Genomic DNA, 107,995 nt, shown 5'->3' on the forward strand with positions numbered 1-107,995 from the left:
CGACGCCATCATCGTCGTCGAGGGTCGCGCGGACGTGCTGACGCTCCTGCGCTACGGCGTCAAGAACGCCATCGCCGTCGAGGGGACGAACGTCCCCGACGCCGTCGCCGACCTCACCCACGAACGCATCGTCACCGCCTTCCTCGACGGCGACCGGGGCGGCGACCTCATCCTGAAGGAACTCGCGCAGGTCGGCGAGGTGGACTACGTCGCCGTCACGCCCGCGGGCCAGAGCGTCGAGGACCTCGGCCGCGCCGACGTGATGCGGGCGCTCCGTCAGAAGGTGCCCTACGACTCCGTCGCCGGGGCGGACAGCGCCCGCGAGGCCGTCGAGAGCGACACCACTTCGTCAGACGACGCGCCGGAGCGGTCGGACACCGACCCGACTCAGCGCACCGACGCGGCACCGAGCACCGAGCGACAGAGCGTCTCCGACGGCGGCGACAGTCGGGTCGCGTCGGCACCGACCGAGCGCACCGCGGCGGTCGAGTCGACGGACTCCACGGCCAGCGCTGGCGCGCCGGTCGTCGCCGCCGGAGAGGGGGAGTCCGTCGTCGACGCCGTCCAGGGGAGCGCGTCGACGGCGTCGCCAGCGACGGAGGGAGCGCCCGCCGAGGCCGACACCGGGACCGGAGAGGAGTCGACCGGTGGCGACGCGACCGACAGAGGCGACGCGGCGGACGACGACGAACCACTCGCCGTCCCGGAGACGCTCCGTGGCCACGTCCGCGCCGTCGTCGCCGACGGGAGCGGGACGGCCCGGTTGCTCGACGAGGAGATGGGCGTCGTCGGCGAGTCGCCCGCCGAGGAGGCGTTCGACGCCGTCCGCGACGCCGAGACGGTGCCGTTCGCGCTCGTCCTCGACGCGGAACTGCCACAGCGCGTCCTCGATGTCTGCGCCCAGCGCGGCGTCGAGAACGTCGTCCCTCGCTCCGTCGGCGAGTTCGTCAAGCGGCCGGCGAGCGTCCGGGTCCGCACCGCCGAACGCCTGCTCGCCCGCGAGTACTGACCCCCTCGCTCCCCTCGCTCGCGCGGGCCGTTCCCCCTCCTTCCGACTCCGTCGTCGCTCGTCCCGTCCCGCTATCCGAACCCTTCGACGTGGACGTGTAGCTCCGGCACGCCGATGGCCTCTGCCACGTCGACGAGACCGTACGCCATCGCGCTCACGCCGCAGGCGTACGCCTCGATGTTCGCCGGGTCGATGCGCGCGTCGATATCGTACACCGGTTCCTCCTCGGAGGAGGCGGCCAGCGACTCCTCGACGTCGTCGGAGACGACGCCGTGTTCGAGGTACTTCATCAGCGTGTGCTGGACGTACGCCGTCTCGCCCTCCCAGTCCGAGAGGTACGTCTCGCGCGAGCAGGTCGGGACGAAGTGGAAGTTCTCGTGTGCCTCGTCGAGTGCCTCGAACTCGTCCATGTACGGGATGTCGTCCTTCCACGAGGAGCCGAGGAACAGCCAGACGTCGCGGCGGTCGCCCTCGAACTCGTCGTCGCCCTCCTGGAAGAGGTACGTGATCATCGAGTAGAACGGGGCCGCGCCGGTGCCCGTCGCGAGGAACACCACGTCGCGGCGCGACGGGTCGTTGAGGAGGAAGTCACCGTTCGGGCCGCGGACCTCGACGGACTCCTCGGTCTCAAGCCCCTCACACAGCTTCGGCGTGAGGTGACCGTCGGGGACGTGCCGGATACAGAGCGCGATGTCGTCCTCGTTGGGCGAACTGGCGATGGAGTACGGCCGCGAGATGCCCTGGTAGCGCAGCGTGAGGTACTGTCCGGGGGCGAAGTCGAAGGGGGCGTCGGGGTCGAAGCGAATCTCGACGAGCATCGGGTAGGGGCGTTCGTCGCGCGTCTGGAGTTTGTCGAGTTTGGCCGCCAGCGTGCTCCCCGAGTTGGGGTCGAGCGCCTCCCGGACCTGCGTCCAGTCGATGGGGTCCGGTCCCCACGACCCCGACTCCAGCAGGTCGTCCTCGTTGTGCGCGTCGAGCAGCGTCGCGACGGCGTCGGCCACGGCGTCGTGGCGCTCGTCGTCCATCGCGGTCACCTGGGTCACGACGCACTCCTCGGCCACGAGCGGCAGTTCCTCGGCGGCGGCCTCGATGGCGTCGTGCTGTTTGACCTCCATGGGGTCCCCTGCTCCCGCGACGCGGATAAACCTACACCGCGCTCGTCGAACCTCGGTCTCCGGTTCCGCCCCGAGTTGCCGACCCGGCCCTCAGAACGCGACGATGCCGACGGCGACGGCGAGTGCGGCCGCGACGACGCCGGCGGCCGTCGTCGCGACGAAGTTGACGCCCTTGTTGTCGAGCAGCGTCCCCTCCACGGTCGCGCCGAGCAGCGAGTCGACGACCATCCCGCAGACGCCCGCGAGGACGACCACGCCAGTCCCGGTCGGCGACAGCTGGAACGCTACCCACGAGATGAGGCCGACGATGCACGCCCCGACGAGACCAGCGAGTCCGCCCTGCCACGTGACGCCGCCGTCGGTCCCCGGCGGGACGGTCTGGAACGTCGTGATGAGCCGCGGGTCGTCGTAGAGGCCGCCGATCTCCGAGGAGAGCGTGTCGCTCATCGCGGCGGCGACCGACCCGGCGAACGCGAACAGGAAGAGGTCCTGCGGGACGCCGATGTGGCCGTGAGCAGCCCAGCCGAGCAACGCGACCAGCGCGGCGGCGGAGTTGGCGAGGACGTTACCGCTCCCGCGTGCGCCCTCGTTCTCCTCGGCGATGCCGCGGTCGAGTTTGTCGTCGTAGCGAAACTTCGTCGAGAGACCGCCGATGGCGAAGAAGGAGATGAGCACGGCGAACCAGCCGTAACTGCCGAGGACGACCGAGAGGAAGGCCAGCAGCGTCCCGGTCAGGACGCCGGTGACGGAGCCGGTCTGCAACGCGTAGGAGGCGTAGCCGAGCGCCAGCGAGACGGCGATGGCGACGACCACCTGCGTCGCCGTCAGGTCGAGCGGCAGGTCGGCGAACAGCCACAGCACGAGCGCCGTCGAGGTCATCACGAGCGGGTCGTCGCGGTCGTACAGCATCGAGCGGAGGAGCGCGGCGAGCATCGCGCCGCTCGCCGCGAGGAACACGGCCTGTGGGGGGGTGAACGCCGTCTCGCCGAGCGCGGCGACGGCGACCTGAGCGAGCACCCCCGCGCCGAACGCGGCGACCGCGAACGCCGTCGTCGCGAGGAACCGGTCGCTCGACAGTTCGAGCGACGCCTTCTCGGCGAGCGTCCCGAACGCCAGCAGGACGACGCTGGTGACGTAGACGGTCATCGGGAGGTCGAAGCTGGTCCCGACCAGTGCGAGCGCGGCCGCGGCGAGCGAGAACCCGACGAGGCCGTACAGCGTCCCCTCCTCGTAGTCCGACGGTCTGGCGAACAGGTCGAACAGTGCGCTGTCCTCGGGGACGACGAACGCGGCGAGAGCGAGGAGAACGAACGGCGCGGCGGTGACGACGGCGGCCGTCGGAATACCGACGGCGGCGGAGTCGCCCACCGTCGCTGGCAGCGCGAGGCGGTCGGCGACCGCGGGTGAGACGGGTGCGACGAGAGCGAGGAGTGAGACGAGCGTGTACGCACCCGCCCGTCGAACCGTCTGAGACACGACGAACGATTCCCCCGATGAACACTTAACAGGTCCGGGACGTGCCGCACCGGTCGTCGCCGTCGCCGAGGGTCGCCTGGCGGGCCGCTCCGCCGCCGTCCGCTCCCGTAGGCCTTACGTTCGCCCACGACGAGCGACAGGCGTGGGACTGTACGACCGCTACCTCGCCGCTCGCGTCCGCCGGGACGACGCGCCCCTGCCGGGCACCATCGCGCTCGTCATCACCGAGCGCGACCTGCTCGAACAGGAGGCCTACCGGACGCTCGAACGGTTCCTCGGGCTGGCGTTCGAGATGGGCGCGGAGCGCGTGATGGTGTACGTCAGCGTCCTCGACGAGGCGGCGGTCCCGACGCTCCGGCGCACGCTCGCGGACCTCGACTCGCCGCGCGAACTCGCGGTCCGCGGTCCCGACGACGCCGAACGCGCCGACGCACCCGTGCAGGTCTCCATCGGCCTCGGCGGCCGGGCCGAGTTCGCCAACGCGGTCCGGAACGTCGCCGAGGCCGTCGACCGGGGCGACCTCTCCAGCGCGGACGTCGACGAGGACACCATCGAGGACGAACTCGTCTTCCCGACCGCGCCGGACCTCGTCATCAAGACGGGAGCCGAACGGCTCTCGGACTTCATGATCTGGCAGTCGGTGTACTCCGAACTGTACTTCACCGACGTCAACTGGCGGGACTTCCGCGAGCGCGACTACCTCCGCGCGCTCAGGGACTACCAGGACCGGCAGCGCCGCTTCGGTGAGTGAGCGTCTCGGAGAGTGAGGGCTTCGAGGAGGACGGTCGCCGCGTTCGTCGCGTTCAGTCCGCCGTCGGTTCGATGTCGTCGAGGTCCGCCTCCGGAATCTCGCCGACCTTCTCCGTGAGTCGCGAGACGACCGCACGGTCCGCGCCGACGGCCTGCAACAGCGCCAGCGCGCGGTCCGTCCGGGTGCGCCGCCACGACGCCTGCCGGGACTGGTAGGTCCGGATGGCCCGCAGCAGGTCGACGCGGGAGAACTCGGGCCAGTACGGCGCACAGAAGAACACCGCCGCCTCGTTGCCGTTGGCGTGCCACGGGAGGAAGTTCGAGGTGCGCTCGTCGCCGCCGGTGCGGATGATGAGGTCCACGTCGCGGGCGGGTCGCTCGGTGAGTCGGTCCTCGATGCAGTCGATGTCCACTGCCTCGGGGTCCTGTGTCCCGGCTTCGACCTCCTCGCAGACCTCGCGGGCGGCGTCGAGCAGTTCCGCGCGGCCGCCGTACGCCAGCGCGACGTTCAGGTACTGCTCGTCGTACTGCTCGGTCCGGGACTCGGCGTAGTCGATGGCCTCGATGACTCGCTCGGGGAGGAGGTCGAGCTGGCCGATGGCGCGGATGTGGACCTGCTCGTCGTGGACCTCCTCGTCGTCGGCGAACTCGTACAGCTTCTGCTCGATGAGGTCGAACAGCTGCTCCTGCTGTTCGGGCGGGCGGTCGAAGTTCTCGGTCGAGAACGCGTACAGCGTCACCTCCTCGATGCCGAGCTCCGAACACCACGAGAGCATCGACTCGGTCGTCCGCGCACCCGCCTTGTACCCGGCACGAGTGCCCGAGTCGCGGCCCTTCGCGTAGCGGCGGTTCCCGTCCTGAATCACCGCGATGTGGGTGGGCACGCCCTCCACCTCTCGTTCCAGCAGTCGCTCGTAGAGCCGCCGTCCTGCCCGACGGACCCGCCGTTTCATGGCCGGTGGGAGTCGTGGTGCGGACATGAGTCTTGTGACACGTCCCGACGAGACGCCTCGGAGGGTTTTTATGCGGTGACGACAACAGACAGTTGCAATGGCGACCGGTACGGTTGATTTCTTCAACGACACAGGCGGTTACGGCTTTATCAAGACCGAGGACTCCGACGAGGACGTCTTCTTCCACATGGAGGACGTCGGCGGCCCGGACCTCGAGGAAGGCCAGGAGGTAGAATTCGACATCGAGCAGGCCGACAAAGGCCCGCGGGCGACCAATCTGGAGCGTCTCTAACGATGGCGAAAGGCAAAGTCGACTTCTTCAACGACACGGGCGGCTACGGCTTCATCGAGACGGACGACGCGGACGAGGACGTCTTCTTCCACATGGAGGACGTCGGCGGTCCGGACCTCGAAGAGGGCCAGGAAGTCGAGTTCGACATCGAACAGGCCGACAAGGGTCCGCGCGCGACCAACGTCACCCGCCTGTAAGACGCGCTCACACGACGAACAACGATTCTCGGTATTTCGACGCCGCCAGCGACAGCGCTCCTCGACCGGCGTTCTCGCCGCGGCCCGGTCGAGGCGTGCTCGCGGACCGTGAGAGGTAACCCTGTCGACGGAGAGGGTCGGGTATGGAGACCGTCGACAGGGACCTCTACGAGCGGGCGAAGGCGCTACTCGAACCCGGTGACATCCAGTTGAACGGCGTCATCGTCCACACCGACATCGGCGACGACGAGGCCGCGCTCCACCAGGCGACGCTCGACGTCGGCGACGTCATCGCCGAGCACGCCGACGCTGGCGAGTGGTACGTCTACTCGGGCAACGACGACTCCCAGTTCGGCCTCAACCAGCACCAGGGGCTGACCATCGAGGAGGACGCGTTCGTCTGGGAGTGCCAGCAGCTGCTCCGCGACGGCACGTTCGAGGTGGTGTTCTACTACGAGGCCGACGCCGACCAGTCGGCCATCGTCTCGGACGTCGAGGACCTCGGCTTCCGCGTCACCGGCGTCGAAGGCTCGTGAGAGCGCGTCGGTGAGTGGCGGCGAGATAGCGACCGGCGGTCGTGCCGACGCTCCGTGATTAGAACAGACGGGGAGCGGCGGCCGATGTCCCGTCGTAGAACTCGATCGGTCAGTCGTGGTCCGGACAGCGACCGCGGTACTCCGACTGGTTGGCGGGGCCGACCATCCCGTCGATGGTCAGGTCCGACCACCCGTCGGCGCGGGCGGCGTGCTCGTCGTCGTACTTCTCGCTTCGCGAACACTCCTCGCAGGAGACGAAGACGCTCATGGTATCCGATAGCTTCCCACGCCTTATCAACACCACGGGCACGCTCGCCGACCTGTACGCATCCGGAGTGGACACCGTCCAGCCGTCCCGAACACGCCGACGCGAACGCGGTTCTTATCACCGGGTAGGTCCGAGAGGCGGGCATGAACACGGCCGAGCAGTTGGACCGACTCGACCGGGCGGTCCTCAACGCCTTTCAGGGCGGGTTCCCGGTCTGTGAGCGGCCGTTCGACCCGGCGAGCGCTGCACTCCGCGAGCGGGGCGTCGACGTGACCGCCGACGAACTCCTCGACCGCGTCCAGCACCTCGACGAGGAAGGGGTCCTGACGCGGTTCGGTGCGCTCGTGAACGCGGAGGCCATCGGCGGGACGGCGACGCTCGTGGCGATGCACGCCCCGCCCGACCGGTTCGACGAGGTGGCCGAACAGGTCAACGCCCACCGCGAGGTGGCTCACAACTACGAGCGCGAACACCCGCACCTCAACATGTGGTTCGTCGTCAGCGTGGCCGACGAGGAGGAGGTCGAACGCGTGCTGGCCGACATCGAGGCGGAGACGGTCCAGGAGACGTACAACCTGCCGAAGGAACGCGAGTTCCGCGTCGAGGCGAAGTTCCTGCTCGACGGCCCCGTCGCCGACGGCGACGTCGACCTGTCGCACCTCGGCCCGGACGTGACGCCGGAGGAGCGGACGACGCTGACGCCCGCGGAGCGGGACCTGGTCCTCGAAATCCAGGGCGGCCTCCCGATTACGGCGACGCCCTACGCCGACGTCGCCGACGCCGTCGGACAGGACACCGACTGGGTCGTCCGTACGATCAAACGGTTCGACCTGGAGGGGAAGGTCCGCCGCGTCGGCGTCATCCCGAACCACTACGCGCTGGGGTACAGCGAGAACGGGATGACGGTCTGGAACGTGCCCGACGACCTGGTCGAGGAGGTCGGCCCCGCCGTCGCGTCGCTGGACTTCGTCACGCACTGCTACCAGCGGCCCCGCCACGAGGGCGTCTGGCCGTACAACTTCTTCGCGATGACTCACGGCCGGAGCGAGGCCGAGAGCCGCGAGCGCATCGATCAGGTCCACGACCGGATGGACGAATTCTGGGAGGTGGGCGAGGAGGACTGGGACACGCTGTTCTCGACGCGCATCCTGAAGAAGACCGGCATCAGGATGGCCGAACGCGCGGACGCGAACACGGAGTAGCGGTCGTCGTGCTCCCACTGCTCCACGACCTGTCCGACGAGACGGTGCTCGTCTTCGGCGGCGGCCGCGTCGGTGCCCGGCGCGCCCGAACGTTCGCTGCGGAGAGTCGGGTGGTCGTCGTCAGCCCGGCGTTCGCCGAGCGTTCGTTCGGCGACGCCGACCGCGTCCGAGCGGCCCCCGGACCTGACGAGGTGGGCGACTGGGTCGAACGCTTCGGCCCGGCGCTCGTGGTCGCGGCGACCGACGACGAAGCGGTCAACGCTGCCGTCGAGACGAGCGCCCGCGACCGTGACCTGCTGTACAACCGCGCCGACCGGGCGGGCGAACGCGACCCCGACCACGTCGCTGTCCCCTCCATCGTCCGCGAGGGGGAGGTGGTCGTGGGCCTCTCGACCGGCGTCCCGGCGCTGACGAAGGTGCTCCGCCGGCGCGTCGAGCGAGAGGTCGAGGGGGCGGGCGAACTGGCGACGCTGCTGGCCGAGACTCGCCGAGACCTCCGGGCTGAGCACCCCCCGGAACGGCGGCGTGCGGCCCTCCGTGCGGTGGTTCGCTCCGACCGGGTTTGGAAGGCTTTAGGTGATGGAGGCGCTAAGCCCCGACAGATAGTGGACGAAATCGTCTCCGAACACCTGGGTGAGTCGCCGTGACCGCCGCGAGTGTCATCGCCGGGGTCAGCGTCGCCCACCAGCGCGCGGACCTCGACGCCATCGACGCGGCGGCCGCCGAGGACGCCCGCGCGATGGTCGGCTCGCTGCTCGACGTCCCCGAGGTCGACGAGGCGTTCGCCCTCCAGACGTGCAACCGGGTGGAGGCGTTCGTCGTCACCGACGACGGCGCTGCTGGTCGGTCCGCACTCGCGACCGTCGTCGAGGACGTGCCCGCCGAGAGCGTGACGACGATGGACCACGAGACGAGCCTCCGGCACCTCATGCGCGTCGCCTGCGGCCTGGAGTCGCTCGTCGTCGGCGAGGACCAGATTCTCGGGCAGTTCCGGGACGCGTACCTCGCCGCCCGAGCGGCGGGCGGCGTCGGTCCCGTCCTCGAAGAGGCGCTGACGAAGGCCATCCACGTCGGCGAACGGGCGCGCTCCGAGACGGCCATCAACGAGGGCGTCGTCTCGCTCGGGAGCGCGGCGGTCCGCCTCGCCGAGTCGGACCTCGACGACGGCCTCGACGACACGACCGCACTCGTCGTCGGGACGGGCGAGATGGGGACGCTCGCAGCGCGGTCGCTCGCCGAACGCGTCGACCACGTCGTCGTCGCAAACCGGACGCTCGCCAACGCGGAGCACGTCGCGCGGACGCTCGACACCGAGACGAGCGTCGTCGGTCTCGGTGCACTCGCACCGGCGCTCGAAGTCGCGGACGTCGTCGTCTCGGCGACGAGCGCCTCGGGCGCGGTCATCGACGCCGACCACCTGGCGACGGCCGGCGAGACGTACCTCGTGGACCTCGCGCGCCCCCGCGACATCTGCGACTCCGTCGAGTCGCTGAGGCACGTCACGGTCGTCGACCTGGACACGCTCCAGGACGTAACCGACGCCACCGCCGAACAGCGCGCGCTGGCAGCCCGCGAGGTCGAGGCGATGATTGACCGCGAGTTCGAGAACCTGCTTGCCCAGTACAAGCGCAAACGCGCCGACGAGGTCATCGGCGCGATGTACGAGGGGGCAGAGCGCATCAAGGGGAAGGAGCTCGCCACCGCGATGTCCCGGCTCGACGCGGCCGAGACCGACGCGGAGCGCCGCGAGGTCGTCGAGTCGCTCGCCGACGCGCTGGTCGGGCAACTGCTGGCCGCCCCGACGCAGAGCCTCCGCGACGCCGCCGAGCGCGACGACTGGTCGACCATCCACACCGCGCTCCGCCTGTTCGACCCGAGCGACGGTGGGGAGTCCGTTCCACCGATACCGTCGAACGCGGCCCCCGAGGACCTCCCCGAGTCCGTCCGCGACAGCATGCCCCAGGGCGTGTTCGAACAGCTCGACGACTGAACGCGCTCCGGCTCGTCGCCCGCCGACGCTCCGCCGGGCGTCACTCGACGCCCGCGCCACGATGCCTTTTTGCCGTCACGCTCACGTCCTGAGATATGACACTCGACCCGGTGCACTTCGAGGGCATCACACGGCTCGCCGGGCGCATCCGGCAGGACGTGGACGCGAGCGACCACCGGGCGTTCGCACAGCAGGTCTGGGACGACTGGCTCGACCCGCTGCGCGAGGACGGCGACGTGCTACTGGAACCGCTCGGCGAGCACCGCCGCCGGATGATGCCCATCGACGAGGCGGCGCTCCAGCCCGACCGCTTCGAGACGCGCCACGGTCTCGACTCGGGGACCATCAACCCGACGACGTTCAAGAACGGCGTGGTCCTCGACGTGGCGCAGGCGGCGATGAGCGCCGTCCCGTCGGACCTCGACCTCCACCGCGGCCGGACGACGGTGATGACCGTCCACACGAACGACGCGATGGCCGACCTCAACGGCGACTGGACGATGTTCGACGAGGGGTACACCCGCGGCCGGGTGCTCCACGCGCCCCGCGTCGACCGCTACGAGACGGCCGTCGTCCACGACCTCGCGCTGTTCCTCGCCGAGAGCTCCCACGCCCTCGACAACGCAGAGGTCGTCCACGACCTGCTGGTGATGGACGGGCCCGTCTACCCGAAGGGCCTGCTCAACTGGGCGAACCGGGAACCCGAACTCGCCGACCTGCTCGCCGAGGACGAGCGTCCGCGCGACGTCATCGAGAACTACATCCGCCTCGTGGAGTCGTTCGCGGCGCGTGACGTGCCGCTCTGTGGGTTCGTCAAGACGCCAATCACCCGCGCCATCACCCGGACGGTCCGCGAACAGCGGGGCAACGCGCCCTGGGTCAATGACGCCGCGTTCTTCTCGCAGGTGCTCGAACGCCGCGAGCGCCTCGACGGTCCCGACGGCCCGGAACACGAACGCGTCACGGACGCCCTGACGTTCACGAACTGGTTCGTCTCTCGGGGCGGGGCGGACCGCGCGCTCTCGACGCTCGGCGACGCGTTCGGCATCGACCGACGCCTCCCCCCCGAGGCGTACGAGGTGACGTTCTGCGTCGTCTACGACCCGCGGACCGACGTGGTCTACCGCCTCGAAGCGCCCGCGACGTTCACCGCCGACGAGGACCAGCGCGAGGCGCTCCTCATGCAGGTGCTCAAGGGAGTCGCCGTCGAGCGCGGCCCGCCGATGGCCGTCGCAAAGGCCGACGGCCTCGCACAGATCGGTCGCGCCGAGACCGACGCCCTCCGCAGCGCCCTCGAACAGGCGTTCGACACCGAGGCCGACACCACCTACGACGACGAGCGCTGGGGCCTGCTGGAGTGATACCGTCGACGACCGCCCCCGCAGACCACGGCGGTGGGCGGGACTGAAAGGGGCCGGGTTCTCGGCGACGGAGCGGACGGGAGAGCACCGCAGCGACCGGAGGGAGCGAGGAGCGCGCCCGCCGCACCGAGTCGAGAACGCGGGGGCTTTCGAGGCGGTCTGAGTTACTCCACAGATAGAACAGCCGAAACCAGCTAAAACGTCATCTGGCGCCGGGTTGAGTCTTCTCCATCTCTATCTCCACATTCTTCTCGGGGACGCCGACGCGGGCGAACTGCGTGCGGATGTGGTCTTCGGCGGCCGCGACGCCCTGGTCGCGCGTCTCGAACCCGCGGGGCATCGGCGACTCGAACGCGACCTGCAGCTCGCGTCCGTCGATGACCTGCGTCTGCCCGCCGCTCTCGACCTCGTAGAACTCGTCGCAGATCCAGACGTAGGGCGCGTCCTCGTCGGGTGCGCCCTTGAACTCGGGGGGACGCTCGCCACGCTCGTACAGCGTGCCGGTGAGCGCCGTGCCCCCGCCGTGACCGCGAATCAATAACATTGTGACAGATACGTCGTCACGGCGGAAAAGGCTGTTCGGACAGTGACGACGGGCGTCAGACGGCGGTTCGGAAATCAGTGAGTGGCCCCGACGCGCACCCGACAGTCACGCCGAGTCGAGCGCTCACGCGGCGTCGTGTCCGCCGACCAGGTCGTCGAACGCCGCGGGCGAGAGGTGGAGGACGTCGCCGTGGGCGGCGCTCGTGTTGAACGGGTTGACGAGCAGGCCGCCGTCGGGGGCGACGCCGAGGAAGACGTACGCGCCGGTGGTCGGGACCGGTCCGACGTGTTCGCTGACGGTCCGGCGACGGCCGAACGCGAACAGTTCGTGCCACTGCTCGAAGCCGGTGCGCTCGGAGGCGGCGAGGACCCGGGCGGTCCGCCCCGCCGTGTTGCGCCGCATCGACGCGGGAGCGGTGCTGTCGACGCCGGCCTCGGCGGCCGTCGAGAGGACGACCCACGTCTCATCCGTCGCGGTCAGCGTCTCCGCGTAGAACACCGGGGCGTCCGTCTCGCCGACGCGTTCCGGTTCGACCCCGTCGCGGTCGAACCGGTCGCGGTCGAGGCGGAACAGCCCCACCGAGTCGAGGTACGCCGAGTCGACGCCCCAGACGACCGCCGACTCGGTGAACGCCAGTTCGACCGCGCGCCAGTCCTGTCCACCCCGACCGACCGTCTCGAACCGGTCGCCGTCGAACCGGCCGACGATGCACTCGCCCTCGGCGTCGCCGGTCGTTCCCCAGAGCGCGCCGGAGTACGGGTCGGTGGCGACGCTGTGGAAGTGGCGGACGTCGGTGCGCTCGTGGAACGTCGACCACGACTCCCCGCGGTCGTGGCTGACGAGGACGCGCGCCGGGTCGTCGCCGAGCGGGTACTCAGCGAGGTAGACGGCGTCGTCGGTGACGCAGACCGAGGTGGGGAGGACGCCCATCGGCCCGGAGCTGTCGGGCAGGTCCCGGACGACGCGCCACGACCGGCCGCCGTCCGTGGAGCGGAACAGCCAGCGGTCGGCCGTCGCGAGCAGTGCGTCGTCGCCAAGCGGCCAGACGTTGGTCGTCGTGATTGACCCGGTGAGCAGTTCGAGGAGTCGTCGGGTCGGCCACCGGGTCGTCAGGGAGAACGGGAGGTTCGTCGGGCCGGCGTCGGGGACGGGCAGCGTCCCCCGTGGCTGGAACCCGGTCTCCTCGGCCCACCGCCCGACCGTGGTTCCCTCCGTGCAGTACACGACGTCGTCGACGGTGCCGCCGAGTTTCATCTACCGTTCGGGACCACGGAGTCGCCCGTAAACCTTCTGACGGCGCGACGTGCGTCCCGCGGGACACCGAACCGGCGTCACCGCGGTGTCTCGTCCAGGAGGCGCAGGGAAACGGGTTTGTATCCGTAGCCCGACCCGCGAGATATGACCGACCTCGGGGACTTCTCCGGTTTCTCGGCGGACGACCCTGACGCCGACCGCTCGACCGAGGACGAGAGCGACGAGACCACCGCGAACGCCGACACGACGAGCGAGCAGTCGAGCGACGCGACCGAACCGACCGACGAGTCCGCGGACGCGACGGGGGCGACGGCGGACTCGACCGCCGGGTCGTCGGCCGGGTCGACGACCGACGCCACGAGGTCGACGGCCGCAGAGCGCAGCGTCGAACCCGACGACTTCCAGCGCGTCGACCGCCCGAACATCGGGCAGGACCGGGGCATCGGCACGCTGTCGGCCTCCGCCGGACTCGTCATCAGCGAGGACGAACGCGACACCTGTCTGCGGGCGTACGTCACCGTCTCGAACCGTTCTGACGTGCGTATCGGCTCGTATCTCCTCGCCCAGTACCCCGACGGAGAGCGCCTTTTCTGCCGGATTACGGCCCTCGAATACGTCCAGGAGTTCCGGTCGGACGACGCCAACGAGATCCACGCCCGGCGGGCGATGCGGACGCGGGGCATCGACGAACAGGACTACAAGTTCATGGCGACGCTGGAACCCGTCGCCGTCCTCTACGACGACGGCGACGGCCTGAAACGGCGGATGACCGACCGCGTGCCGAAACCCGAGACGGTGGTGCGACCCGCGACCGACCCCGAGGAGATAAAGACGGGGCTGAAGATGCCCGAAGACGGCGTATTCCTCGGCCACCTCGCGGTCGGTGGCGAGAAGGTCCGCGCGGCGACGCAACCCCCGACGGTGGACTACCGCCTGAAGGACGACTACGACTCGGGCGACCCCCTCGTCTTCCGCCACACGCTCGTCGCCGGGGGGACCGGGTCGGGGAAGACCCACGCCGCGAAGAACGTCCTCCGGCAGTATCTCGGACGGACCTACGAGATGAGCGACGGACGCTCGCCCGAGACGGCCGTCGTCCAGTTCGACCCGCAGGACGAGTACGCACAGATGCACGACGACAACCCGGACATCGACGACGAGACGGCCCGTCGCTACGAGTCCGAGGGTATCCGCCACGGCGGCTACGACGACACCGTCGCGTTCGTCCCGAAGGTCGGGAAGGCGACGTACGCCGCCAGCCACCACCGCGCCGAGCAGGTCGAGTTCACCATCCCGTTCTCGATGGTCCGGGACTCGAAGTGGCTGGTCGCCGGGTCGTCGCTCAACGACAACCAGTACGGCGCGCTGACCGAACTGCTCGACCGGTTCTTCCGACAGTACGGCGACGCCGGGACCTACGACGAGTTCCGCTCGTTCATGGACGACCCCGGTCTCCGCGAGGAGCTCCACGAGTCCGGGCGGGTCCACGAGGCGACCTACGACGCGGTCAAGCGCCGCGCGCTCGGGTTCGGGGCCATCTTCGACCAGGACGCGCCGCCCATCACCGAGCAGATCCACCAGTTCGTCCGGCCCGGCGGGCTGACGGTCGTCCCGACGTACCACCTCAACGACTCGCGGGCGAAGGAGACCGTCGTGCTGGCGCTGTCGTCGCTGCTCATCGACCAGAAACTGTCGAACGACCCCAAGTACGACCGCATCAAGGAGACGCCGCTCGTCGTCGGGATGGACGAGGCGCACAACTTCCTCGCGGACGCCGAGAGCGTCCAGGCCCGGAAGGTCGTCGGGAAGTTCACCGAGGCTGCCAAGCAGGGTCGGAAGGAGCGTCTCGGTCTGTTCCTCATCACGCAGGACCCACAGGACGTCGCCGACCCGGTGTTCAAGCAGGTCAACACCAGCGTCGTCCTCAACCTCGGCGACGAGGCCGCCATCAAGTCGGTCAACCTCCCGTCGTCGCTGGAGGGGAAGGTGCCGTACTTCGAGAAGGGACAGATGGCGGTCTACTCGCCGGACAACTCCGAACCGGTCGAGATAATCGGGCTGTCGCAGTGCCTGACGCGCCACGGGCGGGACTGAGTCTCCCGCCCTCCGAGCGTAGCGTCAGCGGTTCAGCACGCGCGACCAGTCGAGGTCCATCCCGAGCCCCCACGAGGGGTGGTTCGCACGCTGGCGCAACGTGAGGCCGAGCAGGCCCGCGACCAGCGAGAGGCCGAACGAGAACATGATGGCCATGACGTAGTACGCACGGCCGAACCGGACGGCCTCGACGACGAGCCAGCACCCCCAGACGGCCGCTCCGAGAGCGACGGCGAGCGCTGCGTACGCGACGAGTCCTGTCAGCGTCGCACGGAGGGACATGTCCCTCGTTTCGGTAGGTAGACCTGTTGTAGCTTTCGCCCCCACAACGCATATACCGCCGACCGAGCGATAGTCGGTATGACACACGTTCTCGTCCCACTCGACGGTTCCGAGGGGGCGGAGGCGAGCCTCGCGTACGCGCTCGACCTCTTCCCCGAGGGGCGGTTCACGCTGCTGGCGGTCATCGACCCCACGTCTGGGTTCTCGGGGGCGGGCGCACCCGGAACGTCGGAGGTGTGGTACCGGAACGCGCGCACCGAGGCGACCGAACACCTCGACGCCGCCCGCGAGACCGTCGAGGAGCGAGGCGCCGAGGTGTCGTCGGTCGTCGAGACGGGTCGCCCGGCGCGGCTCATCGTCGAGTACGCCGACGAACACGACGTCGACCACGTCGTGATGGGGACCCACAGTCGCGAGGGCGTCTCCCGCCTCCTCACCGGGAGCGTCGCCGAGGGCGTCGTCCGGCACGCGACGGTCCCCGTCACCGTCGTTCGCTGAGGACGGGTCCGACGGCGGTTACTCGCTCGCGGTCGTCACTGCACGCCGGTTCCGAATCAGTTCGTCCGTCGCGAGGTACCACACCCCTCTCGGCAGCGCTCGCCGGTGGTACCGGGTTCATCCGTCTTCCGCCCCTCGATACAGTCATGGCCTCATCACAGTCGGAGATGGAGAGCCCCGACGCGCTCGAAGCGGTCGTCCGCGACCGACGCTCGGTCCACGACTACAGCGACGAGGACGTGAGCGAGGAGACGCTGCGCGAGGTGTTCGACCTCGTCCGGTTCACGCCCTCGGGGTACAACCTCCAGCCGTGGGAGTTCCTCGTCCTGACGACGGACGAGAACCGCGAGACGCTCCAGAAGTGCGCAGGCGGCCAGGAGCACGTCACCGACGCGCCCGTCGCCATCGTCGTCCTCGGGAACACCGACCCGGCGGCCCACGCCGACCGCGTGTTCGACGACTGGCTGGACAAGGGCTACCTCCCCGACGAGGAGACCCGCGACGGCCTCGTCGAGAACATCGAGGGCTGGCGCGACCGCTCGGAGGCACAGAACCGGGTCTGGACGACGCGCTCGACGTCGCTCGCCGCGATGACGCTGATGCACGCCGCCCGCTCGAAGGGTCTCTCGACGTGTCCGATGGAGGGGTTCGACGACGAAGCGGTCCGCGACGAGTTCGACATCTCCGAGGGGTTCGAACCGGTCATGCTCGTCACGATGGGCTACCCCGCCGAGGACGCCGTCGACCGCGAGAACGAGCGCAAGTTCCGCCGTCCGGTCGACGAGATCGTCCACCTCGACGAGTTCGACGCGTAGCGACCCCGCTCGATACCGGTTCGCGCCGTCGCTGCATCCGTTCGTCGCTGCACCCGTTTCTCGCTGCATCCGTCTCTGCCGAACGCTACCACCGTCAAGCGTCGAGTGCGGACTTCACCCGCTCAGTTCCGACTCGGCTCCGTCATCTCCTGACGCATCCACGTGAAGGGATACACCGACCAGACGACGAACACTCCCCACCAGAGACCGAGCCCGGCTTGCTGGCAGGCGAACGCCGCGATGGGGGTCAGAGCGACGTGGATACCGACCAACCGCAGGTCGACGTCGCTGTCGAGGACGTCGACCCACCGTCCGTGGAGCGCCCCGTCGGCTCCGTTCCGGACCGTCGACTCCGTGGTTTCGTGGTGTTCCTCCGACATATTCGACACTAGGGTCTACAAGGGAATAAGTGTGACACGGTGTGTCTAATCGTCGGACGAGAGTGGGATTATCTCGGCTCTGGGCCGGGGTTTCTGCCGAGATTCGATTCGGTGTCGGCAGTTCACTGATACGGGTCGTCGCCGCGGGCACAGTGCGTCGATAGAGCGCCGACGACGGCCCGATACCGGTCCGATACCGACCCGGAGGCGGCGTCCAGTGCGGTACCGTCAGTCGTCTCCCTGCACCGGCCCGCCGCGGACCGACCGCACCTCGGCGCGAATCGCGTCGCGCTTGAGGAGGACGAACCCGACGACGATGACGAGGAAGCCGACGACGGTGGTGGCGTCGATGGCCTCGCGCAGGAACAGGTAGCCGGTGACGGCGGCGAACACCGGCGCGACGTACGAGACGAGGTTTATCTCGACCGGTCCGAGGCGCTCCAGCAGGTCGAAGTAGACGAGGAAGCCAAGCGCACTGGCGACGACCGAGAGGTAGCCCAGCGCGAGCAGCGCCTCCATCGTCAGTCCGACGGACCCCGCCGGCTCGCCGAGTCCGAGGCTCACGACGTGCATCAGCAGCGCACCGCCGAGCATCGACCACGCCTCCATCGCCTCGACGTCCAGTCCCGAGTCGATGCGGCGCGCGAGGACGCTCCCGAACGCGAACGAGAGCGTCGCGGCGAACACGAGCAGTTTCCCCAGGACGTTCGCGGTCAGCAGTTCGGCCTGGCCGAACGGGTCGGCGATGATTACGGCACCGACGAGTCCCAGCAGCAGGCCGACCAGCCCCGCCGCGTCGAGGCGGTCGCTGGGCAGCAGGCCTCGTGCGATGGCGGTGGTCAGGACGGGCGACAGCGAGACGATGGTGGCGGCGGCGGCGCTGGTCGTGTTCAGTTCGCCGACGAACAGGAACGCGTGGTAGGCGGCGATGAGGAACACTGCACCGACCGTCACCTCGGCGAGTTGGGCGCGAGTTCGGGGGAGCGGGTCGTCGAGGACGACGGCGGCGTAGCCGAGCATCAGGACGCCGGCGACGTCGTAGCGCACGGCGGCGAACAGCACGGGCGTCTCGTAGAACGGGCCGGGTGCGTCGGGGCCGCCGAGTCCGGCCTTGATGGCCATGAACGCCGCGCCCCACGCCGCCGCGAGACAGCAGAAGAGCGCCGCGTTCCGTGTGCGGGTCACGAGACCCGTCCGGGGAGCCACGGCCTCAAGGTTTCGTTCCCCCGTCTCCGTTCTCCCCGGCTTTCGAAGGGAGCCTTCGACTCCGCTTCGGCGTGCATTCGCTCGACACAGTCCGGGATTTCTGCCGGTTGCGGCAGTTCTACCCGCAAACTTAAGTCGGTCCGTGAGAACGTATTGACATGGCCGCTTACGGTCGGCCGACCCTGCGAGACCTGTTCGACGAGTCCCCCACGCCGCACATCGCGCACCCCCCGCGCACCCATCACCGAGACTACTACGTCGCTACCGATGGGTCGTTCCGGGGGTCGAGCGGTGGACTCGGCGTCGTCATCGAGACCCGCGACGGCGAGACGGTCGCCCGTCGCTCCGTCACCGACGCCGTCCCCGACAACAACGTCGCCGAGTACCGGGCGCTGCACCTCGGTCTCGACCTGCTCGCCGTGCGCGCACCACGCGACGCGAGCGTGGGACTCGTCCTGGACCACGACGACCTCGCCGCCAACGTCAACCGGGCGGCGCTGGCCGCTCGCCAACCGCGACACGGACCGCCCCACCCGTATCGCGTGCCGACCACCTCCCAGCACCACTGGCGAGGCATCCGTGCACGGGTCGCCGGCTTCCGCGAGGTTCGCGCCGCGCGCATCGACAGCGGCGTCAACCCCGCACACTGCCTCGCGAACGCCCCCGACCAGTACGCGTTCGTCAACGACGAACCGGCGCGCTGCGTCCTGCCGACGGTGACCACCGACTCGCCGGGGCCGCAGTACCCGCCGCCGTCGCGCGCGAACCGCCACACCGGAAACGCGAGCGACTGACCGCCTACTTCTCGACTCTTTCACCCCATACCCGCAGGGCGACTCCAGACGTTGCGATTGGCACGTTCGATGCCCGAGCGTAATCGGGGACAATCAGCCACGGTACGGATTGCTGGTAATGATAGACTGAGAGCGTGAGTGTATCAATGTAATTTCGAAATGGTGACTCTCTACTAGTAGTGACGAGGCTGCACCTGAAGGCCGAATGGGGATACTCCTTCTACTCGTCATCGAAAACCTACACAATGAGCATCGTATCGACGATACAGGAGTTCATCACGAACCCCATAGTGATGGGAGCGTGGGTCGTGCTCGTGGTCGCCTCGCTGGGCACGCTCGTCTGGGACCTCCGGAGGAACAACGAGGAACTGGGCAGTCTCATGAAGTACGTCTGGGGGTTCACCGTGCTCTATTCGGGACCCATCGGCCTCGGGGTGTACTGGTACTCCGGACGAACCCAGATATCACACGATTCACTCTGGCGACGAGGCTTCCGGTCGGTCTGCCACTGCTACTCCGGGTGTGGTGCGGGTGAGATTACCGGCGTCGTCATAGCTGTCGGTTTACTGGCGATGGGGAACCTCTGGGTTGCCGCCGTCACGTTCTCACTGGCGTACGTCTTCGGCTACGCCATGACGATGGGGCCGTTGATGCAGGAGGGGATGGAGTTCCGCGAAGCGTTCGTCGACGCCTTCTACTCCGAGACCGCCAGCATCGCGGTCATGGAAATCGTTGCTATCAGTACTGACATCTGGCTCGCCGGTGAGGCGACGATGGGTGAACCACTGTTCTGGGCGGCGCTGGTCGTCTCGTTGTCTGTGGGTCTCATCGCCGCCTACCCGGTGAACCTCTTGCTCATCAGTCGCGGCGTCAAAGAAGGGATGATGAACCCCGCCGAGATGAGCTAATCGCCAACCAGGACACGTGTTAGGTCCTCAGGCGGACGTCATCTCGCGGCAGCTCTCGGCACACTCGCGGACGACCTCACCACAGACCTGACAGTGGTCGTGCTGTTCGCACTCCTCGGCGCACGCTTCACAGGCCTCCGCGCACAGTTCGGCGAGGTGCTCGCTGTAGTCGGAGTCTCGCGCCATGAACCGCGCGTGGAGTGTGGTGGCTCTGCAACGTCCCGACATAGCCGGAGACACTCGGCCATCTCCTCGCCGTGGCCAGCACACTGGTCCGCACACCACTCACAGACCTCGGCGGCTTCGAGGCAGTTCTCGATGCACTCGCGCTCGTGATCGCTCAGGTGGTCGATCTCGGAGACGGTTTCTGACAGAGACATTGCGTGTCAGTCCACAGCGCCACTCGACACGGTGGTTCGGCCCTCGGCTGCAGGGGATGGGAAGGTGACATACTCGCGGCACGTATCGAATGCGAGACGCAGAGCGTGAGTATATCGCCCTCGACATAGAGTCACCCAAGATATTTGTCTTCCACTCTCATCGACAAGAATATGGGCACGTCGAAACTCCGAACGGTCCTCCTGCCGCTCGGTTTGTTCGTTCTCTCGGCAGCAGCGTACTGGTCCGTCCTGCTGGGTGTCGTTCCGTTCGGCCTCGATGCACCACTCATCTTCGCGGTTATCGCAGGAGTGACTGCACTCGGCGCTGGGAAGATTGGCGCGCGGACACCGGCCCTTACAGCAGGAGTGGCAGCACTTGAATTTACCCTCGCCGCCGCAAGTGTCGGTGGGATTCTCACTGTCGGTGACTCTGCAGTCTTCGTCGGGGCAGCACTCGCAACGCTCGGTGTACTGAGTTACGCAATCAGTATGGTCCACCACATCGGAACGCGCGTCAACAGTGTGCGTCCGGCGTAATCTGCGCAGACTCACATACTACTGGAGCGGTAGACTCGCGGCACGCGTCGCTCACTTGGCCCAATCGATACACGCAGAGCGTGGGTGTATCATTCGGCCCCGGTGGTCGTCGCGGTGGATGTGACGTGGAACGTCTCATTGTAGGTCTCTCCGGTGAGGGCCTCATCGTAGTGGGTGACGTGAACCGTCTCGGGACACTCAGCGACAACCTCGACGGTGGCTCTGTAGAGAACGGGGTTGATTTCGGTCGTACACCCTTCTGGCCCCTCCTCGAACGTATCACGGATTGTCAGCCGAAGCGTGTTCGACGTCGCGTCGTACCGTACGGCATCAAGGATTGTCGTACGGCATGACCGTGAATTACTGTACATCCAGCCGTCGACAATCACCCGATTCGACCCACACTGGAAGCGGACCGTCGCCCCGTGGTGGACCTCATCCACCGACGTGAATATCGGCCCGGCATAGTCGGTGGACTCCTCGTCCGTTTGGTAGAGAGGGACGTCCAAGAACTGCTGGAATCGACTATCAGCGATTCCGTCCGGCGTCTCAGAGGTCGAGGTGGGTGATGGAGTGGCGGTGGTCGTGGAGGCAGTGGTCGACTCGTTCGAAGAGGACGTACTCCGGTTACTCGCAACACACCCCGCGAGTGTTGTGAGGAGGCTCCCTGTCACCCCGAGATACCGACGGCGGTTCATGCTTCTCTGTTGATGACTTTGCACTAATAGGGTTCCTGTGCGTCAAACTGGTCGTTGATACACTCGCGGCACGCGTCGAGAGCCATCGCCCGTTTGAGAGACTCAGAGCGTGGGTCTATCGTTCTTCTCTTCTCGTTATCAGAGGGCCACAATCGGTGTGTGCCGATACCGTGGGCTCAATAAACTCGGTTCCATATGTCGACGTAGTGATTCAGGACCTCACCGGGGTGTTGCCCGTTGACCCGTTCACTGTGATGAACGCAGTCGGTCTCGTCGCGTTTGCTCTGGTCGGGGCGACTAAGGCAATCCGTGAGGACTTCGATGTCTTCGGAATCGTCGTCGTCGCGCTCGCCACAGCGTTCGCCGGGGGGACGATGCGAGACCTTCTCGTGAATCGCGTGCCGCTGGCCCTCCAGTCAGTGGGCGAAATCGGGTTCGGAGCACTCGGTGTGGGGGTCGCACTCGGAGTTAGTATGGTACTCGGGTCTCCAGAGGACCATCCGTTCACACTCGTCGCTGATGCGGTGGGACTCGCTGCGTTCGCTACGGCCGGCGCGATTGTGGCAACGGGCAGTGGCGTCTCGGCCTTCGGTGTCGTTGCGATTGCGACGATTAACGCGGTCGGGGGTGGCGCGGTCGCCGATATTCTACTGGACCGGCCGCCGTTCATCCTCTTCGAGGACTTCTACGCGAGTTGTGCCGTTCTGGGTGGGAGTGCCTATTGGATAGTGACAGCTGGTATGGGGGCAGAACGTATCGCCGTCGCAGTCTGTGCTGTCGTAACCGTTGGGACACGTCTGGTCGCAGTCAACTACGGCTGGAGACTTCCGACGGCACAGATGCTCGGGCTGTCTACTGGTGAGGTCAACGAAAACCGATAGTGCGAGACATGAATGGTCACAGTCCGTGGTGAGCGATACACTGAGAGCGTGAGTGTATCATCGGCACGTCAGTCGCTTACTCTCCCTCGGGGGTGCTTGTGTCTGCAGAACAGTATCGAGGGTCGTAGGCGAACTCCTCACAGCGGTCACGAACCCGGAGCCGGAGCCCGCCAGACTCGTCGGACTGGCCCTCGTGTACGACGACCGCGACAACGCACTCTGGCACGGTATCGTAACGGTCGAGCACGTCGAACGTCTGCCAAGACTCCCCATCGACGCGGGCGGAGACAGTATATGTACCGGGAACCGCTTCCCAATCACAATCGACAATCCGGCGAGGTAGGATGCCGTCTTCGGCTGCTTCGACCTCGTGCGTCGATTCGTGGACAATCATTTCGTCGCGCTCAATGCGCAGCACGTAGGTGTGCCCGGATGTCTCATCAGAGTTAATTACGCCGAACCGACGAAGCGTCGTCATCGGCTCACCGGAGACGATTCCGTCGTGACAGCCTGCAACACCTGCCATCCCGACGGTTCCGAGTGAGGCGAGGAGGGTACGACGGTTCATATCTCGGTAGCGGGTCACGTCGGTAAGTCCTTTCTGTCTACAGGCCTCCTTGACGTGAGTCCTCTGGCAACTGGCTCTCGATTGACAGAGAGCGTGGGTGTATCGAACGGCCTCAGTGGAGGACTCGAATCGCTTGGATTCCTCTGAGAGTCGCAACGACACCCAGCACACCAAGCAGGATTGCGTAGATAGTGTCTGCGTTTCTGGTATAGTACACGCCAGCGATGAGCAACGAGAACGCGCCGATGACGGGCAACAGATAGTAGATGTAGCGGCGGCGGCCCGCGATACCACATCCACCAGCGAGAGCAGCGAGGCCGAAGAAGACCGTGATGAGCGAGGGACCAAGAAGGACCGTCACCAGTATAGCGCCCCCGATTCCAACGAGGAGGAGCCCCCACTCACCAACAAGAGCGCGAATCTCTCTCGTGTCCATTTGTCGACCAATTCCACCACCGCTCGTAATAACGTTGCTGACAGACTCGCGGCACACGTCGCTCACTCGGTCCGTTCGATAGACTGAGAGCGTGGGTCTATCAGTTGAGGCCGTAGTGGTTGCCAATCAGAGATAGCTCGAAGTGACCCTCAGACAGTACTCTTTTGATGAGTACATACGTCGACACGGAGTATGCTACCACGGTGGAGTTCACCTACTTCGGGGATGACTTCACCGTCTGCAGTCGTTGTCATCCTCGTTGTCCTCACGGGATGTATCGGAGTTCCTCTCGCCGGTGATGCCGAACAGGGAACTTCTGTCACTCTCGTGTCCAACAGTTCCGTAGCGGAACCGTACACACTCGAAGTGTTCGTCGTTGACCTCCCCGCGAACGTGAGTGTGAACTACAGTGACGAACGAGCGGCCGACACGGAGATCGACGAAGGAGTTAGCCTCGTCGATTCTGGCGAGTACTACTATACCGACGTCACTCCAGCCCCCGAGGTAACCCGCCATCACGGGAACGTGACCGTTCCGTCGGGAGCGTCTGCCACAACCACTGTTACAGGCCTTCACCAACGAGGTGCCGTAATTGTGGCCGCCTACGATGAGCGAGGACGAATCACTTCCTACGTAGTCGCGAACTGTGACGACCTCGCCCTCAGTTATCTGCAAATACGCCTCGAATCCGATGGCGCGAGTATCACACACGCCTGTAGCTAAATCGACCGCACTCTCCCCAAACTGCGTCGTTACACACGCGGCACGCGTCGCTCACTCGTCCCTATCGATAGATGCAGAGCATGGGTCTATCAGCGGGATACAAGGGCGGTGTCTTCGACCGCACTGGTACGGACGATTGTTGCCTGACCATTGGCCACACCTATAGTTCGAGTATCGGGGCTTCATCGAGGTCCAAATCGCCTCGGAGTAGTAATCCGACATCTTCGGAGAGATTCGAGCCACCCACTAGTTTCGTGAACACCATTACCAGAACCGAGAGGACGAGACCGCCAATGACGATGACATTCGGAACCATCGCGAACATGCGCCGTACGCTAGCAACGAGGGAAGAACGAAGGGCAGCGACATCTCGGGTGAGCGGCTCAACCACTGAAATTCCGAAAAACGATTCATCAATCTTAGCGTTCAAAAACACGAGTATGAACCCCCCGATGCCTGCGATGCCGAGTACTCCCACTACCAGTGTTAACCCTCCAAAGATGTGGGTGTCCCGCTCGTGGTAATCCTTCGGATGGAGGATGTCGGCGATGAGTCCGGTCGTCAGGACTATTCCCGGTATCGCGAGAACGCCGAACATTCCGAGGGTAGCCGGGTTAGACCCAACTATGCCCGCGAGAACCCCATACGAACCGATCACCGTGAGTGGGAGGGTCATCCCCAACCCACGGAGATGAACGGGATATACTCTCACGAGGACTCGTTCACCAACTGAGAACATAGGTATGCCCCAAGCTACTGCACAGCCACCAGCGGTAGCCTCCCTGCTAACTGCCGACGAACAACCCCTACGTTCGTTGAATGCCGATACACACGCGGCACGCATCGTTCACTCGGCCCGTTCGAGACACTGAGAGCGTGAGTTTCACAGCTCACTGTCCGGGGCGGTCGAGTCACCTGCCCCCGACTGATTGAGACCGGTGAAGTTACTCACTCCGATGACGAACAGCAGCACTACGAACCCCCAAAGTATCAGTGCCAGCACCCGTGCTCCGCCGGAATAGTCCCCAGAGAACGGGCGAAGCATCGGAACGGGCCACAAGACCCCCTCTATCAGCATACATACGCTGAACACAGTCAGGGCCAGCCCTTGCACTCGGCCCTCGAAGGATCCAGAATTGGTTTCGCCCAGACCGGCCATATTTCGTGCCAGAAGGGCGATACAGATGGTGAGTGCCATGCTGGTCGGGAGCCACCAGTGACGCGGGTGAGCACCCACAGCGAACAGGAGTGCTGCGACAGCGATGAAGATGCCAGCCAGTGCCAACGGGTGCTGTTGTGACCAGCTCTGGTTTCCCATACTATCCAGAACACTATACGTGCTAATAGTTCATGACTACGAGTCAAACGATACACACGCGGCACGCGTCGCTCACTCGTCCGTTCGATACACTGAGAGCGTGGTCTTACAGCTCACCGTCTGGGCTAGTGGAGTTAGCTGCATCAGGTTGGAGGAGACCAGTCACGTGACCAACCCCGATGATTAACAGTACCACGACGAAATCCCAGAGTATCACCGCCAGCGTTCGTGCACCGCCGGACACACTGGCTGAGAGTGGGCTACGCATCGGGTTGATAGATGCCGAACAGTTCTCCAAGACCACTGACGAGCATCACGAGCAGGACGCCCCACCACACCAATACGAATACCGTTAGGCCCCACACGTGGCCCTCACCGAATGGGTTGAACATCGGGAAGCCAAACAGCATCCCTTCGGCAACCATGAGTACACTGAGGACACTGACACTGAGGCCACGTGCTCGACCCTCAATCGGGCCAGAGGTCGAACGGTCCATGTCGAACACTTCTCGTGCAGTAACCCCGACCAGCAACGTGGTTCCCAATGACGCTGACAGCCACCAAATCGCCGGAGGAATGCCGAGAACGAAGAGAGCGGCTCCAACGGCCAAGGAAAGCGTAGTGAACGCCAGCATATACTTCGAGGTCGTGCTTACCACATTGCCACCAAACACCCGTTTCGCTAATAACTCGTTGTGGCGACCAACCGATACACTCGCGGCACAAGTCTATCAGCTGAGTCACCACAGACCGGCGTGAAATAAACCGGCCGTGTCTCTCGCGCTACCGTACCGTCGCGCCCTCGTTCCGGGCGCGGACGACCCGTACCTCGCCGTCCACTCCCGCCTCGTCGAGCGCACGCTCCCCCGCCTCGTGAGCGGCGTCGGCGTTCGCCCGGTCGGTGACGCCGTAGACGGTCGGTCCCCACGACGACTGGCCGACGCCGGTCACCGAGGGCTCCTCGCCCAGCGCCGCCACCAGTTCGCCGACGGGCGGGCGGTAGACGCCGCCCTGTTCGTCCGCGTACCACGCGCCGTTGAGGCGGCCGAACTCGCCCACGGCGCGGCCGAACCGCTCGCGCTCGCCCGTCACGACCGCCGGGAGCAGTCGGCGGACGAGCACCGCCGAGAGGTCGTCGGCGATGCTCGGGTCGGCGCGTTCGACCACCGCACGCATGCTGTCGTCCTCGTCGCTCCCGGACCGCCCTTCGCCGTCGGGCGTCACGAGCAGGAACCGCCAGTCGTCGGGGACGGGGTGGCGGGCGACGACCGGCGGGACGGACCACTCGCCGCGGGCGGGCGGCGTCGTGGTGAACCGCTCGGTGGGGTGACCGGCGTCGACGACGAGGCCGCCCGTCTCGAACGTCGCGACGCCGACGCCCGAACGCCCGCCGCGTCCCAGCGCGGGCGCACTCGCACGGACCCGGGGGGCGCGGTCGTACGCCCGCGCAATCGCTTCGAGCGTCGCCAGCGCGTGCTGGGTGCCGCTCCCGAGGCCGACGTGGTGCGGGAGGCCGTCGACGAGGCGAACGTTCGCACCGGGCAGGTCGAGCAGTTCGCAGACCGCGTGTGTCGTCTCGCGGAGCGCCGGGTCGGCGGCGACGCCGTCGGCGCGCGTCGCCTCCACCACGACGCGCGGTTCGTCGAGCGCGAGGCCCACGCCGCCGTAGAGTCGCTCGTACGCGAGCGAGAGGTTCGTGAACCCGACGTGGAGGCGTGCCCCCGTCTCGACCCGGACCATGCTCGACGCTGGTGGGGGTCGTGAAAGCCCGTTTCGCCACCGGAAACCTTCGCCTCGCTCCGGGACTCGTCGGACGGGGGTGTCAGCGAAGCTCCGAGAGCACCCGGTCGGCCACCGCGTCGATACCGTTCTCGAACGGGGTCGGGTCGGGCGTCGTCTCGACGGCGCGGGCGACGCCGCCGACGGAGTGGGCGACGCAGAACCCGTGGACCGAGTCGAGCAGGCGGCCGACGCCGTACTGCTCGTCGGTGAACGGGCGGACGACGCAGGCGGTCCCGGCGACGGCCGCCTCCATCACCGTCGAGTAGCCCGAGCAGACGACGACGTTCGCGCGCTCGACGTGCGGGAGCAGCGAGGGGACCGTCTCCCAGTCGGCGTCGCCGACGCTCGTCACGTCCCGTCCGGCGGCCTCCAGTCGGTCGACGAGCGCTCCCTGGTCGTCGGAGTACGCGCTGGGGACGAGCAGCACGTCGGGGTCGCCGAGCGTGGTGGTGTCTGAGGACCCACCGTCGGAGGCGACATCCGCCGGGAGCGCGACCGGGCCGATTCGTTCCACGCCACGCGGGTCGTGGCCGGTCGGCCAGACGGCCGGGTAGAAGAAGGCCCGCGAGAGACCGACCTGCAGTCGGGTGAGGCCGTCGGTCGCGACGCGCTCAAGCGGGTCGTCGTAGAGTGCGGGGGCGTTGTGGGTCAGGACGTACAGCGGGACGGACGCCAGCGGCGCGGCCATGGCGGCGAACATGTCGTCGGTGACGAGCGCGTCGGGGTCCTCGCGCCGGAGCCACTGGACGATGTCGCGGACGCGGCGCGCGGCGTTCGGGACGCTGTCGCCGAGGAGGGTGCCGTCGTCGTACTGGTAGCTGTCGATGAAGTCCACGACCGTCGGCTCGTACGGGTCGTAGCCGTTCCGTCGGAGGAAGCGGGTGCCGGGACCGCCACCGGCCATCGAGACCGCGGCGCCGCGGCGCTCGAACCCCCGCGCGACGGCGAGCATCCGCGTGGCGTGGCCCGCGCCCTCGGGGTAGTGGACGACGGCGACTGCGGGGTCGCTCATACCAGCGCTCGCGGTCCACGTCGGTAAGAAGCCTGCCATCCGACACGACTCGGTCCCCCAGTCACGTCGGGCGCTCACCGCCGCCGGAAGTAGCCGCTGTCTCGCTGTGCGTCGAGGAGGTACCGGGCGTAGCCCGCCGCGTACTCGCCGAGGAGACCGAGGTAGCCCTGGCGGTGCTGCCGACGCGGCGAGGTGGCGACCCACGCGTGTCGGTCGTAGACGGCCCGGCCACGCCGGGCGAGTCGCATCGAGCAGTCGGTGTCCTCCAGGAACGGCAGGGACTCGTCGAACCCGCCCGCGTCGAGCAGCGCCTCGCGTCGGTACGAGCAGTTGTTCCCGCTGGCCTGGACGAACCCGACCGGCCAGGAGACGCGGTACCACCAGTCCGAGAGGAGTCCGAACAGGAGTCGGTCCCGACGAGACCCGTCGAGCGGTCGGAGCGGCCCGCCGACGCAGACGACTCGCGGGTCGTGGTAGTGGCTCGCGTGGCGGGCGACCCACCCCGGCGCGACGACGGTGTCGGCGTCGGTGAAGCAGACCACCTCGGCGTCCGTCGCCCGCGCGCCCCGGTTCCGGGCGGCGGCCGGGCCGCTCTCCTCCGTGTCGGTCAGCACGAGGTCGACGGCCGGGTGCGCGCGCGCGACGCCGGCCGTCCCGTCGGTGCCGCCGACGACGACGATGACCTCGCTCTCCGTCCCGACCAGCGAGTCGAGCGTCCGCTCGACGGTGCCGATCTCGTCGTACGCGGGGACGACGCACGCCACGTCCATGCCAGCGACCGACGGCCGCCACCCGCTAAAACGTTGACACGGCGGACGGTCGAGTCAGTCGAGGGTGACGCAAGGTCGCTCGACCTACTCCTCCTGTCCCGGTTCGGGACGCGGCAGCGCGACGAACGACCGGCTGACGGGGCTGAACGGGTCGTAGACGAACTGGTGGCACGGACAGCACACCTCGTTCTCCGCGCCGAACTGCGTGCTCTGCTCGGTCGACTCGAACCCCGGAACGCCACAGAAGTGCGTGCACTTCGAGAGCCAGGCGACGACGTCGTCCGAGGCGGGGCGACTCCTCCGGGTAGCTGTTCGCTGCCCGTGGTGTGGTCGGACCGCTCCGCGTCAGTCGATATCGGAGGAGTGTCGACCATCTGTCGGTACGTCGCTGACGACGATAGCGGTTGCTGGGGGCCTCGAACGCCGAGCAGTCTCGGGTCCTGACGGTCCGCGCTCGCGACGGGCAGACGACTGCTGGGTGAACACCTTTCGGCGAGGCGCGAGAGGGTCCAGTATGGACAGAGAGAACCCGGCGACAGAGGAGTCACTCGAACCGGTCGAGACTGACGACGCGGACGACGTGGAGGCCGCCCTCGCCCTCGCGGACGAGGTGTACCCGTCGTGGAGCGAGCGACGCCTCGAAGAGCGCCGCCAGCTGCTCGCCGACGCCGCCGACGTCCTCCGGGAGAACGAGGAGGAGTACGCCCAGTTGATGACCCGCGAGATGGGCAAACCCATCACCGGCGCGCGCTCGGAGGTCGAGAAGTGCGCGTGGGTCTGCGAGCACTACGCCGAGTACGCCGAGACGTACCTCGCGGACGACGTCCACCAGAGTTCGCCCGAGGCGAAGGCGCTGACGTCGTACGAACCGCTCGGCCCCATCCTCGCAGTGATGCCGTGGAACTACCCGCTGTGGCAGGTGTTCCGGTTCGCCGCGCCGAACCTCGTCGCGGGGAACGTCGGCCTGCTGAAACACGCCTCGAACGTCCCCGGCACGGCCGAGATAATCGAGGAGGTGTTCCTCGAGGCGGGGTTCCCGGAGGGCGCGTTCCAGAGCCTCATCGTCGGCTCGGACGCCATCGAGGGGGTCATCGAGGACGAACGCGTCCGCGGCGTCACGCTCACCGGGAGCGAACCGGCGGGCCGCGCCGTCGCCGAGACGGCGGGCAGGGAGCTGAAACCCTCCGTCCTCGAACTCGGCGGGTCGGACCCCTTCGTCGTGCTGGACGACGCCGACGTCGAGACGGCCGCCGAGGTGGGCGTCCAGGCCCGGACGCTCAACTCCGGGCAGTCCTGCATCGCCGCCAAGCGGTTCATCGTCCACGACGCCGTCTACGACGAGTTCGTCGACGCCTTCGTCGAGGAGATGGAGGCGCTGACCGTCGGCGACCCGAGCGAGGAGGACACCGACGTCGGCCCGCAGGCCCGCGAGGACCTGATGAAGGACGTCCACGAGCAGGTGCAGGACACCCTCGACGCGGGCGCGACGCTGGAGACGGGCGGCGAACCGCTCGATGGCGAGGGCTACTACTACCCGCCGACGGTGGTCACCGACATCCCCCGCGACGCGACGATGGCGACCGACGAGGTGTTCGGCCCCGCGGCGGCCGTCTTCCGCGTCGAGAGCGAGGAGGAGGCTATCGGACTCGCCAACGACTCGTCGTACGGTCTCGGCGGGTCGGTCTGGACCGAGGACCTCGACCGCGGCGAACGCGTCGCGCGCCGAGTCGAGTCGGGGTGTGTGTTCGTCAACGAACTCACGAAGTCCGACCCGCGCATCCCGTTCGGCGGCGTGAAGAACTCCGGCTACGGCCGGGAGCTCTCCGAACACGGGATGAAGGAGTTCCTCAACGAGAAGACCATCTGGGTGCAGTCGGCGAGCGACCAGTAACGCCGAGTCGGCCACCGACTGGCGGTCGTTCCGGGGAGCGCGGACGGTGAGCCGAGTGGAGGTGTGGAGGGGGTCGCGTCAGCGGAGGCGGTGCGGCGAGGTCGGAGGGGACGGCGGGAGCGCGTCGCCGAGGCGCTCACATCGCCATCGTGAACCCGATGCCGAGCGCCGGCTGGACCAGCAGGACGAACGCGCCAGCGAGCAGCGAAATGACGCCCGTCGCGCGCGATACCTCCTTGCCCCACGTCGGCAGACGCTCCATCGTGACGACGGCGGTCAGCGCGACCATCCAGAAGAAGTTCATCTCGCCGAAGAACGGCATGACGAGGAAGAACGCGGCGAAGCAGATGAGCACGCAGTCGACGCCGTGTTCGACGCCGTGGCGGAAGCCGTCGAACAGGTCGTCGGTGTGCGCCTCGACCTCGGCACAGCAGGTGCGCAACAGGTCCTGCTTGGGCTTGCTCAACTGGAACACGCCCGTGAGCGCGAGGGCACTGCCGATCACGAGGTGGGGGCTCGACTGCGTGACCCCGTAGATACCGCCGGGCACCAGTGCGTGGAGCGACAGCGGGACGACGGCCGAGAGCGCCCAGACGAGGTGGTACGTCGTCAGGAAGCCGGTGATGGCCGTCGTCGCCTCCAGTGCGCTTCCCTCGTGGGCGGCGGCGTAGTCCCGCGTGAACCGCGTCATCGCGGGGTACATCATCGCCCACATCATCACGCCCCACATCGTCGCGTAGCCGAGGACGGCCTCGACCGTCCCGACGTGGAAGACGCCGAGTTCCATCGCGCCGGGAGCAGCCATCGGGATGGACTGCTCCATCAGCCAGGCCATCCCCGGCATCGGGACGTGACCGTCGAACAGCAGCACCCACCAGACGGCGTCGAGGCCGAGCATCATCACGACGACCAGCGTCGTTCGGTCCAGGTCGACGTCGAAGACGCCGTCGAACACGCTGAGCGCCGTGTCGACCTTCGTGCTCATTCCTCGTCCTCTCTCCCTGCCGTCTCGGGGAGGGCAGACCGAACGCGGTCACGAACCGAGTCGTACAGGTCGCCGAACGTCTCGTCCAGGAGGGTTGGAAGCTCCATACTGGCGAGGAGATGGCGAAGGGGCTTTATTCGGTATCTATTTCGTATGAAACAAAATATCAGTGTGGACAGTCCACCGAACTACGCTGTCTCTCCGGAGTGTCGAGGAGAGCGAGGTGGCGCGGGAGTCGTCTGCGGCCGGTTCGTCAAACGGTGCTAGTCGCGGGTGACGCTGAGGTTCACCAGTCGACCGCCACAGACATGACAGCGGCCCGCGGACTCGGAGCGTCGCTCGCAGTCGTTACATTCGTAAAGCGCCATGTTAGCGTTACGCAGTGTCAGTAGATGAACCTGTCGCGGGGAGCGCCTCGGCGCGTTCGCGGACGTGGTCCATCGCGTCGGGGAGCGTCCGGCGGTAGCGTCGTCCGACCGTTCTGGAGAGCAGTCCGCCGAGCGGCCCTTCGCACCACACCTCGTGAGTGAACGAGGTGCCGCCGTCGTGGCTGTGGAGCGAGCGCCGGACGACGAGCCGAGCCAGCGGGAACTGGAGGTCGTAGGCGTACGAGCGCACCGGGTCGAGTTCGGTGACGACGAACGACGGCGACGGGTCGACGGGGACGGCCCGGCCGAGGCCGAGCGTAACCCGCCCGTGTGCGCCCTCCTCGAACGTGCCCCCGTCGGCGTCGAGCGAGGCGTCACGGAGCGCGACGTCCCACGTCGGCCAGCGCTCGACGTCGGTCCAGACCTCCCACACCCGCCCCGGCGGGGCAGTCGTCTCCATGCTGTGACTGAACCACATGGCGACTCGTAGACTCCGCATCGATATGAGCAGTGCGTGGCGAGCCGACAGCGTCGGGGACCGGAGCCGTCGCGCGTGAGTCATGTCGTACGTTGACGGGACTGGCCTGGTCGGGGTTGATGTGTCGTCCGCTCGTTGCCCCTGGTATGAAGACCGCCGACCTGCTCGTCTCCTGTCTCGAAGCGGAGGGCGTCGACTACGTGTTCGGCCTCCCCGGCGAGGAACTCGAGGACCTGCTGTTCGCGATGGGGGACTCCACCGTCGACTTCGTCCCGGTCCGCCACGAACAGGGCGCGGCGTTCATGGCCGACGTCCACGGTCGCATCACCGGCGACGCGGGCGTCTGCCTCTCGACGCTCGGCCCCGGTGCGACGAACCTGCTGACCGGCGTCGCCGACGCCCACCTCGACAAGTCGCCGCTCGTCGCCATCTCCGGGCAGGGGGGCCGCGAGCGCCTCCACCAGGAGAGCCACCAGCTCATCGACGTGGTGGAGATGTTCGGCCCCATCACGAAGTGGAACACGCGCCTCGACGACCCCGACGTGGTCCACGAGTCGGTGCGGAAGGCGTTCAAACTCGCCGAACACGAGAAGCCCGGCGCGACCCACCTCGAACTCCCGGAGGACGTCGCCGCCGCCGACACGGAGGCGACGGCCCTCGAACCGACCGCGCGGCACGTCCACCGACCGTCGCCGGACCCGGAGTCGGTCGCCGAGGCCGTCGCCGTAGTGCGGCACGCCGACCGACCGCTCGTGCTGGCGGGCAACGGCGCGGTCCGGTCACGGGCGTCCGAACAGCTCCGGTCGTTCGTCGACCAGACGGACATCCCCGTGGTCGCCACCTACATGGGCAAGGGTGCGGTGTCCGACCGCGACGACCACTCGCTGATGACGCTCGACTCCGGCAGCGGCGAGGTGGACCGCGTCATCGAGCGCGCCGACGCGGTGGTGACCGTCGGCTACGACATCGCCGAACACGACCCCGAGACGTGGAACCCCCAGAGCGACAAACGTATCGTCCACCTCGACTCGGAACCCGCCGAGGTGTACGAACACTACCTGCCGGACGTGGAGATGGTGTGTGACGTCGCGGCGGGCATCGAGGCGCTCTGCGGCGCGGACCTCGACGCCATCGACACCGACTGGTACGCCGACCTGCGCGAGAACCTCGTCGGGCAGGTGACCAGCGAACCGACCGACGACGACCCCGTCACCGTCGCGAACACCCTGCCGCTGCTCCGCGAGACGATGGCCGACGACGACGTACTCATCTCGGACGTCGGCAGTCACAAGATGGCCATCGCGCGGTCGTACCCCACCTACGAACCGAACTCCTGCCTCATCTCGAACGGACTGGCGACGATGGGTATCGCCGTGCCGGGGGCCGTCTCCGCCGACGTGGCGCTCTCGGGAAGCAGCGCGCTGTCGAGCGACGAGAGCACCAAACCCGACAGCGACGGCGCGGGCGGCCCGAACGTCGTCGCGGCGACGGGCGACGGTGGCTTCCTGATGAACGCGGCCGAACTGGAGACGGCCCGGCGACTCGACTGCTCGTTCACCGTCCTCCTGTTCGTCGACGACGACTACGGCCTCATCTCGGAGAAACAGGAGGAACACCGCGGCGAGTCGACGGGCACACTCTTAGAGAACCCCGACTTCGTCACGTTCGCCGAGTCGTTCGGCGTCACCGCCTACCGCCCCGAGACGTGGGACGAGGTACGGACGGCGCTGGACGAGGCGGTGGACAGCGACGACCTGTCGCTCGTCGAAGTGCAACTGGACCGCTGAGCCGACGGCGATAGGAGCGACGCGCTGCCGGGAGGTCCCCGCTCGGCGGCGTACGCTACAGCACGTCGTCGAACTGCCCGACGAGCCACGGGCCGAGCCAGCCGCGGGCGACGACGAGCAGGAGGAACACGCAGAACAGCGCGATAGCGAGGAGGCCGATGTTGACCGCCGGTTCGACGAGTCCCTGGCTCCAGCCGTAGAGACTCATCACGCCGAACAGACCCGCGATAGCGAGCAACAGCCAGCCGACTCTCCCGAGGGCGTCCACGCTGTGGTGGGCTCTCGTAACGATGTCGGGGAGGCGAGGCATGCCACCTCGTTTCGACTCATCGGTAGAAAGCTTTCTCACTCTCTCGACTGTCACACGAACTGAAGGTCGACGCGAGAACCGCGGCCTCACCGCTGGAGACGAGTGCTGGCCACACTTTTTAGCGTCGGACGGTGGAAGCGTCCCACGACCAAACTCATGAGGGGACACGTTCCGAACCGCGAGGCAAATCGATGACCGAGCGAGAAGAAGGGAACGAGGAGGCGACGCGCGTCGTCGTCCTCGGTGCGGGCTACGGTGGCTGTGCGGCCGTCCAGAGCCTCGAAGGCGAACGCGAGGACCGGGATATCGACATCGTCTGGGTGTCGGCGACGGACCACCACCTCGTCCTCCACGAGGCCCACCGGTGTCTCCGGACTCCGTCCGTCGCCGAGACCATCTCGATTCCGGTCGAGGAGGTGAAGTCGCCGGCGACGCGGTTCGTCGAGGCGACCGTCACCGGACTCGACGTGGACGAGCGACGGGTCGAACTCGACGACCACGACGACCTGGCGTACGACTACGCGGTCGTCGGCCTCGGCAGTCAGACCGCCTTCTTCGGCATCGACGGCCTCGAAGACCACGCGCTCACGCTCAAGAGCCTCGACGACGCGCTCACCATCACCGACCGCCTCCGAGACGCCGCCCGCGAGGCGACGCGGGACGACCCGGCGCAGGTCGTGGTCGGCGGGGGCGGCCTGACCGGTATCCAGACCGCGGGCGAGATAGCCGCGTGGCGCGAGGACCGCGACGCGCCCGTCGAGGTCCACCTCGTCGAGCGCTCCGGCGAGGTGTTCCCCGGACACGACCACGAGTTCCAGGGGGCGATCCAGAACCGGCTCGAGGCCCACGACGTGCACGTCGACACCGGCACGGCGGTGTCGAGCGTCGAGGACGACACCATCCGGTTCGAGGAGCGCGACCCGTTCGAGTACGACGTGCTGGTCTGGGCGGGCGGCGTCACCGGCCAGGCGGCCCTCGACGACGCCGACGTCGACAAGGAACACAACCGACTGTACACCGGGGCGACGCTGGAGACCAGCGACGACCGCGTGTTCGCCATCGGCGACAGCGCGCTGGTCCACCAGGACGCCGACGAAGGGCCGCTCACCGAGGAGGCCATCTGGGACTCCATCGCGGACGAGGACCTCGACGACGTGCCGCCGCCGACCGCCGAGGCGGCGTGGGAAGAGGGCCAGCACATCGGGGAGAACGTCGTGCGTGCCATCGACGGGCGGGACCGCCGCCACTGGGCGTACATGAACAAGGGGACGCTGGTCTCGGTCGGCGACGACGCCGTCGCCCACGACGTCGTCGGAGTCCCGCTCAACACGTTCGGCGGCCCCGGCGCGCGGGTCATCAAGAAGGCCATCTCGGCCCGCTGGATAGCGACGGTCGGGTCGTGGCGACGCGCGGCCCGTGCCTGGCCGAACATGTGAGGGAGACGCCGCGGCCAGCGCGACCCGTCACCCGGTATCGCGTCGGTGGTTGGACTCGCTACCGGATGGAGGTTCGGAGCAGACGTCGGGCCTCACGACCGGGTCGGGAACTCTTGACTCGCCGTCCCCGCTTCGGCCTCGTGCAGGAACAGCGCCGTGTTGACGAGGCCGAGGTGACTGAACGCCTGCGGGAAGTTCCCCAGGAGCGCTCCCGTCTCCGGGTCCATCTCCTCGGAGACGAGTCCGAGCGGGCTGAACCGGTCCCGGACCTCGTCGTACAGCTCGCGTGCGCGCTCGGTCTCGCCCGCGAGGGCGAGGCAGTCCACCAGCCAGAACGAACAGAGGACGAACGTCCCCTCCTGGCCCGGCAGTCCGTCGTCCTCGTACCGGTAGACGAGTCCGTCGTCGGTCGTGAGTCGGTCGAGGACGGCGTCGACGGTCCCCTCGACGCGCGGGTCGTCGATCGGGAGCATCCCGAAGAGGGGAATCAGCAGGGTGCTCGCGTCGAGCTGGTCGTCGTCGAACGCCTGCGTGAAGCTGTTCTGCTCCTCGTCGAACCCGCGCTCGACGACCGTCTCGCGGATGGTCTCGCGGTCCTCGCGCCACTCGTCGAGCGGTGCGTCGTATCCCCCATCCTCGGCTAGCGCGATGGCGCGGTCGAGCGCGACCCAGCACATCAGCTTCGAGTGGACGAACTGTTTCGGACCGCCGCGCATCTCCCAGATGCCGGCGTCGGGTTGCTCCCAGACCTCGCGGACGTACTCGACGATGTCGTAGATGGCGTTCCAGTTGTCCTGGCCGAGGTCACCGTCGGACCGGGTGAGTTCGTAGAACGCGAGGACGAGTTCGCCGTAGATGCCCAGCTGGAGCTGGTCGGCCGCGCCGTTGCCGATTCTGACGGGAGTCGAGTCCCGGTAGCCCGAGAGGTGGTCGAGCTCCAGTTCCTCGTACGTGGAGTCGTGCTGGAGGCCGTACAGCGGCTGGAGGTCGGCCGGGTCGGCCGAGCGCCCGAGTTCGAGGAACCCGTCGAGGTAGTTCATCGCCTTCTCCCGGTCGCCGAGGTTGTGGAACGCCCGGACCGCGAACGCGCCGTCGCGTATCCAGCTGTACCGATAGTCCCAGTTGCGCACGCCGCCGACGACCTCCGGCAGCGAGGTGGTCGGCGCGGCGACGATACCGCCGGTGTCCTGATAGACCAGCAGTTCGAGGACGAGTTCAGACCGGACGACCTGGTCGTGCCCGTAGCCGACGAACGGGCAGTCCTCGCCGTCACAGGTGTGCGTGGAGTCGCGCCAGTACTGCGCCGTCCCGTCGAGCAGTCGCTCGCAGGCCTCCTCGTCGGTCGGCGCTCGCGTCCCGTACCCCAGGACGAACCAGCCGGTGTCGCCCTCTTCGACGGAGAGCGACCCCGACGCCTCGCCGTCCCCGGTGTCCAGGTCGACGGGACTCGTCAGCGTGACGCGTCTGGCGTCCCCGCTGGCGACCACGCCGTCGGCCATCGGTTCGACGCGCGTATCCGCGCGAGCGTAGTCGAACGCCGGCGAGAACGTGACGTCGAGGTCGACGCGCCCGCCGGTCCCGGTCACCTTCCGGTACAGCGCGCGGACCTTCGGCTGGTTCCCGTCGTTGTTCGGCGACAGCGGCATGAAGTCGGTCACCGTTACGGTACCCGACGCCGTCTCGAACGTCGTCTGCAGGACGTTGGTCCGCTCCAGATACTCCTGTGTCGCCTCGAAGGAGTCGGTGGGTCGGATGGCGAACCGTCCTCCCCCGTCGTCGTCGAGGAGGGCGGCGAAGACGCTCGACGAGTTGAGGCGGGGAAGACAGCACCAGTCGACCGAGCCGTTGCGGCCCACGAGCGCACAGGTCTCCAGATTGCCGACGATACCGTAGTGTTCGAGTGGTAGGTGATCCGTCATCTGTGAGTCGGTGAGTGCCAATCGTGGAGACCTGTCGGCCAGTGGCGGGATAACCGTTTGGCCCCCCTCGCCCGAGCGCTCCTCGGTGCCGTCCGTGCGCGGTCGGGCACGGCCAGTACCGTGCCCGCTCCACCGGCGACCCACTCCCGGTGACCGACTACCGAAGTGACCGACGGCGCGGGGGGCGACGAACGCAGGCAGCACGGCTATGAACGGTCCCTGAATCGGTACGCCCATGGTGGCCCTCGGCCGCCGTGCGGTGCCGTCAGCCGTCGAGACCGCCGGACTGACGGCGGGCGGGAGGGCCACGGTGACGCTGATTATGTCAGATACTGACCTCGAACTCGGAATCGTCGGACTCGGATCGATCGGTGGCAACCTCGCGAAGCAGGCCGTCGAGGAGGACATCCGCGTCGTCGGCCTCGACACCGAAGAACGCCCAGAACTGGACGACGCGGGCGTGGAGGTACACGACGCCGACCAGTACGACGTGCTCGTCGAGGAACTCGACGCGCCGCGACTGGTCTACCTCTCGCTCCCGGCGGGTTCGCTCATCGACGAGGAACTCGACCAGATGCTCGACGCGTTCGAGGAGGGCGACGTCGTCATGGACGGCGGCAACTCCTTCTGGCGCGACTCCGTCCGCCGCGAGGAGCGCGCCTGGGAGGAGGGCGTCTACTTCCTCGACACCGGGACGAGCGGCGGCCCACCGCGTGCGCAGGAGGGGGCCTGCTTCATGGTCGGCGGCCGCGAGGAGGGCTACGAGCGGGCCGAACCGGTCCTCGACGCCCTCTCAGTCGAGGGAGGGTTGCTCCACGTCGGCCCGCCGGGGAGCGGCCACTTCGTCAAACTCGTCCACAACGGCATCGAGTTCGGGATGCTCCAGTCCATCGCCGAGGGCGTCGAACTCCTCGAAGCGGGCCAGTTCGACGTCGACATGGCCGACGTGTTCCACAACTGGTCGAACGGCGCGGTCATCGAGAGCTGGCTCGTCGAACTGATGGAGAAGGGTCTCCGCAAGGAGGACCAGCAGTCCGACGTGCCGGACTTCGACGACATCCCGAACTACGTCGAGGACACCGGCGAGGTGAACTGGCTCGTCAGCGAGGCGTACAAGGGCGAGACCCCCATCCCGGTCATCTCCACGTCCGTCACGGAGCTGTTCAAATCGCGGGGCAACCAGCGCCACGCCTACAAGGCCATCGCGCTGATGCGCCACGGCTTCGGCACCCACCCCTTCGGCGAGGACGAACACATCCGTCAGGAACGACTGGGGGGCCGCGTCGGGAACGAACCGCGACACGAACTCCGCGACGACGAGGACGTGGACCCCGTCGGTCCCCTCGCCGACGAGGGGGAGGACTGACCGATGGCGAAGGAGTTCACCTACGAGGCCGACGGCGAGGAACTCCGCGAGTGGGCCGAGGACGAGTCCGACGTGGTCGAACAGGCGAGAGCGACGCTCGACGACCACGGCGTCTCGCTCTCGGACGACGAGATACGCCAACACGTCGAGGTGGTTCCGTCGCCACGACGCATCAAGAGCGGCGCGGACGGCGTCTTCGACGAGCGGCGTCGCCGTGGCGGCCAGCGTGCCGCCCGGGAGGTCGTCGAGAGCGGCATGGACCTCGGACTCGGCACCGGGAGCACGACGGCGTGGGCCGTCGCCGAGGTCGGTCGACTGCTCCGCGAGGGCGAACTGGAGGACGTCCGCGGCGTCGCCACCTCGCTGCAGTCCCACGAACTCGCCAAGGAGGCGGGCATCCCGCTCGTCTCGCTCGACCAGGTGACGGAACTCGACGTCACCGTCGACGGCGCGGACCAGTACTCAGAGGAGGAGCCGACCGTCATCAAGGGCGGTGGCGGGGCACACGCTCGGGAGCGTGTCATCGACGCGATGGCCGACGAACTCGTCATCGCGACCGACGAGGAGAAGGCGACCGACCCGCTCGACTTCCCGGTTCCCGTCGAGGTGATGCCCGACGCGCGGTCGACGGTCGCCGAGGACATCCGTGACCTCGGCGGCGACCCCGAGTTGCGGATGGCCGAACGGAAGGACGGACCCCTGTTCACGGCGAACGGCAACCTCGTCCTCGACTGCGACTTCGGTGGTCTCGACGACACTCACGGGACGGCCGACGACCTCGACGATATCCCCGGCGTACTGGAACACGGCATCTTCCTCGACATGGTCGACACCGTCTACCTCGGGACCGCCGAGGACGTCGAAGTCCTGCGGTTCTGAGACGGACGGGCGCTCCTCTATCGGTCGGTTCTCTCGCTTCGAAAACGGGCGTCGAGCGTGCCGAGCGCGTCTACTCGATACGGAGTTCGTCGCTCTCCGGGACGGTGTCCTTGTCCCAGTGCAGCGAGAACGTCACCTTCTCCGCGCCGCTGGACATCATCGAGGAGTCCTCGCCGACCTCGACGTTGAGCGTCACCTCCTCGGGCGGGTTGACGGTCGCACTGTCGTTACCGACCAGGAACGTCACCTTGCCGTACTGTGGCGACACGCCCTCGGTCGCCACCTCGTCGGTCGTCGATGTCCCCTGTGTCGTGTCGGCCGTCTGGTCGTGCGTCGAGTCCGTGACGTCGCCGCCCGTCGTCCCGGTCGTCGACTCGTTCCGGTTCGACTCGCCCCTGGTCGTGTCGGTGGTCCGACCCGGCGACTGCTGGGTGGTCCCACTCGTGGACTGTCCGGCCGCCGACTGCTCGGTCGTCGACTGCCCAGTCGTGGTTCCGGTGGTCCGCCCCTGCTCACCGGCCGTGGAGTGGCCGCCGAACTGGTGGCCCTCCTCCGCGAGCTTGTCCGCGAACTGTCGCAGGTACTCGGCCGCTTCGTTGCGTGTGACGACGCGCTCGGTCTCTATCTCTCGCATGCGTGTCACGAACGCGTCGTCCGGTGAGCCACGTTGTGCTTGCCTGTGCGCGTCAGTCGCTCACCGCGACCCACACCGCCAGCGCGGCGAGCACCAGCGCGGGCAACAGCGGCAGCGTGAGGTAGGCGTCGCGCCAGGTCAGCCCCAGCGACTGGAGGACCCCCTCCGAGTACGGCACCAGCAGGATGACGACCGGGATGCAGACGAACGCGACGAACAGCGCCGCGACGAGCAGCCACCCTCTCGCGCCGAACTCCTCGGACTGGGGAACCTCCGGGTGGTACGCCCGCGTCGTCCGCGGTCCGTCACCGCCATCGCCGCCGTCCCCGTCGCCGCCGGTATCGCTCCGCTGTCCCCCCGGGAAGTTCGAGGGGTCGTGGACGTAGCCGCCACTGCTCGACCGGCCGCCGTTCGACCGCCCGCCGCCCGACGGACCGCTGTCGGCTGCGTCCCCCGTCGCCTCCTCAGCCATCGTACTCGTCGTCGGGGACGACGACGACCTTCCCGAACCCCTCGCGGTCCTGGAGCATCTCGTGGGCGCGCTGGGCCTCGCTCATCGGCAGGACCTCGCGGATGCGCGGTTCGAACGTCCCGTCCCACACCAGCGGGAGCACGTCGTCTATCTCGCCGGGCGTCGCCATCGTCGAGCCGAGGAGTTCCAGCTGATTCCAAAACATGCGGTTGATGTTCGTCTCGGCCTTCGGCCCCGTCGTCGCGCCGCAGGTGACGAGACGGCCACCCTTCGTCAGCGCCTTCGTCGAGTCGTCCCACGTCGCCGGACCGATGTGGTCGACGACGACGTCGACGCCCCGGCCGTCGGTCTCCTCGTAGACGAAGTCGGCGAACGACTCCTCCTCGTAGTTGACGACGTGGTCAGCACCGCAGTCGCGGGCGTGGTCGAGTTTCTCCTCGGTGCTGGCGGTGGCGAACACCTCCGCCCCCGCGTGGTCGGCGATCTGGACCGCCGCGTGGCCGACGCCGCCGGACGCGCCGAGCACGAGGATCGACTCGCCCTGCTGGAGGTCGGCGCGGGTCATCAGCATCCGCCACGCGGTCTGGAAGACGAGCGACGCGCTGGCGGCCGTCTCCCAGTCGACGTGGTCGGGCACCGCGACCAGGTTCTCGACGGGGACGGCAGTCTGCTCGGAGTGGACACCCCGGACGTGTTCGCCCATGATGTGGTAGTTGACGCACTCGGACTGCTCGCCGTCGCGGCAGTGCTCGCACTCGCCGCAGTACCGGCCCGCACAGACGGCGACGTGGTCGCCCTCGTCGAAGCGCGTCACGTTCGCGCCGACCTCGCTGACGACGCCCGCCGCGTCGCTGCCGGGGATGTGTGGCATCTCCAGGTCGACGCCGGGTAACCCGCGTCGCGTCCACACGTCGAGGTGGTTCAGCGCCCCCGCTTTCACGTCCACCAGGACCTCGTCGTCCCCTACCTCCGGGTCCGGGAACTCGTCGTACTCCAGCACGTCAGTCTCGCCGTGCTCGCCGAACTGGACAGCCTTCATGGTCGGGCGTCCGGGTGCCCCGCGCAAAACCCTGCCGATGAGTGGCACGCTCGCCGGTTCCGGGTCGTCCGTCGGTCGTCGCTGGCTTCGCGTCGCCGCTGGTTTCGCGTCGTTGGGTGGTCACCGTCGAGCGTCCGAGATTTATGTCACCACCCGTCGAACGCCCGGCCATGAGCGACGATCGCCCAGCGTCGGGGCACGAACACGGCGAATCGGGGACGCACGACCACCACCACCACGACCTCGACCGCCTGTCGATGGCGGTCGTCACCGTCTCCTCGACGCGGGGGGCGAGCGACGACGCCGCCGGCGACGCCATCGAGGAGGAACTCAGGGCCGCCGACAACGAGGTCGAGACGCGCTTCGTCGTCCCGGACGACGCGGCGGCGGTGACCGAGGCCGTCCGAGAGGCAGTGGGCGACGCGTCGGTCGACGCCGTGGTCACGACCGGCGGGACGGGCGTCACGCCCGACGACGTGACCGTCGAGGCGGTGGAGGCGCTGTTCGAGAAACACCTTCCCGGCTTCGGCGAACTGTTCCGCACCTTCTCGCGCGAGGAGGTCGGCACCCGCGTCGTCGGGACGCGCGCGACGGCGGGCATCGTCCCCCGCGACGAGGACGCCCCGGACGGGGACGGCGTGCCGGTCTTCTCGCTCCCCGGCAGCGAGAACGCCGCCCGCCTCGGGACGAGGGACATCATCGTCCCCGAAGCGCCCCACCTCGCGGGGCTGGCCCGCCGGTGACGGTCCTCGTCGTCGGGGCCAGCGGCTACCTCGGCCGCTCGGTCGTCGACGCGCTCCGGGACGCGGGCGTGGATACCCGCGGCACCTACTACAGCAACGCCATCGAGGGGGCGACGCACCGGTACGACTTCTTCGCCGACACACCAGACGTGCTCCCGCTCTCGGCCGTCGACGCGGTGGTGTTCGCGGCGCACGTCGAGCGCACCGACCACGAGTTCGAGGCGTTCGCGGCCGCCGCCGAACGATTCGTCGAGGCCGTCGACCTCGCCGGGCCGCGACTCGTCTACGTCTCCAGCGCGGGCGTGTTCGACGGCGAGGGTCGCAACTACGACGAGTCGACCACGCCGACCCCGAAGTCGCGCTACGGCCGCCGACTCCGGTGGTTCGAGGGGTGCGTCGCCGACCACCCTGACGCCTGCTGGTTCCGGGCCGACTACCTGTTCGGCCACTCGCGCGGGACGCTCGACAGACGGCTCTCGCGGACCCGGCGGCTGGTCCGCGAGGGGCGGCGCGTCCCGTACTACGCGGACATGTGGAAGAGTCCGTGTCACGTCCGCGAGGCGGGCCGGGCGCTGGCGACGCTCGCGCGCGACGACGCGACCGGCGCGGTCCACGCCCCGGCCCCGCGGACGAGCGCCTGGGCGTTCCACCGCGCGGGGATGACCGCGCTCGGCGAGGCGGCGCGTCTCGTCGTCCCCGAACCGATGCCCGACGACCCGGCGCTCCACCGCGACTCCTCGCTCTCCTCGTCGCGGTTCGAGGAACTGTGCGGGTTCAGGCCCCGGTCGGTCGTCAGAGCGATGCGGGGCTGACGCTCCGCCGGTACATGCGGCGCGCACCGTGTTCAAGGAGTGCGGCGAGGAGGACGACCGGTGCGACGAGCCACGAGTATAGCACGACGACGACGGGAACCGCGTCGAACCCCGCCGGTGCCCGGACGCCCACGGTCCACGAGAACCAGACGAACGCGAGGACGACGACCACCAGCGGCGTGACCAGGCCGGCCCGTCCGTAGAACGCGACCGGCGCACCGACGACCAGAAACGACGTGACGACGACCACCAGGAGCATCGCGCCGTCGGTGGCGACCCAGTCGGCCGACAGGTCGGCGAGCGCCGGCACCGTCCAGTCGTGCACGAGGAACCCGAGGAGTGCGGTGAACAGCAGGAACCCCGCCCAGCAGACGACCCCGTCGACGACCGCCTTCCGGAGGGTGCGCGGAGGACTCATCCGCCACACTTCGTCGTCTGCTGACAAAAACGTACTCACCGACCGACCGGTGGTCTACGCCCCCGGTGAGTCAGTTCGGGAGCGGGCACAGCGAGGCGGTGAACACCGCCACCTCGTCGCTCTCGTTGCGCGCGCCGTGGGGGACGCCGCGGTCGTGGAGGACGACGCCCGGTGCCGTGACTGTCTCCTCCTCGTCGCCCTGGACGACCACCACCTCCCCCTGCAGGACGTGGAACACGTTCGTCGCGTTGTCGTGTTCGTGCGTCGAGAGCGACGCCCCGGGACCGAGCGCGAAGTACTTCACCAGCACGTCGTCGGTGACGACGAGTTCGCCGGACGTTCGTTCTCCCTCCGCTGGCTCGTCGAACTCGAAACGGTCGAGCATGGTCGGAGGTGGGTCGGAGACGACTTCAATCGACGGCCGTCACGACGAACCGGCGGACCGTGCCGAGGATTCGTTCCGACTCGTCAGACAATCGCGCGACGTCGGCGGTAAGCTATTCCCGCGGGGCGGTCCTACGGCGGACCATGGAGATGGAGTACGTCACCGTCCAGGGCGTCGAGGTTCCGAAACTCGGTCTCGGGACGTGGCGGCTGACCGGCGACGACTGTCGCAGCGCCGTCGAGACCGCGCTCGAACTCGGCTACCGACACGTCGACACCGCACAGGCGTACGGGAACGAACGACAGGTCGGCGCGGCCATCGCGTCGAGCGACGTCGACCGAGAGGACGTCTTCCTGACCTCGAAGCTGAAAGGCGGAAACCGCGACTACGACGGTGTCCTGCGCTCGACCGACGAGAGCCTCGCGAAACTCCGGACCGACCACCTCGACCTGCTCCTGATTCACTGGCCGAACCGTCGCGTCCCGACCCGCGAGACGCTCGACGCGATGGCCGAACTCGTCGAGAACGGGTCGGTGAAGCACGTCGGCGTCAGCAACTTCAAGCGCGAGGCGCTCGCGGAGGCCCGCGACTACGCCGACGTCCCCATCTTCACCGACCAGGTGCAGTTCCACCCCTACTGGGACCAGACCGACCTGCTCGACTACTGTGACATCCACGACGTGCTGCTGACGGCGTACAGCCCACTCGGTCACGGCGGCGTCCTCAGGGACCCCGTCCTCGCCGAGGTCGGCGAGGAGTACGACAAGTCGCCCGCGCAGGTCGCGCTGCGGTGGGTCACGCAGCACGAACCGGTCGCCACGATTCCGAAGGCGACGAGCCGAGAGCACCTCGAAGCCAACCTCGAAGTGTTCGACTTCGAACTCACCGACGAGGAGATGGAGCGCATCCGTCAGCCCTCGAAGCTCCGCACGCTCTCGGGGGTCGTCCGGTCGCGCTCGCCGCTGTAAGGCGCTATAGCTTTTCCCGCTGGAAGCGAAACGTGCAGTCATGCCCACAGAACTGCGACCTGGCTGCTGGCTCATCGAACTGACCGGGGTGAACGCCTACCTCGTCGAGGACGTGACGGGCGAGGCGACCGCCGAGGACCGAGCGACGACCCGCGAGGACCCCATCTCCGTCGACCTCTCGGGGGAGGAAGGCGAGGCGGCCGCCTCGGAAGCGGAGAGCGATGCCGCCGCCGAACCCGCCGACTCCGACGGTGAGAGCGACGGCGACGAGGACGCCGAGAGCGACTACAGCGCGGCGGCCGAGGACGCCGACGATGCCGAGGACGCGGAACGGAGCGTCCTCACGCTCGTCGACGCGGGGTCGCCGTGGGACGCCGCGAAGGTGGAACGGGCCATCGAGGAGACGGGACACACGCTCGCCGACGTCGAACGCGTCCTCGTCACGCACTTCGACGTCGACCACGTCGGCGGCCTCTCGCGACTCGACCTGCCGAACGCGACGGTGTACATGGGGTCGCCCGACGCCGACTACCTCACCGGTCGCGAGACGCCGCCGGTCGACGGGCACAAGGGTGCCCTCCAGCGCGTCGTCTCGCCGTTCGTCGAGGCCGACCTCGACGTGCAGGTCGTCAACGACGGCGACCAGGTGGGGAGCTTCACCGTCTACGAGACGCCCGGTCACACCGAGGGCCACGTCGCGTACGTCAGCAGCGACCTCTCGGTGGCGTTCGTGGGGGACCTCGTCCGCGAGTCCGACGGCGACCTCGAACCGTCGCCGTGGATCATCAGCCACGACACCGCGGCCGTCGCCGACTCCATCCACGACCTCGCGGACCGCGAACCGGCCGTCGAGGTGCTCGGCATGGGCCACGGCGTCCCGTTCCTGCGCGGCGGGAGCGTCCGCCTCGCACAACTCGGCCAGCAGGTCGACTGACCGGACGGCTGGCCCGAGAAACACCACAGAACCGCGCCTCTCGTCGGCACGCGCAGGCCCGACTCGCTCGACGCTTTCTCTCAGTCGCGCTTTGACGCACCGGGCGCCAGTCGCCGACCGGCGAGGTAACCGGGGACGCCGACAGCCGTTACCGCGAGCGCACCGACCGCGACGGCCAGCACCGTGACCCAGTCTCTGGACGCCAGTTGCCCGTTCAGGACCAGCGCGACGACGCCGACCCACGGAGCGACGGCGAGCGCACCGATGGCCTGTCGGGTTCGGTCCCCGGTCGTCGCGCAGTAGCCGACCGCGAACAGCGCCGCCAGCGGGACGACGACCAGCGGTGCCACGCCCGGTCCCTCTGGGGACACGCCGAACAGCAGGACGTACGCGGTCCCGACCAGTCCGACGAACGCCGCGGCCACGACGACCAGGGTCACCGTCAATGGTGACAGTCCCAGTCCGTCGTCCGCGGTCCGTGAGCGGACGTAAAGTACGCAGACTGCGGCGACGAGCAGCGTGGGGACCAGCGCGAGTGCAGCCGCACCGAACAGCAGGGGTGGCGCGTCGGTCTGTACCGTCACCAGCGCGGCCCGGACCCCGCTCGCTGTGGTACCGTCCTCGGCGAACGTTATGCGGCCCTCGACGTCGGGGCCGTAGTCGGCGGCCGGGGCGTCGTCGGTCCAGACGACGGCGCTCGCGTTCGTCTCCCCCTCGCCGTCCGGGCCGTCGACGAGGTGGTAGCCCTCGGGAGCGACGAGCGTCGCGCGGGCGGCCCCGACGTACGCCCACGACTCGCGGTCGGTGCGGTCGAACAGGTCGACCGTCAGGACGCCCGCCGAGCGCGTCGCGAGATTCGGAACCCGGTAGGTGGTGACCAGCGTGTCGTTCTCGACCCGTGACCGCGTGTCAATCCGGTTCTCGCCCGCGGCGTGCCGGTGGAGCGCCCCCTCGACCACCTCGGCGCGGAACGTGTCGTTGGCCGCCAGGTCGTCCGCGCCGTATCGCAGTTCGACGCGCTCCGTCCAGCGCGAGGAGCCGTTGGCGAACGACTCGACCGTCACGCTGGAGGTCGCGGGGTCGACGGCGACGCCGTGAACGCCGTCGCCGTCCTGTCCCATCGTGCAGGTCCCACAGAGCGGTTCGGGCGGCGGTCGTGCCACTGCCGGGGCGACGACCGGGAGCGCCACCAGAACGACCACGAGGAGGCCGAGGAGCCGTCTGCGGGAGGGCATCTACCACGAGGCAACACGTCCACTGGCTTGAACGACCCGGTGACTGAAACGACGGTGTGAGGGTCGGTCGGCGAGGAGGCATCGCCGTCCCGTCCGGCGACGCACCAGAACCTGCAAGCACGTCGGCCGACGCCGAACTCTTGAGCGACACGCTCGTAGCGGGGGTGATGAGCAACACCGAGTCGCTACCCGACGGGTGGTCCGAGGTCGACCACGACCCGCAGGTCGTCGACAAGTACGACGCCCGACAGCCGACGCTGTTCGAGAACGTCGACGGGACGACGCTCCAGGTGGTTCCGGAGGTGGGTAACCGGGCCCCGACCGGCGAGGGAGACCACTGGCGGGTCGACAGCGTCGAGGGCGACCCGGCCGCCCCCGAGGAGACGACGGTGCTCGGCGAACGGGAGGGACGCTCGGACGCGCTGGCGTTCGCTCGCGAGGCGATGGAACACTACAACGAGGCGCGGAGCCTCGACGGCGTCCGCGAGGAGACCGCGCGGTAGCCGAGGCGCGGTCGGGGGTTCGGTCAGCCCTGCGAGACGAGTTCTTCGGCGACGGTGTCGACGTCCATCAGGTCCGGGTCGACCATCAGCCCCGCACTCGTCCGGGCGAACTCGGGGATGGAGTCACGCGAGTAGACGACGACGCGGAACGACTCGTTCAGTTCGCGGGCGACCGGAATCGACGTGGCGAGGCCGACGTCCGTGACGACGAGGGCGTCCGTCTCCTCGATACCGGCCTCGACGAGCGAGTCCCGGTTCGCGGTCCCGGTGGCACGGGCGACGGTGACGCCGCGTTCTTCGAGGGCCTCGCCCAGACCGTCCGGGTCGGACCCGATGACGACAGCGTGGTTCATCACTCGTACTCGATTGTCGCCGGTGGTTTATGTGTGACGTCGTAGACGACGCGGGCGACGTTCGGCAACTGGCCCGTGATGCGACTCTGGATGCGCTGGAGCGTCTCCCAGTCGAGTTCCTGGGCGCGGGCGGTCATCCCGTCGCGCGACTCGACGGAGCGCACGGAGACGACCCAGCCGTGGACGCGGTTGTCGCCCTTCACGCCCGTCGCTTTCCCGATGACGGCGGCGAACGCCTGCCACGGCTCGTACGCCTCCAGTTCCTCCTCGACGACGTGGCACGACTCGCGGGCCACCTCGACCTTCTCCTCGGTCACCTCGCCGACGATGCGGACGGCGAGACCGGGGCCGGGGAACGGCATCCGCTCGGCGACGAGTTCGTCGAGGCCGAGTTCGCGGGCCACCTCCCGGACCTCGTCCTTGTAGAGGTCCCGGACGGGTTCGACGAGGCCGTCGAAGTCCACGACGTCGGGGAGGCCGCCGACGTTGTGGTGCGATTTGATGTTCCCCTCGCTCTCGATGCGGTCGGGGTAGATGGTGCCCTGCACGAGCCACGAGGCCCGCACGTCGGTGGCGACCGTCTCGAACTCGCGGATGAACTGCTCGCCGATGACCTTCCGCTTCTCCTCGGGGTCGGTGACGCCCGAGAGCGCGTCGAGGAACCGGCCCTGCGCCTCGACGATCTCGAGGCTGTCCATGTAGTCGAACGTCTCGCGAATCTGGTCGGTCTCGCCCTTCCGCATCAGACCGGTGTCGACGTAGACGGGCGTGAGACGGTCGCCGATGGCCTCGTAGGCCAGCGCCGCGGCGACCGAGGAGTCGACGCCGCCCGACAGGGCGATGAGCGCCCGGTCGTCGCCGACTTCCTCGCGAATCTCCTCGACGGCCTCGTCGACGAACGTCGGCGCGTCGACCATCAGGCGCTCACCTCCTCTCGCTCGGCGGCGCTGTCGGCGGCCGCGTCGACCAGACCGAGGAACGGCGGCGAGGCGCGACCGGGCCGCGAGCGGAACTCTGGGTGGAACTGCGTCCCGACGAAGTACGGGTGGTCGGGCAGTTCGAGTATCTCCATGCGGTTGTTGACGCGCCCGGAGAAGACGAGTCCTGCGCCTTCGAGCGACTCGATGTACTCGGGGTTGACCTCGTAGCGGTGGCGGTGGCGCTCGGTGCAGGAGGTGCCGCCGTAGAGGTCGGCGGCGAGCGTCCCCGGCGTGATGTCGGTCTCGTACGCGCCGAGGCGCATCGTCCCGCCCATGTCCTCGACCTCGTACTGCTCGGGTAGCAGGTCGATGACCGGGTTGGTGGGGTCGTCGGCGAGTTCGCTGGAGTGGGCGTCCGCCAGGTCGAGGACGTTCTGGGCGTACTCGACGACCGCCAGCTGGAAGCCCAGACAGAGCCCGAGGTACGGGACGCCCGCCTCCCGTGCGTAGCGGATGGCGTCGACCTTCCCGGTCGTCCCCCGGACGCCGAACCCGCCGGGGACGAGGACGGCGTCGGCCCCTTCGAGGCGGTCGGCGTGCTCGCCGTCTATCTCCTCGGCGTCGACCCACACGACGTTGACGTCGACGCCGCGTTCGAGTCCGGCGTGTTTCAGCGCCTCGTGGACCGAGAGGTAGGCGTCTTCGAGCGCGTACTTCCCGACGAGGGCGACGTCCACCTCGCCGGTCGTCTCCTGGGTGACGAGGTCGCGCCACTGGTTGTTGCGCTCCGCGGCGGGGAGCGCCCGCTCGCGGAGGCCGAGCCGGTCCATCACGTACTGGTCGAGGCCTTCCTCCTCGACGGTGAGCGGGACGTGGTAGATGTCCTCGACGTCCGGGTTCGAGAACACGGCGTCGGTCGGCACGTCGCAGAACAGCGCTATCTTCCGCTTCGTCTCGGGGTCCAGGTGGTCCTCACAGCGGCCGACGAGGATGTCCGGCTGGAGACCGATAGAGCGCAGTTCCTTCACGCTGTGCTGGGTCGGCTTGGTCTTCTGCTCGCCGTTCTTCGAGAACGGGACGAGCGTGACGTGGGTGAGCAGGAAGTCGTCCTCGTCCTGTTCGTGGACGAACTGGCGGAGGGCTTCGAGGAACGGCATCCCCTCGATGTCGCCGACGGTGCCGCCGACCTCGACGATGCAGACGTCGTGGCCCTCGGCCGCCTCGCGGATGCGCCGCTTGATGTCGTCGGTGATGTGGGGGATTATCTGGACGGTCTTCCCGAGGTAGTCGCCCGCGCGCTCCTTCTCGATGACCTGCTGGTAGACCTTCCCCGTCGTCACGTTGTGGTCGGAGGTCATGTCGATGTCGAGGAACCGCTCGTAGTTCCCCAGGTCGAGGTCGACCTCGCCGCCGTCCTTGAGGACGTACACCTCGCCGTGCTGGAACGGGTTCATCGTCCCCGCGTCGACGTTCAGGTACGGGTCGATCTTCACGGCGGTCACGTCGAACCCGGCGTTGGACAGCAGGCGACCCGTCGACGCCGCCGTGATGCCCTTGCCGAGCCCCGACATGACCCCGCCCGTGACGAAAATGAACTTGTTCCCCAGTGTCGGGTCGTAGCCCGTGGGCGCTGTCGGCATACTGACGGTGTGCAGGTATGGGCAAAAACCATTTCGGGGTCGTGCCGGAGCGAGGGGGGTTCACACGTTCACGAACGGCGAGCGGTCGGCCGTCTCGTCGTCCGCCGACGGTCACCTCTCTTCGACGAAGGGACGGACGCGCACCGGGTCGACGGACTCCGCCGGCCCCGCCGGGTCGTACGCCACGCGGTCCAGCAGCCCGAGCGCGTGGAACTCGACGTGCGAGGGTACCGTGCGGTCCGCACCGGCCGCCACTATCGCCGCGAACTGCTCTTCGCTCATCATCCCCAGGTACGGGTCGTCGGGATACCGGTTCGGCGGCGACTGGAGGCGGCGGTACGCGCGCCGGGCGAGCGAGCCGAGCACCGGGACGCGCTCGACGCGCTGTTTCACCGACGCGAGCGAGTCACTGCCCGACGGGAACGTCGCCGACGGGTCGTCGAGCGTCGAGGCCGCCTCGTACGCACGTTCGACGAACTCGTCGTGGAACCGCTTGTCCACCCTGCGGTCGGTCGGGACGTCCCGCCAGAACGCGACGCACTCGGCGTCCCACAGCGGGAACCACCAGTCGTAGCCGACGTGTTCGTAGACGGCGTTCGAGCGAATGCGCTTGGACTGTCGCTCGGCCCAGTCCCACTCCTCGTACGCGGCGACGGCTCGCTCGAACGGTTCGTCGTCGCCCCTGAACCGGTCGCCGACGGCCTCCAGCACCCGAGTGCCCAGTTCGTCGCCGTGAGCCGCCCGGTCCCAGCCCCACGCGTCGTAGTTGGCGTCGAGCAGCGTCTCGACGAACAGGTCCCTGGAGATTCGGTCGCGCCCGCGGAACCGTGTCGGGACGTGCTCGCCCGTCGTGTGCGCGCCGTCGCCCGTGACGACGACGGCGTCCTCGGGGAGTCGACCCTGCCGACGAAGTTTCCGCATCGCCAGCGCGAGGCCGTAGTTCGGGGCCGACGCCAGCCACCCCGCGTCCCGGTCGAACGCTCGGCGGGCGGCGGAGTGGTACCAGTCGGCCACCTCGTCCTGGTCGATGGCGACGAACTCCCAGGGGATGCCCAGGTCGTCTGCGACCCGTTCGCTCGTCGTCGCCTCGTCGGCCGCCGCGCCGTAGGTGAACGCGACCAGGTCCTCGTACTCCTGTCGCTGGAGCGCCAGTGCGACGAGTCGGGAGTCGTGGCCCGCCGACAGGGAGATAGCGATGGGCCGACCGTCGGCGTGCTCGACGAGGCGGCCGAACGCACCGTCGAGTGCGTCCCAGTACGCGTCGACGAGTCGGTCAGTGTCCGCCCGTTCGGGCGGGTCGTCGCGCTCGTAGCGGTAGTAGCGCTGACGCTGGACGTCGACGCCGTCGCTCGCCGTCGCGTCCGACGCCGCCGTCGCCACGAGCAGTTCCCCGCTCTGGAGCTGTCGCACGCCGGGTGCGAGCGTATCGCTGCCGGTGACACAGCCGGTGAGGAGGTACTCGGCGGCGACGGTCGGGTCCGAGTCGTCCGCGTCGACCACTGTCGCGAGCCAGTGGGCGTCGTCGCTCAGGTAGAGTTCGCCGTCGGCGACGGCGTAGTACAGGGGGGCGCTCCGAATGCGGTCGACGGCGGCGACGACCGCGTCCTCCGTCTCCCGGAGCACGCCGAAGAATCCGTTCAGGTCGGCCACCGCTCGGCAGAACGCCTCCGCGCCTGTCCCGGCGACGTGGGCCGCGAACGCACTCGCGTCGAGGCACTCGTCGTCGAGGAAGGGACGTCCCGTGACGACGACGTCGCCGCTTCTGGTCCAGCGGTCGCCGAGCCGAACGCGTGCGGACTCCATTCGAGGACGGTCCGGCGAGCGGACTAATCAGCGTACCGACGGCAGATTGGCTCGCGACGGACGCCCCCGTCAGCAGTGCTCGCGCAGGAACGACGCACAGCGCCCCGCTACCTTCGTCTCCTGGCCGAGGAAGAAGTGGTCGCCGCTGAACCCCTCGACTGCGAGGCCGAGTTCGCGGGCCCGGTCGACGACGGGTTCCCAGTCCGCGGTCGTGTCGCGTTCGCCGTAGACGACCTGCGTCGGCGCGTCGACTGTGTCCAGCGCGGCGACGGCGTCCAGTTTTCCGGAGATTCGGGCCGCGGGGGCGAGCGCGCTCACACACGCGAGGTTCTCGCGTTCGCTGCCGACGACGAGCGCGAGACAGCCACCGAACGAGAAGCCGAACAGGCCGACCGTCTCGTAGCGCTCGTCCGCCCAGTCGAGTGCGGCGTGGACGTCGGTCCGCTCGCCCTCGCCCTCGTCCCACGGGCCGTAGTCGAAGCGCAGACAGTCGACGTCGGGTGTGAGTGCCTCGCCGAGCGCGGTCAGGCGGGCGTCGCTCCGGGACCCGCCCATCTGGGGGTGCGGCGGGCAGGCGACGACGCACGCGTCGACGGTCCCCGCCGTGCCGTCGTCACCGTCCGAATCGGCGCCGGCGGTGTCGAGCGTCGCCCGGACGTCGCGGGAGTGGGGAACGACTACCGAGTCGGTCATACCACGGGGAGGTGCGGCGCGGCCTTCAACGGCGGTGGTCCGTCCGGGTGGGTGCGAGAGGTGACGGTCCCCTGTCAATCCCCTGTGCGTTTAAGCCTCCGGACACTAATCGTGCGGTATGGGAATCCTCTCACGCACCTCGTACGTCATCCGGTCGAAGATCAACTCGGTCCTCGATCGAGCCGAGGACCCCACCGAGACCCTCGACTACTCGTACGAGCAGTTGCGCGACGAACTCCAGAACGTCAAACGCGGCATCGCCGACCTCACGACCCAGAAGAAGCGCCTGGAAATCCAGAAGCGCCGCCTGGAGGAGAACGTCTCCAAGCACAACGAGCAGGCGCGACAGGCCGTCGAGCAGGACCGCGACGACCTGGCCCGGAAGGCCCTCGAACGGAAGAAACAGAAGATGAACCAGATCGAGGAGCTGGAGGGGCAGATAGCGGACCTCCAGCAGACCCAGGACAAGCTCGTCGACAAGAAGGACACCCTCGAGTCGCGCATCGAGGAGTTCCGCACGAAGAAGGAGTCGATGAAGGCCCGCTACGAGGCCGCCGAGGCCAGCACGCGCGTCAGCGAGGCGATGACCGGCGCGGGCGACGACATGGCCGACCTCAACCGCTCCATCGAGCGCGCCGAGGAGCGCACCGAGGACATGGAGGCCCGTGCTTCGGCGCTCGACGAACTGCAGGAGTCGGGTGCGTTCGACGACGCGCTCTCGGACAAGGACTCGCTCGACCGCGAACTCGAACAGCTGTCGACCGACAGCGAGGTCGAGGCGGAACTCGACACGCTGCGCGCGGAGATGGGCAAGTCCTCGACCGACGGCGGCGAGACCGACACCCAGAGCGACGAGGAGGTCGAGTCGGCGCTCGAGGAACTGGAGACCGAGACGGAGGCCGACTCCGGGTCGGGGTCGTCGTCCGGGAACGGCGACGGCGACGCCGATACGAACGACGAGGCGGTCGAAGCCGAACTCGAGGAGCTGAAAGACGACGACCAGTAGACCGCCTCCCAGTCGGTCGATTCCCGTCGTCGCCCTGGTGGTTCCCCGTGGTCCCACCTCGTTCCCCTCCGTTCCGTCCGTCACTGCGAGACGTTGACATCAGTAACGCGACCGTCACGACCCCGTACCTGCCCTCGAAATCCGATGCCCGCAGTTCTATTACGACGGCACGAGTCGCTCCCGTCATGGATAGCGACCAGGTGCCAACGCGCCGCGGCTTTCTGACCGGGGCGTCGGCAGTCGGCGCGATGGCACTGGCTGGCTGTGTGACGACTCGCCTCTCCGTCTCCGCCCCGAACGTCGACGACTCGCCCGTGTTCGACTCGTTCTCGGTCGCCAACGACGTGGTCTGGGGGAACGACGCGGCACAGGTGAAGGCGACGCTCACCGACGCGGCGACGACCGATGAGATGGTCCGGGAGCTGAGTGCCATCTCCTCGTTCGGGAGCGACGCGTGGACGGGGATGGTCTCCGGGGGACAGACGAGCGTGTCGATGTACCTGCCCGTCGGCACGGACCTCACCGTACACGCGTTCAATCACTCGGCCGAACCCGTCGACTCGCAGCCACTCCGAGTCGGCGGGAACAGCTTCCCGTGATGCTCGGCGTGCCCATCGTTCTTCGGCCTCGCTGGGGTAGTGAATCGGGATGAGTGGCCCCGGAAACAGCGACGTCGAGGCTGGCGAGCAGCCAAAAGACAAGATGCGCCAGCGGACCGACACGAACACGCTCGTCCTCCGGGTCCTGCTGGAGACGGACCGGCGACTGTTCGCGCTGGGGCTGTTCGTCGTCGTCTTCGTCGCGCTGGTGGTCGTCGGTGTCGTTCACCCGACGTCGGCGATACTGCTGCGAGAGGGCGACACGGTCGAGACGCTGTTCAACGCGCTCATCTCCGCGACGGTCACCGGCGTCACCGTCGTCCTCACGCTGAACCAGCTGGTGCTCTCCCAGGAACTCGGCGCGGTCGGCGACCAGCGCGAGCGGATGGAAGGGGCGATGGAGTTCCGCGAGGACGTCGAGAGTGTCCTGGATACCCCCGTCAGCCCCGCCGACCCCTCGGCGTTCCTCCGCGCGCTGGTCGAGGTGACCGCAGTGCGCGCCGAGGAGGTCCGCGACGTCCTCGACACGGACAACGAGGACCTGCGCGAGTTCGTCGACGACCTCGTCTCCTCGACGACGGGCAACGCCACGCAGGTCAGCGAGAGCCTCGAAGGCGAGAAGTTCGGCCGCTACTCCGTCCTGTCGGCCGCGCTCAACTTCAACTACTCCTGGAAGCTGTACGCCGCCCGCCGCCTCCGCAACCAGTTCGCCGACGAGTTGAACGACGAGGCCGACGAGGCGCTGGAGGAGTTCGTCGAGACGCTGATGCTGTTCGGCCCCGGTCGCGAGCACTTCAAGACGCTCTACTTCCAGTGGGAGCTCATCAACCTCTCGCGGTCCATCGTCGTCACGGCGGTCCCGGCGCTCGTCGTCGCCATCTGCACGCTCGTCTACTACGACCCGGCGGTGTTCGGTGGCGTCGTCTTCGGCGTCGACCAGGTCGTCCTGCTGGTCGGCCTCACCGCCGCCATCGCCGTCGCACCGTTCGTCGTCCTGCTGTCGTACGTGCTCCGTATCGCGACGGTGACGAAGCGGACGCTCTCCATCGGTCCGTTCATCCTCCGGGAGACCGACCGCGACGAGGACATCGACTGGCAGTGAGCGGGACGGTCGGCTGCGATTCGACGACGTTCGATTCGACGACGTGAGAACCGGGACGCTCGACGGCCTCAGTCGGAGAGGAAGTCCACGCTGACGTGCTTCTCGTCGCGTTCGCGCTCGACGTGGTCTCGGAACGCCTCAACGGACACGTCCTGTCGCTCGCGCTCCTCGCGGTCACGGACCGAGACGGTGCCGTCGGCCTCCTCGTTGTCGCCGACGATGAGCATGTACGGCACCCGGTCGTCGTGGGCCTGCTGAATCTTCTTGCCGACCGTCCACGAGCGGTCCTCGATCTCGACGCGGAACTCGCCGAGTTCGGCCGCGACTGCCTCGGCGTACTCCAGGTTGTCGTCCGTGACGGGGAGGATGCGGACCTGCTCGGGGGCGAGCCACAGCGGGAACTTCCCGTTGAAGTGCTCTATCATGACGCCCATGAACCGTTCGAACGTCCCGAGCAGCGCCCGGTGGACCATCACCGGCCGGTGTTCCTCGTTGTCCTCCCCGATGTAGGTGAGGTCGAGGCGCTCGGGGATGTTGAAGTCGAGCTGGACCGTCCCGATGGTCCACTCGCGGCCGATGGCGTCGACGGCGTTGATGCCTATCTTCGGGCCGTAGAACGCCGCTTCGCCCTCGTCGACCTCGTAGTCGAGCCCCTCGGATTCGAGCGCGTCGGCCAGTGAGTCGGTCGCCTCGCTCCATATCTCGTCCGACCCGACGGCGTTGTCGCCCTGGGTCTCCAGGACGTACTCCATCTCGAAGTCGAAGTGGCCGAGGATCTCGTCGATTGCCTCCAGCACGTCGACGATCTCGCCCTGGATCTGGTCCTTGCGGATGAACGCGTGGCCGTCGTCCTGGGTCATCCCGCGGACGCGCAGCAGGCCCGAGAGTTCGCCGGACTGCTCGTTGCGGTACACCGTGCCGAACTCCGAGAACCGGATGGGGAGGTCGCGGTAGGAGCGCTTCTCGCGCCCGTAGAGGTAGGCGTGGTTCGCGCAGTTCATCGGCTTCAGGCCGTACTCGGTGTCGTCCTGCTCCCAGTTGAACATCTCGCCCTCGGCGGTGAAGTTGTCGTAGTGGCCCGTCGGCTTCCAGAGGTCGGCCTTGTTGAGTTCGGGCGTCCACACCTCGTCGTAGCCGAGGTCGTCGTTCTGCTCGCGGATGTAGTCCTCCAGTTCCCGGCGGATGGTCATCCCGTTCGGGTGGTAGTGGGGACAGCCCGGCGAGTGCGACGGGATGGAGAAGAGGTCCATCTCGCGGCCGATCTTCCGGTGGTCGCGCTCTTTCGCCTCCTCGCGTCGTTCGAGGAACTGCTCTAGCTGGGACTCGTTCGGGAACGCCGTGCCGTACACTCGGGTGAGCGTCTCGTTGGCCTCGTCACCGCGCCAGTACGCCGCGGAGATGTCGAGCAGTTTGAACCCGCCGACCTCGCCCGTCGACTCGACGTGCGGGCCCTTACAGAGGTCCTCGAACTCGCCCTGTCGGTAGAACGAGACGGGGTCCTCGCCCGCCGCCTCCGTCTCCAGGATGTCGCGTTTGAACTCGTTGTCCGCGTAGTGGTCCAGCGCTTCCTCCCGCGAGCGTTCGAACCGCTCGATATCGAGGTCCTCCTCCACTATCTCGGCCATCTCCGCCTCTATCTCGCTGAGGTCGGCCTCGTCGAGGTCGACGTTCGTCACGTCGTAGTAGTACCCCTCGTCCGTCCACGGGCCGATGGTGAGTTTCGCCTCGGGGTGGAGGCGCTGGAGCGCCTGCGCGAAGACGTGGGCCGCCGAGTGTCGGAGGACGTCGAGGTACTCGTCGGACTGGTCGGTGACGATCTCGATGCGGACGCCGTCGTACACCGGCGTCGCCTCGTCGACGAGGTCGCCGTCGAGGACGCCAGCGACGGTGTCTCGCCCGAGCCCCGGTCCGATTTCGTACGCTACGTCCGACACGGTGGCTCCCTCGTCGACGGAGAGTTTGGAGCCATCCGGGAGTTCGACGGTGATGTCGCTCATGTATGGCGCGGAGTTGCCACCATGCAGGGAAAAACGTAGCCATCCCCCGTCGACGCGTCTCACTCCCCCGTCAGCGTTTTCACTGCGGTGTTGCGAAGCGACGCCGTCGCAGGCAGCCACGAACGAGAGCGTCTCGACTCCCGGCTTGTCACGAACGGTGGTAGTACTCCGGGCAGATACTGTTCAGCACGAGGAGGGACGATACGGTTAACCGTCTCCACTAGAAGATTCACGCGCACTGGCGACCCGAACTGGGGGGTCGGCCGTGCACCGAGTGAGACATGTCGGAACGACCGACGGTACGCGGAGGTGGCCGTCGCGGTGGCCCCTCCCACCTACCGTCCGTCGTCGTGCAGTGCGCGTGTGATATCCCGTCCGCGTCCGTCGATTGTAGGGGTGCTGGTTGCGTGTGCAATACTGCTCGACCGACACGATAGGATGACGGTTCGGTTCCACAGGGTGACCGAGCGGTTCACGTGTCGACGAGATGGGAGCGCTCGTCGCTCGTCCCCGCAGGGCGTCGGTCCCGTCGATCAGTCGGCCGCTTCTATCGCGTAGACGTCGCCCGACGAGTCCTCGGGCGCTGCGGCGAGTCGGTCGAGGCGCTCTCAAACCGTGTGGACCGTCTCGCCACGACAGGGCGCGACCCACGTGAGTGTCTCGCCGCGACGTTCCGCGAGCGCCACCGTCGGCACGGTGAGGTTGTGGCGGACCTCGCTCGTCACCGCCGACCGTGTGTCGCGCGTCTCGAAGCCGGAGAGCGTCCGCCCCGTCTCGTCGGCCCACCGCTGGAACTCCTCGACGCTGTCGCGGATGGTCCGGGCGGCATCGGTGGCCAGCACCCGGTCGTCGAGGCTGACGCCGTCGCCCCAGACGGTGACGTCGTAGCCATCGACGACGCCGTCCGCGACGAGGCCCGCCATTCGGTCCAGCACGTCCCCGACAGCGGCCGTCCCGGCGTCGGCCGAGAGCGAGCGGACGTACAGTTCGAGCGTGAGTGTGTCATTCTCTCCCATGGTTACTTCTCGGTGGGCATCTCGACCGTATCAACCTTCTGTATATCGGCATTAGACGTCTCGATTCGGTCCTAGTAGCCTTATTTCAGTACAATCTGATGGTCGCAGGAAGTAGACACTCTCGGCGTCACGACCGTCGCGCGCCAGTCCCCGGTCGGTCGACCGTCGAGAGGTCGATGTCGCCGCCGGGCATCGGGACGCCGTCGTAGGGGTCCGAATCGAGCAACAGCGACCCGTCGAGGTCCGCGTAGTCGAGCAGCGGAGCGAGGTGGACCGACGCGGCGATGGCGGCGTTCGTCTCTATCATACAGCCGAGCATCGTCTCCAGACCGTGTGCGCGGGCGGCGTGGAACAGTTCGACGGCCTGTCGAGGCCCGCCGCACTTCATCAGCTTCACGTTCGCGATGTCGCAGGCGTCGGCGATGCGGGGGACGTCCGCGAGCGTCACGCAGGACTCGTCGGCCGCGATGGGGACGGCCGAGCGCTCGTAGACGTAGCGGAGGCCCTCCGGGTGGTCGGCGGGAACCGGCTGTTCGCAGAACTCCACGTCGTACTCGGCCAGCCACGCGCAGTTGCGGACCGCCTCGCGGGGCGTCCACGCCTCGTTCGCGTCGACACGGAGGCGGGCGTCTGGGGCGGCCTCCCGGACCGCCGCCAGTCGCGCCTCGTCGTCGTCGGTCCCGAGTTTCGTCTTCAGGACGCTGTAGCCCGCGTCGACGGCGTCGCGGGTCTTCTCGGCCATCCGCTCGGGGTCGTCGATGCCGACGGTGAACGAGGAGGTGACCGTCCGCGACCCGTCGAGGCCCAACAGGCGGTAGAGCGGCACGTCGAGGCGTTTCGCAGCGAGGTCACAGCACGCGATGCGGACGGCGGCCTTCGCCGCCGGGTTCCGCTCCACGACCCGGTCGAGGCGCGCGTCGACGGCGTCCAGCGCCAACGGGTCGCCGACCGCCTCGACTGCCGCGAGCAGGTCGGGCAGGACGGCCTCGACCGTGGCCGCCGTCTCGCCATAGTGTCGAGACGGTGCGGCCGCGCCGACGCCGACGTGCTCTCCGTCCTCGATACGAACGACGACGTTGTCGGCGGTGTGCTGGGTCCCCCGCGAGATGGTGAACGGGGTCTTCAGGGGGAGTTCCACCCGCTCGAACTCGGTCGTGAGGCTGGTCGTACCGGTCGCTCCCCCGGGGTCTGTCGAATCGGCCGGGTCGGTCATAGCGCGTCCAGAATCTCGTCACAACCGAACCGGACCGCGTCGGTTGCGGGCGCGTCGAGCGCCGTCGAGAACTGCTCGACCGCCGCTTCGGCCTCACTGGCGGCCAGTTTCGACGTGTTGAGCGACCCCGCGACGACGCTCGTCGGGTGGACGGGTTCGGCGAGGTCCTCGTACAGCGTCGCGTGGTCGCCCACGTCGGGGATGGAGAACGACTCGTAGCCGTGGACCGACTCGCGGCCCGCCTCGTGGCAGTAGACCAGCGCGTCGGGCATCGACCCGTGGAGGATGCCACAGGTGACCGCGGAGTACGCGGGGTGGGTGATGGCTCCCTGCCCCTCGACGAACAGGTAGTCGTACTCCTCGGCGCGTTCCACTATCATCCGCTCGACCGCACCCGCGGTGAAGTCCGATATCGTCCGGTCGATGGGCAGCCCCCAGCCCTCTATCATGATGCCGGTCTGGCCGGTGGGGACGAACCCGGCACTCATCCCGCGGTCGCGGGCCGCTTCCACGAGTTCACAGGTCGCGGTCATCTTCCCCGTCGAGCAGTCGCTGCCGACGGTGGTGACGACGGTGGCGTCCACGTCGCGGGCGACGCCGTCGGCGACGGTGAGGTCGTCGGGCGGGTCCCGGACGTCCCAGAGACGCGCGTCGTGTTCCTCCGCGAGCGAGGCGAACTCCTCGTCGTCGGTCAGGAAGTAGTGGAGCCCCGACCACACCTCCGCGCCGCGTTCGAGCGCACCGCGAACGTCGTCGCGCCAGGTCTCGTCGAAGCCGCCACCGATGGGCGCGATGCCGACGACGAACGCGTCGATGTCGGGCACGTCGTCGATACCGGCGACGACCGGAGCGTCCTGTACGTCCCGGACGTGATCGGCGACGCGGTCCCCCGCGTGGTCGCGGTCGAGGACGGCGACGACCTCGTGGTCGGTGTAGCGGAGCAACCCCACGGCGGTCTTCGCCCGGTCGGGGAACTTCCCGTGAGCCAGGATGGCGAGTCGCATACCGACTCACGCGGAGCGAGACGGCTTAAACGGTGGTGCGAGTGACCGTGCGGCTGACAGCTCCTCGCCTCACTGGAGGCTACTCGTCGGCTTCTTCCGGGAACTTCACCGCGAGGACGGGCACCTCCGAGAGTCGTAGCACCTTCTCGGCGACGCTCCCCATCAGCAGGCGGTCGAGGCCGCGCCGTCCGTGGGTCGCCATCACGACGAGGTCGACGTCGTGGTCCTCGGTCGCGTCGACGATGGCGCGGTGGGGCGTCCGGCCGGTCACGACCTCGGTCTCGCAGTCGACGCCGCTCTCCGCCGCGCGCTCCGACGCCTCCCGCACGAGTCGGTCACCGCGTTCCTGGAGGTGTTTCTCGACCGAACTCATGTCGAAGTCGAACCCCTCCGGGTCGCCGCTGGGGTACCAGACGTCCGCGACGACGTGGAGCACGTGGAGCGTCGCGTCGTACGTCGATGCGAGGTCGATGGCGTGGTCGAGTGCGAACTCCGCCCCGTCGCTGCCGTCGGTCGGGAACAGGATGTGCTGGTACATGGCCGGTGGTTCGACGGCCACCGACATGAATCGGCGGGCCGCGTGGACGGGGTGCCGTCTCAGAGCGCCGACAGGCGCGCCGTCCAGAACTCCGCGGCCGCGTCGTCGAGGGACTCCTCGTCGTCGCCCGTCGCGTCGACGGCACGGGTCGCCGCTGCCCGGTCCGCGAACTCGTCGAGGACGGTGCGCTGGCCGGTGACGTACAGCGGGTCGGGAGCGTCGTCGAGCGCCTCCCGGCAGCGCTCCAGGTGGTCGGCTATCTGGCCGTCGCGGATGCGCTCGAACCGCCCCTGCGAGAACCCGCCCTTCGAGTGCTGTTCCTTCACGTCGCTCTCGAACCCCTCGAAGGAGACGCGCTCGGTGCCCTCGTAGACGCCCAGCGCGAACGTGTCCGACCGGACGAGCGCGAGCGCGTGACGTTCCTCGGGGGCTGGCGCGAACCACGACCGGTCCACCGCGAAGGCCTCGCCCCACTCGCAGAACGGTTCGGGCGCTCGCGGCGGTGCCAGCGCGACGCTCACCAGTTCGGCGTCGTCGGCGTAGACGAGACACGGCGCGGCCCGCGAGACGAGCGCCGCCCGGTCGCCCAGCAGGTCCGTCACTTGCTCCGGCACCCGCTCGTCGACCATCGCGGAGAGCGCGCCCTCGGCGTCGGTCTCGACCGATTCGAGGCGGGAGAGCACTCTCTCCCGTCGGGTTCCGCGGATGGCCTCGCGCCGCCGGAAGTCGAGAGCGACGTCGTCGCTCTCCGATTCGTCGCCTCGTTCGCCCTCCAGCCCGGCGATGCGGTCCTCCAGCCGGTTGATGCGCTCGTCGGCCGCCTGTCGGTCGGTGACGGCCTCCTGGCGGCGTCGCTCCTCGGCCTCCAGCTGTCGTTCGAGGTGTCGCTTCTCGTCTTCCAGCGTCGCGATGCGCTCGCGAAGCTCCTCGCGGCCGAGCAACCGGTCGAGCATACCGGGACGTGGGAGCGGGGGGTTAAATACCGACGGGAGCGCCGAGTTCGATGAGCCGTTCCGCCTGCGGCGCTTTCGCCAGCAACACCTCCTTGAGGTCGGGGTAGCTCCCGTCCTCGACGATGTCGAACGGGACGGCCAGCGTCCGGTCGGGCACCTCGTCGCGGCCGCGAACCGCGAGGTGACGCGTGCCGAGTTTCATCACGAGCGGCTGGTTCCCGTCCGCGACGGGGTCGGACGCCGCCCCTGTCGCGTCCGGTTCGTAGAGCTGTCGTGCTACCTGCTCGTGGTCGAGTCGACTGATCGCTGGCCGGTCGCCCTCGTACGGCTCGACGTACAGCCGTCCGAGATAGTATCCGACTGAGAACTGTTCGAACATCGGTACGAAACCACGTTTGTCATTGTGTGGCATAAACCTTCCCCGCAGGGTTCGCGTTTCTGATAATCACGGCGGAGAACCGAATCCGGCGGCCGGTCTGCGTCAGACGACACCGCTTTCACCGGCCGCGCCGCGTGACTCGGTATGATACCCGAGCGCTGGGCGGAGTACTACCTCTCGAACGCGCCCAGTCTCGTCTGGTTGCTCGTGGCGAACGTCGCCGCCGTGCTGGTCGGAGTGAAGTACTACGTCGCGTCGATGCCCGCGGTGAACACGTTCGCGTGGCCGCTGTACGCCGACTCCCCGACGGCCGTCTTCGTCGCCACGCTCTCGGTGGCGACGCTGCTCCCGAACCTCGGCCGCAGGCTCCGCGACGCGCCGATGAACCTGCCGCTGGCGTACCTCCACACGCTCGCGTTCGCCCTGCTCGTCAAGTACGGCCTGTGGACCGCCCTGGCGCTCAACCTCCGGTTCTCGCTGTACTTCCCCGAGGTGTGGGCGTACTTCGGCATCATCCTCACCCACCTCGCGTTCGTCGGGGAAGCGTACCTCATCCCCCACTACGGGCGGACGACGCGCGGGGCGCTCGCGTTCGCGCTGGTGGTCATGCTCCTCGGGGACTTCGTGGACTACGGGCTGAGCGAGACGGCGGGCTGTGTCCTCGGGTCGCCGCTGGGCCGCTGTGACATCTACCCACCGCTCAGATACGAACCCGGACTGCTCCTCCCGCTGCTCACCGTCGCCACGACCGGGGTTACGATGCTCTTAGCTGTCCGGGCCTTCGACCGGTACGCGCCTGCAACTGTCACCCGGACTGGTACTGACGGTTCCGAGGGCCGTTAACCCGTCCGTAGTGTCGCCGTGGACGGTCTGAACGATACGAACAGTGTGACAGTGTTATACTCCTAGGGGTCTCAGCTCCTGTCGATGAACCGGCAGTGGGTCCTCGTACTCTCCGTGTTGGCGCTCGTCGTACTCGCAGCACCGACGAGCGGTGGTGCCCCACCCGCGGTCCAGTCTCCGTCGGCGCAGGCCACCAACGAGACGAGCCTCGGGACGAGCGTCTCCTCGTTCATGCAGGTGAGTTCCGTGGAGGCCGCGGGGGAGGTCGACCGGCAGATGTTCTCGGCAGCGCTGGCGAACGCACCCAACGAGTCGGTCCGGCAGCGACTCCTCGACCGACGCGCCGAACACCTGGCCGAGCGTCTCGACGACGTCGAGCAGAGCGTCGAGGCGGCGGACCGTGGCGAGGGCGCACAGCGGACCGTCGACCGGAGCGTCGCCGCCGCTCGCGTCGACGCACTGGAGCGAAGCGTCGTCGACGTCGGCGAGTTCACGAACCGCACCGGCTCCTCGCCCCCCGGCTTCGAGGAGTTGCGCGAGAGCGTCCGCGGACTCGCCGAACCGACCGCGTCACCGGTCCTCGACGGGGGGACCGACCCCGACCCGCCGGGGAACGGCGAGCCGGGTACCTCCGCCGCAGGCGGCAACGGCGCACGACCGACTCAGGGTGCGTCTGGCCAGTCGAACGGCAGCGGCGACGGCGCGTCCGGGTCGAACCCCGGCGAGGGTGCGTCTACCTCCAGAAACGGCAGCGGTGCGCCCACGTCCGGGAAGGGCACCGGTGCGTCCAACCCCGGCGACGGTAGCGGTGCCGCCGGCTCGAACCCTGGTGACGGGGGCGCAAGTTCGAACGGCGGTGGCGCGAGCGCCGGGCAGAACGGCGGTGGGCCGGGTAACGGCCCGTCGTCGGTCGGCACGACGACACCCGACGCCGCGAGCGTTCCGACGGACCCCGGTCGACAGTCGAACGGCTCCAGTGAGGCGTCGAACGGGAGTGGGCCGCCTGCGGACGGCGGAAACCAGGCGTCGGACGGTGCTGGTAACTAGTCGAACGGTGGCAGTCCGCCGTCGAACGGTGCCGGTGGGTCGGGGTCGTCCGACTCGTCGGCGTCCCTGCTCGGGCCCGATACCGTTTTCCCCGTCTACGACTAACCTCGGGTAATGGACTCCGCGGCGTTGCTGGATTTACTCGGCAACGAGAACCGTCGACGCATCCTCAGACTTCTCGCGCGGAAACCGTGTTACGTCACCGAGATCAGCGAGTACATCGGGGTCAGCCCGAAGGCCGTCATCGACCACCTCCGACGACTGGAGGAGGCCGGACTGGTCGAGTCCCGTGTCGACGACCAGCGCCGCAAGTACTTCTCCATCGCCCGGAACCTCCGTCTGGAGGTCAACGTCTCGCCGTACGGGTTCGGCGCGAAGTCGGCGTACCCAGCCAGTCGAGGACTGGACATGTCGCGGTGTCAGTACGTGACCATCGAGTGTACGACGCCCGACGACGCGGCACAGCTCGCGGAACTCGCCAGCGAACTCGAACGCCTGGAGCGCCTGTCGAGCGAGCTCTCGATGGCCCAGCGCTGGGTACAGGGCCGACTGACCGAGGTGATGGACGGTATCTCCGACCGGGTCGGCGAGACGCCGTCGCTCGGCGCACCGGGCGGCGCGGACACCCGGTTCTACGCGGAGGTTCTCGCCGCCCTCGCCAACGGCGCGGAGACGGCCAGCGAGGTCGCCCACCGCGCCGACGCGCCGACGGAACTCGCGGAGGAGGCGCTCCAGCGACTCGCCGAACACAGCGTCGTCGCCGAGGACGACGGGCGCTGGTCGCTCGTCGGCTGAGCGCTGTCGGCGACGGCGCTGACAGGACCACGTGCCAGCGCTCGCGCCGCGGTCACTCGTCCGCTTCCTTCCACTCCCCAGGTCGCTCCCCGTGAATCTCGCCCTTCGCCTCGCGCTCGCTCGGCCACACCGCGAGCGCCACGAGGCCGAGGTAGAACGCCCCGAGGAACGCCGTGACGGCGATACCCGGAACACCGGGGAGCGCCGCCGCCTCCAGCCAGCGCCCGTCACCCGCGAACAGCGTGACCTTCGCCAGCCACGAGATGCCCAGCACGCCGAACAGCAGTCCGTAGATGCGCCTGATGCGCCGGGAGAGCGCCTCCCAGTTCGAGACCTTGAACGTGGGGTAGCGGAGGTCCTCGCCGAGTTCCTCGCGCCACGCCGTGTGCTGGGCACCGACCGGGTCGAGGACGTTCGCGAAGACGTTCTCCTGTATCATCCGGACGCGCGCCCGGTAGAGGTCGTAGAAGCGGTACCGGCGCGTCTCGTAGACGAGGAAGACGCCGAGGACGACCAGGCCGACCAGCAGCAGGTACGCGGGCATATCGTCAGACGAGAAGACGATGGAGAGCAGAGCGGCGATGAGGGTGATTGCCCAGTTCGTCGTCTGGTCGATACGGTCGAGCGTGGTGTTCGCCTGGCTGACCTCGCCCCGGTAGTAGTGGGGGAGCGCCGAGAGCAACGCCTCGGCGTCGTCGGCGACGTCCGCGGCCACCTCCTCGTCGGGGTCGTCGGCCGCGCCGTCCGCGCGAGTGGAGTCGTGGCCCATGCCGAACAGGTGGCGACCGGCGGAGAAGCCACTTCCCGGCGGTCGGCGGGAGCGTCGGCCGGAACGGAGTCTCACGACCCCGTACAGCAGCGACCGACGACGGGAGGTCTCGCGGTGCCGTGTCGTCGAACTCTGGCGGAGACGTGCGTCTGCCGTGCCGGACTACTCGCCGATGTCCGCGGTGAGGCCGGACTTCAGGTCGCGGCCGAAGTAGGTGCCGACGACGGCCGCGAGGAGGCCGATGCCGCCCATCACGAGGGCGGCCTGCGGGCCGTTCGCCAGACCGATGGCGAACGCGGCGGGGTTGAACAGGAAGAACCCGATGGCGGAGACGATACCTCCGGCGATGCCCGTCTCGAGGTAGCGTCGACCGCTGCTGACCAGTCCGAAGGCGAAGCCCGCCAGGAGGATGCCGACGACGCCCGGGAGCAGCGGAACGAACCCGCCGAGGACGAACCCACCGGCCATGAACAGCAGCGCGCTGACGAAGTGCTTGGGCGAGAAGACGCCGACGGCGCGCTCCTTGGCGCGCGCTCTCCGGGTGTCGCTCGCGGGGGCGTCCGACGACGTGGTTCGGGTGGAGGTGTCCTCCGACTCGATCTCGCGGAGGAGTTCGTCGGTGCTGGACATGTACACTGCTCTGTCGTGTGGGGCAATGGCTCTTTTGCCGGTTCGGGTGTCCCTCAGTCTGCGGGGTTGGTCGCTGTCTGCGGTCGGTGGCTGTCGTCGTCCGTCGAACAGCGGAGGGCGATTGCGACCCAGAGCGTGCCCGTCGCGAGCGACCCGAGCGCCGAGAAGGTGAGGCCGAGCGTGACGAACGCGAGTGTGTAGGTCAGCGCGATGACGGCGCTCGGGACGCTCGTGGTCCGGGGTACCGACGAGCGGACGTCGGTGAGCGTTGGGGCGAGCGAGAGGATTGCGACGAACGAACCGGCGGTGAATATCAGATCTTGCCAGGGCATACCCCTCGCTCGGTGACACAACGTGAGGAGCGTCCGGGCTTTAGGTGGTCATCTGTCACGCCCTCACAGCGCTACGCCTGTAGCCCCCGTTAACGACCGTGATGCTCTCCGGTCGTTCGCCGAACGACGTTCGACGGCCAGCGCGCTCCCCGCTACCGTCGATTTGAAGTCGGGGCGGCGGGAACTCGCGTCCATGAATCCTGGAGACCGCGTGCGGGTCGACCGCGTGGGTGACGCCACGGGCGACGCCGTCTACGAGGGCATCCTGCTCCCCTCCTCGACGGAGACGGAGGTGGTGGTGAAACTCGACGGCGGCTACAACGTCGGTATCGACCGCGCAGACAGCGAGGTGACGGTGCTGGAGTCCGACGTCTACAGCGTCGGCGAGAGCGAGTCGGGCGACGGGTCGAGCATCGAGTTCGACGACGACCTGCCGACCGTCTCGCTCATCTCGACGGGCGGGACCATCGCCTCGACGGTCGACTACCGAACCGGCGCGGTCACCGCCCAGTTCGACGCCGAGGACGTCCTCCGGGCCGTCCCCGATCTGGCGGGCCGGGCGAACTACCGCGGTCGGGTCGTCGCCAACATCCTCTCGGAGAACATGACGCCCGACGTCTGGCAGGACCTCGCTCACGCTGTGTACGAGGAGATAGAGGCGGGCGCGGACGGCGTCGTCGTGATGCACGGCACGGACACGATGCAGTACACCGCCAGTGCGCTGTCGTTCATGCTCGACACGCCCGTCCCCATCGTCTTCACGGGCAGTCAGCGCTCGGCCGACCGCCCCTCCTCGGACAACGTGATGAACGCGGTCTGCGCCGTCGAGGCCGCGAAGAGCGACTGCGCGGAGGTGCTGCTCTGCATGCACGCCACCGAGTCCGACGACCGCTGTGCCCTGCATCGCGGCACGCGCGTCCGGAAGAACCACACCTCCCGCCGGGACGCCTTCGAGACGGTCGGGTCGAGACCGCTCGGCGAGGTCGACTACGCGCGCCTCGGCGACGAACTGGGCGACCACGACGGCGCGGAGGCGAGTGATGCCGTGTCGTTCCGCCGCCCGCACGTCGAGCGCGACGAGCGAGACCTGGCGCTCCACGACGACCTGGAGACGGACGTGGAACTGCTGAAGTTCGTCCCCGGCATGGACCCGGCGTTCCTCGACGTCTGCGAGGGGAAGGCGGGCGTCGTCCTCGAAGGCACGGGTCTCGGGCACGTCCACACCGGGTTCATCGAGCGCATCGAGGAGTTGGTCGACGACGGCACGACCGTCGTGATGACCAGCCAGTGCGTCGAGGGCCGGGTCTGTGACCGCGTCTACGACACCGGTCGCGACCTGCTCGACGCGGGCGTCGTCGAGGGCGAGGACGTGCTCCCGGAGACGGCGCTGGTGAAGCTGATGTGGACGCTGGCGAACGACGACGACCCGGCGGCCGCGATGGCGCGACCCGTCGCCGGCGAGGTGACTCCCCGGTCGGTGCCGTGGACATGAGCACGAGCGTCGAACTGCGACAGGCCCGCCCCGAGGACCGGGACGACGTCGTCGCCTTCACGCAGGACACGTGGGCCGACCGCGAGGCCGAGGACTACATCCAGCACGTCTACGACGACTGGATAGCGGGCGACGGCGACCGCCAGCGGACGTTCGTCCTCGACGTGAACGACGGCGAGGACGTCGCGGGCATCTGTCAGGGCGTCCTCCTGAGCGACGACGAGGCGTGGGCACAGGGGATGCGCGTCAACGGCGACTACCGGGGCCACGGCGTCAGCCTCGACCTGACACACGGCCTGTTCGACTGGGCGGCCGACGCCGGGGCCACCGTCTGCCGGAACATGGTGTTCTCGTGGAACGTCGCCGGACTCGGTCAGTCGCGGGCCGCCGGGTTCGAACCGGGGACGGAGTTCCGCTGGGCGCACCCCGACCCGGACCCGGACGCCGAGAGCGACCACGAGGTGACGGACGACCCGACCGCCGCGTGGCGCTACTGGACGGACTCCCACGCCCGCGACCACCTCCGGGGGCTGGCACTGGACGCGAACGAGTCGTGGGCCGTCTCGGAACTCACCCCAGAGAAACTCGCGACGGCGGCCGACGAGACGGCCGTCTTCGCGGTCCACGACGAGGGATTGCGCGGGATGGCCTACCGGACCCGGACCTACGACCGCCCGAACGACGAGGGTGAGCAGGTCACCTGGGCGGAGTACGGCGTCGGCGCGTGGGAGAGCGTGGACCACGCCCGGTCGCTGTTCGCGGCCGTCCAGCGCGACGCCGCCTCGGTGGACGCCGACCGCACGCGGGTCCTGATTCCCGAGACGGCCTACCACGTCTCCGACGCGGCGTACGCTCGCGCCGGCGTCTCCGACGAACCGGACTTCGTGATGGCGGCCGACCTCACCGACTGGTAGGCCGACGGGTGTCGACTGCCACCGCCTCCTTCTCGCTAGCCGGCGTCCGGCGTCGGCCCGTCGCCGGCGGACCCGACGACGCCGACGAGCACTCCCTCGGCGACCAGCAGCACAGGGGGAACACCGAGGACGACGACGGTGAACGGGTCGACGTCGAGCGTCTCGGTGACGACCGGTACGGCGAGGAGCGCCAGCACCCCGACCACCGCGGTGAGGCGTCGCGTGCGACGGGTGTCGCGCCCGCTGTCGAGTCGCGGGAGGACGCGTCGGAGCAGGCGCACCTCGGCGTAGGTGAGAGCGACGAAGGCGGCCAGCGCCCCGAGACTGGCCAGGTTGAAGTAGAGCGTCCGCGGGATGCCGCGGCCGACGAGCACCATCGGGAGTTCGCCGCCGAGAACGTTGACGATGCCCGTCGCCAGCCAGCCGTTCAGCCAGCAGCAGAACAGCACCCACCCGAGGACGTAGGGACGTTCGACGGAGGTTCGGGCGAGCCAGGACATACCACTGAGCGTTCTCCCGAACGACAAGAAACCACCTGTTGCTGAGACGGAGATGTGAGTGACGTCCGGGGCGAGACGGAATCTGCAACGTCCGTGTTCATTGCCGCGGCACGCCTAGTAGCGTCGATTCTCCGTGACCCCGACGACAGCATCGAGTACCCAGCCAGGCGACGACTCCTCGACGGACCCGACGGCCGCCACCGTCGCGCGACTGGTCGAACGTGCCGCCGACGCGCTCGCCGGACTGGCCGACGAGCGCCGTGACGACGGCCTCCTCGACGAACTGGTCGACGTCGTCGAGGAGCTCCTGCCGCTGCTCGAGACGGTGGACCCGGCGACAGTCCTCGACGCCGTGGACGTCGAGCGCCTCCCGACGCTCGTCGACCCGGCGGGGTTGCTCGAGGCGCTGACGACGGGCGACTACCGCTCGGCTATCGCCTACGAGCACCTCTCCGACGTCGTCGACGCTCCCCGGGTGGTCGAGTCGACGGACGTCCGCGAGGGCTGGCGGCGGAGCCGCGACCTGGGCGACGAGGTGGCGGACGTGACCGACGCGCTCTCGGGGGACGACGGCGACGACGCCGCGTCCGAGGCGGAGCGCGACGACTCCAGCGAGGCCGAGGCGACCAACGACGCCGCGGAGCACGAGGCCGCCGTCGAGGTGGCGGCCTCGCTCTCCGAGACGGACGAGGGGCGGCAACTCGTCGTCCAGAAGACGGTGAGCAGTGCCGTCGCCGAGGTCCGCTCGGACATCCTCGATGCGCGCGACCGTATCGCCGCCACCGTCGAGGACCACGAGGCCCGGACCGGTCGCGTCGACCGCCCGACCTCCCGGAACCCCTCGGCGTTCTCGACGCTCCCGAGGTCCGGGCCACCCGCGGGGACCGCGGCGTTCTCGACGGTCCCGATGGAGACCCGATACTCGGACGCGCCGAACTTCGAGCGTATCTACGGGCGGCGCTTCGAGCGGGAGCGCGAGGAGTGACGCGCGGCCGGTCGGCCGTCTCCCTCGCTCACCCGCCGGAGACGGGCGGGAACATCGCCAGTTCGTCGTCCGCCTCCAGCGTCGTCTCGTAGCCCTCGCCCTCGACGAACGGGTCGGTCGAGTTCCGGAGGACGCGGACGTGGTCGTGGAGCGTCCCGTCGTCGTCGGTGACCTGCTCGCGGAGTTCGGGGTGGCGGTCGAACAGGGCGTCGAGGGCGTCGCGGAGCGTCGCCCCCGGTTCCACGTCGACCTCCGTCTCGCGTTCGCCCGCCGTCTCGGCGAGGTTGGCGAACAGCTTCCAGCGCATACCCGGACTACTCGGTCCGGGCTGAAGAACCTACTCAGTCGTCGCAGGCGACGGCGTCGCGACGCCGTCGGTCGACTCCAGTTTCCGGAGGACGTCCGGCCGGGCGACGACGAACAGCGACTCGCCAGCGCCGACGGTCCGCGACCGGTCGGGGAGCGTCGTCACGGCTCCGTCGCCCGCCCGGACGGCGACGACGGCGGCGGGGAGCGACCCGACAGTGCGCCCGACGAGCGCGCTCCCCTCGGCGACGGCGAGGACGGCCAGCGTCTCCTCGGCCGCGCGGAACAGCGCGGCGAACTCGCGGTCGACCCGCACCTGCGACGGGAGCGTGACGAGCCGGTAGCTCGTCTCGCCGTCGAGCGCGTCGGCGTCTGCGTCGTCCAGCGCGACTGTCGCCACGTCGCCCGCGACGTCCCGGAGTTCGCCGGTCACGACGTGTTCGGGCGGGTCCCACACCTGGACCAGGTCGCCCGCGCTCGCCGCGCTCGACGGGTCGGCGCGAATCGCGACGGCGGCCTGTCCCGGCGGGAGCGTCGGCCCGATGCCCGCCGCGCGGCCGCCGAGCGCGAGGTACTCCACGGTGCCGTCGGGCGTCAGGTCGACGTCGACGTGGCCCACCTCGTAGTCGCTCTTGAGTCGCTCGACCAGCCGGTGGCGCAGTTCCTCTACGGTGAGCCGTCGCGGGAAGCCGAACGAGGTGCCTTCGAGGCGCGTCTTCGTCTCCGGGGGTACCCGGTCGTGGTTGGGAATGTCGTCGATGCTCTGCGGGAGCGTGACCGATATCTGGCGGCCGACGGCTCGGACGATGTCGCGTGCGTCGGGCGCGTCGTCGAACACCGCGCGAGCGATGCGGTCGCCCGCCCGGCCAGCGAGGAAGGCGACGAGCGTCGCCGCGAGGAACGTCCCGACGTTGAGGAGCACTGCATCGACGACGATATCCCCCGCTTCGGTCATCGCCTCGCCGAGCGCAGCCTTCGTGTTCAGACCGATGGCGGCGACGCTGATTCCGGCGAGTATCGAGAGACCGTCCGGCACCTGCGACCGGGCGTACCAGCGGTAGACGCCGCCGACGGCACCGGCGACCACCGCACAGGCGAGGACGAGACTGGCGAGCAGGACCAGCTGGACGACGTCGTCGGCGAGCGCCTGCAACTGGGCCTGAGCGAGCGGAGCGACCCCTCCGACGAGCGAAGTCGGGTTGATCACGACACGACCTCTCCGAACTGGGTGAGCGCCGACCCGGTCCCCACGGCGTACAGTTCGTCGCCCGCCGCAAGCGTGGTCTCGCCCTCGGGAGCGAACTGCCAGCGACCGTCGTGGCGGACCGCGAGCACTTCCACGTCGTAGCGCTCGCGGACGCCCGCGTCGGCGAGCGACGCGCCAGCGAGGTCCCCGCCCACGGCGAATCGACGGACGCGCCGACCGGCGCGACGGAACAGCGAGAGGAGTTCGAACTCGCGGCGCTCGCCGCGGGCGGTGACGACGAGCGACGGTCGCTCCGCGGTCAGCAGCGTCGTCGCGTCGCTCCGGGCGACGGCGAGCGTCACCCGACCCTCGCCGCCGACCGCCTCGACCGAACGAGGCGTCGAGGGTGGGGACTCGTCCGTGGCTTCGTCGGGCGTCGCGTCGGCCGTATCGTCGTCTCCGTTCGTCCCGTGGTCGTCCGACGGTACCGGCGCGAGGGGGACGCCGAGCACCGTCGCCTCGACGCTCCCGTCCCCGGTCCGAACGCGGACCTCGTCGCCCGGTGCCAGCCCGGAGGGGACGAGCGTGTCGACGCTGACGGCTCGCATCCCGTCCGGGACGCGCTTCGAGAGGCCCGACAGCGGCGGCGCGGCGGCGACGCTCGCCCGGCCGCGTTCGTCGAGCGCGACGGTGACCTCCGCGAGGTCGAACTCGGCGCGCAGGCGGTCGGCGAACCGCGTCTCCAGTTCCCCGACCGGGAGGTCCGCGGGCAGTGTGGTCGCGAAGTCGGCCACCCGCGCCCGGAGGTCGGCACCGAGCGGCGGGTAGCCCTCGATGTCGTCGACGGTCCCGCGGACCCGAACGCGGGCGTCGCCGCCGACGCGTTCGACGAGGTCCGAGGAGAGCGTCCGGTCGCGGAGCGCCCGGAGGGAGACGCGTCGCGGGAACGTCGCGGCCATCTCGTCGCCCTTGGCGTGGGCGTAGAGGGTCATCATCACGATGACGACGATGGCGACGGCGATGCGCTCGCCACCGGCGAGCACGCTCGCGTCAGAGAGCGCGAGCAACCCGCCCTGCACGCCCGCGACGGCGAGGCCGAGGACCACCACCGCGAAGCCGGGGATGGTGATGCCGGTGAAGTAGCGCACGGTGAACCCGAGCACCCACGAGATGAGCGCCGGGATGACGCCCGTGAGCAGCCCGAGATAGAGACCCACGAGGAGTTCGACTGGGAGCGCTGCCATGCACGGCCCTTGGAACCGGACGGCAAAGCGTTGACGAACCACGAGGAGAGGGTCGGTGAAGGGGACGGCTTTTGTCCTCGAACCACCAGACGGAGGTATGGCCGACGAACGAGGGATCGGGTCACGGCTGTTCCGGGTCCGGTTCGCCCTGTTGCTGGTGACCGTCACCGCCGTCATCTCGTTCGTCACGGGACTGGCCGCCATCGGCCTGGAGGCTCTCGACCTGGGGGTGGCGCTCGCGGGTGTGGTCCCGCAGGCGGTGAAGACGACCGTCGCCTTCACAGCCGTCCTGACGGGGTTCCTCCTCCTCGTGACGGCGTACCTGCTCCGCCACCGGTTCGAGGCGGGCTGGTACACGGCGTTGCTGTTGCTCCCGCTGTCGGCACTGCAGGGCGTGTTGCTGGTGAGCGCGTACTCGGTACCGCTCGTCGTGCTCTCGCTCGCGGCGATTCCGGGCGTCTACTTCAACCGCTCGGCGTTCGACCGCCAGGACTGGCTGACGACGAGCCAGCAGGCCGCCCTGGGCGCTCTCGTCGGGAGCCTCGCCTACGGCACCGCCGGGGCCTGGTTCCTGCGCGAGCAGTTCGTACGGGGTGCCATCGACGCTCCCGTCGACGCGTTCTACTTCGCCGTCGTCACGGCGAGCACCGTCGGCTACGGCGACGTGACGCCCGTCCCGGGGTCGAACGTCGCCCGCCTGTTCACGCTCACGTACCTCGTCGTCGGCATCGCCAGTTTCACCGCCGCCCTCGGGACCCTGCTCGGTCCCGCCATCGAAGCCCGCTTCGCCAGCGCCCTCGGCACCATGACCGACTCATCACTCGAACTGCTGGACGACCACGTCATCGTGGTCGGCTTCAGCGACCTGACCGAACCCATCGTATCGGAACTCGACCGCCAGGAGATACCGTTCGTCGTCATCACGCGCCACCCCGAACGCGCCAGCGCGCTCCGGGAACGCGACATCGACGTCTACACCGGCGACCCGAGCAGCGACGAACCGCTCCACGCCGTCGGAATCGAGCGCGCTCGGGCGCTCATCACCGCCACCGAGGACGACGCACAGGACGCCCTCGCCGTGCTCACCGCGCGGGAGCTCAACCCGGACGTCCGCATCGTCGCGGCCGCGACGGACGCGGACAACCAGCGGAAACTGAAGCGCGCCGGTGCGGACACCGTCATCAGTCCGGCCGTCCTCGGCGGCCACCTGCTGGCGCTGTCGGCGTCGGGGAGTATCGACACCGAGCAGATCGCGGCGCGCGTGCTCCGGGAGTAGGTTCGCAACGACGCGGCCCGCCGTCTCGACGGTGCTCGCTCACCGGCCCGCGCCCGACGGCCCGCACTCCACGTCGATGACGGCGTCGACAGCCATCGCCAGCCCTGTCGAGTAGTCGTCCGTCGTGCCGACGGTCCGCGCGGTTCGCCACCGACCGTCGCGCTCGCGGTGCACCTCCACGACGTAGCGCGTGCCGTTCGACCCGTCGTACGGGACCATCGCCACCTCGACCGCTCCGGTGGTCCGCACCAGCCTGAGTTCGACTCGTCCGTCCGACCCGCGTAGCGTCAGCGCCTCCCACCGGAACTCCATGTCGGCGTTCTCGCCGCTCGGACAATCAATAGCAGTGAACGTTCCGTCAGTTCGACAGGTGAAACGGTCTGCAACGGGCCGGGACCGGCGTGAAGTCGGTGGGACGGACCGCCCGACGGTCAGTACTTGAAGTTGCGGTCGACGATGACGACGTCGGCGTCGAGGTCCCGGACCCGTTCGAAGGTGGGGCGGGAGATGAACCGGGAGGCTGCAGAGCGCTCCTGGCTCGCGCCGATGATGACGAGGTCGTAACTCGGGGCGTTCGACTCCAGGAACTGCGCGATGTCCGACCGGGAGATGCGGGTCTCGACCGCCGCACTGACGGTCTCGACCAGGTCTCGGAGCATCGTCTCGGCCTCGCGGCGACTCTCCTCGCTCTCGATGCAGTGACAGACCGCGACCCGGCCCGTGCGACCGGAGAGGCGAGCGGCGAAGTCGAGCATCTCGTGGGCGACGTCGCCCGCCTTCCGGACGGGGACCATCACGTGGTTCCACCGCGTCCGGCCGTCGCACGACCGGTGGACGAGGACGTCGACGTCGCCTCTGAACAGTTCGCGGATGTACGGCGAGAGCGACACGCCCTCGGTCTCGTACGACGCGGCGATGAGGTCGCAGTTGGTGTCGTGTGCGGTCCGCAATATCGTCGACGCCGGGTTCGCCCCCTCGCTGGCGACGACCACCTCGCAGGGGACGCCCACCCGCGTCCGAATCGCCGAGGCCCGCGCTTCGAGGTCCGTCGCGGCGCGGGCGGCGACTCGCTGTTCAGGGTCCTCGGAGTCGCTCTCCTGCCCGCCGTCGGTCGCGACCGTCTCGTCGCCCCGCTCGGCCGACTCTCGCTCGGCGTCGGCCACCGCCTCGTCGGTGACGAGGTCCAGCAGGACGACCTTCCCCGCGTCGTGGGCGGCCGCGAGTCGCGCCCCGAGCATCGCCGTCGCGTCCGTGTGTGGACCGCGCATCGGGACGAGGACGTGGTCGTCGCCCTTCGTCGACTGGTAGAGGTACTGGGCGCGTTCGGCGTACACCTCCCGTCGCCAGAGGACGAACGCGCCCGCGACGACCATCGAGGAGAGCGCGATACTCAGCACGTACAGCACCCGCGACCCCGGCGCGCCGTTCGTAACGAGGATGAGCAGTGCCGAGGAGAACGCCGGTGGCACCTCGACGTCGAGCGCCCACGTCACCGCCCCGGTGAGGAACACCGCGAGGGCGGCGCTCCCGGCGTGGACGGACATCTGACTCTCCGGGTAGAACAGGGCTCCCGCGTGGAAGGCGACCAGTCCGCAGACGGCTCCGAGCGTCAGCCCCACGACGAACTTGACCGGCGAGGAGTGCTTCCCGGTCGGGTCGGCGAACAGCGCGTACGTCCCCGACGCCAGCGGCGGGAACAGGAAGAACGAGAACTGCGCGATGGCGTTCGACAGACCGGTGACCAGCGCCAGCAACAGCGGAACGAAGACGAGCGCGGAGACGTGGATGAGGTTGCGGGTCGTCTCCAGCCACACCCGGAGTTCGCGCAACTCCCGTCGCTCGCGGCGGTGAATCCGCCGCAGGACGTCACGTACCCCCTCGCCGCGCATGCTCTGAGTGCAACGGGCGTCGGGTATGTGCGTTTCGTTCCCCGGAGGGAGGTCACGACCCGAACACGTATGCCGGACGACACGAACGTGGGCGCATGCGTACCCTCCACGCCCTGCTGGTCTGCTGTTGCCTGCTCGCTGGCTGTGTCTCGGGAGTCGGCTCTCCAGAGACAGCGCCGGTGGCCGAGACCGCGAACGGGTCGGTGTACACGGCCGATTCCGGTGGCTCCGTCTCCGCGTCGGCGTCCTTCGAGGCCGTCCGCGAGCTCAGAGTCGCTCCCGCGAACGTCTCGGCCTGGCCCGGCGACCACGACGCCGTCACGGTCGAGTCGTCGTCGTTCTCGCCCCGGCAGTCCGCACAGGTCGACACGCTGCCGCCGTACCACCTCTGGGACGCCCCGACCGACGTGGACGCGACGTTCCGGTTCGACATCTCCGAGTCGGCCGCTCCGGGCGACTACCGGTTCACGGTCACGGCGTGGGACGACGGGAACCACAGCCACGAGAGCGGGACGACCGAGACGGTCGTGATACGCGTCACGGAGGACGAGAGCCCCCGAGAAATGGGCGCTACGGCTACAGTTCGGTAGTCGCCGTCAGCGCGATGTCGATGGCGCGTTCGACGTTGTTCTTCGCCTTCTCGGGCAGCTCTTCGCCCTCCGTCTCGCCCTTCTGGGTCCCTTCGACGAGGTTACCGTCGACGGTGCAGATGGCACCCGCACGGAGGCCCTTCCGCCGGGCGAGGGTGAACACGGTCGCCGCCTCCATCTCGACGGAGAGGATGCCCGCGTCCTCCCAGTCGGTCACGTACTCGTCGGTCTCGGCGTAGAACGCGTCGTCGGAGGCGATTGGGCCGACGTGGACCTCCTCGTCGTTGTTCTCGGCGGATTCGACCAGCGACGTGAGGACGTCGTAGTCCGGGACGGCGGGGTACTCGACGGACTCGTAGCGCTTGCTCGTCCCCTCGTTCTTCGCCGCGCCCGTGGCGACGACCATGTCGCCGATCTCGATGTCCGACTGGAGCGCCCCGGTCGTCCCGACGCGGATGAACGTCTCCACGCCCACGCGCGATAGTTCTTCGACCGCGATGCCCGCGGAGGGACAGCCGATGCCGGTCGAGCAGATGGTCAGTTCGCGCCCCTCGAACTCGGCGTTGACGAGTTTGTACTCGCGGTTCTCGGCGACGGTCTCGACGTTCTCGCAGTGGCCGGCGATGCGGTCGACGCGACCCGGGTCGCCGGGGATGAGTGCGATATCGTTCACGTCGCCCTCCTCGGCGAGGATGTGGGGCTGTTTGGCCATGTCCGGGACTCTCCGGCGGGGCTGAAAAGTACGACGGCTTCCCGTAGCGACTCAGTCGAACGACTCCCGGAGCCGTCTGAGTTCCGTGGGCGAGTCGACACAGACCGTCGCTCGGTCGTCCTCGTCGCCGACGAGCACCACGTCGAACCCGAGTTCGAGCGCCGGTTCGAGGTCGCCTTCCACGCTGTCGCCGACGACGACGTACCGGTCGGCGGGGAGCGTCTCTGCCGCGAGTCGGAGCAGCGCCGGGTCCGGTTTGAACGCTCGCGTCTCGACGGGTGAGACGAGCAGGTCGACGCTCGACGACAGGCCCGCGTGGTCGAGTTTCCGGCGCTGGACCGGGCCGTGACCGCCGGTCACGACGCCGACCGGGTGGCGCTCGGCGAGCGTCGCTAGCGTCTCGCGAACACCGTCGGGGACGGACATCGCGGCTATCTCCGCCCGGAGGAGGTGGGCGGTGAGTCGCTCCGGGTCGACCGAGAGGTCGTGCGTCGCGACGACGTCGCGCATCGCCGCGAGGAACGGGTCGGGGTGGAACGACGCGGAGCGCTCGCGAATCGCCTCGCCGAACGTCGCCAGCAGGTCGTCGCTCGCGGCGAGTCCGTAGTCGGCACAGACGCCGTGGAAGATGCCCGCCGGTTTCGGGTCGTAGGTGACGAGGGTCTCGTCGAGGTCGAACAGGTACCCTCGGTCGGTGGGGGTCACTGCAGGTGCGCCGTCGCGTTCTCGTGGTACTCCTCTGTTCGCGTCGAACTGCCGTCTCCGCTCGGTGTTCGCGTCATCCCCGATGCTCGAACGGTGGTTCGCCGTCGGTGGTGATAACGATACGCCCACGGAACGCAGGTGGTACAAGTTCGACTCAGGCCAGCAGGAGCGAGAACAGCGGGACGAACGCCCAGAGCGAGAGGACGTAGACGGCGACGGAGAGCGCCCACGACCGACGGACCGTCGGGGCGACGGCGCGCTTCCCGCCGCCGAACCGGGGCAGGACGTACAGCGCGAAGAAGCCGTAGAGGAAGAGGCCGGTCACGAGGCCAGCGAGGAGGTGTGGCACGAGCGGAATCTCGGCGAACGTGGCGACCGGCGGGAGGAGTGTATCGAGTAGCAGGGCGACGACCGCGTAGACGACGCCAGCGAGGATGCCCGCGGTGTAGTGGACCGCCCGCGCCTGTCGCCCCTGTAGCGTCGCGGGCGGTCTGTCGTAGAGGACGCCCGCGGCGACGAGCGACGGCGTCGTTCCCTCCTCCAGTCGGCTCATCGGGAGGTCCATGACCAGCGCCGCGAAGAACCCCCCGAGCATCGCGACGGGAATCCAGCGCGTGACCGCGACGACCAGCGGAAGTGTCGCCACACCCGTCATCGGAGGAACGAGAGGCCGCCGTCGAGCACGAACGGGTGAGTGGCGACGAGCGGCCGGACGGCCGCGGCCAGCGGTTCGAAGGTGACGACGAGCGATTCGGCGGCGGGCTGGGTCGGCGAGATGCTGAAGAGGATGATGTTGTGCGCGCCGGGGCCGAGACCGACCGCGGCGATGGCCGCCAGCAGCAGGTAGCCCTCGGTCGGTTCGTCCTCGACGTATCCGGCGATGAGCGCGATGACGACCAGCGCGAGCGTTATCTTGAGCAGGACGAACAGCCACGCGGTGCCGAGCAGCGGTTCGGTCGGGAGGCCCTCGCCCAGCGAGATGACGACCGCCGACAGCGGCGTCTGCTCGCCGAACCCGAGCTGGTCGACGCCGACGGCCGTCGAGATGCCGTCGAGAGTGTGGGCGAACACGACGAGCAAGCCAGCCAGGCCGGTGGTCCGTTGGGCATCCTTCGCGACCTGGCCGAGCAGCACCCACGCGACCATCGTCAGGACGACGGCGACGACGAGGCCGAGCCCCGGCCAGAGGAGGTGGAGTTCGGTCGTCGTGAGGCCGACGACCAGCGCGATGCCGACGACGGCCAGCAGCAGGCCACTGCCGAGGACGGCGATGACCATCGTGGCGAGTTCGGGACCACTGGCGAGCGACGACAGCCCCCAGACGAACCCGAGCAGTCCGAAGACGGTCAGGTAGACGATGGGCGAACTGAAGAACGGTGCCACGACGTCCGGAATCACGTCGACCTGGTACAGCGCGTAGAGACCGGCCCCGACGACCATCCACGGCGTGAGCGCGAGCACCGTCCCCTCGCGGACGACCGGGCGCGCGAGCGCGAGCGCCAGAACGGCGACCGCCACCAACCCGGCGACGACGACGAGATACTGGACGTCGGGCAGTGCGAATCCCGACGGCAGGAGCTGGAACATATCAACTACTGTGAGTACTACCCCGAAAGGTTTACTAATCGCTTTTGTGCGCCGAGTCGCACGTGGGGGTATGGACTACGAGGAGTTCGCCGCCAGCATCGACCACACGGTCCTCGGCCCGGAGACGACCCTCGACGACGTCCGGCGGGTCGTCGACGATGCCGAGGAGTACGGCATGAACGTCTGTATCCCGCCGTGTTACGTCGCCGACATCGAGACGGACGTCACCGTCGCCACCGTCGTCGGGTTCCCCCACGGCCAGCACGCTACGGGCGCGAAACACGACGAGGCCGAACGCGCGTGGCGCGACGGGACCGACGAACTCGACATGGTCGTCAACGTCGGGCGACTGAAGGCCGGTGACGACGACGCCGTCCGGGCAGATATCGAGGAGGTCGTCGCCGCGACGCCCTGCCCGGTGAAGGTCATCGTCGAGACGGCGCTGCTGACCGACGACGAGAAACACCGCGCGTGTCGGGCCGCCGCGGACGCCGACGCCGATATGGTCAAGACCTCGACAGGCTTCGCGGAAGGAGGGGCGACCGTCGAGGACGTGGAACTGATGAGCGAGTACCTCCCGGTGAAGGCGTCGGGTGGCGTCGGGAGCTACGAGGAGGCGATGGCGATGCTCGACGCGGGTGCGGTCCGCATCGGCGCGTCGTCGGGCACGGAGATAGCGGGCGGGCACCCGGACGCGTAGGTCGTCCCGTCACGCGGGGTGCTCACTCCGACGGTGACGACGCGGTCGACTCCGACGGCCCCGGTTCGACGGCGACTACCTCCGCACCGTTCTCCAGGACCACCGGGACGTAGAGGACGCCGTCACCGGCCGAGATGTCGGGCGTGACGTGCCCGCCGAGGTCCATCTTGAACCTGACTGTCCCCCCACCGTCTGCCGGGTCCAGCGCGTAGAGTGCGTCGCCGCCGACGTACACCGTGTCGCCGACGGCGGCGGGTGACCCCGTGCCGTCACCGACGTCGAACGACCAGTACTCCTCGCCCGACTCGGTGTCGAACGCCCGGAGCGTGGACCCGTTGACGCTGTAGACGTAGTTGTCCGTGTACGCGATACCGTGACGGCCCGCCGCCTGGTCTGCGCTCCACTCGACGGCACCGGTGAGCGGTTCCAGCGCGTAGAGCGTCCCGCTGTCGTCGCCGACGTAGGCGAAGTCCCGACCGAGCGTCGGCGGGGTGGAGAACCGCGCGGAGAGGTCCTCGTGGACCCCTACCTCGCCACCGGCCCCCAGCGAGTAGACCCCGCCGGTGCCCGTCGCGACGAACGGTGACGCACCGACAGCCCCCAGCGCGGGATACGAGACCCGACCGACCAGTCGCCGCGACCAGTTCACCGACCCGTCCTCGGCGGAGACGACGTGGACCGTCTCCCGTTCGCCGACCGTGAGGTACTCGCCCTGGACCGTCGCCGGCATCGTCAGCGGGCCGTCGAACGAGCGCGACCACCGCTGCTCGCCGGTCTCGGCGTCGAGCGCCTGGAGGACGTCGTCGGCGACGGTGTAGACGGTTCCGTCGGACACCGACGGCTTGCCCCGCGGCGTCTCCCCGGCGAGTTCCCACTCCGTCTCGCCGCTCGTGGCGTCGACGACCATCAGACGGTCGGTCTCCGTGACGTAGACTCGCCCGTCGCTCACCGTCGGGGCGCGGAGCCCGCTCTGCCCGACCCCACGCCGCCAGCGGACGGACGGCTCCTCGCGCGGAGCGCTCCCCCCGTAGTCCCACCGCGTGTTCGCCGCGTCGAACCCCTCGCTCGACCACTCGCCGTCGCTGGCGAAGACGTGGCGGTCGGGTTCCGGGGGCGGCCCCTCGGTCGAAGGTCGACTGTACTCGGGTCGGTCGTCGCCGCCGAAGCCGAGACACCCCGCGAGCGCGGTCACGCCCGTGGTTCCCGCGAGCGCGAGGAATCGTCGCCTGGACGGCGTTCTGGAGGGCATGTACAGATGCCTTTCAGTCTCGACGAAAAAGTACTCTCCCTTGCGCACCGACGGCCGACGCCGAGTCGCGCAGCACGCCGAGCACTCCCGAAGGAGTCGGAACGCGGCGCTCGGCGAGTCCAGCGACGCGGTCTGACGGGCGTCGTCCGACGGGTGTGGGTGCCTCGTCGTCGCTCGCGACCGTCGGCGGAACGTCGCGTTTTTGGCCGCGCGGACCACATCCCCGACAGCGATGGCCCGCTACCACATCGAAACCTACGGGTGTACCGCCAACCGTGGCGAGAGTCGCCACATCGAGGCGGCCCTCCGCGACGGCGGTCACCACCGCGCGTCCGGTCCCGAGGAGGCCGACGTCGCCATCCTCAACACCTGCACGGTGGTCGAGAAGACGGAGCGTAACATGCTGACGCGGGCCAAGGAACTGGAGCAGGAGACGAGGGACCTCATCGTCACCGGCTGTATGGCGCTCGCGCAGGGCGAGGAGTTCCGCGACGCGGGCATCGACGCCCAGGTCGTCCACTGGGACGACGTGCCGAGCGCCGCGCTCAACGGCGAGTGTCCGACGCTGACGCCCGACACCGAACCCATCCTCGACGGCGTCGTCGGCATCCTCCCCATCGCCCGTGGCTGTATGAGCGACTGTTCGTACTGCATCACGAAGCAGGCGACGGGCAGGATAGACAGCCCGCCCGTCTCCGAGAACGTCGAGAAGGCTCGCGCGCTCGTCCACGCGGGCGCGAAGGAGATACGTGTCACCGGGCAGGACACCGGCGTCTACGGCTGGGACACGGGCGAGCGCAGACTCCACACGCTGCTCGACCGCATCTGCGACATCGACGGCGAGTTCCGGGTGCGCGTGGGCATGGCGAACCCGAAGGGCGTCCACGGCATCCGCGAGGAACTCGCCGCGGTGTTCGCCGAGAACGAGAAGCTCTACAACTTCCTGCACATCCCCGTCCAGTCGGGGAGCGACGACGTGCTGGGCGACATGCGCCGCCAGCACCAGGTCCGGGAGTTCGAGGAGGTGGTCGAGACGTTCGACCGCCACCTCGACCACTGGACCTGCTCGACGGACTTCATCGTCGGCTTCCCCACCGAGACGGACGACGACCACCGACGGAGCCTCGACCTGTTCGAGCGGGTCCGCCCGGAGAAGGTGAACGTCACGCGCTTCTCGAAGCGCCCCGGCACCGACGCGGCCGACATGAAAGGACTCGGCGGGACGCTGAAGAAGGAGCGCTCGAAGGAGATGGTCGAGTTGAAGATGGACCTCCTGCGTGACGTCCACGAGTCGATGGTCGGGGAGCGCCACGAGGTGCTCTGCGTCGAGCAGGGGACGGGCGACTCGGTGAAGTGCTACGACGAGGCCTACCGGCAGGTCATCGTCACGAACGCCGAGGAACGCGGCGTCGAGCCGGGCGACCTGCTCGACGTCGAAGTGACGAGCGCGGAGACGGTGTACTGCTTCGGCGAGCCGTTGTAAGAGGCACGTCGTCGACCGCGCCGGTCGGCGGGCGGCAGTTCCCAGTCTACCGGTGTCGAGTCTATCGCTGCCGAGTTCGTCGCTCCCGAGCCCGGCTCCGTGGGGCGGTGGACTTTTACATTAAAAATTTCTGACATCTGCGCGCGAACACGCTCGGACGCTCGACTACGCACTGCGCCTGGCACCGTGTCACGCTCTACCGTCCCCCGTGCGACGTGAACGCATCAGGCGTGAGAAACGTCCGGTAAAGCGACTATTTTACTCTACGCAACGGCCAACGTCCCCCTCTCGTAAGGTGAATCGATGAGTCCCCAACGACGTGACTTTCTGAAACTCGGTAGTGTTGCAGCGGCGACCGCGGTCGCAGGCTGTACTGGCATCATGGGCGGCGACGAGAACGACACCGACGAGACGGAGACTGCCGGCGGTGGCGGCAACGTCTCGACGGAGGGTCGGAACCAGTCGCTCGACGAGTTCGAGACGACCGAGGTCGGGAAGGACGTCTCCGTCGACGGCACGTCCATCGCCGTCAGCGAACCGGCGGTGCGCGCCTCCCTGCTCTATCAGACCGAGGACGCCAAAGACCTCGCGTTCAGTACCGGGAGCCACTACCTCCTCGCCCACGTGGACGCCGGCGAAGGTGGGCCGGCGGCCGACGCCTTCAAACTCGTCACCGGGTCGCTCGGCAACTACCCGGCGACGGACCCGACGAACGGGAACCCGATGGCGGAGTACGGACAGAAGTACGACCCCGAGAACGACGCGACGAGCGGCTGGGTCGGGTTCACGATTCCCGGCGGCGTCACGCTGTCGTCGGCCGCCATCGTCGTCGACGGTAGCCGGAGCGGCTGGCGACTCGCCGACGAGACGGTCGCCGCACTGGCCGAGCCCGTCCCCGCGCTCTCGCTCGACGACGTCGACGCTCCCGAGAGCGTCGCGCCCGGCGAGCCGTTCGAGGTGACGGCGACGTTCGTGAACGACACCGGAACCGACGGGACGCTCCGCGGCCTCGTCGAGCAGTCGGTCGCCGAGCCGGCCGTCGAATCGTTCAGCCTCGACGTCGCCGCCGGGGAGAGCGCCGAGTACACGACCGAACTCACCGCGCCCGACGACAACGGTGAGATGACGTTCACCGTGCGGACGACCGGCGGCAAGCAGGCGACGACGGTCACCGTCGGCTCCGGTCCGAGCAACTCGACGAGCACCACGACCAACTGAACCGGACGCGAGCGGTCGCGCCGCGCCGGCCACCGTTCTCCGTTCTCTCTCGATATCGGCATGGAGTCGGGAGTGACGACCATCGCCCCCGAGACGGTCCGCCTCCGTCAATCGCTGCCGGGTCGGCGGCCGGCGAGTCAGCACCGGGCGTGTCGGCGACCGTCGAGTCGGCGACCGCCGGACTACCGACGGTCCGCGTCCGGTCGCCGTGGTCCGGACTCGCGGGCCGGGATACGTCCGTCGTCGTCCTCCTTCCACTCGCCGAGTTCGCGCGGGTCGAGGTGGACGAACACGTCGTCCACTTCGTCGATGGCGCGAATCGCCCTGACGACGTCCGTCTCGATGTCGTGGGCCTCCCGGACGGTCCGGTCGCCCTCGATCTCCAGGTGGAGGCTCACGTCGACCTCGGGGCCGACGTGGTGGGCGACGACGTCGTGGACGCCCCGGACTTCGGGATGCGTGAGCGCCCGCGCGACGATTTCGTCGCGGAGGTCGGAGTCGGGAGCCTCCCCCACCAGGTAGCCGACGTTGTCCCGACCGATCTCGTACCCCGTGTAGAGGATGCCGAGGGCGACCACGCCACCAGCCAGTGGGTCGAGGACGGGGTAGCCGAGCGCGCTTCCGGCGACCCCCGCCAGTGCAGCGACGGCGGTGAGGATGTCCGCGCGATTGTCGAGCGCCGTCGCCCGGAGCGCGGGCGAGTTGAAGTCCTCGGCCATCCGCGAGCAGTACCGGAAGAGGAGGTACTTCACGACGGCGCTCCCGGCGAGGACGCCAGCGGCGACCGGTCCCGCGACGGCGGCCCCGCCGGCGAGCGCCGACTGGGCGGCTTGCCACAGCACGCCGACGCCCGCGGCGCCGATGCCGACGGCGACGACGAGGGAGACGAACGGCTCGATGCGCTCGTGGCCGTGCGGGTGGGTGTCGTCCGCTGGCTGGGTCGTCAGGTAGAGGCCACCGACGACGACGATGCTGTAGGCCGTGTCGGCGAGACTGTTGACCGCCTCGCCGCCGACGGCGAGGCTGCCCGTCGAGAGGTAGACCGCGCCTTTCGCCAGCGCGAGCACGAGGTTGGCACCGAGGACGAGCAGACCGACCCGCCTGAGTGCCGAAACGCGGTCCATACGACTCGTTAGATGCTCCGCGATAAAGGCGCTGTGGGCTGTGTGCCCCGAACTCTCGGGTTAGCCACGTCGAAACCTCGGGCGAACCCGGATGCCCACGGAGGGTCCACTGAGGAGGGGCGACGTCTCAGCGGACACGGACCGCGCCCGTCTCGCTCTCCTCGGCGTCCTCCTGGTCGGCGAACGCCTCGTGGAGTCGGTCGTAGGTGTCCTCGATGGCCTCGACGATGACCTTCGTCTCGCCGATGACGGGCATGAAGTTCGTGTCGCCGCCCCACCGCGGGACGACGTGGGTGTGGAGGTGGTCGTCGATGGACCCGCCGGCGGCCCCGCCGAGGTTCAGACCGGCGTTGAACGCCTGTGGCGAGAGCGCGGCGTCTATCGCGTCGAACGTCCGCTGTTTGAGGCGGGCGTGGTCGAGCAGTTGCTCGTCCGAGAGGTCGCGGTAGTCGCCGCCGTGGTCGTACGGGATGACCATCGCGTGGCCGGGGTTGTACGGGTAGTTGTTGAGCAGGACGAACGCGTGGTCGCTCCGGGCGACGATGCGGTGCTCGCGGTCGGCGTCGAGGTCCGGGAGCGCGCAGAACGGACAGTCGTGGTCCGGAGCGTCGCCCTCACCGCCGCGTTCGACCCACTCGATACGCCACGGCGCGAACAGTTGGTCCATACGACACTCCCCGATTTGGGGCATCCTAAGCGTGTCCGTCGGCCACGCGGACCCGCTTGCCCCCAGTTTACCTGTTGTGGCTGCAATCCACTAAACCGGCCTGAAACGGTCTGCTAAACAGTTGTGAACGGTTCCACCGGATTCGGGGTATTTCGGCGGAAAATCGCACGACTGCGGACGGTTGCATCGCTGAACGACGCCCAACGGTTTACCCCCTTTATATTATCGTGGTCGATAGCGGTGAACGATGGCAGCGACACAGAACAGTCGGAACGACATGACCGAGGACTGCCCGGAGTGTAGCGCCGAAACCGCCCATTCGGTCTCGCTCCAGATTCGCACCGAGAGCACGAAGGCTGAGAACGCCCAGTTCTCGCGCGAACCCTACCGCGTCGCCACGTGTCTCGTCTGTGGTCACGAGACGACGCTGCGCATGAACAACGCCTGAAGAACTCTCCTCGCCCACGTTCGAACACCTCCCGTCAATCGTCGGTCCGTTCTCCACCGACGCTCGACTCGCCTCTCGCTGGCGTTCGGTCCGTCTCTCCACTGCCGTTCGGTACACGCCACGAACTGCTCGTCGCCTCCCCAGCGACGGGTGACTGCGTCGCGGCAGCCCATCACCTCCGCGACCTGTGGTGCTGCTACAGACAGTCGCTTCGCTCGCGGGGCCAGTCGCAGTCGGAGAGTGCGAGAGACGACGGGAACTCGTCGTGACTAGCGGGACCGGGTCGTCACTTCACAGCCGTCCTCGGTGACGATGACGGTGTGTTCCTTCTGACTGACGAGGCGGCCCTCCTCCTCCTGCAGGACGGGGTAGCCGTGGACGACGCCCTGCTGTTTGAGGCGGCGGAGCGCCATCTCCGCGCGGTCGGTGTCCAGCCATCGCGTCGCGAACGGGAGCGTGCGGAACTCCTCGGTGACCTGCTCGATGACCTGGCGAGCCTGCCGGTTGCGGACGCTGCGCTCGTGTTCGAGCGCGAAGATCTCCTCCGTCGCTCCCTCGCCGACCTTCCCGCTCCCGTCGGTGGCGAACGGCTCGATGGCGACCACGTCGCCCGCTTCGAGTTCGACGCCCGTTTCGACGGCCCGGTTCGGGATGTTCGGCGGCGTGTGCTGCTGCCAGTGGCCGAGGCCGTGGCCGGTGAGGTTGACGACCGGGTTGAAGCCGTAGCCGTCGATGGTCTCCTCGATGGCCGCGCCTAGCTCGCCCGTGTGGACGCCCGGTTCGACGAGTTCGAGGGCGGCGTCGAGCGCCTCCTCGCTGGCGGCCGCGAGGTCGTCGTTGCCCGACAGGTCCACGGTGATGGCGGTGTCGGCGAGCCAGCCGTCGACGTGCACGCCGATGTCGAGGTTCACCATCTCCTCGCCGAACTCGGCGTCGTCGTCGATGCTCGGCGTGGCGTGGGCCGCCTCGTGGTCGATGCTGATGTTGACGGGGAACGCCGGCTTGCCACCCAGTTCGCGGATGCGCTCTTCTGCCCACTCCGCGACCTCCAGGTGCTTCACCCCGACGTCGACTCGGTCGGCGGCCTCGTCGCGGACCTCGGCGAGAATCTCGCCCGCCTCGCGGTGTTGCTCGTACTGTTCGTCCGTGAGGTCTACGCTCATACTCGGCGTAATCCGCACCGCGGGAAAGAGGTTGTGCTGTCGGCCGCGAGCGTCGGTTCTCGACTCGTCAGGACGATCAGTGGTCGTCGGGCCACGAACTGGCCTACCGACACGACCTTTTTGACTGCTCGCCCGCGCAGTACCGACGATGGACCGACTCCCGCCGTTCGACGCCCTCCGGGCGGACGACGCCGTCACGGTCGCCGAGTCGACTGCCACTCACGCCTCCGACGAGTTCGACTACTGGACGCGACTGGACGGCATCCTCGTCCTCGGCGTCCTCGACACCGACGGGAACGTCCTGCTGATGGACAGCAGCCACGGCTGGCGACTCCCGTTCGTGGCCGTCGAGGGCTCCGACTGGGCGTCGGTCGCCCGAACGAGCGCCGAGGCACTTACCGGCGTCGAGGTGACCGTCGAGAGCGTCGAACGAGTCGAATGCGTCGAGCACCGACCGGACGATAGCGCGGACCGGGTAGATAGCGTCACGCGGACGGTCACCCACGACGTCGTGGTGCGAACGACGCCGGTCGCCGAGGGGTCGCTCGCCGCGACGCCTCGGCTCCCCGACTGGGGGGAACTCACCGTCGACTGGTTCGGCGCGGTGCCCGACGACGCCTACCGAGACCACGACGAGACAGTGGCCGACATCGAGCGGATGCTGGACTGAGATGGGGCCGACTACTACCGCGAACTGACTACTCTTCGCTGGCTCCGCTCCCGTCGTCCTCGTCGTCACTCCCGTGAGCGTACCGGGCGGTCTGCATCGCGTCGGAGTTGAACGCGCTTCCGGCCCGTCCCTCGGCGTCCATCACGACGACGCCCGCGTCGCTGCCCGTGATGTCCTCGAACTCCTCGATGGCGAGTTCGGCGGCCTCCTGCGGGTCCCGGCCGAGTTCGAGGTGGTCGACGGCGCGGCGGGCGAGCGTGACGCGGACGATATCCTCGCCCGAGCCAGTGGAACTCGCCCCACCCGCGTGCGTGCAGAAGAACCCCGACCCGACCTGCGGGACGTCGCCGACCCGGCCGGCGAGCGCCCGCCAGCGCCCGCCCGTCGAGGTGAGCGCGGCGACCGTCTCGCCGTCGGTGGCGACCGCACCCACGGTGTCCGATTCGTGGTGGGCGTCTCGCCCCTCGTTCGACGAGTCGCCCTCCGGTGCGCCGCCGAAGTCCTCCCTGAGCCACTCCAGCTGGGAGCGGACGTCGTCGTTCGCGGGCGGGTCCTCGTCGGCCCACTGCTCGCGGGTGCGTTCGCTCCACAGGTCGACGCCCACGGGAACGTCGTAGGCGTCGGCGAGGTCGACGGCGTGGACGCCCGCGACGCAGACGTGGGGCGTCTCCTCCATGACGAGGCGGGCCACCTCGCTGGCGTGTTCGACGCCGGGCATCGAACTCGCCGCGCCGACCGACCGGTCGCTGGTCATCACGCCCGCGTCGGTGCGGACGACGCCGTCGGACTGGACCGACCCGCCGACGCCCGCGTTGAACCGCGGCGACGATTCGAGGACCCGGACCGTCTCCACGACGGCGTCGAGTGGCGTCGCTGCCGTCCGACCCGCGTCGACGGCCTCGTCGAGGACCGCCTGTCGCGGGACCGGTTCGTCTACCGGTCCACCCGCGCCGCCGTGTGCGATGACGTACATGGAGTCGGTGGCGTTCGGAGGGGCTTAACGTCTGGCGACTCGCTTCGCAGTGGCCCATTTCTTCGACGGTCCGCGTGGAATACTCCAATCGAGACCATTCAGTATAGAAGGTGGCTCCTAACGGGCCGAAAGTCGCGCATAGCTAACCCTCGTCTCGTTGCGCTCTCGGACGAATGACACGGAAGAAACGCCACGGCAGGCGCACGTTCCTCAAACTCGCTGGTGCGGGCGTCGCAGCGGCGAGCGTCGGGGCCGGGAGCGGTGCAGCGTTCGCCGCGCCAGGCGAGACGCAGAACGGGTGGACCGAGTACGAGAGTCCAACCAGCAAGACGCTCATGGGCGTCGTCCAGACGGTCGAAGGCCCGTACGCGGTCGGCGGAGCGGGCGACGTGCTCGCCCGCCGACCCGACGGGTGGGAACTCGTCCTCGACCGCGGGCCGACCGTCCAGTCGAACGGCCTCCGGGCCGTCGCCGTCACCAACGACGGGCGGAATATATGGTTCTCGGGTGGGTCAGGCGTCGTCGGCCAGTACGACGTCGTCGACGAGCGACTGACCGACTACTCCGCACCGGGCGGGAAGACCTCGACGTGGGAGGGGGTCGCCGTCACCGGCGCGGCCGGGAGCGAGACGGTCCACCTCACGAACGGCTCCGGTGAGTACCTGAAGGGGACGAAGAACGCCGAGGGCGGCGTCGACTGGGACGACGCCATCAAACCGGGCGGTGGCTCCACCGCCACGGCCGTCGCCTTCCTCGACGCGTCGACCGGCTACATCTGCGACACCAACGGCAAGGTGTACGAGACGACCGACGGCGGCGACTCCTGGGCCGAAATCGGCATCGGGTCCGGCGGCGCGGGCGTCGCGCTGTACGACGTCGCACCCGTCGCGCCCGACCTGCTGTTCGTCAGCGGCGGGAACGGCTACGTCTACCGCTACGACGGGACGCGCTGGACCCCCGAGAAGCCCGGCGCGAACGCCATCTACTCCGTCGACCACGACGGCACCGACGGCCTCGCGGCGGGGTCGGGCGGCGTCGTCTACGAGTACGGCACCGCGGGCTGGACGCAGGTCCAGACGCCGACGACGAAAGCGCTGCGCGGCGTCGCGCTCGACACCACCGGCCAGTTCCCCGACGCGGCGGTCGGCTCCTCGGGGTCGGTCGTCGAGCGCGGGGAGTACACGAAGCCGCTGCCGAACAGTATCGCCATCACCACCTCCGCCAGCGAGGAGACGGGCTACCGCCTCGCCGTCGACGGCGCGGTCGAGACGGGCGACGACGTGGAGAGCGGCGACTCGTTGACGAGCAACCTCGGCACGCCCGACGTGGTGACCGGCACCGTCGGGGGGACCGACGCCAGCGACACCTACGCCTACTCCGGCGAGATACTCGACTTCGAGATCACGAGCGGCACCCCGGCGAACGTCGACCTGACGGTCAACGGCACGCCGACCGAGATTCGAGAGTTGCGCGACCGGCCGTGGCGGGTGGTCGAGTCGCCGACGGGGCAGACGCTGAACGCCGTCGTCCAGGCGACCGAAGGGCCGTACGCCGTCGGCGCGGGCGGCAACGTCCTCGCGCGTCGTCCCGACGGCTGGGCGTTCGTCGTCGAGTACGGTCCGCTCGCGCGGAGCAACACGCTCACCTGCGCGGGCGTCTCCGACGACGGCCGCGACGTCTGGTTCGCGGGTGGCTCCGGCGTCATCGGCCAGTACGACACGGTCGACGAGACGCTGACGAACTACTCCCAGCCGATGGGCAAGACCTCGACGTGGGAGGGCATCGCCGTCACCGGGACGACCGACGACGACGTCGTCCACCTCGTCAACGGCTCCGGCGAGTACCTGCGTGGCACACGCCAGTCGAGCGGTGCGATGCAGTGGAGCGACGTCGTCAAACCCGGCGGCGGCTCCTCGGCGAAGGGCATCTCGTTCCTGAACCGCTCGACGGGCTACATCGTCGACACGAACAGCAAGGTGTACGAGACGACCGACGGCGGCGACTCCTGGTCGACCATCGGCATCCCCGGCGGCTCGGCGGGGCTGTACGACGTCGACGCGCAGGCCGAGGACCGCATCGTCGTGACGGCGGGCGACGGCACGCTCTACCGCTACAACGGCGCGGTCTGGACGAAGCTGTACGCCGGCGGGAAGGCGCTCTACGGCGTCGACCTGCAGGGCGACACCGGCTACGCCGTCGGCTCTTCGGGGGCGATCTACCAGCTCCGCGACGGGGGCTGGCAACCGGACGACTCGCCCACCTCGAAGGGCCTGCGGAGCGTCGCGCTCTCCGGCTCCGAGACCATCCCCGACGCCGCGGTCGGTGCGTCGGGCACCATCGTCGAACGACGGGGGTACGTCGCGGCGCTGCCCGGCTTCGACGCCGCGCCGACGGACCCTGACGGCGACGGCCACTACGAGGACCTGACCGGCGACGGCTCGTTCGGGCAGGCCGACGTGCAGGCGCTGTACGACCTGCTCGACGACCCGAACGTCTCGGTGAACACGCCCGTCTACGACTTCAACGGCGACGGAACCGTCGACGTGACCGACGTGCAGAAACTCAACTCCTGGCTCGACCAATGACGGACACACCATCACGGTTCGGACGCATCGGCATCGCACTACTCGCAGTCCTCGCGGTCGTCGCGGGCGGCACGGCGGTCACGGCGCAGGAGGCCGACGGCGGGCAACCGACCGTCGAACTCGTCGCGGCCGGTGGGGGGAGCGGTCCCGCCACCAGCTTCGACGTCGTGGCGTCGAACGTCAGCGGCGTCGGCGCGTACGAGTACACCGTCGGCGTCGCGGACGACGAGAACGCGACCATCACGCGGGTGACGCCCGGCGGCAACCCGCCGTCGTTCCTGACGACGGTCGAGTACAGTGATAACCGCACCTCGGCGTTCGTCCGCGTCGCGGGTGCCGACACGAACGACAGCGGTCCCGTCAGCATCGGCACCGTCGAGTTCTCCGAGGCGGTCGAACGCGAGGACCTCTCGCTCACCGTCGCGGCGCTCGGCGACGAGCAGGGCGAGAGCTACGACGTCCGCGTCCCCGAGCCGTCGGAGTCGGCGTACTACCAGGTCGACTTCGTCGGCGGCGCGCCCATCGAGGAACTCGGCGAGAACGCGACCTACAGCGGCCAGGACCGCCTGCTGAAGTACCTCCACGGCTCGACCGAGGAGCCGGTTACTCGCGTCGGCGGGCCGTTCGCCGACGAGAACCTGACGCAGTGCGTCACCGTCGAGTCGTTCGACGTCGCGGACGACGAGGCGACCGTCGAGTTCACCGTCGCGGCGGGCTGTGACCTCGACCTCTCGCTGGTCAGCTACGAGAAGACCGGTCCCGGCTGGAACGCCTCGACCGCTAGCGAACAGGTGCTGTACGACGACGCGCAGGGCACCTTCGGCCCCGGTAACCACACCATGACGGTCGAACTGCCCGGCGACCCCGGAACCCCGGTGGGCGACGCGAGTGACGACTCGTCCACGGGGTCGTCCGACGAATCGACGACCGAATCGTCGGGCGACTCCTCGGCGGAGGCGTCGGCGAGCGCCGCCTCGCCAGTCCACGAGGTGCTGGCCTGAGTCGGCGAGCGGACCGACCCGAGACGAGCAGCTTTTTTCGCGCCCGCCGAGCAGTGGCGGCCACGATGATATACGACCGCGGGGAGGCGACCGGCTACACCGTCGCGGACCGGTTCGACGGCGGCGTCGGCTGGCTGGCCCACCCCGAGGAGACGGGTCGGCGGACGAGCCACGCGTTCGTCGACGACGGCGACGTCTGGGTCGTCGACCCGCTGGACGCACCGGGTCTCGACGACCTGCTCGCCGAGTACGGCGAGGTAGCGGGCGTCGCGGTGCTGTCGGGCTTCCACGCGCGCGACGCCGACGCGTTCGCCCGCCGACACGACGTACCCGTCTCGCTCCCGCCGAAGATGGGCCGCGTGGCAGACCGGCTCGACGCTCCAACGCGCCGACTGCGGAACGGCGACGGCGGGTTCACCTTCCGACAGACCACGCCGCTGCCGGGGTGGCACGAGACGGTCGCATATCGAGAGGGAGACGGGACGCTGTACGCCCCGGACTCGCTCGGGACGACGGCGTGGGCGACGGTGGACGAAGAGCGACTCGGCGTCTACCTGTTGGCCCGTCCGGTCCCCCCGCGCGCCCTGTTCGAGGGGTACGACCCCGACCGGGTGCTCGTGGGGCACGGCGAGGGCGTATTCGAGGACGCGACCGAGGCTCTCGACGATGCCCTTGCGGGCGCTCGTCGTCGGTTCCCTCGCGCACTGCGGCAGGAGGGTGTGACACAGCTTCGAGCGGTGATAGGCGCGCTCACCGACTGAGGCCAGTGCGACCGGTAGTACCGCGTCGAGACCTCTGTTCGAGGAGGACGAGAACGGGTGACACGCGGCGTTCTCGTCGGATAACGGCAGACCTTTTACCGCGACGTGTGGAGTTCCCGCCAATGTCTTACGAGAAGGTCGACGTGCCCGAGGAGGGCGAACCTATCACCGTAGGCGCTGACGAGGACGAACTCGACGTGCCCGAGAACCCCATCATCCCCATCATCTACGGGGACGGTATCGGGCAGGACGTCGGTCCGGCGGCCCAGACGGTGCTCGACGCCGCGGCCGAGGCGACCGGCCGGGACATCAACTGGATGCGACTCTACGCGGGCGAGTCCGCCCGCGAGAAGTACGACGAGAACCTCCCCGACGACACCGTCGAGGCCATCGAGGAGTTCCGCGTCGCCATCAAGGGTCCGCTGACGACGCCCGTCGGCGCCGGCTTCCGCTCGCTCAACGTCGCGCTCCGGAAGAAGCTCGACCTCTACGCGAACATGCGCCCGACGTTCCACCTCGACGGCGTCCCCTCGCCGATGAAGAACCCCGGCGCGATGGACATGGTCAACTTCCGCGAGAACACGGAGGACGTCTACGCCGGCATCGAGTGGGAGGCCGGCAGCGACGAGGTCCAGCAGGTCCGCGAGTTCGTCGAGGACGAGATGGGCTTCGACTCCACCATCCACGACGGCCCGGTCGGCATCGGCGTCAAACCCATCACCGAGTTCGGGACGAAACGCCTCGTCCGCAAGGCCATCGACTACGCGCTGAACAACGACCGCGACTCGGTGACGCTCGTCCACAAGGGCAACATCATGAAGTTCACCGAGGGGGCGTTCCGCGACTGGGGCTACGAGGTCGCCGAGGAGTACGGCGACGAGGTCATCACCGAGGACACGCTCTGGGAGGAGCGCGACGGTGACGCTCCCGAGGACGCCGTCGTCGTCAACGACCGCATCGCCGACAACATGCTCCAGCAGATCATGACGCGCACCGAGCAGTACGACGTGCTCGCCATGCCGAACCTCAACGGCGACTACCTCTCGGACGCCGCCGGCGCACAGATCGGCGGCCTCGGCATCGCGCCGGGCGCGAACATCGGCGACGGCCGCATGCTCGCCGAACCCGTCCACGGCAGCGCGCCGAAGTACGCGGGTCAGGACAAGGTCAACCCGTCCGCGCTCATCCTCTCGGGCCGCATCATGCTCGAGTACCTCGGCTGGACCGACGCCGCGGACCTCGTCCGCGACGCCATCGAGGAGACCATCTCCGCCGGCGAGGTCACCTACGACATCGAGCGCCAGATCGACGGCGGCGAGAAACTCGCCACCAGCGAGTTCGCCGAGCGCGTCGCCGAGCGCATCCGCGACAAGGCGTAACCGACCTGCAGTTCTCTTCGCTCTTCGAATCTCCTCTCTCCCGTTCTCCCGCTATCCACTGACGACCAGAGCGGGAGACAGCCCTAGCACGACAGCTGATGCGTCACTCTCCCCACGGCACCTCCTCGCGAGGCGGTGAGAACACCTCGACGCCGGTGACGACCTCCTCCCCGTCGTTGCGCGCGGCGTGCGGTTCGTCGCTCGGGATGTCGTAGGCGTCGCCCGGTCCTACCGATAGTTCCTCACCGTCGACGACGAACGTGAGCGTCCCCTGGACGACGTAGCCGGTCTGTTCGTGTGGGTGGCTGTGCTCGGGGACGTCCGCGCCGGGTTCGATGTGGAAGTACTGGAGGCTCACCGACTCGCCGACGACGAGTTGCCCGAGTTCGACGCCCTCGGCCGCCTCGGCCGTCTCCCACTCCTCGCTGCTGACGATGTCCATACCGGCGACTCGTCGCCGACCGTCCTATCAGTTCGGGGTCGCCGGGCCTCATCCGAACAGCGTCGTCGTATTCGGACACGGCCGTCGACCGCGAGGCAGTCCGAGGCTTTTCGACCGTGGGCGCGGTAGTCGACCCATGTACACGGTGGTCGGCTGTCCGGAGTGCAGGGCGTTGAAGATAGTCGACGGGCGGCCGGAGACGACCAAGTGCCCGCGGTGTGGGCGCACCTCGCAGTTCCAGAAGCTCCGCGCGTTCTACAAGAGCGAGGACGTCGACACCGCCCGCGAGGTGCGCGCCCGGCTGCTCGCCGACCGCTCGGGCCACGGCGACGCGTACGAGGACCTCGGCACGTTCTCGGAACTGGACGAGGACGCCGACAGCGCCGGCATGAGCACCACCGAGTTCCTCGAACGTTCGGGCCTCGACGTCAACGAGGTCGGCGCGGCGGGCGACCGCGCCGAGAGCGGAACCGGTGGCTCGATGAGCCGCAAGGAGACCGTCGAGACGGCGCTCCGGGACCTCGACCGGCCGACCGAGGAGGAGATCGTCGACTACGCCGCCGACCACGGGGTCCCGGCCGACTACGTCCGCTCGGCGCTCGACCGACTCACGCGTCGCGGCCACGCGACCGAGACCGGCGGCCGCTACCGCCTCCTCTGACGTGCGTCGAGACCACGAGGAGCGGACGGACGCCGCATCCGAGACCGACGAGCACTGGCCGGGCGACGAACTGCTGGACGACGACCGCCCAGGCCTCGACCCGATGCCGCTCGTCGTCGGGGCGTTCGTCGCTGTCTCAGGAATCCTCCTGTTCGTCCAGCCGGTCGTCCGGGTCGTGACGCTGTTCGGGCGACCGGTCCCGCCGTTCGTGCTCGCGCCCGCGCCGCTGTCGCTCGGATTGGCCATCGGGACGTTCGGCTTCGCGCGTCGCGGCGAGCGGACGGTCGCCATCGCCCACGGCGTCGGCGCGGTGGGGTTCGGCCTCATGTTCCTCGCCACCGGCGTCGGGACCGTCGTGTTCCTCTGGCTGGGGCTCGCTGTCGTCCTCGGCGGCGTCGTCTTCCTGGTCCTCGACGCGCGGCGGTGAAACGACGTCGAACGAGGACGGACGACACTGCTCGCCGAGAGACGGCGAAACGACACGCTGAAACGGCCACTCCGAAAACCCGCGGTCATGGACGTGGAGCAGTCGACGACGCTGGTGCAGGGGGTCGGGTTCATCGTCGGTGGCGCGCTCGCGTTGCTCGGTGCCGGGACCGACGCGAGCGTCGGTGGCGTGACGCTCACCGCCCTCGGCGTCGGCGTCGTCGCCGTCGGGTTCGTCGTCGCCACGGTCGGGTCGCTCCTCACCAGTTCGCGGGCCACCTCGCGGTCGGTCACCGCGGACAAACGCATCCAGGCCGGTCTGCAGGGACTCGCCGCCGCCGGGTTCGTCGTCCTGTTCGTCGCGCTGGCGGCCGACCTCGGACTGGTCGCCGTGCTCGCCGGTGCGGCGCTGATTCTCGCCGCGCTCGCCGCCCGGTGGTACCTCGAGAAGCGCGAGTGAGCGAGGGTCGGGTCCGACGGCGTCTCGGGCGCTGCGTCACTCCTCGCCGGTAGCCCCGACCGCGACGATTCCGCCGCCGACCACCACGCCGACGGCCAGCGGCAGTGCGAACGCGGCGACACCCCGGAGTCCGAGTTCGTGGGCGACGACGGCGACGGCAACGACGAGGAGCACCCCGGCGACGGTCATCGCCACGATGGGTCGGTTCGCGTTCACGGCCGTCACTCACGCGTCGCCGGCCAAGAAATGTCGGGCCTCCGTCCGGTTCTCCCCTCGTCGTCCGCCTCGCCGTCGGACTACCGCCCCAGTTGCTCGTGGGCGCTGGCGAGGTGCGAGGACGCGAGCGCACCGAGCAGCGAGAGTTCGCCCGCCAGCGTCGCGGTGGCGACGACTTCGGCGAGCGCGTCGGCGTTCGTCCCCGGCGGGTCGCCGCCGCCGCGGACGCCGACCACGTCGAGGCCCTCGGACTGCGTCGGGAGCTTCGTCCCGCCGCCGACCGTCCCGAGTTCGAGCGAGGCGAGCGTGACGCTGGCGTACAGCGACTCGTTGCCCTCGTCGTCGGTGCGCACGTCGGCCGTGGTGATGGTGTTCGACCCCTCGACGACCTGCGCGGGGTCCTGCCCGGTGGCGAGGAACGCGGCCGCGACGACGTTGGCCGCCTGCGCGTTGAACCCGAGTGCGCCCGCCTTCGCCGACCCGACGTGGTTCTTTCGGGTGTTCGCCTCCGCGATGGCCGCGGGGGTGGTCTTGAGCACGTCGCCCACCGCGTCGGCGGGGATCTCCACGTCCGCCGAGACGGTCCGCCCGCGCCCCTCGACGGCGTTGATGGCGGCGGGCTTCTTGTCCGAACAGAGGTTGCCCGAGAGCGCGACGAGCGAGGCCGGCGTCTCGGCCTCGACCACCTCGCAGGCCTCCTGCGTCGCGATGGTGGCCATGTTCATCCCCATCGCGTCCTTCGAGTCGTAGCCGAACCGCAGGAAGACGTTGTCGCCGACGACGTAGGGCGTCACGTCGACGAGTTCGCCGTGGCTCGTGGTGGACTCGGCCGCGTCCCGCAACCGGTCCTCGTTCGCCCGGACCCACGAGACGACCTCGCTGGCCTCCGCCACGTCCGCGACCCGGAAGACGGGCGCACGGGTCATCGCCGACTTGAGGACGCGAGCGGTCGCACCCCCACCGGCGCGGATGGCCGCACAGCCACGGTTCACCGACGCGAGGAGCGCCCCCTCGGTGGTCGCCAGCGGGAGGTAGTGTTCCTCGCTTGCGGCCTCCCCGTCGAGGTGGACGGGGCCGACGACACCGACGGGTACCTGCACCGCGCCGGTCATGTTCTCGATGTTCGACCCGGTGGCTTCGTTCGCCGGGAACGAGTAGTCGCCGACCGTCGAGAGGTCCGCGTCCGTCTCGCGTTCGAGCAGGACGCGCCGGGCCATCGCGGCCGTGTCGGCGTCGGCGTGTGCTTCGAGTTCGTACAGTCGCAACTCCCCGTCCTGCACCCGGTCCGCGAGGTCGGCGGCGACCTCCTCGTCGGCGTCTGCGGCGGTCATACGGTGGGGTCGGACGGGGGGAGGCTAAGGATTCGGATTCTGGCTAGGAGTCGTTGGAATTGGATGGAATCGAGTCATCACCGAGTACACCTCGAAAGCCCCTGAACTCTCGTGGCCTGCGACTCGCTGCGCGCGCTCCCTCCGGTCGCGTGCTTACTTCGTCACCAGAACGCTTCGCGTTCTGGCTGGCTCGAAAGACGCAGAGCGTCTTTCGAACGTCTCGGCTCACGAGAGTTCAGCCCCTTTCAGTCCGCCCGCGATAGCTGGGCGAACTGTCGATGTGGGTGGACTGAAAGGGGCGAGGCTCAGGGCGAAGGACGACGACGTAAGCACCACAGGGAGCGAAGCGACCGAGGAGCGCAGCGAGTCGCCCGAGTCCTGAGCCTCGGGGCTTTCGAGTTGTTACTGATATCGACGATGTATCGTCAGACGTTCGAAACCGCACCTAGCGCCACTCGTGGGCCAGCAGGCCGAAGTAGTGCTCGTCGTGGAACGCGCCGTCGGCGAAGCGCTCCTCGCGGTGGACGCCCTCCTCTGTGAAGCCGAGCGAGTCCATCAGCGCCATCGACGCCTCGTTGAAGTCGAAGACGGTCGCCACGACCTTGTGCAGGCCGTGCTGGTCGAACGCCCAGTCGAAGAGGAGTTCGCTGGCGGCCGTGGCGTAGCCCCGGCCCTGCGACTCGGGGGTGATCCAGATGCCGTAGGTGCCGACGTTGCCCTGCGGTTCCTCCTGTCGGAGCGTCACGAGGCCGACGTAGCCGCCCTCGGCGCAGACGACGAACGCGGTGTTGCCCTCGTTCCGGAGCCAGTCCACGAACTCGGTGACGGACTCGCCGTCGGCCGGTCCGGTCGGCCCGCCACCGGGGACGCGGATGTCGGGGTGGTTCATGTCGCTCCCGATGTCGTCGTGGTCCTCTTCTTCCATGGTGTGGAGTTCGACGCGGTCGTTCGCGGCGAACAGCGGGCCGGGCATGAGTCGGCGTTCACGGGTCGGCGTGATGAACGGTTCGGAGCGGTCGGGGACCGTCCGTACTCCGGTGAGCGGCGGGCAGGGGCAAGACCACCGTTGATAACCCGGGGACGTGTAGCCGACGGGAACGACCAGATGTCGGAGAACAAGCGTCACCCGTCGGCGACCGACGCCCGGAAGTTCGCGGGCGTGTTCAGGCAGCAGGTCGAGAGCGCGATTCGAGAGATGCGGCGCTCGACCGTCGCGCTCGCGTTCTCGGGCGTGACCGCCGGTCTCGGCGTGAGCTTCGGGGCGCTGTTCATGGGGATGGCGCTCACCTACTCGGGCGGGTTCGAGTCGAAGCTCCTCCAGCAGTTCGTGCTGGCCAACGCCTCCGCGGTGGGGTTCCTACTGGTGATGCTCGGGCAGACCGAACTGTTCACGGCCCACACCACGATGGCGTGGCTCCCGATACTCTCGGGAGACGCGTCGCTGTCGGACCTCGGACGACTCTGGGGCGTCGTCTACGTGGCGAACCTCGTCGGCTGCGCGGCGTTCGCGGCGCTCGTCGCCGTCCTCGGACCGTCCATGGGCATCGTCGAGCCGAGCGCGTTCGGGTCGATGGCCGACGCACTGCTTCCGTACTCGGGGACGACCATCCTGCTGAGCGGGGTCGTCGCGGGGTGGCTGATGGGGATGGTGACGTGGCTCGCGTCGGCCAGTCGCGACACCGTCGGCGAGGTGCTCGTCGTCTGGGTCGTCACCGCCGGTATCGGCTTCGGCCCGTTCCACCACGCGCTGCTCGGGACGACGGAGGTGCTCGGGGCGATGTTCCTCGGCCAGGGCGTGACGCTCCTCGACTTCGGTCGGTTCCTGCTGTGGACGACCCTCGGCAACGTCGTCGGCGGGACGGTGTTCGTCGCCGCGCTCAACTACGGCCAGATAGCGTTCGGCGACACGCCGGAGGACGTCGAGGTGGACCCGCTGGAGGACTCGGAGGGGTCGGAGGTCTGAGGAGGCGGTCCGAGCAGTCCGCACGCTACTGCCCCTCGACTACGCTTTTGTCCCCTCGCCGCGCGCTCACGGTATGACCGCTCCCGCGGACCTCGTGCTGACGAACGCCGAGGTCCACACGCTCGACTCGCCCGACGAGACGTACGAGGCGCTCGCGGTCCGCGACGGCGAACTCGTCCGCCTCTGCGACGCCTACGAGGTCGAGTTCCTCGTCGGGGCCGAGACCGAGGTGCTCGACTGCGAGGGCGGCGTCGTCCTGCCGGGGTTCGTCGACGCCCACACGCACCTCCCGATGGTCGGGCGACGCCTCGTCCACGCCGACCTCTCGGTGGCCGACTCGCCCGACGAGGCGGTCGACCTGCTCCGGGAGGACACCGACGCGGCTGCAGACGAGACCAAAGCGGCTGCAGACGACACCGACGTGACTGGACAGGGCTCCGACGCGGTCGACGCCACGGACTGGATTCAGGGGTTCGGCTACGACGAGAGCGCGTGGGCCGAGTCGCGCTACCTCACTCGCACCGACCTCGACGCGGTGAGCGAGACGCGGCCGGTGGTCGCCTTCCGCGAGGACATGCACACGGCCGGGCTGAACTCGGTCGCACTGGACCGACTGGCCGACGGGATGCCCGACGACGACGTGCGAACCGAGGGCGGCGACCCCACCGGCGTCGTCGTCGAGGAGGCCGTCGACGCGGTGTGGGACGCCGTCGAACCGGACGCCGCCGAGATGCGCTCGCTCGTCCGGGCCGCGCGAGACTTCGCCCACGAGCAGGGCGTGACCGGCGTCCACGACATGGTCCGCAACAGCGAGGCACCGCGCGTCTACCGCGAACTCGACGACTCCGAGGACCTGGACCTGCGCGTCCGCATCAACTACTGGACGGACCACCTCGACGCGCTGGTCGACCTCGGCGCACGGACGAACCACGGTAGCGACCTCGTCCGGGTAGGCGGCGTCAAGAGCTTCACGGACGGGAGCTTCGGCGGCCGGACGGCGAAGCTCTCCGAACCGTACGCCGACGCTGGGGACGAATCGGAGGGCGGCACCGATGCTACCGGCCAGTGGGTCGTCTCGCCCGACAACCTCGCGGCGTACGTCGCCCGAGCGGACGACGCGGGGTTGCAGTTCACCGCCCACGCCATCGGCGACGAGGCGATTCGGACCGTCCTCGGCGCCTACGCCGGGACGGGTGCTCCAGGTGAGGCCCGACACCGCGTCGAACACGCCGAACTGCTCACCGACGACCTCGTCGAGCGGTTCGCGGACCTCGGCGTCGTCGCCTCGGTCCAGCCGAACTTCCTGAAGTGGGCGCGCGAGGGCGGCCTCTACGACACCCGCCTCGGCGAGGAACGAGCACGCTCGACGAATCGGTACCGCGACCTGCTGGACGCGGGCGTCCCGCTGGCGTTCGGGAGCGACTGCATGCCGCTCGGACCGCTGTTCGGCGTCCGACAGGCCGTCACCGCGCCGAGCGAGGGCCAGCGACTCACCGTGACGGAGGCGCTCCGGGCGTACACGCGCGGGGCCGCGTACGCGGGATTCGACGAGGACCGACTCGGGACCATCACGGTCGGCAAGCGCGCCGACCTGGTCGTGCTCGACGACTCGCCGTGGGACGTGACTCCCGGGACCGTCGACGACGTCGAGGTGACGCACACGCTCGTCGACGGCGAGGTCGTCTATCGGCGGGACGACTGAGCGCCGCTCGCGCCGGGAGTCCGACTGGCGACGCTGCGCCGACCGTCGAGAGCGTCGAAACCACCGAAACCACCGTAACGGTTAACAGGTCGATTCGACGAGTTGTCCCATGGTTCCCCTCCAGGCCGTCGGCACCCTGTTCGTGGCGGTGTTCCTCGCGCTCGCCGTCCTCGCACCGCTCGTCCTCTACTCGCTCGTCCGGTCCGAACACGACGGTCGAACGACGATGTCCCGCGAGGAGGGCGAACGCGCCGCGCGTCGAGACTCGCGTGACGATTTCCGCTAGCACTGCCTCGTCACCGTGCGCTGACCGTCCCGGCAGCGCCCTGGCCGGGCGTCTCCAGGTAGCCGTCGGCTCCCGACCGCTCGAATCGGCTGTAGAGCGCTCTTCCCGTCGGAGCTGGCCGGTCGTGACTCTCAGAATCAACTGTCAATTTATCGTGTCATATCGCTAGCTAACTATCATCCGATACTCGTAGGCTCTCCCCGTCATGTCAGACGACTTCGACACTGACGAGGTATCACAGCGGCGACGACGCGTCCTGCAGGCGTTCGGCGTCGGAGCGGCGGCGACGGCGCTCGGCTCGGCGGGGGTGGTCGGCGCACGGTCGAACCAGGCCGACGACGGCGACGGACTCGACCCGAACCTCGGGTTCGCGGCGCTGACCCCGGAGACCGACCTCCCCGTGGAACCGGACCACGAGGTGCAACTGCTCGTCGGGCCGCCACGGGAGCAGGGACGGCCGCTCCCGGAGTTCTTCTACCAGCCGACCGGGCTGGCGGTCGAACCGGGAGACGTCGTCGCGTTCCGGTTCACGACGCCCGGCCACACCGTCTCCGCGTACCACCCGTACGCGGGTCGCCAGCAGCGGATTCCCGACGACGGCGACGGCCTGGCGTGGTTCTCGTCGCCGTATCTCGGCGGCGGGGCGACCTGGCTCTACCGCTTCGACACGCCGGGCGTGTACGACTACTACTGCGGGCCGCACGAGGTGTTCGGACACGCCGGCCGCATCGTCGTCGGGGATGCGACCGAGGCACCACCGGTGCCGGACCCGTGTGCGCCCCCTGCCGAGGCGGGCGAGAGCGGCGAGGGGGGCGGTGGGGAGGGTGAGAACGCCGACGGTGCCGGCGGCGAGGAGGGCGCAGCGAGCGAAGAGGGCGAGGGTGGTGGCGGCCAGGAACTCCGTCCCCCCGCGCTGACCTCGGCGCTCGTCCTGCGGGACCCGGCGCTCGACCCGCAGAACATCGTGGACTCCGGCGCGGTCGGCTGGGAGGAGATCGCCCAGGAGAACAAACAGCTGTTCGTCGAGTTCGTCACCCCGGACGTCTGTGGCCTGCCAGCACCCGAACCGGAGCCGTCGGCGACGGCCTACCAGGTCGACCTCGTGCTCGGCGAGCCCGAAGCCGTCCTCGGCGAGGACCCGGACGACTTCTACGGCCAGCAGGGCCGACTGCTCCGGTACCTCCACGGGTCGAGCGAGACGCCGGTCGTGCGGACCGGAACGGGCGGTGCACTCGACGACGTCGCGGACTGTCTCGACAGCGACGTCATCGCCGTCGCCGACGGGACCGCGACCGTCACGCTCGACGTGCAGGACGGCTGTGAGGAGACCGTCTCTCTCGTCAGCTACGTCAACCCGGCCGGCGCGGGGACGTTCGACCCGTCGGTCGAGCAGGAGTCCTACGACGCGACCACGGAGACCGTCGGGCCGGGCGAGCACGTCCTCTCGGTCGCGCTCCCCGGCGACGAGAGCGATGGCGAGTGACGACTGCTCCGGCGCTCACTCCAGCAGCGACTCCCCGGTCATGGGCGCCGGCTGGTCGACGCCGAGCAGTTCGAGAAGCGTCGGGGCGAGCGCCGCGAGTCCGGCGTCGTCCCGAACCGAGTGACCGCCGTCACCTGCCCCGCCGTCCACGTCGGGCGAGAGCAGAATCAGCGGCACGGGGTTCAGCGTGTGGGCGGTGTGCGGGTCCTCGACGGTGCCCATGTCGTCGGCGTTGCCGTGGTCGGCGGTGAGAATCACGTCCGCGCCCGCGTCGAGCAGCGCCGGAACGAGGCGGCCGACCTGCTCGTCGACGGCCTCGCAGGCAGCTCTCGCGGCGTCGAAGTCCCCGGTGTGGCCGACCATGTCCGCGTTCGCGTAGTTGAGCACGAGGAGGTCCGGGTCCGACTCGTCGACCATCGCCAGCGCCTCGTCGGTCAGTTCGGGGGCGCTCATCGCGGGCGTCTCGTCGTACGTCGGCACGTCGGGGCTGGGAACTATCTCGCGGACCTCGCCGTCGAACGCCACCTCCCGGCCGCCGTTGAGGAAGTAGGTGACGTGAGCGTACTTCTCGGTCTCCGCGAGGCGACCCTGCGTCCAGCCCCGGTTCGCGACCACCTCGCCGAGCGTGTCGGTCGGCTGGTGGGGCGGGAACGCGACGGGCAGGTCGAACGTCTCGTCGTACTCGGTCATCGTCACCAGTCGCGTCTCGGGCGGGTCGGTGTCGAACTCCCAGTCCGGCCGAACGTCGGCGAGCATCCGAACCAGCTGGCGCGCCCGGTCCGAGCGGAAGTTGACGAACACTATCGAGTCGCCGTCGTTCAGGGCGGGGCCGCCCTCGACGAGCGTCGATTCGACGAACTCGTCCGTCTCACCGCGTTCGTAGGACTGCTCGACGGCCGCGACGGCGCTGTCGGCCTCGTGGTCGGCCTCGCGGTTCACGACGGCGTCGTAGGCGCGTTTCGTCCGGTCCCAGTGCTGGTCGCGGTCCATCGCGTAGTACCGACCGGTCACGGTGGCGACGTGGCCCGTCCCGGCCGCCTCGGCGACGCTCTCCAGTTCGCGCAGGTAGCCCGCGCCGCCGTTGGGAGCGGTGTCCCGGCCGTCGGTGAACGCGTGGGTGACGGCCTCGACGCCGTGGTCAGCGGCGGCGCGGACCAGCGCGTGGAGGTGCGTCTGGAGCGAGTGGACGCCACCGTCGCTGACGAGGCCCATGAGGTGGACCCGGCCGTCGTGCTCGCGAGCGTAGTCGAAGGTGCTGGCGATGTTCTCGTTCGCACCGAGTCCGTGCCCGTCGACGGCCGCGTTGATGCGCGTCGCGTCCTGTTCGACGATTCGTCCCGCGCCGATGGTGAGGTGGCCGACCTCGCTGTTGCCCATCTGACCCTCCGGGAGGCCGACCCAGGGACCGTGCGTTTCGAGGGTGCCGAACGCCCCCCGCTCTCGGTAGTCGTCGACGGTCGGCGTGTCGGCGGCGGCGACCGCGTCGCGGCCGCCGCCGTCCGGTCCGCGTTCGTCTCCCGTGCCGAGTCCCCAGCCGTCGAGGATGACGAGGGCTGCTCTCATTGGGTGGGATGACTCCACGGATGGGTAAAGAGCGTTCGGAGGCTGTCCTCTTGCGGGGCTGGTCTCCGGTCAGTACTCACCGGAGTGCTGCACTTCGTACGTGAGCACCGCGAACTCGTCCCCGTGTCTCTCTGCGTCGGCCAGTGTCAGGGGCGGGTCCGTGATTCTGCGCGGCAGCAGTGGTGCTCCCGACCCGAGCGTGACGGGGGCGATGGTGAGGATGATCTCGTCGAGGAGTCCCTGTTCGTGGAACTGTCCGACGAGGTCCCCGCCACCGACGAGCCAGACGTTCTCACCGTCGGCAGCCTCGACCATCTCCGCGTGGACGGGCGAGACGTCCCCCCGAACGACGGTGACGTCCGCACCGTCGACGACCGGTAGCTCCCGTGTGCTGAACACCCACGTTGGAATCTCGTACGGCCACTGCTCCGG

119 protein-coding genes and 2 pseudogenes (2 of these 121 running past the window's edge) are annotated in these 107,995 nt (G+C 68.7%); 53 read left to right on the forward strand and 68 right to left on the reverse strand.

Annotation, left to right across the window (positions count from 1 at the left end; translation table 11 throughout):
• On the forward strand, positions 1–1,009 hold the 3' portion of the coding sequence (gene dnaG / locus MX571_RS09285; protein WP_247415767.1) for a DNA primase DnaG. Its footprint begins 497 nt before the window's first position; the window shows 1,009 of its 1,506 coding nt (coding positions 498–1,506); its start codon lies beyond the left edge, outside the window; its stop codon occupies positions 1,007–1,009.
• A 71-nt stretch (positions 1,010–1,080) separates the two neighbouring features.
• On the opposite strand, the gene MX571_RS09290 is transcribed toward dnaG, so the two are convergent.
• Both MX571_RS09290 and MX571_RS09295 read right to left on the reverse strand, forming a co-directional pair.
• Positions 1,081–2,124: an FAD-binding oxidoreductase gene (locus MX571_RS09290; protein WP_247415769.1), complete on the reverse strand. Its 1,044-nt coding sequence runs from the start codon at positions 2,122–2,124 to the stop codon at positions 1,081–1,083.
• 90 nt (positions 2,125–2,214) lie between these two features.
• Positions 2,215–3,600 (reverse strand): DUF92 domain-containing protein, encoded by a 1,386-nt coding sequence (locus MX571_RS09295; protein ID WP_247415772.1) that lies wholly within the window; start codon positions 3,598–3,600, stop codon positions 2,215–2,217.
• Between the two features lie 142 nt (positions 3,601–3,742).
• Between MX571_RS09295 and MX571_RS09300 the strand changes: the two genes are divergently transcribed.
• A complete protein-coding gene (locus MX571_RS09300; RefSeq protein WP_247415775.1) occupies positions 3,743–4,351 on the forward strand; it encodes an undecaprenyl diphosphate synthase family protein in 609 nt (202 codons plus the stop codon).
• 52 nt (positions 4,352–4,403) lie between these two features.
• Here the strand turns inward: MX571_RS09300 and uppS are convergent, their stop codons facing one another.
• Positions 4,404–5,303, reverse strand: coding sequence for a polyprenyl diphosphate synthase (gene uppS, locus MX571_RS09305; protein ID WP_368409006.1), 900 nt, complete (start codon positions 5,301–5,303; stop codon positions 4,404–4,406).
• Between the two features lie 97 nt (positions 5,304–5,400).
• Between uppS and MX571_RS09310 the strand changes: the two genes are divergently transcribed.
• The 3 genes from MX571_RS09310 (at position 5,401) to MX571_RS09320 (ending at position 6,328) form a co-directional block, all read left to right on the forward strand.
• Entirely contained in the window at positions 5,401–5,595 is a 195-nt protein-coding gene (locus MX571_RS09310; RefSeq protein ID WP_247415778.1) for a cold-shock protein, read from the forward strand.
• A 2-nt stretch (positions 5,596–5,597) separates the two neighbouring features.
• Positions 5,598–5,792: a cold-shock protein gene (locus MX571_RS09315; protein WP_166968124.1), complete on the forward strand. Its 195-nt coding sequence runs from the start codon at positions 5,598–5,600 to the stop codon at positions 5,790–5,792.
• A 143-nt stretch (positions 5,793–5,935) separates the two neighbouring features.
• Positions 5,936–6,328 carry a DUF5778 family protein gene (locus MX571_RS09320; protein ID WP_247415780.1) on the forward strand — a complete coding sequence of 131 codons (393 nt, stop codon included), beginning with the start codon at positions 5,936–5,938 and terminating at the stop codon, positions 6,326–6,328.
• 109 nt (positions 6,329–6,437) lie between these two features.
• Here the strand turns inward: MX571_RS09320 and MX571_RS09325 are convergent, their stop codons facing one another.
• On the reverse strand, positions 6,438–6,596 hold the full coding sequence (locus tag MX571_RS09325; RefSeq protein WP_247415783.1) for a hypothetical protein: 159 nt from the start codon (positions 6,594–6,596) through the stop codon (positions 6,438–6,440).
• Between the two features lie 143 nt (positions 6,597–6,739).
• Here MX571_RS09325 and ahbB point away from each other — a divergent pair, with 143 nt between their 5' ends.
• From ahbB to MX571_RS09345, 4 genes are all read left to right on the forward strand, one after another.
• A complete protein-coding gene (ahbB, locus tag MX571_RS09330) occupies positions 6,740–7,798 on the forward strand; it encodes a siroheme decarboxylase subunit beta (protein ID WP_247415785.1) in 1,059 nt (352 codons plus the stop codon).
• Between the two features lie 8 nt (positions 7,799–7,806).
• A complete protein-coding gene (locus MX571_RS09335) occupies positions 7,807–8,445 on the forward strand; it encodes a precorrin-2 dehydrogenase/sirohydrochlorin ferrochelatase family protein (RefSeq protein ID WP_247415789.1) in 639 nt (212 codons plus the stop codon).
• Positions 8,442–9,788 (forward strand): glutamyl-tRNA reductase, encoded by a 1,347-nt coding sequence (gene hemA, locus MX571_RS09340; protein WP_247415792.1) that lies wholly within the window; start codon positions 8,442–8,444, stop codon positions 9,786–9,788. Before MX571_RS09335 ends, hemA begins: the two co-directional genes overlap by 4 nt.
• A 95-nt stretch (positions 9,789–9,883) precedes the next feature.
• Positions 9,884–11,149, forward strand: a complete 1,266-nt coding sequence (locus MX571_RS09345; RefSeq protein ID WP_247415794.1) for a DNA double-strand break repair nuclease NurA — start codon at positions 9,884–9,886, stop codon at positions 11,147–11,149.
• A 202-nt stretch (positions 11,150–11,351) separates the two neighbouring features.
• On the opposite strand, the gene MX571_RS09350 is transcribed toward MX571_RS09345, so the two are convergent.
• Positions 11,352–11,693, reverse strand: coding sequence for a DUF7113 family protein (locus MX571_RS09350; RefSeq protein ID WP_247415796.1), 342 nt, complete (start codon positions 11,691–11,693; stop codon positions 11,352–11,354).
• 123 nt (positions 11,694–11,816) lie between these two features.
• Positions 11,817–12,947, reverse strand: a complete 1,131-nt coding sequence (locus tag MX571_RS09355; RefSeq protein WP_247415798.1) for a WD40/YVTN/BNR-like repeat-containing protein — start codon at positions 12,945–12,947, stop codon at positions 11,817–11,819.
• Between the two features lie 144 nt (positions 12,948–13,091).
• On the opposite strand from MX571_RS09355, the gene MX571_RS09360 reads away from it, so the two are divergent.
• Entirely contained in the window at positions 13,092–15,041 is a 1,950-nt protein-coding gene (locus MX571_RS09360) for a helicase HerA domain-containing protein (protein WP_247415800.1), read from the forward strand.
• Positions 15,042–15,065: 24 nt separating this feature from the next.
• On the opposite strand, the gene MX571_RS09365 is transcribed toward MX571_RS09360, so the two are convergent.
• A complete protein-coding gene (locus MX571_RS09365) occupies positions 15,066–15,323 on the reverse strand; it encodes a hypothetical protein (protein ID WP_247415803.1) in 258 nt (85 codons plus the stop codon).
• 78 nt (positions 15,324–15,401) lie between these two features.
• On the opposite strand from MX571_RS09365, the gene MX571_RS09370 reads away from it, so the two are divergent.
• Together MX571_RS09370 and MX571_RS09375 are read left to right on the forward strand one after the other, a co-directional pair.
• On the forward strand, positions 15,402–15,821 hold the full coding sequence (locus tag MX571_RS09370) for a universal stress protein (protein ID WP_247415805.1): 420 nt from the start codon (positions 15,402–15,404) through the stop codon (positions 15,819–15,821).
• A gap of 146 nt (positions 15,822–15,967) precedes the next feature.
• Entirely contained in the window at positions 15,968–16,636 is a 669-nt protein-coding gene (locus MX571_RS09375) for a nitroreductase family protein (protein WP_247415807.1), read from the forward strand.
• A gap of 122 nt (positions 16,637–16,758) precedes the next feature.
• Here MX571_RS09375 and MX571_RS09380 read toward each other — a convergent pair whose 3' ends face one another.
• Both MX571_RS09380 and MX571_RS09385 read right to left on the reverse strand, forming a co-directional pair.
• On the reverse strand, positions 16,759–17,016 hold the full coding sequence (locus MX571_RS09380) for a hypothetical protein (protein WP_247415809.1): 258 nt from the start codon (positions 17,014–17,016) through the stop codon (positions 16,759–16,761).
• A 228-nt stretch (positions 17,017–17,244) separates the two neighbouring features.
• Positions 17,245–18,201, reverse strand: a complete 957-nt coding sequence (locus tag MX571_RS09385) for a DMT family transporter (protein ID WP_368409007.1) — start codon at positions 18,199–18,201, stop codon at positions 17,245–17,247.
• 179 nt (positions 18,202–18,380) lie between these two features.
• On the opposite strand from MX571_RS09385, the gene MX571_RS09390 reads away from it, so the two are divergent.
• Together MX571_RS09390 and MX571_RS09395 are read left to right on the forward strand one after the other, a co-directional pair.
• Positions 18,381–19,016, forward strand: a complete 636-nt coding sequence (locus MX571_RS09390) for a ribonuclease HI (protein ID WP_247415811.1) — start codon at positions 18,381–18,383, stop codon at positions 19,014–19,016.
• A 245-nt stretch (positions 19,017–19,261) separates the two neighbouring features.
• Entirely contained in the window at positions 19,262–19,924 is a 663-nt protein-coding gene (locus tag MX571_RS09395; protein ID WP_368409044.1) for a DUF4396 domain-containing protein, read from the forward strand.
• A 27-nt stretch (positions 19,925–19,951) separates the two neighbouring features.
• Here the strand turns inward: MX571_RS09395 and MX571_RS09400 are convergent.
• A pseudogene (locus tag MX571_RS09400) lies at positions 19,952–20,304 on the reverse strand (four-helix bundle copper-binding protein).
• Positions 20,305–20,475: 171 nt separating this feature from the next.
• Here MX571_RS09400 and MX571_RS09405 point away from each other — a divergent pair.
• Positions 20,476–20,841: a hypothetical protein gene (locus MX571_RS09405; protein ID WP_247415816.1), complete on the forward strand. Its 366-nt coding sequence runs from the start codon at positions 20,476–20,478 to the stop codon at positions 20,839–20,841.
• A gap of 89 nt (positions 20,842–20,930) precedes the next feature.
• On the opposite strand, the gene MX571_RS09410 is transcribed toward MX571_RS09405, so the two are convergent.
• Positions 20,931–21,539: a hypothetical protein gene (locus MX571_RS09410; protein WP_247415818.1), complete on the reverse strand. Its 609-nt coding sequence runs from the start codon at positions 21,537–21,539 to the stop codon at positions 20,931–20,933.
• A gap of 254 nt (positions 21,540–21,793) precedes the next feature.
• Here MX571_RS09410 and MX571_RS09415 point away from each other — a divergent pair, with 254 nt between their 5' ends.
• The gene (locus MX571_RS09415) at positions 21,794–22,420 is read left to right on the forward strand and encodes a trimeric intracellular cation channel family protein (protein ID WP_247418462.1); all 627 of its coding nucleotides are present in this window, start codon (positions 21,794–21,796) and stop codon (positions 22,418–22,420) included.
• A 76-nt stretch (positions 22,421–22,496) separates the two neighbouring features.
• On the opposite strand, the gene MX571_RS09420 is transcribed toward MX571_RS09415, so the two are convergent.
• From MX571_RS09420 to MX571_RS09465, 10 genes and pseudogenes are all read right to left on the reverse strand, one after another.
• Positions 22,497–22,988: a hypothetical protein gene (locus MX571_RS09420; RefSeq protein WP_247415820.1), complete on the reverse strand. Its 492-nt coding sequence runs from the start codon at positions 22,986–22,988 to the stop codon at positions 22,497–22,499.
• Between the two features lie 112 nt (positions 22,989–23,100).
• Complete coding sequence (locus MX571_RS09425) at positions 23,101–23,424, reverse strand: hypothetical protein (RefSeq protein WP_247415822.1); 324 nt, start codon at positions 23,422–23,424, stop codon at positions 23,101–23,103.
• A gap of 231 nt (positions 23,425–23,655) precedes the next feature.
• Positions 23,656–23,940, reverse strand: a complete 285-nt coding sequence (locus MX571_RS09430; RefSeq protein WP_247415825.1) for a hypothetical protein — start codon at positions 23,938–23,940, stop codon at positions 23,656–23,658.
• Positions 23,941–24,307: 367 nt separating this feature from the next.
• Complete coding sequence (locus MX571_RS09435) at positions 24,308–24,823, reverse strand: hypothetical protein (protein WP_247415828.1); 516 nt, start codon at positions 24,821–24,823, stop codon at positions 24,308–24,310.
• Positions 24,824–25,030: 207 nt separating this feature from the next.
• Positions 25,031–25,465, reverse strand: a complete 435-nt coding sequence (locus MX571_RS09440; protein ID WP_247415832.1) for a hypothetical protein — start codon at positions 25,463–25,465, stop codon at positions 25,031–25,033.
• A 260-nt stretch (positions 25,466–25,725) separates the two neighbouring features.
• A complete protein-coding gene (locus MX571_RS09445; protein WP_247415835.1) occupies positions 25,726–26,124 on the reverse strand; it encodes a hypothetical protein in 399 nt (132 codons plus the stop codon).
• Positions 26,125–26,248: 124 nt separating this feature from the next.
• Complete coding sequence (locus MX571_RS09450; protein WP_247415838.1) at positions 26,249–27,205, reverse strand: beta-ribofuranosylaminobenzene 5'-phosphate synthase family protein; 957 nt, start codon at positions 27,203–27,205, stop codon at positions 26,249–26,251.
• Between the two features lie 82 nt (positions 27,206–27,287).
• The gene (locus tag MX571_RS09455) at positions 27,288–28,259 is read right to left on the reverse strand and encodes a glycosyltransferase (RefSeq protein WP_247415841.1); all 972 of its coding nucleotides are present in this window, start codon (positions 28,257–28,259) and stop codon (positions 27,288–27,290) included.
• Positions 28,260–28,333: 74 nt separating this feature from the next.
• Complete coding sequence (locus MX571_RS09460; RefSeq protein ID WP_247415844.1) at positions 28,334–29,029, reverse strand: glycosyltransferase family 2 protein; 696 nt, start codon at positions 29,027–29,029, stop codon at positions 28,334–28,336.
• A gap of 84 nt (positions 29,030–29,113) precedes the next feature.
• A pseudogene (locus tag MX571_RS09465) lies at positions 29,114–29,302 on the reverse strand (ubiquinol-cytochrome c reductase iron-sulfur subunit); the annotation flags it as partial.
• Between the two features lie 241 nt (positions 29,303–29,543).
• On the opposite strand from MX571_RS09465, the gene MX571_RS09470 reads away from it, so the two are divergent.
• Positions 29,544–30,920, forward strand: coding sequence for an NAD-dependent succinate-semialdehyde dehydrogenase (locus MX571_RS09470; RefSeq protein WP_247415846.1), 1,377 nt, complete (start codon positions 29,544–29,546; stop codon positions 30,918–30,920).
• A 136-nt stretch (positions 30,921–31,056) separates the two neighbouring features.
• Here MX571_RS09470 and MX571_RS09475 read toward each other — a convergent pair whose 3' ends face one another.
• From MX571_RS09475 to MX571_RS09480, 3 genes are all read right to left on the reverse strand, one after another.
• Positions 31,057–31,905, reverse strand: a complete 849-nt coding sequence (locus tag MX571_RS09475; RefSeq protein WP_247415849.1) for a DUF2182 domain-containing protein — start codon at positions 31,903–31,905, stop codon at positions 31,057–31,059.
• A gap of 263 nt (positions 31,906–32,168) precedes the next feature.
• Positions 32,169–32,273: a DUF7129 domain-containing putative zinc-binding protein gene (locus MX571_RS22905; RefSeq protein ID WP_438267226.1), complete on the reverse strand. Its 105-nt coding sequence runs from the start codon at positions 32,271–32,273 to the stop codon at positions 32,169–32,171.
• A 7-nt stretch (positions 32,274–32,280) separates the two neighbouring features.
• Entirely contained in the window at positions 32,281–32,751 is a 471-nt protein-coding gene (locus MX571_RS09480) for an SRPBCC family protein (protein WP_247415852.1), read from the reverse strand.
• A gap of 146 nt (positions 32,752–32,897) precedes the next feature.
• Here MX571_RS09480 and MX571_RS09485 point away from each other — a divergent pair, with 146 nt between their 5' ends.
• Positions 32,898–34,538 carry an acetolactate synthase large subunit gene (locus tag MX571_RS09485; protein WP_247415855.1) on the forward strand — a complete coding sequence of 547 codons (1,641 nt, stop codon included), beginning with the start codon at positions 32,898–32,900 and terminating at the stop codon, positions 34,536–34,538.
• Between the two features lie 55 nt (positions 34,539–34,593).
• Here the strand turns inward: MX571_RS09485 and MX571_RS09490 are convergent, their stop codons facing one another.
• Entirely contained in the window at positions 34,594–34,848 is a 255-nt protein-coding gene (locus MX571_RS09490) for a hypothetical protein (protein ID WP_247415859.1), read from the reverse strand.
• A gap of 191 nt (positions 34,849–35,039) precedes the next feature.
• Here MX571_RS09490 and MX571_RS09495 point away from each other — a divergent pair, with 191 nt between their 5' ends.
• Positions 35,040–36,284, forward strand: coding sequence for an NAD(P)/FAD-dependent oxidoreductase (locus MX571_RS09495; protein ID WP_247415862.1), 1,245 nt, complete (start codon positions 35,040–35,042; stop codon positions 36,282–36,284).
• Between the two features lie 92 nt (positions 36,285–36,376).
• Here the strand turns inward: MX571_RS09495 and MX571_RS09500 are convergent, their stop codons facing one another.
• Positions 36,377–38,224 (reverse strand): glycoside hydrolase family 15 protein, encoded by a 1,848-nt coding sequence (locus tag MX571_RS09500; RefSeq protein WP_247415865.1) that lies wholly within the window; start codon positions 38,222–38,224, stop codon positions 36,377–36,379.
• Positions 38,225–38,525: 301 nt separating this feature from the next.
• Here MX571_RS09500 and MX571_RS09505 point away from each other — a divergent pair, with 301 nt between their 5' ends.
• On the forward strand, positions 38,526–39,569 hold the full coding sequence (locus MX571_RS09505) for an NADP-dependent phosphogluconate dehydrogenase (RefSeq protein ID WP_368409045.1): 1,044 nt from the start codon (positions 38,526–38,528) through the stop codon (positions 39,567–39,569).
• A 3-nt stretch (positions 39,570–39,572) separates the two neighbouring features.
• Positions 39,573–40,448, forward strand: a complete 876-nt coding sequence (gene rpiA, locus MX571_RS09510; RefSeq protein ID WP_247415870.1) for a ribose-5-phosphate isomerase RpiA — start codon at positions 39,573–39,575, stop codon at positions 40,446–40,448.
• 70 nt (positions 40,449–40,518) lie between these two features.
• Here the strand turns inward: rpiA and MX571_RS09515 are convergent, their stop codons facing one another.
• The 3 genes from MX571_RS09515 to MX571_RS09525 are packed head-to-tail and all read right to left on the reverse strand — an operon-like array spanning position 40,519 to position 42,593.
• On the reverse strand, positions 40,519–41,082 hold the full coding sequence (locus MX571_RS09515) for an amphi-Trp domain-containing protein (protein WP_379751944.1): 564 nt from the start codon (positions 41,080–41,082) through the stop codon (positions 40,519–40,521).
• A 52-nt stretch (positions 41,083–41,134) separates the two neighbouring features.
• Positions 41,135–41,554 (reverse strand): DUF7977 family protein, encoded by a 420-nt coding sequence (locus MX571_RS09520; RefSeq protein ID WP_247415874.1) that lies wholly within the window; start codon positions 41,552–41,554, stop codon positions 41,135–41,137.
• The gene (locus tag MX571_RS09525) at positions 41,547–42,593 is read right to left on the reverse strand and encodes a zinc-binding dehydrogenase (protein WP_247415876.1); all 1,047 of its coding nucleotides are present in this window, start codon (positions 42,591–42,593) and stop codon (positions 41,547–41,549) included. The genes MX571_RS09520 and MX571_RS09525 overlap by 8 nt, the downstream gene beginning before the upstream one ends.
• A gap of 170 nt (positions 42,594–42,763) precedes the next feature.
• Here MX571_RS09525 and MX571_RS09530 point away from each other — a divergent pair, with 170 nt between their 5' ends.
• Positions 42,764–43,336, forward strand: a complete 573-nt coding sequence (locus MX571_RS09530) for a MogA/MoaB family molybdenum cofactor biosynthesis protein (RefSeq protein WP_247415879.1) — start codon at positions 42,764–42,766, stop codon at positions 43,334–43,336.
• Positions 43,333–44,148 carry an NAD-dependent epimerase/dehydratase family protein gene (locus MX571_RS09535; RefSeq protein ID WP_247415881.1) on the forward strand — a complete coding sequence of 272 codons (816 nt, stop codon included), beginning with the start codon at positions 43,333–43,335 and terminating at the stop codon, positions 44,146–44,148. Before MX571_RS09530 ends, MX571_RS09535 begins: the two co-directional genes overlap by 4 nt.
• Here MX571_RS09535 and MX571_RS09540 read toward each other — a convergent pair.
• Together MX571_RS09540 and MX571_RS09545 are read right to left on the reverse strand one after the other, a co-directional pair.
• Positions 44,129–44,566 (reverse strand): hypothetical protein, encoded by a 438-nt coding sequence (locus MX571_RS09540; protein WP_247415884.1) that lies wholly within the window; start codon positions 44,564–44,566, stop codon positions 44,129–44,131. The two genes, MX571_RS09535 and MX571_RS09540, sit on opposite strands and share 20 nt — an antisense overlap.
• 70 nt (positions 44,567–44,636) lie before the next feature.
• Positions 44,637–44,951: a cupin domain-containing protein gene (locus MX571_RS09545; protein ID WP_247415887.1), complete on the reverse strand. Its 315-nt coding sequence runs from the start codon at positions 44,949–44,951 to the stop codon at positions 44,637–44,639.
• A gap of 149 nt (positions 44,952–45,100) precedes the next feature.
• On the opposite strand from MX571_RS09545, the gene MX571_RS09550 reads away from it, so the two are divergent.
• Together MX571_RS09550 and MX571_RS09555 are read left to right on the forward strand one after the other, a co-directional pair.
• A complete protein-coding gene (locus tag MX571_RS09550) occupies positions 45,101–45,919 on the forward strand; it encodes an aldo/keto reductase (RefSeq protein WP_247418464.1) in 819 nt (272 codons plus the stop codon).
• Positions 45,920–45,959: 40 nt separating this feature from the next.
• Positions 45,960–46,853, forward strand: coding sequence for an MBL fold metallo-hydrolase (locus MX571_RS09555; RefSeq protein WP_247415890.1), 894 nt, complete (start codon positions 45,960–45,962; stop codon positions 46,851–46,853).
• Between the two features lie 80 nt (positions 46,854–46,933).
• Here the strand turns inward: MX571_RS09555 and MX571_RS09560 are convergent, their stop codons facing one another.
• Positions 46,934–48,088 carry a hypothetical protein gene (locus tag MX571_RS09560; protein ID WP_247415893.1) on the reverse strand — a complete coding sequence of 385 codons (1,155 nt, stop codon included), beginning with the start codon at positions 48,086–48,088 and terminating at the stop codon, positions 46,934–46,936.
• A 167-nt stretch (positions 48,089–48,255) separates the two neighbouring features.
• Here MX571_RS09560 and MX571_RS09565 point away from each other — a divergent pair, with 167 nt between their 5' ends.
• Entirely contained in the window at positions 48,256–48,591 is a 336-nt protein-coding gene (locus MX571_RS09565) for a hypothetical protein (RefSeq protein WP_247415896.1), read from the forward strand.
• Between the two features lie 23 nt (positions 48,592–48,614).
• Here the strand turns inward: MX571_RS09565 and MX571_RS09570 are convergent, their stop codons facing one another.
• The 5 genes from MX571_RS09570 to MX571_RS09590 all read right to left on the reverse strand — a co-directional run bounded on the left by MX571_RS09570 (position 48,615) and on the right by MX571_RS09590 (position 54,000).
• Positions 48,615–48,944, reverse strand: a complete 330-nt coding sequence (locus MX571_RS09570; RefSeq protein ID WP_247415898.1) for a DUF7126 family protein — start codon at positions 48,942–48,944, stop codon at positions 48,615–48,617.
• Positions 48,944–49,861 (reverse strand): glutamine-hydrolyzing GMP synthase, encoded by a 918-nt coding sequence (gene guaA / locus MX571_RS09575; protein ID WP_247415899.1) that lies wholly within the window; start codon positions 49,859–49,861, stop codon positions 48,944–48,946. Before guaA ends, MX571_RS09570 begins: the two co-directional genes overlap by 1 nt.
• Complete coding sequence (gene pyrG, locus MX571_RS09580) at positions 49,861–51,504, reverse strand: CTP synthase (RefSeq protein ID WP_247415902.1); 1,644 nt, start codon at positions 51,502–51,504, stop codon at positions 49,861–49,863. The genes guaA and pyrG overlap by 1 nt, the downstream gene beginning before the upstream one ends.
• Positions 51,505–51,615: 111 nt before the next feature.
• Positions 51,616–53,307, reverse strand: a complete 1,692-nt coding sequence (locus MX571_RS09585; protein ID WP_247415903.1) for an asparagine synthase-related protein — start codon at positions 53,305–53,307, stop codon at positions 51,616–51,618.
• Between the two features lie 69 nt (positions 53,308–53,376).
• Positions 53,377–54,000 carry an alpha/beta hydrolase gene (locus tag MX571_RS09590; RefSeq protein WP_247415905.1) on the reverse strand — a complete coding sequence of 208 codons (624 nt, stop codon included), beginning with the start codon at positions 53,998–54,000 and terminating at the stop codon, positions 53,377–53,379.
• 118 nt (positions 54,001–54,118) lie between these two features.
• Here MX571_RS09590 and MX571_RS09595 point away from each other — a divergent pair, with 118 nt between their 5' ends.
• The 3 genes from MX571_RS09595 to MX571_RS09605 all read left to right on the forward strand — a co-directional run bounded on the left by MX571_RS09595 (position 54,119) and on the right by MX571_RS09605 (position 56,707).
• Positions 54,119–55,006 carry a PspA/IM30 family protein gene (locus MX571_RS09595; RefSeq protein ID WP_247415907.1) on the forward strand — a complete coding sequence of 296 codons (888 nt, stop codon included), beginning with the start codon at positions 54,119–54,121 and terminating at the stop codon, positions 55,004–55,006.
• A gap of 185 nt (positions 55,007–55,191) precedes the next feature.
• Entirely contained in the window at positions 55,192–55,605 is a 414-nt protein-coding gene (locus tag MX571_RS09600; RefSeq protein ID WP_247415909.1) for a twin-arginine translocation signal domain-containing protein, read from the forward strand.
• Between the two features lie 49 nt (positions 55,606–55,654).
• On the forward strand, positions 55,655–56,707 hold the full coding sequence (locus MX571_RS09605) for a DUF7972 family membrane protein (RefSeq protein ID WP_247415912.1): 1,053 nt from the start codon (positions 55,655–55,657) through the stop codon (positions 56,705–56,707).
• A gap of 68 nt (positions 56,708–56,775) precedes the next feature.
• Here MX571_RS09605 and thrS read toward each other — a convergent pair whose 3' ends face one another.
• The 7 genes from thrS to MX571_RS09640 form a co-directional block, all read right to left on the reverse strand.
• Positions 56,776–58,704: a threonine--tRNA ligase gene (gene thrS, locus MX571_RS09610; protein WP_247415915.1), complete on the reverse strand. Its 1,929-nt coding sequence runs from the start codon at positions 58,702–58,704 to the stop codon at positions 56,776–56,778.
• A 608-nt stretch (positions 58,705–59,312) separates the two neighbouring features.
• Positions 59,313–59,720, reverse strand: coding sequence for an HTH domain-containing protein (locus MX571_RS09615; RefSeq protein ID WP_247415918.1), 408 nt, complete (start codon positions 59,718–59,720; stop codon positions 59,313–59,315).
• Positions 59,721–59,847: 127 nt separating this feature from the next.
• Positions 59,848–60,933, reverse strand: a complete 1,086-nt coding sequence (locus MX571_RS09620; RefSeq protein WP_247415920.1) for a dipeptide epimerase — start codon at positions 60,931–60,933, stop codon at positions 59,848–59,850.
• Positions 60,930–61,937, reverse strand: a complete 1,008-nt coding sequence (locus MX571_RS09625; RefSeq protein WP_247415922.1) for an N-acetyltransferase DgcN family protein — start codon at positions 61,935–61,937, stop codon at positions 60,930–60,932. The genes MX571_RS09620 and MX571_RS09625 overlap by 4 nt, the downstream gene beginning before the upstream one ends.
• Before the next feature lie 79 nt (positions 61,938–62,016).
• On the reverse strand, positions 62,017–62,475 hold the full coding sequence (locus MX571_RS09630) for a universal stress protein (RefSeq protein WP_247415924.1): 459 nt from the start codon (positions 62,473–62,475) through the stop codon (positions 62,017–62,019).
• Positions 62,476–62,534: 59 nt separating this feature from the next.
• On the reverse strand, positions 62,535–63,428 hold the full coding sequence (locus tag MX571_RS09635; protein ID WP_247415926.1) for a Vms1/Ankzf1 family peptidyl-tRNA hydrolase: 894 nt from the start codon (positions 63,426–63,428) through the stop codon (positions 62,535–62,537).
• A gap of 22 nt (positions 63,429–63,450) precedes the next feature.
• The gene (locus tag MX571_RS09640; protein ID WP_247415931.1) at positions 63,451–63,807 is read right to left on the reverse strand and encodes a DUF5802 family protein; all 357 of its coding nucleotides are present in this window, start codon (positions 63,805–63,807) and stop codon (positions 63,451–63,453) included.
• A 144-nt stretch (positions 63,808–63,951) separates the two neighbouring features.
• On the opposite strand from MX571_RS09640, the gene MX571_RS09645 reads away from it, so the two are divergent.
• The 3 genes from MX571_RS09645 (at position 63,952) to MX571_RS09655 (ending at position 66,492) form a co-directional block, all read left to right on the forward strand.
• Entirely contained in the window at positions 63,952–64,650 is a 699-nt protein-coding gene (locus MX571_RS09645) for a DUF1405 domain-containing protein (protein ID WP_247415933.1), read from the forward strand.
• Positions 64,651–64,734: 84 nt separating this feature from the next.
• Positions 64,735–65,697 (forward strand): hypothetical protein, encoded by a 963-nt coding sequence (locus MX571_RS09650; RefSeq protein ID WP_247415936.1) that lies wholly within the window; start codon positions 64,735–64,737, stop codon positions 65,695–65,697.
• A gap of 114 nt (positions 65,698–65,811) precedes the next feature.
• The gene (locus MX571_RS09655) at positions 65,812–66,492 is read left to right on the forward strand and encodes an ArsR/SmtB family transcription factor (RefSeq protein ID WP_247415938.1); all 681 of its coding nucleotides are present in this window, start codon (positions 65,812–65,814) and stop codon (positions 66,490–66,492) included.
• 52 nt (positions 66,493–66,544) lie between these two features.
• On the opposite strand, the gene MX571_RS09660 is transcribed toward MX571_RS09655, so the two are convergent.
• The 3 genes from MX571_RS09660 to MX571_RS09670 form a co-directional block, all read right to left on the reverse strand.
• Positions 66,545–67,261 carry a DUF2270 domain-containing protein gene (locus MX571_RS09660; protein WP_247415941.1) on the reverse strand — a complete coding sequence of 239 codons (717 nt, stop codon included), beginning with the start codon at positions 67,259–67,261 and terminating at the stop codon, positions 66,545–66,547.
• A gap of 162 nt (positions 67,262–67,423) precedes the next feature.
• The gene (locus tag MX571_RS09665) at positions 67,424–67,891 is read right to left on the reverse strand and encodes a DUF8526 domain-containing protein (protein ID WP_247415944.1); all 468 of its coding nucleotides are present in this window, start codon (positions 67,889–67,891) and stop codon (positions 67,424–67,426) included.
• Positions 67,892–67,944: 53 nt separating this feature from the next.
• The gene (locus tag MX571_RS09670; protein WP_247415946.1) at positions 67,945–68,223 is read right to left on the reverse strand and encodes a hypothetical protein; all 279 of its coding nucleotides are present in this window, start codon (positions 68,221–68,223) and stop codon (positions 67,945–67,947) included.
• Positions 68,224–68,416: 193 nt separating this feature from the next.
• Here MX571_RS09670 and gatD point away from each other — a divergent pair, with 193 nt between their 5' ends.
• Together gatD and MX571_RS09680 are read left to right on the forward strand one after the other, a co-directional pair.
• Entirely contained in the window at positions 68,417–69,715 is a 1,299-nt protein-coding gene (gatD, locus tag MX571_RS09675) for a Glu-tRNA(Gln) amidotransferase subunit GatD (protein ID WP_247415949.1), read from the forward strand.
• Complete coding sequence (locus tag MX571_RS09680) at positions 69,712–70,629, forward strand: GNAT family N-acetyltransferase (protein ID WP_247415952.1); 918 nt, start codon at positions 69,712–69,714, stop codon at positions 70,627–70,629. Before gatD ends, MX571_RS09680 begins: the two co-directional genes overlap by 4 nt.
• Before the next feature lie 35 nt (positions 70,630–70,664).
• On the opposite strand, the gene MX571_RS09685 is transcribed toward MX571_RS09680, so the two are convergent.
• A complete protein-coding gene (locus tag MX571_RS09685; protein ID WP_247415954.1) occupies positions 70,665–71,129 on the reverse strand; it encodes a hypothetical protein in 465 nt (154 codons plus the stop codon).
• A 133-nt stretch (positions 71,130–71,262) separates the two neighbouring features.
• Here MX571_RS09685 and MX571_RS09690 point away from each other — a divergent pair, with 133 nt between their 5' ends.
• Positions 71,263–72,114 (forward strand): hypothetical protein, encoded by an 852-nt coding sequence (locus MX571_RS09690; protein ID WP_247415956.1) that lies wholly within the window; start codon positions 71,263–71,265, stop codon positions 72,112–72,114.
• Positions 72,115–72,142: 28 nt separating this feature from the next.
• Here the strand turns inward: MX571_RS09690 and MX571_RS09695 are convergent, their stop codons facing one another.
• Genes MX571_RS09695 through MX571_RS09705 form a run of 3 tightly spaced genes read right to left on the reverse strand, consistent with a single transcriptional unit; the run spans position 72,143 to position 74,850 of the window.
• A complete protein-coding gene (locus MX571_RS09695) occupies positions 72,143–72,421 on the reverse strand; it encodes a ubiquitin-like small modifier protein 1 (RefSeq protein WP_247415958.1) in 279 nt (92 codons plus the stop codon).
• A gap of 30 nt (positions 72,422–72,451) precedes the next feature.
• On the reverse strand, positions 72,452–73,627 hold the full coding sequence (locus MX571_RS09700; RefSeq protein WP_247415961.1) for a DUF8167 domain-containing protein: 1,176 nt from the start codon (positions 73,625–73,627) through the stop codon (positions 72,452–72,454).
• Positions 73,624–74,850: a DUF8167 domain-containing protein gene (locus MX571_RS09705; RefSeq protein WP_247415963.1), complete on the reverse strand. Its 1,227-nt coding sequence runs from the start codon at positions 74,848–74,850 to the stop codon at positions 73,624–73,626. Before MX571_RS09705 ends, MX571_RS09700 begins: the two co-directional genes overlap by 4 nt.
• 97 nt (positions 74,851–74,947) lie before the next feature.
• Here MX571_RS09705 and MX571_RS09710 point away from each other — a divergent pair, with 97 nt between their 5' ends.
• Positions 74,948–76,126, forward strand: a complete 1,179-nt coding sequence (locus MX571_RS09710) for an NAD-binding protein (RefSeq protein ID WP_247415965.1) — start codon at positions 74,948–74,950, stop codon at positions 76,124–76,126.
• 39 nt (positions 76,127–76,165) lie between these two features.
• Here MX571_RS09710 and MX571_RS09715 read toward each other — a convergent pair whose 3' ends face one another.
• Positions 76,166–76,438: a hypothetical protein gene (locus MX571_RS09715; RefSeq protein ID WP_247415968.1), complete on the reverse strand. Its 273-nt coding sequence runs from the start codon at positions 76,436–76,438 to the stop codon at positions 76,166–76,168.
• Positions 76,439–76,557: 119 nt separating this feature from the next.
• Positions 76,558–78,015 carry an HPP family protein gene (locus MX571_RS09720; RefSeq protein ID WP_247415971.1) on the reverse strand — a complete coding sequence of 486 codons (1,458 nt, stop codon included), beginning with the start codon at positions 78,013–78,015 and terminating at the stop codon, positions 76,558–76,560.
• A gap of 95 nt (positions 78,016–78,110) precedes the next feature.
• Here MX571_RS09720 and MX571_RS09725 point away from each other — a divergent pair, with 95 nt between their 5' ends.
• The gene (locus tag MX571_RS09725; RefSeq protein ID WP_247415973.1) at positions 78,111–78,605 is read left to right on the forward strand and encodes a COG1361 family protein; all 495 of its coding nucleotides are present in this window, start codon (positions 78,111–78,113) and stop codon (positions 78,603–78,605) included.
• On the opposite strand, the gene MX571_RS09730 is transcribed toward MX571_RS09725, so the two are convergent.
• The 4 genes from MX571_RS09730 to MX571_RS09745 form a co-directional block, all read right to left on the reverse strand.
• On the reverse strand, positions 78,592–79,317 hold the full coding sequence (locus MX571_RS09730) for a guanosine phosphorylase (RefSeq protein WP_247415975.1): 726 nt from the start codon (positions 79,315–79,317) through the stop codon (positions 78,592–78,594). The two genes, MX571_RS09725 and MX571_RS09730, sit on opposite strands and share 14 nt — an antisense overlap.
• A gap of 51 nt (positions 79,318–79,368) precedes the next feature.
• Positions 79,369–80,022, reverse strand: a complete 654-nt coding sequence (locus MX571_RS09735) for an HAD family hydrolase (protein WP_247415977.1) — start codon at positions 80,020–80,022, stop codon at positions 79,369–79,371.
• Between the two features lie 154 nt (positions 80,023–80,176).
• On the reverse strand, positions 80,177–80,668 hold the full coding sequence (locus tag MX571_RS09740) for a hypothetical protein (protein WP_247415979.1): 492 nt from the start codon (positions 80,666–80,668) through the stop codon (positions 80,177–80,179).
• 5 nt (positions 80,669–80,673) lie between these two features.
• Complete coding sequence (locus tag MX571_RS09745; protein ID WP_247415981.1) at positions 80,674–81,609, reverse strand: DUF63 family protein; 936 nt, start codon at positions 81,607–81,609, stop codon at positions 80,674–80,676.
• 70 nt (positions 81,610–81,679) lie between these two features.
• Here MX571_RS09745 and deoC point away from each other — a divergent pair, with 70 nt between their 5' ends.
• On the forward strand, positions 81,680–82,309 hold the full coding sequence (gene deoC, locus MX571_RS09750; RefSeq protein WP_247415983.1) for a deoxyribose-phosphate aldolase: 630 nt from the start codon (positions 81,680–81,682) through the stop codon (positions 82,307–82,309).
• A 22-nt stretch (positions 82,310–82,331) separates the two neighbouring features.
• On the opposite strand, the gene MX571_RS09755 is transcribed toward deoC, so the two are convergent.
• Entirely contained in the window at positions 82,332–83,558 is a 1,227-nt protein-coding gene (locus MX571_RS09755) for an outer membrane protein assembly factor BamB family protein (RefSeq protein ID WP_247415985.1), read from the reverse strand.
• A 232-nt stretch (positions 83,559–83,790) separates the two neighbouring features.
• Between MX571_RS09755 and MX571_RS09760 the strand changes: the two genes are divergently transcribed.
• Both MX571_RS09760 and MX571_RS09765 read left to right on the forward strand, forming a co-directional pair.
• A complete protein-coding gene (locus tag MX571_RS09760) occupies positions 83,791–85,041 on the forward strand; it encodes a tRNA (N(6)-L-threonylcarbamoyladenosine(37)-C(2))-methylthiotransferase (RefSeq protein WP_247415988.1) in 1,251 nt (416 codons plus the stop codon).
• Between the two features lie 303 nt (positions 85,042–85,344).
• On the forward strand, positions 85,345–86,259 hold the full coding sequence (locus MX571_RS09765) for a twin-arginine translocation signal domain-containing protein (protein ID WP_247415990.1): 915 nt from the start codon (positions 85,345–85,347) through the stop codon (positions 86,257–86,259).
• A gap of 182 nt (positions 86,260–86,441) precedes the next feature.
• Here the strand turns inward: MX571_RS09765 and MX571_RS09770 are convergent, their stop codons facing one another.
• Together MX571_RS09770 and MX571_RS09775 are read right to left on the reverse strand one after the other, a co-directional pair.
• Entirely contained in the window at positions 86,442–87,383 is a 942-nt protein-coding gene (locus MX571_RS09770) for a cation diffusion facilitator family transporter (protein ID WP_247415993.1), read from the reverse strand.
• Between the two features lie 127 nt (positions 87,384–87,510).
• A complete protein-coding gene (locus tag MX571_RS09775; protein WP_247415995.1) occupies positions 87,511–88,050 on the reverse strand; it encodes an HIT family protein in 540 nt (179 codons plus the stop codon).
• Positions 88,051–88,297: 247 nt separating this feature from the next.
• Here MX571_RS09775 and MX571_RS09780 point away from each other — a divergent pair, with 247 nt between their 5' ends.
• Positions 88,298–88,498, forward strand: a complete 201-nt coding sequence (locus MX571_RS09780) for a DUF7835 family putative zinc beta-ribbon protein (RefSeq protein WP_247415998.1) — start codon at positions 88,298–88,300, stop codon at positions 88,496–88,498.
• Positions 88,499–88,767: 269 nt separating this feature from the next.
• On the opposite strand, the gene map is transcribed toward MX571_RS09780, so the two are convergent.
• On the reverse strand, positions 88,768–89,661 hold the full coding sequence (gene map, locus MX571_RS09785) for a type II methionyl aminopeptidase (RefSeq protein ID WP_247416001.1): 894 nt from the start codon (positions 89,659–89,661) through the stop codon (positions 88,768–88,770).
• A 148-nt stretch (positions 89,662–89,809) separates the two neighbouring features.
• On the opposite strand from map, the gene MX571_RS09790 reads away from it, so the two are divergent.
• A complete protein-coding gene (locus MX571_RS09790) occupies positions 89,810–90,331 on the forward strand; it encodes a hypothetical protein (RefSeq protein WP_247416004.1) in 522 nt (173 codons plus the stop codon).
• 28 nt (positions 90,332–90,359) lie between these two features.
• Here the strand turns inward: MX571_RS09790 and MX571_RS09795 are convergent, their stop codons facing one another.
• Entirely contained in the window at positions 90,360–91,304 is a 945-nt protein-coding gene (locus MX571_RS09795) for an isoaspartyl peptidase/L-asparaginase (protein WP_247416006.1), read from the reverse strand.
• Between the two features lie 173 nt (positions 91,305–91,477).
• Here MX571_RS09795 and MX571_RS09800 point away from each other — a divergent pair, with 173 nt between their 5' ends.
• The 4 genes from MX571_RS09800 (at position 91,478) to icd (ending at position 97,030) form a co-directional block, all read left to right on the forward strand.
• Positions 91,478–93,889: a hypothetical protein gene (locus MX571_RS09800; RefSeq protein ID WP_247416009.1), complete on the forward strand. Its 2,412-nt coding sequence runs from the start codon at positions 91,478–91,480 to the stop codon at positions 93,887–93,889.
• Positions 93,886–94,890 carry a hypothetical protein gene (locus MX571_RS09805; protein WP_247416012.1) on the forward strand — a complete coding sequence of 335 codons (1,005 nt, stop codon included), beginning with the start codon at positions 93,886–93,888 and terminating at the stop codon, positions 94,888–94,890. The genes MX571_RS09800 and MX571_RS09805 overlap by 4 nt, the downstream gene beginning before the upstream one ends.
• Before the next feature lie 65 nt (positions 94,891–94,955).
• A complete protein-coding gene (locus tag MX571_RS09810) occupies positions 94,956–95,651 on the forward strand; it encodes a hypothetical protein (protein WP_247416015.1) in 696 nt (231 codons plus the stop codon).
• A gap of 122 nt (positions 95,652–95,773) precedes the next feature.
• Positions 95,774–97,030, forward strand: coding sequence for an isocitrate dehydrogenase (NADP(+)) (icd, locus tag MX571_RS09815; protein WP_247416018.1), 1,257 nt, complete (start codon positions 95,774–95,776; stop codon positions 97,028–97,030).
• Between the two features lie 103 nt (positions 97,031–97,133).
• Here icd and MX571_RS09820 read toward each other — a convergent pair whose 3' ends face one another.
• Complete coding sequence (locus MX571_RS09820) at positions 97,134–97,472, reverse strand: cupin domain-containing protein (RefSeq protein WP_247416021.1); 339 nt, start codon at positions 97,470–97,472, stop codon at positions 97,134–97,136.
• 136 nt (positions 97,473–97,608) lie between these two features.
• On the opposite strand from MX571_RS09820, the gene MX571_RS09825 reads away from it, so the two are divergent.
• From MX571_RS09825 to MX571_RS09835, 3 genes are all read left to right on the forward strand, one after another.
• The gene (locus MX571_RS09825) at positions 97,609–98,133 is read left to right on the forward strand and encodes a DUF5817 domain-containing protein (RefSeq protein ID WP_247416024.1); all 525 of its coding nucleotides are present in this window, start codon (positions 97,609–97,611) and stop codon (positions 98,131–98,133) included.
• A gap of 1 nt (position 98,134) precedes the next feature.
• Positions 98,135–98,560 carry a hypothetical protein gene (locus MX571_RS09830; RefSeq protein ID WP_247416027.1) on the forward strand — a complete coding sequence of 142 codons (426 nt, stop codon included), beginning with the start codon at positions 98,135–98,137 and terminating at the stop codon, positions 98,558–98,560.
• An 87-nt stretch (positions 98,561–98,647) separates the two neighbouring features.
• Positions 98,648–99,019 carry a hypothetical protein gene (locus MX571_RS09835; protein ID WP_247416029.1) on the forward strand — a complete coding sequence of 124 codons (372 nt, stop codon included), beginning with the start codon at positions 98,648–98,650 and terminating at the stop codon, positions 99,017–99,019.
• Between the two features lie 36 nt (positions 99,020–99,055).
• Here the strand turns inward: MX571_RS09835 and MX571_RS09840 are convergent, their stop codons facing one another.
• The 3 genes from MX571_RS09840 to MX571_RS09850 form a co-directional block, all read right to left on the reverse strand.
• The gene (locus tag MX571_RS09840; protein ID WP_247416032.1) at positions 99,056–99,235 is read right to left on the reverse strand and encodes a hypothetical protein; all 180 of its coding nucleotides are present in this window, start codon (positions 99,233–99,235) and stop codon (positions 99,056–99,058) included.
• 80 nt (positions 99,236–99,315) lie between these two features.
• On the reverse strand, positions 99,316–100,566 hold the full coding sequence (gene hmgA, locus MX571_RS09845; protein ID WP_247416035.1) for a hydroxymethylglutaryl-CoA reductase (NADPH): 1,251 nt from the start codon (positions 100,564–100,566) through the stop codon (positions 99,316–99,318).
• 445 nt (positions 100,567–101,011) lie between these two features.
• Positions 101,012–101,539: a GNAT family N-acetyltransferase gene (locus tag MX571_RS09850; RefSeq protein ID WP_247416037.1), complete on the reverse strand. Its 528-nt coding sequence runs from the start codon at positions 101,537–101,539 to the stop codon at positions 101,012–101,014.
• A 132-nt stretch (positions 101,540–101,671) separates the two neighbouring features.
• Here MX571_RS09850 and MX571_RS09855 point away from each other — a divergent pair, with 132 nt between their 5' ends.
• From MX571_RS09855 to MX571_RS09870, 4 genes are all read left to right on the forward strand, one after another.
• Positions 101,672–102,529 (forward strand): formate/nitrite transporter family protein, encoded by an 858-nt coding sequence (locus MX571_RS09855; protein WP_247416039.1) that lies wholly within the window; start codon positions 101,672–101,674, stop codon positions 102,527–102,529.
• 73 nt (positions 102,530–102,602) lie between these two features.
• A complete protein-coding gene (locus MX571_RS09860) occupies positions 102,603–104,231 on the forward strand; it encodes an amidohydrolase (protein ID WP_247416041.1) in 1,629 nt (542 codons plus the stop codon).
• Between the two features lie 109 nt (positions 104,232–104,340).
• Complete coding sequence (locus tag MX571_RS09865; protein WP_247416042.1) at positions 104,341–104,517, forward strand: DUF8143 family protein; 177 nt, start codon at positions 104,341–104,343, stop codon at positions 104,515–104,517.
• A 205-nt stretch (positions 104,518–104,722) separates the two neighbouring features.
• Positions 104,723–106,000: a cupredoxin domain-containing protein gene (locus MX571_RS09870; RefSeq protein ID WP_247416043.1), complete on the forward strand. Its 1,278-nt coding sequence runs from the start codon at positions 104,723–104,725 to the stop codon at positions 105,998–106,000.
• Positions 106,001–106,015: 15 nt separating this feature from the next.
• Here the strand turns inward: MX571_RS09870 and gpmI are convergent, their stop codons facing one another.
• Together gpmI and MX571_RS09880 are read right to left on the reverse strand one after the other, a co-directional pair.
• Complete coding sequence (gene gpmI, locus MX571_RS09875; RefSeq protein WP_247416044.1) at positions 106,016–107,563, reverse strand: 2,3-bisphosphoglycerate-independent phosphoglycerate mutase; 1,548 nt, start codon at positions 107,561–107,563, stop codon at positions 106,016–106,018.
• A gap of 69 nt (positions 107,564–107,632) precedes the next feature.
• On the reverse strand, positions 107,633–107,995 hold the 3' portion of the coding sequence (locus MX571_RS09880; RefSeq protein WP_247416045.1) for a dihydrofolate reductase family protein. It continues 201 nt past the right edge of the window; only the last 363 of its 564 coding nucleotides appear in the window; the start codon falls outside the window, past its right edge; it ends in the stop codon at positions 107,633–107,635.

The sequence above is a fragment of the Halomarina salina genome (assembly GCF_023074835.1).
Taxonomy (GTDB): Archaea; Halobacteriota; Halobacteria; order Halobacteriales; family Haloarculaceae; genus Halomarina; species Halomarina salina.

What these genes read in the sequence shown, in the direction of transcription:
- MX571_RS09480 (WP_247415852.1), bottom strand. Translation starts at nt 32,751, where the DNA reads ATGTGGTTCAGTCACAGCATGGAGACGACTGCCCCGCCGGGGCGGGTG.
- MX571_RS09490 (WP_247415859.1), bottom strand. Translation starts at nt 34,848, where the DNA reads ATGCCTCGCCTCCCCGACATCGTTACGAGAGCCCACCACAGCGTGGAC.
- MX571_RS09630 (WP_247415924.1), bottom strand. Translation starts at nt 62,475, where the DNA reads ATGTACCAGCACATCCTGTTCCCGACCGACGGCAGCGACGGGGCGGAG.
- rpiA (WP_247415870.1), top strand. Translation starts at nt 39,573, where the DNA reads ATGGCGAAGGAGTTCACCTACGAGGCCGACGGCGAGGAACTCCGCGAG.
- MX571_RS09805 (WP_247416012.1), top strand. Translation starts at nt 93,886, where the DNA reads ATGACGGACACACCATCACGGTTCGGACGCATCGGCATCGCACTACTC.
- map (WP_247416001.1), bottom strand. Translation starts at nt 89,661, where the DNA reads ATGAGCGTAGACCTCACGGACGAACAGTACGAGCAACACCGCGAGGCG.
- MX571_RS09825 (WP_247416024.1), top strand. Translation starts at nt 97,609, where the DNA reads ATGTACACGGTGGTCGGCTGTCCGGAGTGCAGGGCGTTGAAGATAGTC.
- MX571_RS09720 (WP_247415971.1), bottom strand. Translation starts at nt 78,015, where the DNA reads ATGCGCGGCGAGGGGGTACGTGACGTCCTGCGGCGGATTCACCGCCGC.
- MX571_RS09780 (WP_247415998.1), top strand. Translation starts at nt 88,298, where the DNA reads ATGGCAGCGACACAGAACAGTCGGAACGACATGACCGAGGACTGCCCG.
- MX571_RS09460 (WP_247415844.1), bottom strand. Translation starts at nt 29,029, where the DNA reads ATGGACGTGGCGTGCGTCGTCCCCGCGTACGACGAGATCGGCACCGTC.
- icd (WP_247416018.1), top strand. Translation starts at nt 95,774, where the DNA reads ATGTCTTACGAGAAGGTCGACGTGCCCGAGGAGGGCGAACCTATCACC.
- MX571_RS09470 (WP_247415846.1), top strand. Translation starts at nt 29,544, where the DNA reads ATGGACAGAGAGAACCCGGCGACAGAGGAGTCACTCGAACCGGTCGAG.
- MX571_RS09745 (WP_247415981.1), bottom strand. Translation starts at nt 81,609, where the DNA reads ATGTTCCAGCTCCTGCCGTCGGGATTCGCACTGCCCGACGTCCAGTAT.
- MX571_RS09315 (WP_166968124.1), top strand. Translation starts at nt 5,598, where the DNA reads ATGGCGAAAGGCAAAGTCGACTTCTTCAACGACACGGGCGGCTACGGC.
- MX571_RS09415 (WP_247418462.1), top strand. Translation starts at nt 21,794, where the DNA reads ATGAACGCAGTCGGTCTCGTCGCGTTTGCTCTGGTCGGGGCGACTAAG.
- MX571_RS09475 (WP_247415849.1), bottom strand. Translation starts at nt 31,905, where the DNA reads ATGAGCACGAAGGTCGACACGGCGCTCAGCGTGTTCGACGGCGTCTTC.
- MX571_RS09410 (WP_247415818.1), bottom strand. Translation starts at nt 21,539, where the DNA reads ATGAACCGCCGTCGGTATCTCGGGGTGACAGGGAGCCTCCTCACAACA.
- MX571_RS09640 (WP_247415931.1), bottom strand. Translation starts at nt 63,807, where the DNA reads ATGTTCGAACAGTTCTCAGTCGGATACTATCTCGGACGGCTGTACGTC.
- MX571_RS09730 (WP_247415975.1), bottom strand. Translation starts at nt 79,317, where the DNA reads ATGGCCAAACAGCCCCACATCCTCGCCGAGGAGGGCGACGTGAACGAT.
- MX571_RS09760 (WP_247415988.1), top strand. Translation starts at nt 83,791, where the DNA reads ATGGCCCGCTACCACATCGAAACCTACGGGTGTACCGCCAACCGTGGC.
- gpmI (WP_247416044.1), bottom strand. Translation starts at nt 107,563, where the DNA reads ATGAGAGCAGCCCTCGTCATCCTCGACGGCTGGGGACTCGGCACGGGA.
- MX571_RS09505 (WP_368409045.1), top strand. Translation starts at nt 38,526, where the DNA reads ATGTCAGATACTGACCTCGAACTCGGAATCGTCGGACTCGGATCGATC.
- MX571_RS09770 (WP_247415993.1), bottom strand. Translation starts at nt 87,383, where the DNA reads ATGGACCGCGTTTCGGCACTCAGGCGGGTCGGTCTGCTCGTCCTCGGT.
- MX571_RS09545 (WP_247415887.1), bottom strand. Translation starts at nt 44,951, where the DNA reads ATGCTCGACCGTTTCGAGTTCGACGAGCCAGCGGAGGGAGAACGAACG.
- MX571_RS09565 (WP_247415896.1), top strand. Translation starts at nt 48,256, where the DNA reads ATGAGCAACACCGAGTCGCTACCCGACGGGTGGTCCGAGGTCGACCAC.
- guaA (WP_247415899.1), bottom strand. Translation starts at nt 49,861, where the DNA reads ATGGTCGACGCGCCGACGTTCGTCGACGAGGCCGTCGAGGAGATTCGC.
- MX571_RS09715 (WP_247415968.1), bottom strand. Translation starts at nt 76,438, where the DNA reads ATGGAGTTCCGGTGGGAGGCGCTGACGCTACGCGGGTCGGACGGACGA.
- MX571_RS09405 (WP_247415816.1), top strand. Translation starts at nt 20,476, where the DNA reads ATGGGCACGTCGAAACTCCGAACGGTCCTCCTGCCGCTCGGTTTGTTC.
- MX571_RS09695 (WP_247415958.1), bottom strand. Translation starts at nt 72,421, where the DNA reads ATGCGCTGGAAGCTGTTCGCCAACCTCGCCGAGACGGCGGGCGAACGC.
- MX571_RS09485 (WP_247415855.1), top strand. Translation starts at nt 32,898, where the DNA reads ATGAAGACCGCCGACCTGCTCGTCTCCTGTCTCGAAGCGGAGGGCGTC.
- MX571_RS09600 (WP_247415909.1), top strand. Translation starts at nt 55,192, where the DNA reads ATGGATAGCGACCAGGTGCCAACGCGCCGCGGCTTTCTGACCGGGGCG.
- MX571_RS09495 (WP_247415862.1), top strand. Translation starts at nt 35,040, where the DNA reads ATGACCGAGCGAGAAGAAGGGAACGAGGAGGCGACGCGCGTCGTCGTC.
- MX571_RS09550 (WP_247418464.1), top strand. Translation starts at nt 45,101, where the DNA reads ATGGAGTACGTCACCGTCCAGGGCGTCGAGGTTCCGAAACTCGGTCTC.
- MX571_RS09860 (WP_247416041.1), top strand. Translation starts at nt 102,603, where the DNA reads ATGACCGCTCCCGCGGACCTCGTGCTGACGAACGCCGAGGTCCACACG.
- MX571_RS09670 (WP_247415946.1), bottom strand. Translation starts at nt 68,223, where the DNA reads ATGCCCTGGCAAGATCTGATATTCACCGCCGGTTCGTTCGTCGCAATC.
- MX571_RS09310 (WP_247415778.1), top strand. Translation starts at nt 5,401, where the DNA reads ATGGCGACCGGTACGGTTGATTTCTTCAACGACACAGGCGGTTACGGC.
- pyrG (WP_247415902.1), bottom strand. Translation starts at nt 51,504, where the DNA reads ATGCCGACAGCGCCCACGGGCTACGACCCGACACTGGGGAACAAGTTC.
- MX571_RS09450 (WP_247415838.1), bottom strand. Translation starts at nt 27,205, where the DNA reads ATGGTCCGGGTCGAGACGGGGGCACGCCTCCACGTCGGGTTCACGAAC.
- MX571_RS09570 (WP_247415898.1), bottom strand. Translation starts at nt 48,944, where the DNA reads ATGAACCACGCTGTCGTCATCGGGTCCGACCCGGACGGTCTGGGCGAG.
- MX571_RS09585 (WP_247415903.1), bottom strand. Translation starts at nt 53,307, where the DNA reads ATGGAGTCCGCACGCGTTCGGCTCGGCGACCGCTGGACCAGAAGCGGC.
- MX571_RS09800 (WP_247416009.1), top strand. Translation starts at nt 91,478, where the DNA reads ATGACACGGAAGAAACGCCACGGCAGGCGCACGTTCCTCAAACTCGCT.
- MX571_RS09710 (WP_247415965.1), top strand. Translation starts at nt 74,948, where the DNA reads ATGGCCGACGAACGAGGGATCGGGTCACGGCTGTTCCGGGTCCGGTTC.
- MX571_RS09755 (WP_247415985.1), bottom strand. Translation starts at nt 83,558, where the DNA reads ATGCCCTCCAGAACGCCGTCCAGGCGACGATTCCTCGCGCTCGCGGGA.
- MX571_RS09870 (WP_247416043.1), top strand. Translation starts at nt 104,723, where the DNA reads ATGTCAGACGACTTCGACACTGACGAGGTATCACAGCGGCGACGACGC.
- MX571_RS09355 (WP_247415798.1), bottom strand. Translation starts at nt 12,947, where the DNA reads ATGAAACTCGGCGGCACCGTCGACGACGTCGTGTACTGCACGGAGGGA.
- MX571_RS09420 (WP_247415820.1), bottom strand. Translation starts at nt 22,988, where the DNA reads ATGAACCGTCGTACCCTCCTCGCCTCACTCGGAACCGTCGGGATGGCA.
- MX571_RS09605 (WP_247415912.1), top strand. Translation starts at nt 55,655, where the DNA reads ATGAGTGGCCCCGGAAACAGCGACGTCGAGGCTGGCGAGCAGCCAAAA.
- MX571_RS09365 (WP_247415803.1), bottom strand. Translation starts at nt 15,323, where the DNA reads ATGTCCCTCCGTGCGACGCTGACAGGACTCGTCGCGTACGCAGCGCTC.
- MX571_RS09765 (WP_247415990.1), top strand. Translation starts at nt 85,345, where the DNA reads ATGAGTCCCCAACGACGTGACTTTCTGAAACTCGGTAGTGTTGCAGCG.
- MX571_RS09835 (WP_247416029.1), top strand. Translation starts at nt 98,648, where the DNA reads ATGGACGTGGAGCAGTCGACGACGCTGGTGCAGGGGGTCGGGTTCATC.
- MX571_RS09525 (WP_247415876.1), bottom strand. Translation starts at nt 42,593, where the DNA reads ATGAAGGCTGTCCAGTTCGGCGAGCACGGCGAGACTGACGTGCTGGAG.
- MX571_RS09435 (WP_247415828.1), bottom strand. Translation starts at nt 24,823, where the DNA reads ATGACCCTCCCACTCACGGTGATCGGTTCGTATGGGGTTCTCGCGGGC.
- MX571_RS09290 (WP_247415769.1), bottom strand. Translation starts at nt 2,124, where the DNA reads ATGGAGGTCAAACAGCACGACGCCATCGAGGCCGCCGCCGAGGAACTG.
- MX571_RS09685 (WP_247415954.1), bottom strand. Translation starts at nt 71,129, where the DNA reads ATGTCCTGGCTCGCCCGAACCTCCGTCGAACGTCCCTACGTCCTCGGG.
- MX571_RS09595 (WP_247415907.1), top strand. Translation starts at nt 54,119, where the DNA reads ATGGGAATCCTCTCACGCACCTCGTACGTCATCCGGTCGAAGATCAAC.
- MX571_RS09705 (WP_247415963.1), bottom strand. Translation starts at nt 74,850, where the DNA reads ATGGCAGCGCTCCCAGTCGAACTCCTCGTGGGTCTCTATCTCGGGCTG.
- MX571_RS09635 (WP_247415926.1), bottom strand. Translation starts at nt 63,428, where the DNA reads ATGCTCGACCGGTTGCTCGGCCGCGAGGAGCTTCGCGAGCGCATCGCG.
- MX571_RS22905 (WP_438267226.1), bottom strand. Translation starts at nt 32,273, where the DNA reads ATGGCGCTTTACGAATGTAACGACTGCGAGCGACGCTCCGAGTCCGCG.
- MX571_RS09615 (WP_247415918.1), bottom strand. Translation starts at nt 59,720, where the DNA reads ATGGGAGAGAATGACACACTCACGCTCGAACTGTACGTCCGCTCGCTC.
- MX571_RS09820 (WP_247416021.1), bottom strand. Translation starts at nt 97,472, where the DNA reads ATGGACATCGTCAGCAGCGAGGAGTGGGAGACGGCCGAGGCGGCCGAG.
- MX571_RS09375 (WP_247415807.1), top strand. Translation starts at nt 15,968, where the DNA reads ATGGCCTCATCACAGTCGGAGATGGAGAGCCCCGACGCGCTCGAAGCG.
- MX571_RS09855 (WP_247416039.1), top strand. Translation starts at nt 101,672, where the DNA reads ATGTCGGAGAACAAGCGTCACCCGTCGGCGACCGACGCCCGGAAGTTC.
- ahbB (WP_247415785.1), top strand. Translation starts at nt 6,740, where the DNA reads ATGAACACGGCCGAGCAGTTGGACCGACTCGACCGGGCGGTCCTCAAC.
- MX571_RS09350 (WP_247415796.1), bottom strand. Translation starts at nt 11,693, where the DNA reads ATGTTATTGATTCGCGGTCACGGCGGGGGCACGGCGCTCACCGGCACG.
- MX571_RS09370 (WP_247415805.1), top strand. Translation starts at nt 15,402, where the DNA reads ATGACACACGTTCTCGTCCCACTCGACGGTTCCGAGGGGGCGGAGGCG.
- MX571_RS09555 (WP_247415890.1), top strand. Translation starts at nt 45,960, where the DNA reads ATGCCCACAGAACTGCGACCTGGCTGCTGGCTCATCGAACTGACCGGG.
- MX571_RS09775 (WP_247415995.1), bottom strand. Translation starts at nt 88,050, where the DNA reads ATGGACCAACTGTTCGCGCCGTGGCGTATCGAGTGGGTCGAACGCGGC.
- MX571_RS09345 (WP_247415794.1), top strand. Translation starts at nt 9,884, where the DNA reads ATGACACTCGACCCGGTGCACTTCGAGGGCATCACACGGCTCGCCGGG.
- MX571_RS09645 (WP_247415933.1), top strand. Translation starts at nt 63,952, where the DNA reads ATGATACCCGAGCGCTGGGCGGAGTACTACCTCTCGAACGCGCCCAGT.
- MX571_RS09325 (WP_247415783.1), bottom strand. Translation starts at nt 6,596, where the DNA reads ATGAGCGTCTTCGTCTCCTGCGAGGAGTGTTCGCGAAGCGAGAAGTAC.
- MX571_RS09865 (WP_247416042.1), top strand. Translation starts at nt 104,341, where the DNA reads ATGGTTCCCCTCCAGGCCGTCGGCACCCTGTTCGTGGCGGTGTTCCTC.
- MX571_RS09850 (WP_247416037.1), bottom strand. Translation starts at nt 101,539, where the DNA reads ATGCCCGGCCCGCTGTTCGCCGCGAACGACCGCGTCGAACTCCACACC.
- MX571_RS09590 (WP_247415905.1), bottom strand. Translation starts at nt 54,000, where the DNA reads ATGACCGACTCGGTAGTCGTTCCCCACTCCCGCGACGTCCGGGCGACG.
- MX571_RS09725 (WP_247415973.1), top strand. Translation starts at nt 78,111, where the DNA reads ATGCGTACCCTCCACGCCCTGCTGGTCTGCTGTTGCCTGCTCGCTGGC.
- MX571_RS09560 (WP_247415893.1), bottom strand. Translation starts at nt 48,088, where the DNA reads ATGCCCTCCCGCAGACGGCTCCTCGGCCTCCTCGTGGTCGTTCTGGTG.
- MX571_RS09790 (WP_247416004.1), top strand. Translation starts at nt 89,810, where the DNA reads ATGGACCGACTCCCGCCGTTCGACGCCCTCCGGGCGGACGACGCCGTC.
- MX571_RS09455 (WP_247415841.1), bottom strand. Translation starts at nt 28,259, where the DNA reads ATGAGCGACCCCGCAGTCGCCGTCGTCCACTACCCCGAGGGCGCGGGC.
- MX571_RS09810 (WP_247416015.1), top strand. Translation starts at nt 94,956, where the DNA reads ATGATATACGACCGCGGGGAGGCGACCGGCTACACCGTCGCGGACCGG.
- MX571_RS09650 (WP_247415936.1), top strand. Translation starts at nt 64,735, where the DNA reads ATGAACCGGCAGTGGGTCCTCGTACTCTCCGTGTTGGCGCTCGTCGTA.
- MX571_RS09430 (WP_247415825.1), bottom strand. Translation starts at nt 23,940, where the DNA reads ATGGCGGGTTACCTCGGGGGCTGGAGTGACGTCGGTATAGTAGTACTC.
- MX571_RS09625 (WP_247415922.1), bottom strand. Translation starts at nt 61,937, where the DNA reads ATGCGACTCGCCATCCTGGCTCACGGGAAGTTCCCCGACCGGGCGAAG.
- MX571_RS09530 (WP_247415879.1), top strand. Translation starts at nt 42,764, where the DNA reads ATGAGCGACGATCGCCCAGCGTCGGGGCACGAACACGGCGAATCGGGG.
- MX571_RS09425 (WP_247415822.1), bottom strand. Translation starts at nt 23,424, where the DNA reads ATGGACACGAGAGAGATTCGCGCTCTTGTTGGTGAGTGGGGGCTCCTC.
- MX571_RS09440 (WP_247415832.1), bottom strand. Translation starts at nt 25,465, where the DNA reads ATGGGAAACCAGAGCTGGTCACAACAGCACCCGTTGGCACTGGCTGGC.
- deoC (WP_247415983.1), top strand. Translation starts at nt 81,680, where the DNA reads ATGGACTACGAGGAGTTCGCCGCCAGCATCGACCACACGGTCCTCGGC.
- hmgA (WP_247416035.1), bottom strand. Translation starts at nt 100,566, where the DNA reads ATGACCGCCGCAGACGCCGACGAGGAGGTCGCCGCCGACCTCGCGGAC.
- MX571_RS09395 (WP_368409044.1), top strand. Translation starts at nt 19,262, where the DNA reads ATGAGCATCGTATCGACGATACAGGAGTTCATCACGAACCCCATAGTG.
- MX571_RS09320 (WP_247415780.1), top strand. Translation starts at nt 5,936, where the DNA reads ATGGAGACCGTCGACAGGGACCTCTACGAGCGGGCGAAGGCGCTACTC.
- MX571_RS09655 (WP_247415938.1), top strand. Translation starts at nt 65,812, where the DNA reads ATGGACTCCGCGGCGTTGCTGGATTTACTCGGCAACGAGAACCGTCGA.
- MX571_RS09380 (WP_247415809.1), bottom strand. Translation starts at nt 17,016, where the DNA reads ATGTCGGAGGAACACCACGAAACCACGGAGTCGACGGTCCGGAACGGA.
- MX571_RS09795 (WP_247416006.1), bottom strand. Translation starts at nt 91,304, where the DNA reads ATGTACGTCATCGCACACGGCGGCGCGGGTGGACCGGTAGACGAACCG.
- MX571_RS09540 (WP_247415884.1), bottom strand. Translation starts at nt 44,566, where the DNA reads ATGAGTCCTCCGCGCACCCTCCGGAAGGCGGTCGTCGACGGGGTCGTC.
- uppS (WP_368409006.1), bottom strand. Translation starts at nt 5,303, where the DNA reads ATGAAACGGCGGGTCCGTCGGGCAGGACGGCGGCTCTACGAGCGACTG.
- MX571_RS09665 (WP_247415944.1), bottom strand. Translation starts at nt 67,891, where the DNA reads ATGTCCAGCACCGACGAACTCCTCCGCGAGATCGAGTCGGAGGACACC.
- MX571_RS09660 (WP_247415941.1), bottom strand. Translation starts at nt 67,261, where the DNA reads ATGGGCCACGACTCCACTCGCGCGGACGGCGCGGCCGACGACCCCGAC.
- MX571_RS09515 (WP_379751944.1), bottom strand. Translation starts at nt 41,082, where the DNA reads ATGCGAGAGATAGAGACCGAGCGCGTCGTCACACGCAACGAAGCGGCC.
- MX571_RS09620 (WP_247415920.1), bottom strand. Translation starts at nt 60,933, where the DNA reads ATGACCGACCCGGCCGATTCGACAGACCCCGGGGGAGCGACCGGTACG.
- thrS (WP_247415915.1), bottom strand. Translation starts at nt 58,704, where the DNA reads ATGAGCGACATCACCGTCGAACTCCCGGATGGCTCCAAACTCTCCGTC.
- MX571_RS09390 (WP_247415811.1), top strand. Translation starts at nt 18,381, where the DNA reads ATGGCCGCTTACGGTCGGCCGACCCTGCGAGACCTGTTCGACGAGTCC.
- MX571_RS09680 (WP_247415952.1), top strand. Translation starts at nt 69,712, where the DNA reads ATGAGCACGAGCGTCGAACTGCGACAGGCCCGCCCCGAGGACCGGGAC.
- MX571_RS09360 (WP_247415800.1), top strand. Translation starts at nt 13,092, where the DNA reads ATGACCGACCTCGGGGACTTCTCCGGTTTCTCGGCGGACGACCCTGAC.
- MX571_RS09520 (WP_247415874.1), bottom strand. Translation starts at nt 41,554, where the DNA reads ATGGCTGAGGAGGCGACGGGGGACGCAGCCGACAGCGGTCCGTCGGGC.
- gatD (WP_247415949.1), top strand. Translation starts at nt 68,417, where the DNA reads ATGAATCCTGGAGACCGCGTGCGGGTCGACCGCGTGGGTGACGCCACG.